A 115,343-nucleotide genomic window follows, 5' to 3' on the forward strand; every position below is an offset into this window, starting at 1 on the left:
CCCGTGCGGGCCCCAGTCAATGGCCATGCCCTTGGTGAGCATTTTCAACGCGCCCTTGCTGGCCGCATACGGCGCAATCCCGGGGCGGCCCAGTTCACTTTGTACCGAACAGATGTTGATGATGCGCCCACGCTTGCGCGGGATCATCGCCCGCGCCACCGCCTGGCCGACCAGAAACGCGCTGTCGAGGTTGGTGCTGATCAGCTCGCGCCAGTGCTGCTCGCTGTAGTCCTCCAGCGGGCCACGGCGCTGCATGCCGGCGTTGTTAACGAGGATTTCCAGCGGCCCGAGGCGTTCTTCGATATCGGCCACGGCAGCCTGGATCGCCGCGCTGTCGGTCACGTCAAACGCTTGCGTGTGCACCTCCAACCCTTCGGCGGCGAGCAGCGCCGCCGCATCGCGCAAGGTGCTGCGGTTGCGCCCGTTAAGCACCACCCGCGCACCGGCCTGGGCCAGGCCACGGGCAATCGCCAGGCCGATACCGGCGCTGGAACCGGTGACCAGCGCGAGCCGGCCATTGAGGCGAAAGTTGTCTAAAACGCTTTGCATGGGCTACCTCTCCTAACGCTTCACACCACCAACGACAGCAGCATGATGAACCCCAGCGCACTGAAGGAAAGCACGGTTTCCATCAGCGTCCAGGTCTTGAAAGTTTCGACGACGGTCATGTTGAAGTACTGCTTCACCAGCCAGAAACCGGCGTCATTGACGTGCGACAGCACCAGGGAACCGGCGCCCGTGGCGAGCACCAGCAGCTCGCGGTTCACACCCGGCATCAAGCCGATCACCGGCGCGACAATCCCCGCGCCGGTGATGGTCGCCACGGTGGCGGAACCTGTGGCCACGCGAATCACCGCCGCTACCAGCCACGCGAGCAGGATCGGCGAGATCTCGGCGCGCACCGCCATATGCCCGATCACATCCCCAACGCCGCTGGCCACCAGCATCTGCTTGAAGCCGCCGCCGGCGCCCACGATCAGCACAATGGCGGCGGTCGGGGCCAGGCTCGAATCCAACAGCTTGCTCAGCTGTTCACGCGAGAAACCGCGAGCCGCCCCAAAGGTATAGAACGCCAGCAGCAGCGCCGCGAGCAGCGCGGTGATCGGGTGGCCAATAAAGTCCATCCACACGCGGAACACGCTGTCGGCCGCGAAGGCCACGTCGGCAAAGGTCTTGAGCAGCATCAGCACCACCGGCAGCAGGATGGTGGTGACGGTGATGCCAAAACCCGGCAGGTTGTCGCCCGAGGACTCCTTGGCCAACTGCTCCATCAGTTCCGGCGAGGCCTGGCCGGGTACGTAGCGTGAAATCAGGTTGCCGAACAGCGGCCCGGCGATCACTGCCGTGGGCAGGCCGACAATCAACCCGTAGAAAATCGTCTTGCCGATGTCCGCGCCAAAAATCCCGATGGCTAACAGCGGCCCCGGATGCGGCGGCACCAGCCCATGCACCACCGATAACCCGGCGAGCAGCGGCATGCCGACCTTGATCAGCGACAACCCGGTGCGCCGCGCCACGATAAATACCAGCGGAATCAGCAGCACAAAACCGATTTCGAAAAACAGCGGGATGCCCACCAGAAACGCCGAGAACATCATCGCCCAGTGCACGCGTTGCTTGCCGAACGCGCGAATCAAGGTGCGCGCGATTTGGTCGGCGCCGCCGGAGTCGGCCATCAACTTGCCGAGCATGGTGCCCAGGCCAAGGATGATGCCGACAAACCCTAATACGCCGCCGAAACCGTCCTGGAACGACTTCATCACCTTGTCCACCGGCATGCCGGACGTCAGGCCGAGAAAGCCTGCGGCCACGGTCAGCGCAACAAAAGGGTGAACCTTTAAATGGGTGATCAACAATATCAATCCGACAATCGTGACCAGCGCATCGAGTAGCAGATAGGTGTCGTTAGCCATGCCGAACATGGTGCCTCCTTGTTCTCATTGTTATAGGCCAAGCCCTGTCATATCGTGTATGACGGTGGCTTACTTCACCGCAGCGGCGCTCAAGCGTCCAATTTTCATTTGTGATCGGGTGATCATTTTTAGTGATTACCGAGGGAATTCGATGGAGTTAAAGCACTTGCGCGCCTTTGTGGTGCTCGCTGAAACCCTGCATTTCGGCCGGGCGGCGGCGCAGCTGTCGATCGTGCAACCGGCGCTGAGCATGCAGATCAAGCTGCTTGAAAGTGGCCTGGGCGTGCGCCTGCTGGATCGCAATCGCCACTCGGTGACCTTGACCGACGCGGGCCGTGCCTTCTTGCCCGAGGCCCAGGCCACCTTGCACCAGGCAGCAAAGGCGGCCGATGCGGCGCGGGCGTCCAGCCGTGGCGAAATCGGCCGGGTGCGCCTGGGGTTTGTGTCTTCGGTGCTGCCGCAACTGTTGCCGCAGTTGATCCGCGCGGTGCACCAGCGGTATCCGCGTATCGAACTGGAACTCAAGGACATGCCCGGCCCCGACCAGGCCGCCGCGTTGAAAAACGGCCTGCTGGATTTCGGCCTGATGCGCCTGCCGGCTGCCCATCCCGGCGTGCAGACCCGCGCCGTGCTGCGTGAAAGTTTTTGCGTGGCGCTGCCGATCGAGCATCCCTTGGCCGTCCAGGAAACTATCCAACCCACGGATCTGCTCAATGTGCCGGTGTACATCCTCGCGCGGCGTTATGCGCCGGGGTTCTATGACGAATTCATCCACGCGCTGGGCATTACCCTGGACATCGCCTCGGAACTGGGCGAGTTCACCACCATGCTCGCACTGGTTTCTGCCGGGTTGGGCGTTGGCGTGCTGCCGCAGCAGGCTGCGCGGGCGCTGCCGGCCAACTGCGTGTCGCGGCACCTGGAGTTGGGCGCATTTGAGGCCAGTACCGGGCTGGCCTGGACCGAGCTGGACAGCGCGGTAAAGACCACCTTGTTCAACCTGATTATGGAATTGTTTGGCGAGTGATTGTTTCATCCGCTGAAATGCTCGATTGTAAATCCTGGTGATTCCATCGATCAGTGCAGCGGTAGAACATGGCTGGCGTCGATAACCCACCGTTTGGAGCCTCTCATGTCCCAGCCTTTGATCAAACTCTATGGTTTCCCGCTGTCCGGCCACTCCCACCGGGTTGAGCTGATGTTGTCGCTGCTGGGCCTGCCCAGTGAATTTATCCTGGTCGACCTCAAGCAAGGCGCGCAGAAAGCGCCTGAGTTTGTCGCCAACCTGAACAGTTTCGGCCAGGTGCCGGTGATTGACGACAATGGCACTGTGTTGGCCGATTCCAATGCGATCCTGGTGTACCTCGCGAACACCTATGGCGACCGCCAATGGCTGCCGAGTGACCCTGTCGGCCAGGCGCGCGTGCAACGCTGGCTGTCGGCTGCGGCCGGGCAACTCCACGCCGGGCCGGCTGCCGCGCGATTGGCCGTGGTGTTTGGCGCCGAGGTCGATACCGTCACCGCCATCAACCGCTCTCATGCGCTATTGAAGGTGGTGGAACAACAATTGAGCCACAGCCGCTTCCTGGCCAGCGAACAGCCGAGCATCGCCGACGTCGCGTTCTACACCTACGTGGCCCATGCGCCGGAAGGCAATGTGTCGCTGGCCGACTACCCTCAGGTACGCGCCTGGCTCGCCAGCATCGAGGCCTTGCCGGGCTTCGTCGGCATGCCGCGCACGGCGGTGGGGCTGCAATCACAGTAACGAGCGAGAGGCGCCGATGGACCGATTTCATGAAATGCAGGTGTTTCTCGCGGTGGCCGAGGAGCAAGGCTTCGCTGCCGCGGCGCGGCGCCTGAAAACCTCACCGCCCAGCGTGACGCGGGCCATCGCCGCGATGGAGCAACGCATCGGCACTCAGTTGCTGGCGCGCACTACTCGCAGCCTGCACCTGACCGAAGCCGGCCAGCGTTATCTGGACGATTGCCGGCGCATCCTCGCCGAACTGGATGAGGCCGAAGAAGCGGCGGCGGGCAGTTATTCGATTCCATGTGGCCACTTGACGCTGACCGCGCCGGTGCTGTTTGGCGAATTGTATGTGGCGCCGGTGCTGGGCGATTACCTGGACCGTTTCCCCCAAGTGAGCATCAACGCCTTGCTGGTCGACCGCGTGGTGAACATGGTCGATGAAGGCGTGGACGTGGCCGTGCGCATCGGCCATCTGCAGGCGCCGGGGCAGCAGGCGATCAAGGTCGGCGAAGTGCGCCGCGTGGTGTGCGCGGCGCCCGGTTATCTCGACCAACACGGGCGGCCGTCGCGGCCCGAGCAATTGCGGCAAGCGAAAATCGTCACCTCGTCCTCCAGCCAGTTAGTCAGTGAGTGGCGGTTTGTCGATGGCGGCCAGCCACTGACCGTGCCCATCGAACCGCGTTTAGTGGTGACGGCCAACAATGCGGCGATCAACCTCGCGCGTCTGGGCTGGGGCGTGACGCGGGTGTTGTCTTATCAGGTCGCCGCGTCGGTGGCGGCGGGCGAGCTGGAGATTGTGCTTGAGGCGTTCGAGCCGGCACCGCTGCCGATCCAGGTGGTGTTCCAGCAGAGTGGCCGCGTACCGGCCAAGGTCCACACCTTCGTCGACTTCCTCACCCATCGCCTCGGGCAGGACGCGGCCCTGAACCCGTCGATGAAACGGCGCAGCTGATGGAGCGTTATCGCGACATGCAGCTGTTTGCGGCATTGGCCGGGCAACCGAGCCTGGCCTCGGCGGCGCGTGACGCGCACGTTTCCGGCCCAACCCTGGTGCGCGCGATTGCCCGCCTGGAGGCACGCCTGCGCGTAGCATTGCTGCAACGCAGTACGCGGGGTGTGTGCCTGACCGATGCCGGCAATGCCTACCTGATCGACTGCTTGCGCCTGCTGGCGGCTGTGGACGCTGCCGAAGCCTCGGCCAACGGCTTGCATGTGCAGCCCCAGGGCAACCTGCGGGTGTTTCTGCCGTGGCTGTTCAGCCGCTATGTGATGGCGCCGGTGTTGGCCGGTTACATGGACCGTTACCCCGACGTGCGCCTCGTCGCGCACTATCACGACTATTACCCGAACCTGCATGAAGAAGGGCTGGACGTGGCCGTTCTCGTCGGTGAACTGCCCAGTTCGTCATTGATTGCGCGACCGGTCGGGCAGGTGCGGCATAGGCTCTGCGCAAGCCCCGGCTACCTCGCCGCCCACGGTGAACCACAGCACCCGGACGACCTCAGACAGCACCACTTGATCGCCAGCGCCGATCAGGTGCACTGGGATTTTCAGCACAGCCACCTGAAAGCGCGCGCACGCCTCAGTTGCACCACGGTGCAAGGCGCGATCAATGCCGCGGTACAGGGCGCAGGAATCATTCGGTGCCAGAGCTACCCGGTTCACCAACACCTGCTGAGCGGCCAGTTATGCCGGGTGTTGCCCGCGTTTGAGCCGCCGCCGTTGCCGGTGCACGTGGTCTACCGTGAAGGCCGCCATGCGCCGATGCGCGTGCGCAGTTTTGTCGACCACTGTGTGGCGGCGCTGCGTGAACATCCGGCATTTCAGCTGGCGTAACAGTCGATTGCCAAACCTGGGCATTCTCTCGATGCGCGGCAGGGCATAGCCTCTACACATCCAACTTGAGGTGATCGCCATGAACCTGATCGAACAATCCCCGTGGCATGCCGGTGAACGGCAGATGCAGGAAAGTGCCGGTGTCGCCGAGCGCATGGCGGTGGTCGGGACCAAGGTGATTCGTGATCATTTGCCCGAGCAGCACCGGGATTTCTACCCGTTGCTGCCGTACCTGCTGCTCGGTGTGGTGGATACGCAGGGCATTCCCTGGGCGACCTTGCTGGAAGGCGCGCCGGGGTTTGCCCATTCGCCGGACCCGCAGACGTTGCAGATCGACAGCCTGCCGTCCAAAGCCGATCCGGCGCTGGCGGCCTTGCACCGCGGTGCGTCCGTGGGCCTGCTCGGCATCGACCTCAACACCCGCCGCCGCAACCGTATGAACGGCCGCATCGGCAGCCTGGATCACGAGGGGTTTTCGGTCGATGTGGTGCACACCTTCGGCAACTGCCCCAAGTACATTCAGCTGCGGCCCGTGGATGCAATCGCGCGCAAAGCTGGCACCCAGGCCGAACACTTGAACGGCCTGGACGAGGCTGCGCAAACCATGATTCGCAATGCCGATACCTTCTTCGTCGCCAGCTTCGTGGACGTGGCGGGCGAACGCTCGGTGGACGTTTCTCACCGTGGCGGCAACAGTGGGTTCGTACGTGTCGAGGCTAACGTGCTGACCATCCCGGACTTTGCCGGCAACCTGTTCTTCAACACCTTGGGCAACCTGTCGGCCAACCCGGTGGCGGGGTTGCTGTTTATCGATTTCGAGTCGGGTGACGTGCTGCAGATTGCCGGGCACACGTCGCTGATCCTCAGCGGCCCTGAAGTGGCCAGGTTTGAGGGTGCGCAGCGGTTGTGGACAGTGACCGTCGAGCACGTGGTACGCCGCCCGGCGGCGTTGGCGTTGCGCTGGCAGTTTGCCGAGTTTTCGCCGTTCAGCCTGGCGATGGGCAATTGGTAAAACAGATTAGTGGGCGTGCTGTTTCTGTGGCGGGCTGTCTAACCGTGGCGAGCAGGCTTGCCCTGCGTTGGGCTGCGAAGCAGCCCCAAAACCATTCAGCGCGCAGTACCTGACCCACCGCGTTCATCTTGATTGGGGGCGCTTCGCACCCCAACGCAGGGCAAGCCTGCTCGCCACAACAAGCTTGCTCGCCACAACAAGCCTGCTAACCACAACAAGCCAGCTCCCACATTTGGGTTTCATTACATACAGGTCAGCGCCTTGCCAGCACCGGCGCATTCTCCCAGGCCCCGCCCAGCGCCGTGTACAGATTCACCTCCGCCACCAACTGCGCCAGCCGATCGACAATCAGCGCTTGCTGCGAGCTGAACAGCGAGCGCTGTGCATCGAGGAACGTCAGGTTGCTGTCGACGCCGCTGCGATAGCGGTGTTGGGCCAAATCGTAATAGGCCTGGTTGGCCGCGACGAAATCCCGCTGCGCCTCAAGCTGCTCGTTGAAGGTCTGGCGGGCGGCCAGGCCGTCGGCGACTTCCTGGAAGGCGGTCTGGATCGACTTTTCATACTGCGCCACGCTGATGTCTTTTTGCAGTTTGGCGTAGTCCAGGCTCGCACGCAGGCTGCCGGCGTTGAAGATCGGCAGGTTGATCTGCGGCTGGAAGGTCCAGGTGCCCGAGCCGCCCTTGAACAATCCCGACAGCTCCTTGCTGGTGCTGCCGGCGTTGGCCGTGAGGGTGACCGACGGAAAGAACGCCGCACGGGCCGCGCCGATGTTGGCGTTGGCGGCCTGCAATTGGTATTCGGCCTGGAGGATATCCGGGCGACGCTGCAGCAGGTCCGACGGCAGGCCTGCGGGCACGCGCGCCACCAGGTCATCGGCGAGCGGGCGTGCCGGCAGGTTTTCATCCACTGGGCCGCCCACCAGCAGGGCGAGGTTGTTGAGGTCCTGGGCGACTTGGCGTTCATAGCGGGCCACGCTGGCGCGCGTGCTTTCCACCGCCGTGCGCGCTTGCACCACGTCCAGCGCCGAGGCTTTGCCCGCGCTTTTGCTGCGGCTGGTCAGTTGCCAGCTGTGGTCGTTGGCCACCAGGGTTTGCTGTGCCAGGGCCAGCAGTTCCTGGTCGGCGCGCCAGGTCAGGTAGGCATTGGCGACGTTGGCCACCAGACTCAATTGCGTACTGCGCCGGGCCTCTTCGGTGCTGAAATACGTCAGCAGCGCCTGTTCGCTGAGGCTGCGCACACGGCCGAACAAGTCCAGCTCATACGCGCTGAGCCCCAAGGTGGCAGAGTAGTTGGAGGTAATCGCAGACTTGCCGGTGCCGGTCACATCCCCCGGCAACTTCTGGCGTTTGCCGGCACCGCTGGCGGACACCGCCGGGAACAGGTCCGCACGCTGGATGCGGTATTGCGCCTGGAAGGCCTCGACGTTCAACGCGGCTACCCGCAAGTCGCGGTTATTCACCAGCGCATGGCCGATCAACTGCTGTAATGCCGGGTCGTGAAACAGTTGCTGCCAGTCGGGCGTCGCCGCCTCCGCACCGGCTTGCGCCAGGCGGTAGACGCCGTCTTGAGGGAACTGGGCCGGTACAGGCGCGGCGGGTCGTTGGTAGTCGGGGATCAGCGAACAACCGCTGAGTATCCACGCCATGCTGACGCCAGTGAACATGCATTTGTTCATCAGGCGCCAACCATCCATTTGGCCAAACCATGGCGGCCACTCACGCCCAACTTGGCGGCGGCGCGCTTGAGGTAGGTTTCAATCGAGCTGTTTTTCACGCTGAGTTTTTCCGCCATTTGCGGCACGGTGCCGCCGGTCAACAGGCCCAGGCAGACTTCCTGCTCACGCGCCGACAAGGTGATGTCGCTCAGGGACAGACGCTTGTAGAACTCGCGCTGCAACTGCGATTGCTCCAGTTGGCGGTGCACCGGCTCGGCCTCCGTGTGCGGCGCCTGGCGCAGCAACTGCGCGTGCCGCTCCATCAGCGGTAACAGAGTGTCCGACAGGCACTTGAGAAACGACAACTCGGCCAGGGAAAATCCCTGTTGCGTCGGCGGGCGGTAGAACGAAATCACGCAGCGGCGATTGCCCTGGCGCGACACCAGATTGCACTGGTGTGAGCTGCCCAGCGGGTGTGCGCTGTCAGCCTTGGCCTTCATCTGGATCAGCAGCGGGTCTTGCATGCGCAGCATTTGCCGCAGCAGCGGGTGGTCTTTCAGCGGGTGCAGGGTTTGCGGCGCAGACAGGTCCTTCTTCAGCCCGGCGCTGCCCAGCAGCTTGATCTCGCGCACGCTGTCGCGCGGTTCATCGAGGGTCCATTCACTGAGGTCCACGAGGTGGATAGGCACCCACTTGTCCACCAGATGCAACATGCTCGCAGCGAAATTCTGGTGGCCGCTGTTTGAAATCAACTCGCCCATTTCGGCGTAGAAATGCGGGCTTTTGGCAGTGCCAATACTACGGGTCAGACTCATAGCCATCTCATCCTTGATGTCGAAAACCGTCAACGGGCGCCCTGGGTCTGCGTGGGGCGGTCCGTGTTCCTTGAACGTAACTCGGCGTTCGAAAGGTCATTTAGCCATAGCGATTTATCCTACGTATGTAGCGGAAACGAGGGACACAACCTGCCATAAAAACCACGTCATTAATTCGACGTTTCTGACGGGGTATTCCGCCCACGAAACGCCGCCATGGATTTTTAGAATTTATTAAGTGATTGATAATCAAAAGAAAAATCAATTTTTTAAAAACTTTTATGCGTTATGGCAGCGGTCATCTATAGCCAATTTCCTACAGCCATTTAATCGTTTCAGCAATGAACCATCAGCCAAGCCCGTTTCCGTCCCGTCAGGTGTCCGGGTTTCGGGTGACAGACACGCCCGGACCCCCATGCTCAAATCCGGCAATTTCGGCGTATTGGGCCAGCGTGAGCGGCCAGTGCCTGACACCCATGAGAAGGATCTTATGAAGTATTCCTCAAGCTTGCCGGCCAGCTTCCCCCTCACCGCCGCTCAACAAGACATCTGGCTCGACCAGCTGCGCGTGGGCGATTCGCCGCTGTACAACATTGGCGGTTATGTCGATTTCGCCGGTGCCGTGGACCCCGACTTGATCCAGCGCGCCGTGGAGCGGTTGGTGGCCAAGCACGATGCGCTGCGTACCCAACTGCACACCGATGCCGAGGGCTTGGCGCGGCAAACCTTCGATACCGAATGGGTGGTGGAGGTGGTGCAGCACGACTTTTCCAGGTTGCCCGACCCGCAGGCCGCGACCCAGGCGTTGATGCAGGCGCAAATGGCGCAGCCTTACGCCATGACCGGCGAGCCGCTGTTCAGGTTTTTCCTGGTCAAGCTCGATGACGATCACTACCGCCTCGGCACCCAGGCCCACCACCTGATCCTCGACGGCTGGGGTTTTGGCCAGATGCTGCAATCGTTGGCGCGCCTCTACACTGACCTGCAACACGGCCGACAATCCGAGCCGCAGGCGCCTTCCTATATCGACTTTATCGACACCGACCAGCGCTACCAGCATTCGGCACGTTACGCCCGCGACCGCACCTACTGGCTGGACAAATACCAGCAGCTACCCGAGCCATTGCTGACGCCTCGCCACAACGCGCAGGCGCCGAGCAACACCCTCGTGCAGGCGTTCCCGGTGGCGTTGCTCAACCGCATGGAGCAAGTCGCCAACCGTTATCAGGCCTCGGCCTTCCATGTATTGCTGGCCGCGATGTATGTGTATTTCACCCGCACCAGCCAGCGTGACGAGTGGGTGGTGGGGCTGCCGATTCTTAACCGTTCCAACGCGCGTTTTCGCGCCACTGTGGGCTTGTTCACCCAGGTCAGCGCGGTGCGTTTTCAGTTCAGCGAGCAGCTGTCGTTCAGCGCCTTGGTGCGCGGCGTGCGTGACCAGCTCAAGCAGGATTTCCGCCACCAGCGTTTCCCCCTGAGCGAGATGAACCGCGAATTGGGCCTGCGCCGCACCGGTCGCGGGCAGTTGTTCGACCTGTCGGTGTCCTATGAGCAGGATGACCATGACCTGCGTTACGGCCAGGTGCAGGCGCGGGCGATCAAGGTGTCCAACCACCATGAGCCGCTGCCGATTGCCATCCACCTGCGCAGCAACCGTTACCAGGACACCGCGTGCCTGCATTGCGTCTACAACGAAGCGTACTTTCAACACGACGAAGTGCAGGCGTTGGCGCAGCGCTTCACCTGGCTACTGGAACAGGGCCTGGAAAATACCGCGCTGGCAGTCGGTGAATTCTCGCTGGTCACACCTTCCGAACAGGCCCAACTGCAGCAGTGGAATGCCACCGCGCAGCCGACTGCCACACTGCAAACCCTGCATGGGCGTATCGAGGCACAGGCCGCGCGCACACCGGATGCCGTGGCGGCGGTGCACCAGGGCCGGCAACTGACCTACGCCCAGCTCGATCAACAGGCCAATGCCTTGGCCCTGCAGCTGTTGGAACACGGCGTACAGCCGGATGACCGGGTGGCAATTGTGGCCCGGCGTGGCCTGGAGACCTTGGTGGGGCTGTTGGCGATTCTCAAGTCCGGCGGCTGCTATGTGCCGGTAGACCCGGCCCATCCTGCCGAACGGCTGCATTACCTGTTGCACGACAGTGCGCCGGTGGCGGTGTTGACCCAGCAGGATTTATTCCACCGTTTGCCCGCGCTGGACGTGCCGCTGATTCGGCTCGACCAGCCGACCATTCACCACGCTGGCAGCCCGCGCGTGGCGGTCACGCCGTCGAACCTGGCTTATGTGATCTACACCTCCGGCTCCACAGGGTTGCCCAAGGGCGTGATGGTCGAACACCACAGCGTGTCGAACCTGGTGGACTGGCACTGCCAGGCCTTCAACCTGCACGCGGGCAGCCACACCGCCAGCGTGGCGGGGTTCGGTTTTGATGCGATGGCCTGGGAAGTCTGGCCTGCGCTGTGTGTGGGCGCGACACTGCACTTGCCACCGGCCCACGACGGCCCGGAAGACATTGACGCGTTGCTGGGCTGGTGGCGCGCGCAGCCGTTGGACGTGTGCTTCCTGCCGACCCCGGTGGCCGAGTACGCCTTCAGCCAGCGCCTGGAACACCCGACGTTGCGCACCTTGCTGATCGGCGGCGACCGCCTGCGCGCCTTCAGCCGCGCGCAAACATTTGACGTCATCAACAACTACGGCCCCACCGAAGCCACGGTGGTCGCGACTTCCGGGCGGGTCAAGGTCGGCGCGCCGCTGCACATCGGCGCGCCGATCGCCAATGCCACGGTCTACTTGCTGGATCAACAACAACGCCGGGTGCCCATCGGTGTGGCGGGGGAGTTGTACGTCGGTGGCAAGGGCGTGGCGCGCGGTTACCTGAATCGCCCCGACCTGAGCGCCGAACGTTTCCTTGATGATCCTTTCAGCCAGGGGCGCATGTACCGCACCGGCGACCTGGCGCGCCTGTTGCCCAACGGCAATCTTGAATACCTGGGCCGCAACGACGACCAGGTGAAAATCCGTGGTGTGCGCATCGAACTGGGTGAGATCGAGTCCGCGCTGGCCAGCCATCCGGCGGTCAAAGAGGCCGTGGTGCAGTTTCGCGAAGGGCAGTTACTCGCCTGGTTTATCGAGCAGCACAGTGTCGACATCGAAACCCTGCGCGCCCACCTGCAAGCCTCGTTGCCGGATTACATGCTGCCGGTGGCCTATGTGAGGCTGGACGTGATGCCCCTCACCGCCAACGGCAAACTCGACCGCAAGGCCCTGCCTGAACCCACCCATCAGGCCTTCGTCACGCGCCTGTTCGAGGCGCCATGTGAGGGCGTGGAAACCACCCTGGCGCAGATCTGGACCGAGCTGCTGCACGTGCAGCCAATCGGCCGGCACGATCATTTTTTCGAACTGGGCGGGCATTCGCTGCTGGCCGTGCAACTGGTGCAACGCATGCGCCAGGCCGGGTTGCGTGCCGACGTGCAGGTGTTGTTCAGTCAGCCGACCCTGGCGGCGTTGGCGGCAGCGAGCGTCGGCAGCGACGTGCAGGTACCGGCCAATCGCATCCCGGCCGATTGCACGCAGATCAGCCCGGATATGCTCGCGCTGGCCGAGCTCGATCAACCCAGCCTTGAGCGCATCGTCGCGGGCATCCCCGGCGGGGCGGCCAATGTGCAGGAAATCTACCCGCTGGCGCCGTTGCAGGAAGGCTTGCTGTACCACCACATCACCGATGAACGTGATCCGTACCAGCAATTTGCGATGTTCAGTTTTGCCAGCCGCGAGCAGGTGGATGCGTTTGCCCTGGCGCTGCAACAGGTGATCAACCGCCACGATATCCTGCGCACCAGCCTGGTGTGGGATGCGCTTGAGCAACCGATGCAAGTGGTGTGGCGCCAAGCGCAGTTGCGGCTTGAGCCACTGCGCGAACCGTCTGCACCGCTGGACTTGCGCCAGGCGCCGTTGATGGCCCTGGACTACGCCGAAGAGCCGCACAACCGGCGCTGGGTCGCTCGCTTGCGCTTTCATCATTTGGTCAACGACGCCACCTCGACCACAGTGCTGGTGGACGAGATCCGCGCCCATCTGCTCGGCCAACAGGCGCAACTGCCGGTGCCGGTGCCGTATCGCAACGTGGTCGCACAGAGCCGTTCGCCGCAGCGTCTGGCGGCCCATGAAGCCTTCTTCCGTGAGCGCCTGGCGGATGTCGACGAGCCAACCCTGGCGTTCGGTTTACAGGAACGCCAGGCGGATCGGGCTGAAATCGAAGCCTTCGACCAGCCGCTCAGCGACGCGCTCAACCAACGCCTGCGGGCGCAGGCGCGTGCCCTTGGGGTCAGCGCGGCGAGCCTGTTTCACCTGGCCTGGGCGCAGGTGCTCAGCCGCGTCGCGGGCCGCGATGACGTGGTATTCGGCACCGTGCTGCTCGGCCGTTTGCAGGCCGGCGAGGGCGCCGATCGTGCGTTGGGCATGTTCATCAACACCTTGCCGCTGCGCCTGCGCCTGGCCGGGCAAACCGTGCTCGCTGCACTCAATGACACCCACGCCCAACTCAGCGCCTTGCTCGCCCATGAACAGGCCTCGCTCGCCTTGGCGCAGCGTTGCAGCGGTGCGTCGCCGCTGTTCAACAGCCTGCTCAACTACCGTCACACCAGCGCCGACACCGACGTTAACCTGGTGCCGGGCATCGCCTTGCTCAGCAGTGAAGACATTCTCAGCTACCCGCTGATGCTCACGGTGGACGACGTGGCCAGCGGTTTTCGGCTCAAGGCCAAGGCGCCACGCAAGGTCGGCGCGCAGCGCCTGTTGAGCTACCTCGACACGGCCCTGCATGGCCTGGCGCATGCCCTTGAGCACGCACCGGGCACGCCATTGCGCGACGTGCAGGTGCTGCCTGCCAGCGAATTGCAACGCGTGTTGGTGGACTTCAATGCCACCGCCACCGACTACCCCGACACCCTTACCGTACAGGCCTTGTTCGAAGCCCATGCGCGGCATATTCCGCATGCCATCGCGGTGCAAGCGGGCGAGCGGCAACTGACGTATCGCGAACTCAACGAGCGTGCCAACCAGTTGGCCTTCCACCTGCGCGAGCGCGGCGTGCAGCCGGATTCGCGGGTGGCGCTGTGCGTCGAACGCGGGTTGGACCTGGTGGTGGGGTTGCTGGCGATTCTCAAGGCGGGCGGTGCCTATGTGCCGCTCGACCCAGGCTACCCGCGCGAGCGTCTGGCCTACATGCTCAACGACAGCCAGCCGGTGGCGCTGCTGGTGCACGCCGCCACGCGCGACCTGCCGGGCGATGTGTCGATGCCGGTGATCGATTTTGACCACAATGCCTGGAGCCAGGCGCCTGTCGGCAATCCTTCGGTGCCCGGTTTGAGCATGGCCAACCTGGCCTACGTGATGTACACCTCCGGGTCCACCGGCACGCCCAAAGGCGTGATGATCGAACATCGCGGCCTGGGCAATCTCATGCACTGGGGCTCACAGCTGTGTCCGAATGCCGAAGGCGGCGCGTTGTTGCAACGCGCGCCGTTCAGCTTCGATGGCTCGGTGTGGGAGCTGTTCTGGCCGCTGGCCAACGGCATGCGCCTGGTACTCGCACGGCCTGACGGGCACCGTGAACCGGCGTATCTGGCGCAGGTGATTCGCGAGCAGCAGATCACCGTGATCAAGTTCGTACCGGCGATGTTGCAGCAGTTCCTCGAACTGGAAGCGTCAGCCTTGTGCACCAGCCTCACCGACGTGCTCTGCGGCGGCGGCGAACTCACCGAAGCCCTGGCCCGTGGCGTGCGGGCGCGTTTGCCCAAGGTGCGCGTGCATAACGTCTACGGCCCCACCGAAGCCACGGTCGACAGCAGCGCCTGGACCCTGGAACCCGGTGAACCGGTGCCGACCCTGCAACTGCCGATTGGTCGGGCAATCAACAACACGCGCCTGTATGTGCTGGATGAACACGACGCGCCGGTGCCGTTCGGCGTCAGCGGGCAGTTGCATATTGGCGGTGTGGGCGTGGCCCGTGGGTATTTGGGCCTGGAGCAGATGACCGCCGAACGGTTTATCGACAGCCCGTTTGTGGCCGGTGACCGGCTGTATCGCACCGGCGACCTGGTGCGCTACCTGCCCGATGGCAATCTGGAGTTCCTGGGGCGCAATGACTTCCAGGTCAAGCTGCGTGGCGTGCGCCTGGAGCTGGGCGAAATTGAATCACGCCTGGCGGCGCACCCGGCCTTGCGTGAAGTGGCGGTGCTGATTCGTGATGAGCGTTTGGTCGCGTACTTCACCCTGCGCGGGCCAGCGCCGGGCCTGGACGCCTTGCGCGCCCACGTGCTGGAGCAATTGCCGGAGTACATGGTGCCGGCGGCCTTTGTGCAGCTTGACGTCTTGCCGCTCAACCCTGCCGGCAAGCTGGACCGCAAGGCACTGCCAGAGCCTGGGTTGGAGTCGGTGGTCAGCCGTGCTTATGAAGCGCCGGTGGGGGAGGTGGAAACCTTGATGTCGGGGATTTGGGCCGAGGTGTTGAAGCTGGAGCGGGTGGGGCGCCACGACCATTTCTTCGAGCTGGGCGGGCATTCGTTGCTGGCGGTGAATGTGGTGGCGCGCATGCGCAAGGCTGGGTTGGAGGTGGATGCGCGAACCTTGTTCAGCCAGCCGACCCTGGCGCAACTTGCGGCGTGTACCGCGACACAGGTGCAGCGTGTGGAAGTGCCCCAGACCGCCATTCCCCAACTTAACCGCCGCCGGCGAATTTGAAGCCTGGAGATGGCGAATGTGGGAGCTGGCAAGCCAGCTCCCACATTTGAGTGGGTACAGTTTCAATCAACAGGTCGGCTATCAGGCCGCTGTCTTCGCAGGTTTCAGGCATTCGATGGAACGATCCACCGTGGTCTTGGCAACCTCCAGCAAATGCCACACCGCCAGAATTTTCTCCCGCTGCGGGCTGGCCAGCAGCTCACCACAATCGAGCGCCGTGGCCGAAGCACTGTGCAGCAAGCTGGCGGTATAGAGCAGCGCGTCTTCGAAGCTCAGGTCTTCGATTTGAGCACCTTGGGTGGGCAGGTAATGGTCGATGGCGCGGTTGAAGGCGGCGCGGTCTTTGGCGGGATTGGGTGGGGGATTGGGCGTAACTTTTTTCATTGAGTAGCTCCTGATTAAGTCAGAAGCCGGCCCGGTCGCGACTAAACGAATGGGTGGCGGCTGTACGCAGGTTAGTCGACCGGCTAATCAGGAGAATCCGGCGCACCCGAAGGCGCCCTGCGCACAGCCACCATAAAACCTAATGGAGGACGATGCGCCTGATTAAGAATCCGGGCGACTAAACCCGATCACTGATGAGCAGTGACGGACCGCAGACTAGCCACCGATTCCAGCAGGCACAAGGCGGCAGGGATTGTCTAGGAAACGTCCTGCAATTAAAAGGGACACAGCTTGCTGGCCCTTTACAAACCATGACCAAATGCCATGACCGTCATGATGCACGATGGTGAATGACTAACGGCACATAAGGAACATTCCGTCAGAGACAGGCACGAGCATCGTACAGCCAGCGGAACCACTTTCCTGCCATAACCCAATAGGAGACACGGCGTACCTGTTCGGGCGCCCTTCAACAGTTATTCAGCAGGTGCCTATGTCCTTCCCCATTGGTTTTCAACCTCATCGTATTTTCCCGGATGCTCATAAAAACAGCCAAGCCACTGAGCAAAAACCAACATTCACCCGTGATGGGAACCCCGTTCGTACGGTGTCTACCCACTCGCCAATGCCGCCGGCATTGCGAGGTGAAATGAACACGTCGCACCTGCCTGCGCGCGGAGAAACCAGGCCTGCGGATGATCGACGTTCCGCATCGCAGATCTCCGACAACAACCCCATCTTGAGCATAGGAATACTCGAGGAGAATTGGGGCAGGGGAGCGCTGGGTCACGCGCGCTGGGAAGCCTTGATCGATGGCCTGAAGCAACAGGTGGGTGACTTTACCCCTGCCAATACAGACCCTGAAGCGCGTGATGAAGCCATGTTTCGCTTGGCGCGCGTGGTTAACTACATTGATCACGATCCGGGCGTTGAAAGGGTCAGGCACCATCCTGTTGGGGATGGTTTTTTGGACGCGATCGGCTCTGACGATTCTTCTTCCGAGGTGGGCCGCCTGGAGGCGTTCAGTCAGCAGGGTTATTCCGCGCTGGAGGAGGTTTTCAACGGTCGAGTGCGGGGCGACTACCGTACAGTCGAAGAAATTACAGCTGGCCCATTGTTCAAGGGGCTTCACGCGGCCCTGAGTGATAAAGAACTGATCGCTTTCAAGGCGAAAATAGGTGGAGATTGGGAAAGCCCCGAGTTCCCCGCAGACCGCAGAGCTGAACTTGCTGCTAATGCAGAGCGAGTCCTGCAAATCATTGACAGAAAAGGTGGCAAAGAATCGACCGCCGATAACGGCAAGATAGATGGCCTGAGAGAACGGGCTTCCTTACTTCCTGATCTGTTTCAACCAGACTCCCTTTACACGCTGCCGGGCTCTGAAGCGCGCCGGTTGGTACAGTTCGCCAATAATGGTTTTTCCGCTTTGCACCAACAATGATAGCGCGCTACGGGCGGTGGCTTTGACAGCCACCGTTGGGCATTGCGATGACTTCTACATGCTCAGCCAGCAGCGTTTCAACCGCTTCACAGATGCGCAGGGCTTTATTCACGCGACAAGCCTGCCAAGCGTTTAAAGCAGGCGCTGTCAGGTGCTTTCATTTACCCGATGGCACGAACGCCACGCTGCCGCTCGTACGCTTCTGGAACATCCGCTCGCCATTGTCCGGCTGCGTGGTGATCACCTTGTGATCCGCACCCAGATAGGCCAGCGGCGTAGGGTCTTCCTTGGAATACTGCGCGACGATAATGGTGTGCTGCGGGTCGAAGCCCTGGCCGCTGGTTTTCTGTAGCCAGGCCATCAGCGCGGCGCTGTCGCCCTGGCGGGGGTAGTCCTGGGTTTCGCTCACGTAGTAGAACGGCTTGCCGCCATTTTGCAGGTACATGGGCAGCTTGTTGTCGACTTCCACCAGCACCATTTGCCACTGGTTCCACGGCGCACTTTTGACGGCTTCGGCTTGCACGTCTTTAGCGAAGCGGGTCACGCCGCCGTTGCCGGTGGTCCAGGGGTAGATCACACCGAGTACCAGCAGCAACGTGCCCGCGGTAAGGCCGAAACCTTTTTGCCAACGTGGCCAACTGGCCGGTTTTTGCTGCAGGCGCTCACTCAGCCACCAAGCGGCCAACAATTGCGCAAACGGCACCAGCGGCAACACGTAATAACTGCGACGGCTGCCACTGGCGGTGAAGAACACAAACAGCAGGCCCAGGCCCCACACCAGCCAGCGTACGTTGGGTGGCGTTTGGCGCCAGTGACGCAGCGCCAACCACAAGCCGAGCAGCCAGCACGGCGCCCAGGGCAGGGTGTAGGCGGGCAGGTAGATCAGGTAGGTGTAGATCGGCCCCATGTGGTCGAAGGGGTCGAAAAAGCGCACGACGTTTTCCTTGAACACCAGTTCAAGCCCGCTCTCGCCGTAAGTGGGTGCGCCATACAGGTGGGAGAGCACGAAGGGGATCGAATAGAACGCCGCCGCAATCAGCATCGCCGCCAACAGGCGCAGGTTGAGGTGGCGCTTGTAGCGGTGTTCCCTGAGCAGGTGCGGCAACAGCACCAGGCCGGGCAACACGAAGCCGATCAAGCCTTTGAACAATGAGGTGGCCGCCAACAGCAGGAAAAATACCGTGTAGCGCCCCAGCCGGGTGTCATCCGGGCCGCGCCAATACCACCACACCGCCGCCAGCACGCCACACACGGTCAGCACGTCGGCGGTGGCCACGCGCGCCCAGAACAGAAAGTAGAAGGTGGTGGCCAGCATCCAGCCGGCAATCAGCCCGGTGCCTTTGCGAAACAGGCGCTCGCCGATCAGGTACACCAGCCAGATGCTCAGCCACGCCGCAATCACCGACGACAGGCGCAGCGACCACGGGCCGAGCCCGCCCAGCAGGTTGGCGAAGCCGGTGATCAGCCAGTAGGAGGGCAGGGGTTTGTCGTAGTAGGGCGCGCCCTTCAGATAGGGGTCGAAGTAGTCACCGCTCTGCAACATCTGCAAGGCGATGTTGGCCCAGCGGGTTTCCGGCCCCCACAAGTCGCGACTGCCCAGGCCCAGCAGCAGGAGTAACGCCGAGACGCCCAGCAGCAACAACAGGGCGCCGCGTTCGGTTTTCCACACGCTCATGGGCGGTTCTCACGGCAGGCGTAACGTTAAGGAAGTTGCGGGTAGATGATCAGTAGCAGGGCGCCCTTGCGATAGCGCTTGCCTCCCGGTGGCAGTTGCCCTTCTTCGCGGTGCTCGCTGGTACTTCTGACGCGCATCAGCACACCGACCGAGCCTTGCTGGCGTGCATCGGCGAGCCACGCCTGGACGCTGTCCAGATCGACCTTGCGGTGTATCGAGTCGGCATACTTGAGGCCATAGCGCAGTTCGCCCTCGGTGTCGTAAAACGCCACTTCAGGGCGGCGCAGGCGCCAGGACAAGGCGGATGCCGAGCCCAACTCATTGCTGATCAGAGCATGGGTTTGTTGCAATTCATCCATGTGTTCAAGCACGAACTGATCGGGCATTTCGGTATCGGTGATCATCTCCGGCATGCCGGCCGGCAACAGCGCCACCAGCAAACCAATGCCCAGGGCCGGCATTGCCCACAATGTCAGCGGGCGAACCGCTTGCAGCAGGTTGGCCAGGATCCAGAACAACAGCACGATAAAGGCCAGCGACAGGCTGAACATCTCGGCGTGGCTGTGCCCGTACATCGGGTTGCTGACTTGCAGGTAGATCAGCCCCACCATCGCCACCAGGCCGATCACGGCGTTGACCAGGCCGTTGATGAGGATCGCGCGCGGCTTGCCGTGTTTGATCAGCTCGACCAGCGCATGGCCCATCAGCAACGCCAATGGCAGCAGGCACGGCATGATGTAGGTGGGCAGCTTGCCGTTGCTCAGGCTGAAAAAAACCAGGGGCAACAGCAGCCATAGGGCCAGGAACACAATCGGCGGTTGGCCTTTGTCTTTCCAGGCCTTGAGTACGGTACTGGGCAGCAGCGCGGCCCACGGCAGGCACGCCACCACCATGATCGGCAGGAAGAACCACCAGGCCCGCGCGTGCTGGGCATTGTCGGAGGAGAAGCGGCGGATATGCTCGTGCCAGAAGAAGAACCGCCAGTAGTCCGGTTCCTGCAGATGAATCGCCCACACCCATGGCAGGCAAAGCAGCAGCGCCACGCCAATCGCCAGCGGGCCGTAGCGCAGCAATTCGCCCAGGCGGCGCTGCCAGAGCATGTACGGCACGGCGATCAGCACCGGCAACAGCCAGGCCAGAAAACCCTTGGTCATAAAGCCCATGGCGCAAGCCACGCCCAGAACGGCCCAGGCGCCCAGGCGGCCACGTGGTGTGCGGCTGTCCAGCGCAAACCACAGCGCGACCAGGCTGAGGTTGACCCACAAGGTGAACTGCGGATCGAGGTTGGAGTAACCCGCTTGCCCGGCCACCAGCCCGAAGCTCATGTAGAGCAGGGCACAGGCGAAGCTCTTGCGTGGGTCGTTCCACAGGCGGCGTGCTATCAGGTAGGCCAACACCACGCTCAGGCCGCTGGTCAGGGCCGAGGCGATGCGTACGCCGAACAGGTTTTCACCAAACACCGCCTGGCCAAGGGCAATCAGCCAATAGCCGGCGGCGGGTTTTTCGAAATAGCGCACACCCATGAAGTGCGGTGCAACCCAGTTGCCGCTCAGGAGCATTTCCTGGCTGATCTGGGCGTAGCGGGTCTCATCCGGGATCCACAAACCGTGCAGGCCCATGGGCAATAGGTAAAACACGGCGAAGGCGAGTAGCAGCAGTGGCAGGGGTTTCAATCGGGTCATGAAAACGTCGCTCCTTGACGTTTAGTGGTTGAGTAGTGGTGTAAGCAAGTAGGAGTTATAAGAATCACAACGTTCACTAAGTCGATGAAAGTATTCATGACATCCAAAAATAGCGGGTGCAACGAAACATGCCAGAACAGGCCTGTCGTATTCCTGAACATGCGCCGTGATAGATGTAAAAAATTGTTAGAGCTTTTTCACAACCGCGGCCCAGGCCTGGCTGTTCATGAGGCCCAGTGTTTCGAACTTGCCGTTGGCTTTAACCCGGATGAACAGAGCGCTGCCGTATTCGGGGAACGCTGCACGGGGGAAGCCCAGGGTGGATTCGAAGTCGGCGATGCAACCACTGTGGGTGACAAAGACCAGGTTGCGCCCAGGCTGTTTGTGGCTGAGCAGTTCGTCGCCCATGGCCTTGCCGCAGATGGCCTGTTGGCCGGAGGTCAGCTCGGCTTTACCGAACATGAATTGCAAGGTTTGGGCGGTGCGAAGGGCGGGGCTGGCGAGCGCATCGCTGCCGTCCATGCCGAGTTTCAAGAAGGCTTTGCCCAGTTCTTGTGCGCGTTGGGTGCCGACGGTCGTCAGGCCTTCTGGCCCGGCGAAGCAAGGGTTCGCCGAGCGATCGCAGCGCTCTTCATGGCGTACCAGCACGATCAAATCACCATCGCGCCAGCTGGGTAGAACCTGCGATGTCAGCAAGCGATTGCCGATGCCCAGGTCACGTGGCGATGACGGCCACAGCAGGAAACCGGTGAGCAGCAAGGCGATGATGGCAAGGCCTGCGCCCCACTTTCGCAACCGCTTGATAGAGGCCCGGCGCGAGCGCGGTTTGGTCAGGGTAAGGTCAACCACATCATTCACCATGGGCACTGTCGGAGCAGTGTTTTATTCAAGTAGGCGCAATGCATTGACGAATGCCCGTCGTGGAGTAGGAGACTGTCACAGGGCTGCTGTCTTTTCGCTGAACACGTTGCGGTTAGAAAGTTGCCGTGCAGGGCAACTAACAAGTTGTTGATGACCTGCACTTGGCGGGCAATTTAGAGGGGCGGCAGTGGGCAGCCAGTGAAATCCATGTGAAAAATTTGCATGGGCGCGACACTGAGCCGTTATTCTCGTTTGCAGTCCTTCAAGCGAGCGTTCTTATGTTGCAGGTGCAAGCGGTATTTAAAAGCTACGCCACTGTGCAGGGCCCTTTGGCAGTGCTGGCAGGCGTCGACTTGCATCTGGGTGAGCGCAGCAGCCTGGCGCTGATGGGCGAGTCGGGCAGCGGCAAAAGTACCTTGCTGCACCTGGTAGCCGGGCTGGATCGCGTGGACGGTGGCAGCATCCAGGTCGCTGAGCAGCGCCTGGATCAGTTGAGCGAGGCGCAACTGGCGCACTGGCGGCGGACTGAAATCGGCCTGGTATTCCAGCAGTTCAACCTGATCGGCAGCTTGCGCGTCGACGACAACCTGGCCTTCCAGGCGCGTCTGGCGGGGCGCTATGACCCGCAGTGGCAGGCGCAGTTGGTCGAGCGCCTGGGGCTGGGCGACTTGCTCAAGCGCTATCCCGAACAGCTGTCCGGTGGCCAGCAACAGCGGGTCGCAGTGGGGCGTGCATTGGCGTCGCGTCCCGGTTTGTTGCTGGCGGATGAACCCACCGGCAATCTCGACGAAGCCACCAGCGATGAAGTCCTGCAACTGCTGCTGGACCTGCTGCGCGACAGCCCCACCAGCCTGTTGATGGTCACCCACAGCCCGCGCATTGCCGCACGCCTCGACCAGCAGGTGGTGTTGCATCGCGGGCGTGTCGTGCCTGCGGATGCACGCTGAGATGGCAGTGTTTTATTGGGCGTTGCGCGCGTTGCTGAGCCATTGGCGGCGGCACCCGGTGCAGTTTTTCAGTGTGCTCACGGGCCTGTGGTTGGCCACCGCACTGTTGACCGGCGTGCAGGCGCTTAACAGTCAGGCGCGGGACAGTTACGCGCGCGCCAGCCAATTGATCGGCGGTGAGCCGCAGGCCAGCCTGAGTGCGCCGGACGGCGCGAGCTTTCCCCAGGCCGTGTTTGCCGAGTTGCGCCGCGCCGGTTGGCCGGTGTCGCCGGTGGTGCAGGGGCGGTTGCTGCTCAAGGGGCACGAAGACCAACGCCTGCAGTTGATGGGCATCGACCCGCTGTCATTGCCCGGTGGTGGCGCGGTGGCGGGGCAGCGGTTGAGCCAGGCGCAGATGGTCGCGTTTTTCAACCCGCCGGGGCGTACCTGGATCGCAGCGCAAACCTTGTCGGCCCTGGGGCTGCGCGAAGGCGAGCAACCGCTGACCGCCAGCGGCCAAGCCTTGCCGCCGTTGCAGGTTCAGCAGGACATGGCCCCCGGCGTGTTGCTCACCGATATCGGCTTTGCGCAACCCTTGCTCGACATGCCCGGGCGCCTGTCACGCCTGCTGCTGGACAAGGCCTTCGCCGCCACGCATCCCACGCCACCCGCCGCGCTGCAACTCAAGCAGGGCGAGGACAATAACCTCGCGCGCCTCACCGAAAGTTTTCACTTGAACCTCGATGCCCTGGGTTTTCTGTCGTTTGTGGTGGGGCTGTTTATCGTCCACGCCGCTATCGGCCTGGCGCTGGAGCAACGCCGTGGGCTGCTGCGTACATTGCGTGCGTGCGGGGTCAGTGCGCGCATGCTGATTCTCAGCCTGGGTGTGGAGCTGGGTGTGTTGTCGTTGCTCGGCGGCGTGCTTGGCGTGGCCAGCGGTTACCTGCTGGCCAGCCTGCTGCTGCCGGATGTGGCCGCCAGTTTGCGTGGCCTGTATGGCGCCGAGGTGCCGGGCCAATTGAGCCTCAGCCCGTGGTGGTGGATGGCCGGGTTGGGCTTGAGCCTGTTGGGCGCGCTGCTCGCGGGTGGCAGCAGCCTGTGGCGGGCGGCGCGCTTGCCGTTGCTGGCGCTGGCGAACGCCCAGGCCTGGCACGACGCGCACGGGCGCTGGTTGCGGCGCCAGGGTTGGGTGGCGGCGACTGCGCTGCTGATCGCCTTGCTGGCACTGTGGCTGGGCGACAGCCTGGCCGCCGGTTTTGTGCTGATGGCCGCCTTGCTGCTGGGCGCGGCCCTTGGCTTGCCGGTGGTGCTTAACGGCCTGTTGACGGCCGTGCTCGGGCGCAGCCGTTCGGTGCTGGGCCAGTGGTTCCTGGCCGACTGCCGCCAGCAGTTGCCGGCGTTGAGCCTGGCGTTGATGGCGTTGCTGTTGGCGTTGGCGGCGAATATCGGCGCGGGCTCGATGACCTCGGGCTTTCGCCAGACGTTCAACAACTGGCTGGAACAGCGCCTGACGGCCGAGCTGTACCTCAACCCGCAAACCCCGGCCCAGGCCGAGCAACTCACGACCTGGTTGGCGCAGCAGCCCTTGGTGCAAACCGTGCTGCCGACCTGGCAGGTCGCCGTGCAATTGCAGGGCTGGCCGGCGGATGTCTTCGGTGTGGTCGACGACCCCACCTATCGCCAGCATTGGCCGTTGCTGACGGCGGCGAGCGCGCCGTGGGACCAGTTGCAGCAAGACGACACGGTGATGCTCAGCGAGCAATTGGCGCGCCGCTTGAACGTGCAGCTGGGCGATGCGCTGGCTATCCCGACCCCGAAGAGTATGTGGTCGCCCAAGGTGGTGGGGATTTACGCCGACTATGGCAACCCCAAGGGCCATCTGCTGGTCAATTCGCAGCACCTGCTGGCGCACTGGCCGGCGCTGACACCGGCCCGCTTCAACCTGCGGGTGCTGCCGCAGAATGTACAGCCGCTGGTGCAAGAGGTGCAGCGCGTGTTTGCGCTGGAAGACAGCCGCATCGTCGATCAGCAGCAGCTCAAAGGCTGGTCGAGCCAGGTGTTCGAGCGCACCTTCGCCGCCACGGCCGCGTTGAACAGCCTCACCCTTGGCGTCGCCGGCGTGGCGCTGTTTATCAGCCTGCTGACCCAGAGCCAAAGCCGCCTGGGCCAACTCGCGCCGCTGTGGGCGCTGGGGGTGACGCGACGGCAACTGATGTTGCTCAACCTCGGCCAGACCTGGCTGCTGGCGGTGCTCACCCTGGTGCTGGCGTTGCCGCTGGGCCTGCTGTTGGCGTGGTGCCTGGACGCGGTCATCAACGTGCAGGCCTTCGGCTGGCGCCTGCCGTTGCAGGTGTTCCCGTGGCAACTCGCGCAATTGTTGGGGTTGGCACTGTTGGCCACGCTGCTGGCTTCGGCCTGGCCGCTGTGGCAGCTGTACCGCAGTCGCCCGGCGGATTTGCTGAGGACTTTTGCCAATGAAGATTAAAGCCCTGTTGTGCGCGGTCTTGTTGCTGCTGACGGCATGCGACAAAGCGCCCACGCCGCCGGAAAGTTTCGCCGGCCTGGGCAGCGCTGCGGCGGACTTTGCCCAGGTGGTGCCCGGCAAAGTCTTCAGCTTTCCCGAGGACCACGGCCCCCATGACGGTTTTCGCATCGAGTGGTGGTACGTCACCGCCAACCTCAGGGACGCACAAGGCAATGTGTTCGGCGTGCAATGGACGTTGTTTCGCAATGCCTTGAAGGCGGGGCCGACGCAACCCGGCTGGCATGACTCAACCATTTGGCTCGGCCACGCCGCCGTGACCTCCGCCACCCGCCATTACGCCGCTGAACGCTATGCCCGTGGCGGCGTTGGTCAGGCTGGCGCCCAGGCGCTGCCGTTCAATGCGTGGATCGACGACTGGAATTTCGCCACCCGCCCCGGCGCATCAAGCCCGTTGGCCGACATGCAACTCAAGGCCGGTGGTGCGCAATTCGCCTACGACTTGCACCTGACCTCCAGCCGCCCGCTGGTGCTGCAAGGCGACAACGGCTACAGCCGCAAGTCTGATCAGGGCCAGGCGTCCTACTACTACAGCCAGCCGTTTTTTACCGCGACCGGCAGCGTCAGCATCGACGGCAACACCTATCAGGTCAGCGGCCCGGCCTGGCTTGACCGCGAATGGAGCAGCCAACCGCTGGCGGCCAGCCAGACCGGTTGGGACTGGTTCTCGCTGCACCTGGACCGTGGCGAGCAACTGATGCTGTTTCGCGTTCGGCAAACAGACGGCGCGGGCTATCTCACCGGCACGTGGATCGATCAACAAGGCCACACGCAGACCTTGCACAACGCCGATATCCAGCTCACACCCGTGGCCACCACTGACATCGACGGGCGCAGTATTCCTACACGCTGGTCGCTGAAAATTCCTGGTAAACAGTTGGATATCACCACACAGGCCGTCAACCCGAAGGCGTGGATGAACCTGAGCATTCCCTACTGGGAAGGGCCGGTGCAGTTTGATGGTGGGGTGGGTTATCTGGAGATGACCGGGTATTGACGCGCCTTTTTTGTAGGCGCTTGAGCGGTTGACCTATTTTCCGAGGGGCAAATTTTTTCAAAAAATACTGTACATACATACAGTCTTATTCTACATTCCATCCCAGGTGACCGGATGTCACCGATCACCTGAGCTTCAATTTTTTAACTATGGATGGATAAAAAATGAAACCCACAAAAGCCTTTATGCTGGGCGCGGCCATGATGGCCTCCTGCTTTATTTCGGCCTCTGCCCTGGCCGAGCAAACCCTTCCCACACTCACCCCCGGCACGGTCAACCAGACCTTGATTGACGCGCTGAAACCGGGCGGCACACTGACGCCGGTGCCGATCTCGGACGAGGTGCTGCAAAAGTTTCTCGACGCCAAAAATGGCAAGGTAAAACCCGCTGCCAAAGCCGCCAAATCCGCACCGTTCAACACCGCCGTCGGCGAGTTGAAAAAGCCGAGCCAGGCCAACCTGAAAAGTGCTGCCGTGGCCGCTTTTGAACCGTTGTTCCCAACCCTGGATATCAACACCCTCTACACCATCGACCAAGTGCAAACGGGCCAGGAGTTTCCTTACCACTTCAACCTGCCGCACAACGCCCGAGTATTGGTGCAGTTGATCAACCAGAGCGCCGGTGCCGATATGTCGCTGAGCCTGTTCCGCGATGACGGCCAGGGCAATCCGCAACTGATCGACACCTCCGACAGCCCTGGCAATGCCGATGAATACCTGGGCGGTATCTTGCCGGCGGGGGATTACTACTGGTTCATGGTGGCCAAGACCGCGAGCAACGCGCAGTTCAGCTTCGGCGTGGCGGTGGACACCAATATCGATGCCTATGAACCCAACGATACGCCGCAAACCGCCTTCGCGCTGCCGGACTCGATGAACAAGGTGACCGGCAACCTCGACAATGCCAATGACGTCGATTACTTCGACTTCAAGGCGGTGCGTGGCCAAAGCGTGAGCATGTACCTGGCGGGCAATGAAAGTGGCAGCCGCAACCAGTGGATCTTCGACCGCTTCGATGGCGTTAACTGGATCACCGTACCGGCCGGTTCCACCTCGACTTACCCGAGCGTCACGCCGGGCTCTACCATCAAGGTGCGCGTACGCGCCAACCCGGCCGTGACACAGGACCCGACCAAGCAGTACAGCCTTAGCCTGGGCTCTACGCCGCGCTTGAACAGCTCGGATGTGAAGGGCGACAACATCGTGCGGGTGCCGGCCTCGGTATTCTGGATGGCAACCCAGGCGGGGCGGACGTTGACCTGGAGCACCAACTGGTCCGATTCCACGGGCGCACCGCTGTTGGGTGTCACGCCGATCCTGCGCGTCGACAAGCACTTTGTAGGCACCGAGTACAACTGGACCGACTACAAGGCCACCACCAACAGTGCGGGCACGTCCCTGGCCAGTGCCGCGCTCGGTACCTGCTTCGGTGAAAACCGTGTGCGGTACCCGGACAGCAGCACCGGTGTGAAGTACAACTGGGAGACCACCTTCAACTTCGGCGGCTGGCGTATCGAGCTGGACGAATACCCAGGCGTGGGTGTCGGTGGTGACAATGTGTCCTATGTGACCTTCGGGCACATCTGCACCCAGGATATCGTTCACTGATCCATTGCTGCAGGCGTGAAGGGGCAGTCCATGCGGACTGCCCCTTTTTTAATTGCAGGGTTTATTCGCGGGCCAGTGCGAGCTTCAAGGGCAGGCGCGCCATGCTCGTGCTGTTCAATGAGCCCAGGTACAACCAGTCGCCATATTCGCGCGCGGTGGTGATGGGCGAGTAATTGCCCGCGCTGCCATCCTGCAAATTGGCGATGACCTTGCCGTCGGTGTCCAGCCCCAGCACGAAGGCTTTGCGCTCGATGGGCTTGGGCACCACCATCAGCGCGCGCACCATCACCTTGCGCATCAGCGGATAGCCGGCGAACCCATCCAGCAATGGGTTGCGCGGCGAATACAGGGCGACCCAAAAGCGCTCGTTGCCGTTGAAGCTGAGGTTGTCCGGCAGGCCCGGCAAGTTGTCGATAAACAGGTCGTGGCTGCCGGTGCGCTCGCCTTTGAGCCAGTAGCGGCTGATGCGGTAGGCGCCGGTTTCATTCACCAGCACGTAGTTTTCATCCGGGCCGAGCGCCACGCCGTTGGCGAACTGCAGGTGGTTCAGCAACACCTCGGTGGTGCGGGTTTTGAAGTCGTAGCGCAACAGCCGGCCATCGCCGCCGTGCTCGATCACGGCTTCGCCGTCCTGGCCGTAGCCCCAGCGGCTGGAGGCGTCACTGAAATAGGCAAAGCGCCCACTGGCATCGATGGTCACGTCATTGGTAAAACCAAAGGGCAGGCCGTTCGCGCTGCTGCTCAACAGCGTGAGTTGACGATTGGCATCCAGTGCGAGCAAGCCCTTGATGCCGTCGGCGATGATCAAGCGCCCATCCGGGTGCAGTGCCAGGCCGAGTGGGCGCCCACCGGTATTGGCGAGGACCTCCAGGCTGTGGCTGTCGGGCGATGTGCGGATGATGCGCCCGTCCTGCAGGCCGCTGACCAGAAAGCCCTGGGCATCCAATAACAACGCCTCAGGCCCGGCGATGTCCGGCGCGCCAATGCGTTGTACCGCCTTGAGCCGCTGGTTCTCGGCGTAAGTGCCGTTTTTCAGCGAGGGCGCCTTGGGCGGGGCCCAGTTCACCGGTTGTACGTGGGTGGGCATCAGCAGCAGAAAGGCAATCAGCGCCAGTGACAGCACAAACAGCCCATGGTGAAGATTTTTGCGGCGGTGGTTCATGACTATTCCTGGTTGTCGTGGGCGTTCGGTTCCCAATGCAGCGTGCCGAACAGGTAATCCATCAGCGGTAGGACGATATTGAAATTGCGCCCCTGCATCAGCTCACGGCGATGATGCAACGCGTGCAGTTGGTGCATCTGGCGAATCCAGGGCAGGCGTGCCACGAGGTGATTGGCGGGCAGGTGCTCGCAGGCGTGAAACACTTCGTAAAGTAAATAACCGAGGATCATGCAGCCGGCGAACAGCCCGGCGATGTTTGGGCTCAGGTGGGCGAGCAGCCACCAGGCGGGCAGGGTGATGGCCAGGCTGTGCAGCACGATCAGCCACGCCGGGAACAGGATCACGCGCCAGTCCCGTGGGCTGTCGTAGGTCATGTGACCGGGCGTGAAGAAACTGTGGTGGTCGCCGGTGTGGCGTGCATAAAACAGCTTGGCGAGGCTGTGTTTGTGATGGCCCAGGTGGCGGTGGACGAGGTAGATGCACAGGTTGAAGAACACCAGCGTCAGCGGCACCGTCAGCCACTGCAGCGGGGTGATGGCCGCGGTGGTGGACCAGGCCAGGGTGATGCAGAAGATGCCATAACCGAGGACGAAACCGGCGTGCAGCCATGGGTGGTAATGGCGGCTTATGGCGGCGCGATAGCGGGCGCGGAAGGTCTCGGTAGGGTGGGCCATGGCGGGAAGCTCGGTATTTTTTGTTGGGGCCTGAGCTTAGTTGGTGGTGGGGAATGCGCGAGTTTTTGCCCTGCGCATGAGATCCCTGTGGGAGCTGGCTTGCCTGCGATGCAAGCACCTCGGTACATCAGGCACACCAGGTTGATGCCATCGCAGGCAAGCCAGCTCCCACATCCGAAGCGACCAGTGGGGGCTTGCACAGCCCCCATTTACTTGCTAGTTTCTCGCAAAATGTTAACGATAACATTTGCTCTAAAAATAAAAACAAAACAGAGAATCACGCCATGAAAATGCTCCCGAAAACCCTGTGTTTACTGGCTGTCAGCATCACCCTCGGCACCGCGGCCCCAGCCTTTGCCGACGCCGCCAAGCCCATCCGCATCGGCGCCTCCTTCCAGGAAATCAACAACCCCTATTTCGTCACCATGAAAAACGCCCTGGAGGAAGCCGGCGCGACCATCGGTGCCAAACTGATCATCACCGACGCCCGCCACGACGTGTCCAAGCAGGTCAGCGACGTCGAAGACATGCTGCAAAAAGGCATCGATATCCTGCTGATCAACCCCACCGACTCGGTCGGCGTGCAATCGGCGGTCAAATCCGCCCACGCCGCCGGTGTCGTCGTCGTCGCGGTAGACGCCCAGGCTGACGGCCCGCTGGACTCCTTCGTCGGTTCGAAGAACTTCGACGCCGGCTTCCAGGCCTGTGAATTCCTGGCCAAGAACATCGGCGACAAAGGCAACATCGCGATCCTCGACGGCATCGCCGTGGTGCCGATCCTTGAGCGTGTGCGCGGCTGCAAAGAGGCCGTGGCCAAGCACCCGGACATCAAGATTGTGAGCATTCAGAACGGCAAGCAGGAACGTGACCAGGCGCTGACCGTCACCGAAAACATGTTGCAGGCCCAGCCCACGCTCAAGGGCATTTTCAGCGTGAATGACAACGGCTCCCTCGGCGCGCTTTCGGCCATCGAAGCCAGCGGCCTGGACGTGAAACTGGTCAGCGTCGACGGCGCGCCGGAAGCGATCAAGGCGATTCAGAAGCCGGGCAGCAAGTTCATCGCCACCTCGGCGCAATACCCACGCGACCAGATCCGCCTGGCCCTGGGTATCGCCCTGGCCAAGAAGTGGGGCTCGCAAGTGCCTGCCACCATTCCGGTGGACATCACCTTGATCGACCAGGCCAAGGCCAAGGACTTCAGCTGGTAACTCGCCCAGGCCCCACCTAACCCGTGGGGCTTGAGGTCTCCTTCTGAATACGAGGTCGGCGGTATGAGCAGTCTTCTGAAGCTGGAAAATATCTGTAAGCGTTACCCAGGCGTACAGGCCCTCAAGTCCATCAACCTGCAAGTGGAGCGCGGCGAGATTCATGCCCTGCTCGGGGAAAACGGCGCGGGCAAGTCGACCCTGATGAAGATCCTCGGCGGTGTCGAGCATCAGGACGAAGGGCAAATTCTGATCGATGGCCAGGCGCAGCAGTTCGCCACCTACCGCGACGCCATTGCCGCCGGTATCGGCATCGTGTTCCAGGAATTCAGCCTGATTCCCTACCTCACGGCGGTGGAAAATATCTTCCTTGGCCATGAGCTGAGCAACCGTTTTGGCCTGCTGCGCAAACGCGCGATGGTCGAAGCGTCCGAGGCGTTGTTCAAGCGCCTGGGCGTGAGCATCGACCTGCAGTGCGCGGTCAAGCACCTGAGCGTGGCCGAGCAACAGTTTGTCGAAATCGCCAAGGCGTTGGCCCTGGATGCGCGCTTGCTGGTGCTCGATGAGCCGACCGCGACCTTGACGCCCAGCGAAGCCGAGCTGCTGTTCGAGATCATGCGCGAGCTCAAGCGCCAGGGCGTGGCGGTGATTTTTATCTCGCACCACCTGGAGGAGATTTTCCAGGTCTGCGACCGCATCAGCGTGTTGCGTGACGGCGGCAATGTCGGCGTGACCGATGTGGCCGACAGTGACATCGACCGCCTCGTCGAGATGATGGTCGGTCGGCGCCTGGAAAGCAGTTTTCCACCCAAGCCGACCAAAGCACGCGGCCCGCTGTTACTTGAGGTCAAGGACATCCAATTGGTGCGCAACGGCCCGCACAACAGCTTCCAACTGCACAAAGGCGAGATTCTCGGCTTTGCCGGGCTGGTCGGCTCAGGCCGCACCGAACTGGCGCTGGGCATGATGGGTGCGCTGCCGTCGGTGAGCAAAGAGGTGTGGCTGCGCGGTGAAAAAGTCACCCTCGATGATCCGGCCCAGGCATTGGCCCACGGCATCGGCCTGCTGCCGGAAAGCCGCAAGAGCGAAGGGCTGATCACCGACTTCAGCATTCGCGAAAACATCTCCCTGAACAACCTGCCCAAATACCAGCACGCTTGCGGGCTGATCGACAAGGCCAAGGAATGCGCCAGCGTTGAAGACCTGATGCGCCAGCTGTCGATCAAGGCGCCCAGCGGCGAAAGCCGGGTGTTCAACTTAAGCGGCGGCAACCAGCAGAAGGTGGTGATTGCGCGCTGGATCAACCACCACTGCGACGTGCTGGTGTTCGACGAACCCACGCGCGGCATCGACGTCGGTGCCAAGGCGCAGATCTACGCACTCATGCGCAGCCTTACCGAACAGGGCTACGCGATCATCATGATTTCCTCCGAACTGCCGGAAGTCATCGGCATGTGCGACCGCGTCGCCGTGTTCCACAAGGGCGCCATCGTCAAGCTGCTCGAAGCGTCCGCCGTCAACCCACAAGAGGTCATGCGCCATGCAACAGGGGGCTCAAGTGAATATGTCCATTAACACCGGCGACACCGGCCGGCTGCGCCTGAATCTGGCGCGGCTGGTGCGCTCGCCGGCGTTCTACCCCTTCGTGGGGTTGGTGGTGGTGACGCTGGTGATGATCTTCGCCAGCGATAACTTCCTCACTGCCAGCAACCTGTCGAATATTGCGCGCCAGGTGTCGATCAACGCGATTATCGCGGTGGGCATGACCTGCGTGATTCTCACCGGCGGCATCGACTTGTCGGTGGGCCCGGTGATGGCGTTGTCCGGCACCCTGACGGCGGGGTTGATGGTTGCGGGCCTGCCGCCCGGCCTGGCGATTGGCGCCGGGATGCTGATCGGCGTGGCGTTCGGCATCGGCAACGGGTTGTTCGTCGCCTACCTGCACATGCCGCCGATCATCGTCACCCTGGCGACCATGGGCATCGCCCGTGGCCTGGGCCTGATGTACACCGACGGCTACCCGATTTCCGGGTTGCCGGAATGGTTCGGCTTCTTCGGCCGCCAAAGCCTGTTCGGCATTGAAGTGCCGATCCTGATCATGTTGATCACCTACTTCGCCGCCTACGTGCTGCTGCAACACACGCGCATCGGGCGCTACATCTACGCCATCGGCGGCAATGAAGAAGCGGTGCGCTTGTCCGGCGTGCGCGCCGCGCGTTTCAAGCTGCTGGTGTATGGCATCAGCGGCCTCACGGCGGCGATTGCCGGGCTGGTGCTGACTTCGCGCCTGATGAGCGGCCAGCCGAATGCCGGCGTGTCATTCGAGCTGGATGCGATTGCGGCCGTGGTACTCGGCGGCGCCTCGATTGCCGGTGGGCGCGGGGTTATCGTCGGCACCTTGCTCGGCGCCATGCTGCTCGGCGTGTTGAACAACGGCCTGAACATGCTTGGCGTTTCGCCCTACGTCCAGAGCGTGATCAAGGGCGGGATCATTTTGCTGGCGATTTTTATCAGCCGTCAGCGCCATAAATAAACTCCTACAAGACAGGACCGAACACCATGGACAAGCACACCGAAATGCAAGCCGTCGTCTGCCACGGCCCGAAAGACTACCGCCTGGAGCGCATCGGCAAACCCAAGGCGCGCCCTAATGAACTGGTGATTCGCATCGCCGCCTGCGGCATCTGCGCCAGTGACTGCAAGTGCCATTCAGGCGCGGCGATGTTCTGGGGTGGCGACAACCCGTGGGTCAAGGCGCCGGTGGTGCCCGGCCATGAGTTTTTCGGCTACGTGGAGGAAGTGGGCGAGGGCGCCGAGGAACACTTTGAAGTCGCGGTCGGCGACAAGGTGATTGCCGAGCAGATCGTACCGTGCGGCAAGTGCCGCTTCTGCAAGTCGGGCAAATACTGGATGTGCGAGGTGCACAACATCTTCGGCTTCCAGCGTGAAGTGGCCGAAGGCGGCATGGCCCAGTACATGCGCATTCCGAAGACGGCCATCGTGCACAAGATTCCCGAGTCGGTGTCGCTGGAAGACTCGGCGTTGGTGGAACCCATGGCGTGCTCGATCCACACCGTCAACCGTGGCGAAATCCAGCTCGATGACGTGGTGGTGATTGCCGGCGCAGGCACTCTGGGCTTGTGCATGGTCCAGGTGGCCGCACTGAAAACCCCGAAAAAACTGGTGGTGATCGACATGGTCGACGCGCGCCTCGAACTGGCCAAGCAGTTCGGCGCCGACGTGGTGATCAACCCGTCCCGCGACAACGCCCGCGACATCATCAACGGCCTCACCGACAACTACGGCTGCGACGTGTACATCGAAACCACCGGCGTGCCGGCTGGCGTGACCCAGGGCCTGGACCTGATTCGCAAGCTCGGGCGTTTTGTCGAGTTCAGCGTGTTCGGCGCCGAGACCAGCGTCGATTGGTCGATCATTGGCGATCGCAAGGAACTCGATGTACGCGGCGCGCACCTTGGCCCGTATTGCTACCCGATTGCCATCGACCTGTTCGAACGCGGGCTGGTCACCTCCAAGGGTATCGTCACCCATGACTTCCCGCTGGATGACTTTGCCGAAGCGTTCGAACTGGCCAATTCGACCAAGTCGATCAAGGTGCTGTTGAAGCCGGTGGTCTGAGCTATGAACTATGTAATGGGCGTCGACATTGGAACCCAGAGCACCAAGGCGCTGCTGGTGGATGGTCAAGGCACGATCATCGCCCAGCACAGCCAGGGTTATCGCGTGGATACCCCGAAAGTGCGCTGGGCCGAGCAATGGCCGCAGGTCTGGCTGGACGCCGTCGAGGCCTGCGTCGCGCAGTGCATGGCCAAGGCCAACGTGGCGGCCGCGCAGGTCAAGGCGCTGTGTATCAGCAGCCTGTACGGCGGCTCGGGGATTGCCGTGGATGCGCAGATCACGCCGCTGCACCCGTGCCTTATCTGGATGGACCGCCGTGCCGGCGAACAAGTTGCGTGGGTGCGTGAGCATGTCGACCTGGAGCGTTTGTTCGCGGTCACCGGCAACTCGGTGGACAGCTACTACGGCTTCACCAAGATGCTCTGGCTCAAGCAGCACCAGCCGCAGGTGTGGGCCGAAACCCGCTACTTGCTGCCACCCAACAGCTATATCAACTGGTGCCTGACCGGCGAGTTGGCGGTGGACCACAGCAGCGCCGGCAATATCGGCGGTGTCTACGATGTGGCGCAGCGCGGCTGGTCCGAAGAGATGCTCGCGGCGTTGGACATTCCCTTGGCGATGATGCCCGAGCGGCTGGTGTATTCCGGCGAAGTGGTGGGCGGGCTGTTGGACAGCTGGGCCACGCGCCTGGGCCTGCAGGCGGGCACGCCGATTCTTGCCGGTGGCGTGGACGCCGCCATGGCGACGTTGGCAGCGGGCGTCACGCAACCGGGCAACCATGTGGCGATGATTGGCACCAGCATGTGCTGGGGCTATTTGAACCAGCACGTCGATGCACGCCATGGCTTGGTGAGCATGCCGCACGTCTACAACGGCCAGCGCGACCTGTACATCTTCGGCGGGGCGATCACCGCCGGCGCCTCGGTCAGCTGGTTTCGCGAGCAGTTCTGCCAGGCCGAGGAACAGCAGGCCAAGGCCTCCGGGCAGGACAGCCTGGTGTTGCTGGAGCAGAGCGCGATGACGATCCCGGCCGGCAGCGAAGGCTTGTTGTTCCTGCCGTACTTGATGGGCGAGCGCAGCCCGGTGTGGGATGACCGCGCCAGCGGCAGTTTTGTCGGGCTGAACCTGTATCACAGTCGCATCCACCTGTACCGCGCGGTGCTGGAAGGGGTGAGTTTTGCCCTGCGCCATAACATCGAAGCCGGAACCCAGGGCGCGCATTCGCTGGACCCGCGTTTGATTGTGGTCGGTGGCGCGAGCCATTCGGATTTGTGGATGCAGATTATTGCGGATGTCACGCGGTATCCGGTCTACACCATCGTGCAGGAGGTGGAAGCGGCACTGGGCGCGGCGTTGTTGGCGGCGCACACGGTGGGGTTGGTGAGTGATGGGGAAATGGAGAAGGGCTGGGTGCAATTGGCGTTGAGGGCGCAGCCCAAGCGCGAGAATGTCGCGGTGTACGACCAGGCGTTTGCTGAGTACTTAAAGCTGTACCCAGCCCTGAAACCCATCATGCACACCCTGCAAACCAACTGATTCAACCCGGTCCGGAAATGTGGGAGCTGGCTTGCCTGCGATAGCGGTGGGTCAGCCAGCTCATTTGTTACTGATACACCGCTATCGCAGCGATGCGGCGACCCGACAAGCCAGCTCCCACAGGGGTCTTCTCATTGTTTTTGGAATAGTGACCATGAACGCAGCTTTCAACTTCACCCACCAACGCATCCTCGTCACCGGCGCCAGCAGCGGCATCGGCCGTGAGATCGCCCTGCAACTGATCGCCAGTGGCGCCGAAGTATTCGCGCTGGGCCGCGACGCGCAGGCCTTGGCAACGTTGGGCTGCCACAGCCTTTGCCTGGACATCGCCGACAGCCTCGCCCTCGACAACGCCCTGCAAGACCTGCCCCCGTTGCATGGCCTGGTCAACTGCGCCGGCATCTCGCGCCTGGAACCCGCCGCCGCCATCAGCGCCGAGGCGTTCGACCAGGTGATGCAAGTCAACGCCCGCGCTGCCGCCCAGGTCGCCAGCCGTGTCGCGGCAAAGATGATCGAAGCGAAGATCGCCGGCAGCATCGTCAATGTCTCAAGCCAAGCCTCACTGGTTGCGCTGGATGATCACCTCGGCTACTGCGCCTCAAAGGCTGCACTCGATGCGATCACCCGCGTGCAATGCGCCGAGTGGGGCCGTTTCGGCATTCGTGTCAACAGCGTCAACCCCACGGTCACCCTCACGCCCATGGCCACCATGGCCTGGTCCGACCCGGCCAAGCGTGACCCGGCGCTGGCGGCGATTCCGCTGGGGCGATTTGCTGAAACGGTGGAAGTCGCTTTGCCGGTGCTGTTCCTGCTCAGCGATGCCGCGAGCATGATCAGCGGCGTCAGCCTGCCGATTGATGGCGGTTACACCAGCCGCTAGCCGTTTTCCAATACGCCTGCGATCACCACCTTGTCGCGTGGCTTGTACGGGTCTTCCAGGCGATCCAGCAGCAGGCGCACCGCGCTGCTGCCGGCCAGGGAGGCGTCGTGGGCCACGCACGCGATGGGCACGCCGAAGATATCGGCGAAGGGCAGGCGGTCGATGCCGCAGATGGTCAGGCTGTCGTGGGCGATGTTGTGCATGCGCAGCGCGCGCAACGCGCCGAGGGTGATCAACTGGTTGAAGCCCATGATCGCGTCCGGCGCCGAGTGCTCGGCCAGGTAGTCGAGGGTGTGCAGGTAAGACGGCATCAGCGTGTAGTCGCCGGCCTGCACTTCGACCTGGATGTGCGGGTGTTCGGCGAGCACTTCACGCAGACCCTTGAGGCGTTCCACGGTAATGCGTGAATGCTCGGGGCCGGTCAGCACCAGCAGGCGCTTGAGGTCCGGCGTTTGGCGCAGCAGGTAGTGCGCGGCCTGGATGCCGCTGTGGTAGTTGTCGAGCACTACGCGGCTGAACGGGCTGTCGTGGATCGTGCGGTCAAGCAGCACCACCGGGGTTTTGCCGTTGCCCAGGCGCTCCAGATAGTCGGGCTGGTAGCTCGGCTCGTCGGAGACCGGCGACAGGATGATCCCCGCCACGCGGTAGCCCAGCAAGGTGTCGACGGCCTTGCTTTCCAGCTCCTCCAACTCATCGGTGTCGACCAGCATGATGGTGTAGCCGTGCTTTTTCGCCTCGCGGGAAATCGCCTTGATCATCTCGCTGTAGAACGGGTTGTCGACCGAGGCAGTGATCACGCCGATGATCAGGCTTTCACTGCGCTTGAGCCCTCGCGCGAAGGCGTTGGGCACGTAGTCCAGCTCCCGCGCCACTTCGAGAATGCGCGCCAGGGTGGCGGGCTTGACCAGGTCGGGTTTGCTCAGCGCGCGGGACACCGTGATGGTGGTCATGCCAACCCGTTTGGCGATGTCGCTGATGGTGACGGACTTTTTCTTGTTCATCGGTAAGGCTGCAAGAGGAAACACCCGCAGGCTAGCATGTGCGCAGGCGCAGGGTGATTCAAATCAGCGGGTCCCAGCGTTGCGACCAGTCACTTTCGGCCTTGACCGCCTCGCGCAGCAATGCCAGCGCCTGTTGCAACACCGCCGAATCCCGCGCCCTTGAATACACCAGGAACGTCGGGAAACTGAACTGCGGCGCCTTCGGCACGCGCTGCATCACGCCGCTGTCCAGGTAGCTCTGCACCACGCGCGTGCGCAAATACCCGGCGCCGCCATTTTCCAGAATGTACTGCAACGCCAGCGGCCCGAGGTTGAAGCTCAGCGCGGCGCGGGCTGACCTCACCGCCAATGTGCAGCACGTTGCGATAGCCATCGGGCAGCGGCAGGTCACGTTTTGCGGCTTCCCAGGTTTGCAGCAACTGGTTGGCGTACACCACAAAGGCCTCGCCGTCGGCGGCCAGGCTGCCGCAGCGGGTGATTTCGAGGAAGGTGCGTGCCAGTTCGATGTCCATGAAGCCCCCAGGGATGATGGACGGGCATTGTAGACCAGAGGGTTTACTCCCCGGCCTCTGTTTAGCGAGAGGCGGTTTAGTCTTGTTACACAAACTGATGCAACTGGCGCTGGAAAAAGTCCACACAGGGGTAAGCAAGACATCACCCTTAGACTTATCAAGAGACCATGATCCTTATGATAAATCCTTCAACGCAATCCCTACTCGACTTGGCCATGTCAGGGCCGCGTTTTGATGAGCAGCCTGCCTCTGAGTCACAAGTAAACACCTCAGGTGCGAACGAAAATGCAGGACCAGCAGCGTATGAGCAGGCCATTCAGAAATTTGTACGCGATGGTAAAAATCCCGAGCTGCTTCAATTAAGGGAGGGGCTCGGACGCGTTTTGGATGCATTTAATAGGTCGGTAAAGAACGATTCAAAATCGCCTGCGGATGATCGATATGAGCTCTTCCTGCTTTTTCTGATGGGCAATGAAAGCGTGAAGCTGGTTGAGCCCATAGTTGTGACCCACCGGGGCCAAATTATATATTCTCAGCCGGAAGAGGGCATTGCAGCGTTTATGGGTAAGGCAGGTTTGAAACCGCCTACTAACAAACGCGAACTGCAGCAAGTAATCGACGCGTTGCCTTCAAAACCTGAATTACCTCCACGTACATCAGCGGGCGGCTTGCGCGCATTGATTCAGTTGGGGAATAAATCGGTGTGACTGCTTGGTAATGGAATGCGATTAAAAACTATGGGAGCGGGCATTTCAGCTAAAGGTCGACTGATCGTTACTGAATCCCGATAGACCAACTGTGTGTCGTCTGGTCGTCGTGGCGCTGCTCCAGGTCATCTTCATACTGGCAGCGCGGGCCTTTACAGGTGTAGTCGAATGTCACCGGCGGCTTGGTCGTCACCGGGAATAACGATTTGGCCGTAGCCGGCGCAGCCTGGGGTACAGCCTCGGTAACAGGCGCTTCATAGGTCAAATCCAGCGCTGTAGCGAGGGCTACGGTCGGCAGGATGGCGAGCACTGCGCTCGCCAGAACGGTCCTTATGAATAGCATTTGAAACAATCCGCGCAACAAAAATGAAGCGCGAATTATAAGCCAGGTGCGTGCGCAGATGCACAGCGCGATCCGCGGTCGAACGCCGCAGTTCAGAGCCTGCGCGGTGCTTGAAGGTGTTCGGTGGGGAACGCCTTGGCATACACCTGGCACACCCGTAGCACCTGCTCATCGGCAAACCGCGCGCCCACCACATGCAACCCCACCGGCAAGCCATTCGCCGCCAGCCCACACGGCACCGACGCCGCCGGTTGCTGGGTGAGGTTGAAGGGATAGGTAAACGGCGTCCACTCCATCCACTCACTCATCCCCGAGCCCGGCGGCACGTTGTGCCCGGCCTCGAACGCGGTGATCGGCATCATCGGCGAGACCAGTACGTCGTAATGCTGATGGAACGTCGCCATCCGCGCGACCAGTGCAGCACGGGCTTCGAGGGCGTCGTTGAAGTCGCGCAGGCTGAGTTGTTCGCCGCGTTGCGCGATGCGCAGCAGGCCCGGGTCGAGCAGCTGTTTTTGCGCCTCGCTCATCGAGCCGGTCAGGCGTGCGGCGCCCGCCGCCCACAAGGTGCTGAACACCTCCAGGGGGTCGCTGAAACCTGGATCGATCTCCTCGACTTGCGCGCCCAGTTGCACCAGACCGTCAACGGCTTGGGCGACGACTTTGGCGACCTGCGGGTCGACATCCACATAACCGAATGTCGGGCTATAGGCCACGCGCAAGCCTTTCAAGTCCGTACCTGGCGTGAGCCATGGCGTAGTGCGCGGCGCACCGATCAGGCCATCGCGCGCATCTGCTTGTGCCACGGTTTGCAGCATCAGCACGGTGTCTTCCACCGTGCGTGTCATCGGCCCCAGGTGCGACAGAATCGTCATGGAACTGGCCGGCCATTGCGGCACATAACCGAAAGTCGGCTTGATGCCGAAGGTGCCGGTAAACGCACACGGAATACGGATCGAGCCCCCGGCGTCGCTGCCCTGGTGCAACACACCGAGGTTCAACGCCGCCGCCGCGCCCGCGCCACCGGACGAGCCGCCCGCCGTGGTGCGGGTATCCCACGGGTTGCGGGTGATGCCGTACAACGGGTTATCGGTGACGCCTTTCCAGCCGAATTCCGGCGTGGTGGTTTTGCCCAGCAGCACTGCGCCGGCCTTGCGCATCAAGGCCGAGAAGGGCGCGTCCACGTCCCACGGCCCTTCGGCAGATGAGGTGCGCGAGCCCTTGCGGGTCGGCATGCCGAGGGTCAGCGTCAGGTCTTTTATCGACGACGGCACGCCATCCAGCGCGCCACAGGGTTGGCCTTTGAACCAGCGTTGTTCCGAGGCGCGTGCCGCGTTGAGTGCCCCTTGCGGATCGACATGGCAGTAGGCGTTCACCACCGGGTTGTAGCGCTCGATACGCAGCAGGGCGTCTTCGGTGACCTCCACCGGCGACAAGCTCTTGTCGCGAAAATGCTGCAGCAGTTGCACCGCTGTCAGTTGGCCGATCTCACTCATGCCTGTTCCCCCTGCGCCGCGTTGACCATGGCGCGCAGCAATACCGCGCAGCCCGCCGCCAGGTCATCCGGCGCGGCGTTTTCGATTTCGTTATGGCTGATGCCACCTTCGCATGGCACAAAGATCATCCCGGCCGGGCCGAGTTCGGCGACGAAAATTGCGTCATGCCCGGCGCCGCTGACGATGTCCATATGGCTGAAGCCCAGGGCACTCGCGCCGTCGCGCACGGCGTTGACGCAGGCGGGGTTGAAGTCCAGCGGCGGGAAGTCGGCAGTCGGCGTCAATTCAAAACTCAGGCCGTGGCGCTTGGCGCTGGTCTCGATCACACCGCGTACTTCATCGACCATGGCCTGCAGCTTGTCGGCATGCAGGTGGCGCAAGTCGAGGGTCATGTGCACCTGGCCGGGAATCACATTGCGCGAGCCGGGGTGCAGGCTCAGGCAACCGACCGTACCGCAGGCATGCGGCTGGTGCTGATGGGCGATACGGTTGACCGCGCTGACCACCTCGGCGGCGCCCACCAGGGCGTCCTTACGCAGGTGCATCGGCGTGGGGCCGGCGTGGGCTTCGACGCCGGTGAGGGTCAGGTCGAACCACTTCTGGCCCAGGCAACCCATGACCACGCCGATGGTGGTGGCGCGGTCTTCCAGCACCGGGCCTTGCTCGATATGCGCCTCGAAATACGCACCCACCGGGTGGCCGAGCACCGCACGCGAACCGGCGTAACCGATGCGCTGCAATTCAGCACCCACCGACAGGCCGTGCTCGTCCTGTTTGTCGAGGGTCTCCTGCAGGTCGAACTTACCGGCAAACACCCCGGAGCCCATCATGCACGGCGGGAAGCGCGAGCCTTCTTCGTTGGTCCACACCACCACTTCAATCGGCGCCTGGGTCTCAATGCCGAGGTCATTCAAGGTGCGGATCACTTCCAGCCCGGCCATCACCCCGTAGCAACCGTCGAACTTGCCGCCCGTAGGCTGGGTGTCGATATGGCTGCCGGTCATCACCGGCGCCAAGGCGGGATTACGCCCGGCACGCCGGGCGAAAATATTGCCGATAGCGTCGACACTGACGCTGCACCCGGCCGCCTCGCACCATTGCACAAACAGGTCGCGGGCCTGACGGTCGAGGTCGGTGAGGGCCAGGCGGCACACACCGCCTTTGACGGTGGCGCCGAGCTGGGCCAGGTCCATCAGCGATTGCCACAGGCGGTCGCGGTTGATCAGCGGGGCGTTGCTCTGGAGCGGTTGTGCAAAGCTATTCATCTGCAATCTCCGGTCAGGCACTCAGGGCCAAATAACGGTTTTTGATGCTCGGGTCGGCGCGGAAGGCGGCAGCGCTGCCCTCATACACCACGCGGCCTTGTTCGAGCACGTAATGGCGGTCGGCGAGCTTGTCGCAGACCATCAGGTTCTGTTCCACCAGCAGCACGGGCAGGCCGTCGTCCTTGACCTTGCGCAGGATCTTCACCAGTTCGTCGACGATCACCGGCGCGAGGCCTTCGGTAGGCTCATCGAGAATCAGCAGCTTGGGGTCGTTAAGCAGCGCACGGGCGATGGCGAGCATTTGCTGCTCGCCACCGGACAGCGCGTGGCCGGCGTTTTTGCGCCGCTCCTTGAGACGCGGGAACATGCCGTACACGTCCTCCAGCTGCCAGCGGCTGGTCTTGCGCACGGCGATGCGCAGGTTTTCCTCGACGGTGAGCAGGCGGAAGATCCCGCGGTTCTCCGGCACCAGGGCCAGCCCCTGACGGGCGATTTCAAAGATCTTCTGGCCCACCAACGCCTGGCCATTGAAGTGAATCTGGCCCTGGCGCGGGCAGATAATCCCGAGAATGCTGCGCAGCGTGGTGGTCTTGCCGGCGCCATTACGCCCGAGCAAGGTCACCAGCTCGCCAGGGTTGACGGTCAGCGACACGCCTTCGAGCACGTGGCTCTTGTCGTAGTAGGAATGGATGTTCTCGACGATCAGCATCAGGCAGCCTCCCCAAGGTATGCAGTGCGCACACGCTCATCGGCGCGCACGAATTCCGGCGTGCCTTCCACCAGAATCTGCCCGTGGCTCATCACGGTGATGCGTTGGCTGATGGACATGACGATGCTCATGTTGTGTTCGATCAACAGCACCGTGTGGTCGCGGCCGAGGTCGCTGATCAGTTGGGTCATGATCGGGATATCATCGATGCCCATGCCCGAGGTGGGCTCGTCGAGCATCAACAGTTTGGGCTTGGAGCAGATCGACATGCCCACCTCCAGCACCCGCTGTTGGCCGTGGGACAGTTCGCCGGCCAGGGTGTCGGCGCGGGGCGTGAGTTGCAGGCGCTCGAGTACCTGGTCAGCCATCTCCAGGTGTTCGCGCTGGCTGTCGACACGGCGCCAGAAGTTGAGGGCGCGCGCGCCGTCGCGGCCTTGGGCGGCCAGGCGCAGGTTCTCGTGCACGCTGAGGTTCTGGAACAGGCTGGTGAGCTGGAACGAACGCGCCATACCCAGGCCGACGCGGGCGTGGGCGGGCTTGCGCATCAGGTTCTTGCCGTCGAAATGGATCGCCCCGGCCGTGGCCTGGCGCTCGCCGGTGAGGCAGTGAAACAGGCTGGTCTTGCCCGCGCCATTGGGGCCGATGATGGTGTGGATGGTGCCGGCTTCGACCTTGAGGTTGACGCCATTGACCGCATGGAACGCGCCGTAGGCCAGCTCGAGGTTTTGGGTTTCCAGCAGGATGCTCATAACACTTCCTCCTTGGCGACGACGGCGGTTTTGCGGCTGCCGCGCAGGCGTTCGAACAGCGACGACAGCCCGCCCCACAAGCCGCCGCGCATAAAGATCACCACGAAGATCAGGATGATTCCGAGCAGCATCAGCCAGCGCGGCCACAGGTCAGAGAGGAAATCCCCCAGCAGCACGATGGAGCCGGCGCCCAGCAACGAGCCGAACAGCGAGCCGGTGCCGCCGACGATGGTCATGATCAGGATGTTCTCGGACATTGCCAGGTCGATGTTCGACAGCGGCACAAAGTGCAGCAGCATCGCGTACAGCGCTCCGGCAATGCCGGTGACCGCGCCGGACAGCACGAACACCAGGATCTTGAAGTGGCGCGTGTCATAGCCGATGGCCGAGGCGCGGGTTTCGTTTTCACGGATCGCCATCAAGGTGCTGCCGAACGGTGAGGCGATGACCCGGCGTGCGCCGATGAAAATCAGCAGGAACAGCACCGCGACAAACCCATAGAACGCACGGGCGTCGGCCAGCGACAGCAGCACGTTGTCACCGATGCGGATTTCCGGGCGCGGCACGCTGAGCAGGCCGTTGTCGCCGCCGGTCCAGTCGCTCAAGGTGTAGGCGACGAAGTAGGCCATCTGGCTGAACGCCAGGGTCAGCATCACGAAGTAGATGCCGGTGCGCCGGATCGCCAGGGCGCCCACCAGCAGCGCCAGGAAACCACCGGCCACGGCGGCACCGAGCAAAGCGGGGAACAGGCCCATTTGCAGGTGGATCATCAACAACGCCGCGCAGTAGGCGCCGGCGCCGAAGAAGATGCCTTGGCCGAAGGACAGCAGCCCGGTGTAGCCCAGCAACAGATTGCAGGCCAGGGCCGCCATGGCGAAGATCAGGATCTCGGTGGCCAGGGTCGCCGAAGGCAGGATCAACGGCAGGCCGATCAGCACGGCCAGCACCCACAGCAACATCGCGCGCGATTGCGTCTTGGCAAACGGCAGGGGGTTTTTCTCGCTCATGTCAGGCTCTCCCAAACAGGCCGTAAGGGCGTACCAGAATCACCACGGCCATCGCGCCGTAGATCATCAGGCTCGCGCCTTGGGGCCAAAGTGTGGTCATCAGGCTTTGCACCACGCCCACCAGCAAACCGCCGACCAGCGCCCCACTGAACGAGCCCATGCCGCCGATCACCACCACCACGAAGGCCACGCCGAGAATCTCCGGGCCGACAAAGGGCTGCGCACCGCGCAACGGCGCGAACAGCACGCCGGCCATGCCGGCCAAGCCCACGCCGAGGGCGAACGTCATGGAAAACAGACGGAAAATATTGGTGCCCAGCAGCGACACGGTTTCAGTGCTTTCACTGCCGGCGCGCACCAGGGCGCCGAAGCGCGTGCGTTCCAGCAGCAGCCACAGGCCCAGGCCGACCAGCCCGGAAAACACAATGAGGAACAGCCGGTAATAGGGGTAGACGAAATCGCCGACCACCAGCACGCCGCGCAGCAGTTCCGGCACGGCGACGCTTTTGCCCACCGGGCCCCAGATCATCACGCTGGCTTCCTGGATGATCAGCGCGATCCCCAGGGTCACCAGAATCTGGAACATGTGCGGCAAGTGATAAATCCGCTGGATCAACAAGCGCTCGATCACCCACGCCAGTGCGGCCACCACCAGCGGCGCAATCAGCAGCGCCAGCCAGAAGTTGCCGGTGAGGCTGACGGCGGTGTAGCAGATGTAGGCGCCCAGCAGGAAGAACGCGCCGTGGGCGAAGTTGACGAAGTTGAGCAGGCCGAAAATGATCGTCAGCCCAACCGCGATCAGGAAATAGATCATCCCCAGCCCAAGGCCGTTGAGGATCTGGAACAGGTAAAGATTAAGCATGCAGAAGCCCTCGGCAGGAAGCTGCTCGCGCAGCCCTGCGGTGCACTGTTTCGGGGGATCAGGCGAGCGTGCAGCCCGTCGCCTCGACCGGCGGGAACGACTGGCCGGCGCTGAGCACCTTGGCCAGGTCATCCTTGTCGGCCATGTCGCCGCTGGCCTTGCCGATCATCAAGTAGTAATCCTTGATCACCTGGTGGTCGCCGGCGCGGATCGATTCCTTGCCGGTCGGGCCGTCAAAACTCAGGCCTTGCATGGCCTTGGCCACCGTCGGCCCGTCGAAGCTGCCGGTGGAAACGATGGTGTCGAGCATGACCTTGGTGCTGATGTAGTCGGCAGCCAGCGGGTAGGTGGGGTTGATGCCGTATTTGGCCTGGGTCAGCTTGACCAGCTCGCGGTTGAGCGGGCTGTCGACCTGGTGCCAGTACTGCGCGCCGAGGTACACGCCTTCGAGCACGTCGCTGCCCAGTTCCTGGAACTGATCAAGGCCGGCGGACCACACCAGCAGCACTTTCATGCGTTCCTTGATGCCGAAGTTCACCGCCTGGCGCAGGGTGTTGGACGACTGGCTGCCGAAGTTGAGCAGCACCAGCACGTCAGGTTTGGCGGCGATGGCGTTGGTCAGGTAGCCGGAGAATTCCTGCTCCTGCAACGAGTGGTAGCTGTTGCCGACATGCTCCAGGCCGTTTTCCTTGAGCACGGTCTTGGCGCCTTCGAGCAAGGCTTCGCCGAACACATATTGCGGGGTGATGGTGTACCAGCGCTTGGCGTCCGGCAGCAGCTTGATCAGCGGCACCATGGTTTCGCGGATCGCGCCGTAGGTGGGCACCGACCAGCGGAAGGTGGCTTTGTTGCAGTCCTTGCCTGTGACTTCATCGGCGCCCACCGGGGTCATGAACACGCCACCGACCTTGTCGACTTCCTTGGCCACCGCCAGCGCCGATGACGACAGCGTGCAGCCCTGGAAGAACCGTGCGCCGTCCTGCTGGATCGCCTCCTGCACCTTGCGCACCGCCTTGCCGGCGTTGCCTTCGGTGTCGATGACTTTGTAGTTCAGCGGGCGCCCGAGAATTTCGGGGTGTTGTTCCACCGCCAGGCGCGAACCCATGTCGGCAAACTTGCCATAGCTGGCAAAGGCGCCAGACATGGACTTGAGGCCGTAAAAGGTAAAGGGCTCGGCGGCGAATGCAGAGCGCACACTCAGCGGAAGGCTGAGCGCGGCGGCGGCGGTGAGACTGGCTTTCAACAACGTACGACGCTGCATGGGGTGACTCCCTGGTTTAGTTATTGGCAGGAGCGGCAATGGCGATACGGTGGAGCAAGGGCCTGTGGGCAGGCCTGTTATTGGATGATTGGCTTCAGCGAGTTGAACTCGGTCAACTGTGGGAGCTGGCTTGCCTGCGATTGCATCGACTCAGTTCAATTGATGCACCGAGGTGTCTGTATCGCAGGCAAGCCAGCTCCCACATTGATTGGGTTTTTACAGGTGGATCTGTGGTGTTTTTAAGAGTGATCGAACTCCAATAGGAAGTGCGGGCTGACTTCGCCTTCCAGTGCGGTCATATGGTGTTCGGCGTCGCACATGTGTTCATGCATCAAGCTGCGCACCGCGCTTTCATCACCTGCGCGAAAGGCCAGCAGCAACTGCTTGTGGTAGTCGAGGTTGGCCGCATCGAACTGCTTGCGCTTGGGTTTGTAGGCTTTTTTCAGCACCACCAGGTCGCGCAGCAGGTCGTTGAGAAACTGCGCCATGAAGCTCAAGAGCGGGTTGGGGCAGGCCTTGGCCAGCAGGTTATGGAACTCCAGCTCCGCCAGGCGCTGTTCGCGCTGGCCGGCTTCGCTGTCTTCCGGCGCGCTGCAAAAATCCACGTTGTCTTGCAGGGCCTGGTAGTCGTCTTCGCTCAAACGCCCGAGCACCGACACGGCTAGTTCCACTTCGATGACCTTGCGCAGCTGATACACCTGCTCGCCATCGAGGTGCTGAAAATGCAGGTAGTTACGCAACGCTCGGCTGGCCGGCTCGGTGCCGGCCTGGTTCAGGTAGGCGCCGCCGCTGGGGCCGGTGCGCGTACTCACCAGGCCTTCTACTTCCAGGGCCTTGAGCGCTTCGCGGGCCGAGCCCTTGGAACACTGAAAACTCTCCATCAGCTCACGCTCGGTGGGCAACCGGTCACCAGGCTTCAGGGCGTCGGTGACGATGGAGCGCTTGACCGACTCGACAATTACATCGGAGAGCTTCTGGCGTTTGCGTCGTAACGGGCGACTGAGCATGCTGGTCTATTGATCCTATTAATGCGGATTAATAGCACTTAATAACGATTGGGCAGGAGCGTCAACGCAGGGTGTCGTTTTCGACGCGAAGAGGTCGTAAACGTGCGGGTTATTCCCAGCTGCCAAGGTCGAGGCAGCGTGTGGCGGGGGGCGGTTGCTTGCCGCTGACCAGAAAGTCTGCGACCCAACGCTTGATGCACCCGGCACCGTCGGGCCGAGACGACTCTTTGAGCAACAGTTGCTCGACGCCGGTGTTGGACGCTTCACTGTGCCCGGCGTTGACTAAAACCATGCGTGCCACGTGCTCGGAAAACAATGCCGCATACCGGCTACCGATCCGGGCGGCTTCAGCGTTACCCAGGTAATTGAGCTGTGCCTCACCCAGTTGTGCGCGCACAAACTCCATATCGCGCGCCGCCTGCTCGACGCCGTTCTCGTGGCTCAGGTCGCGCGGTGTCAGTTCGATGACGTCATAACGATTGACCAACTGTTTATAGGCTGGCGTGGCATAGGACTCCCAGCGGCTGACCAGGTGCACACCGAAGGTGGCACCTTGGCCCAGTTGCGGCTCGCCGGCCTGGATAAACACCACGCCTTCACGACTGAGCGGATCCCGGGCGCCGACACGGGTCAGGGCCAGGCGCACGTTGCCACGCTTGGGCGCGGCATAGTCGCGGGGCACGCTGACACTCGCGCATTGCGTGCGCTCCAGTACCTCGGGGTCTGGTTGTTTGAAGGCGGGAAATGGGCAGTCCAGCAGCCAGTCAATCGCGGTAGGCGCGATCAGGGGCTCGGCAAAAGCCTGGCCTGCGACCAGCCAGAGGCCGATGCACGCCAGGCGTTTTACAAGAACGCTGGGTTTCATCAAGAGATACCGGGCAGCCGTATGAAGGTGGCTTTTTTACCAAGTACCAGGGGTAGACGAATGTAGGTTTAATAAACGGAATGTGTAGGAGTTTTGAGTTTTGTTATCGGAAATCGGCGTTCCAGCCGCCACCCAAGGCTTTGTACAAGGCGATACTGGCTTGCAGGCGTGACAGCCGCAATTGCACATTCAGGTCCTGCGCTGCGTATAAGGTGCGCTGGGTTTCCAGCACCGTCAGCAAGTCGGCAGCGCCTGCCTGGTAGCGGCTTTCGGCGATCTGGAAGGCGGTTTGCGCCTGCCGCAGTTCCTCGCTCTGCCAATCGCGTTGCTCATCCAGGCGCGTGATGCTGCTGAGGGCTTTCTCCACGTCGGCAAAGCCGTTGATGATGGCGCCGCGGTAGGTTTGCAGCAGCTCATCCTGACGGGCGCGGGCCTTGTCGCGTTCGGCGCTCAAGCGGCCATTGTTGAAAATCGGCGCCACCAGGCCGGAGGTCAGCGTGTAGAACGGGCTGCGCAAAATATCTGCGGCCCTGTCGGAGCCCGAGCCCAGGGTCGCGCCCAAGGTTACCGTGGGCAGCATCGCTGCGCGTGCCACCGTGACGTCGGCACTGGCCGCCGCCAGCTGCGCTTCGGCCCGGGCCAGGTCGGGGCGGCGGCTCAGCAGTTGGCTGGGTACGCCCGGGCCAATGGCCGGCCAGGTCAGTGCCTGGAACGGCTCGTCAGTCAGGTTCAGGGCTTGCACGGGTTGGCCGAGGAGGGCCGCCAGGGTGATCAGCGATTCCTCAGCCACCTGCTGAATCTGCGGCAGTTGCCGTTGCTGGCTGGCCACCAGGCTTTTCTGCTGGGCCAGCTCCAGGGCAGTGGCGGAGCCGGCCTCGTAGCGGGCCTGGACCAGGTCGAGCACACTGCGCGCATTCGCCAGGTTCAGCTCGGCGATCTGTCGTTGTTGGCGCGCGGCGAGGGTTTGTGCATAGCGGTCGGCTACGTTGCTGAGCAGGGTCAGCTCCACGGTGGCCTGGTCGAACTCACTGGCGCGCAGGGTTTGCACGGCGCTGTCGCGGGAGGCGGCGCGGCCACCCCAGAAATCCACTTCATAGCTGGCGGTCAGGTTGGCGCCGAAGCTGTCGACGGTGTTGTCAGTCTCCGTGGCGTCCAGTGTCGAGTTGCCGCTGCCGCGCAGCAGTTTTTGACGGCTGGCGGAGAGGTTGAAATTAACCTCCGGCAACAATGGCGCGCCGGCAATTACCGCGCTGGCCTGGGCCTGGCGCACCCGCGCCATGGCGGCGCCGACGTCATAACTGTCACGGCGCGCCTGGTCGATCAGGCGGTTGAGTTGCGGGCTGCCGAACTGCGTCCACCAGCGCTGGTTGGTGACTTGGGCAGCGTCACGCTCGGCGTACTGCCAGGCGGCAGGCGCTGCGATGCCGCTGTCGACGGCGGGCGGGTTGCCGGTGCAGGCGTTGAGCAACAGGCACAGGCTGAGCACCGACAGGCGCGGCGCGATGGATGGTTTATTCACTGGTCAACGCCTTAACCGGATCGAGCCGGGCAGCTTTACGGGCCGGCATAAAGCCGAATACGACACCGGTGACCAGCGCACAGCCAAACGCGCCAAGCACCGCCACCAGGGAGAACTGCACCGCCACCTCGGCCAGCACCAGCACGCCGCCCACCAGCAGGGCCAGGGCAATACCGCACAGGCCGCCGACCACCGAGAGCATCACCGCTTCAGTGAGGAACTGGCGCAGAATGTCGCGCTGGCGTGCGCCGGTGGCCATGCGGATACCGATTTCGCGGGTGCGTTCACGCACGGTCATCAGCATGATATTCATCACGCCGATCCCGCCCACCAGCAGGGAAATCGCCGCGATCGAACCGAGCATCAACGACAGCGTGTTCGCCGTGCGCGCCTCGGCCTGGATCATGGCGGCGTCGTTGGTCAGGTGGTAGTCGCGCTTGCCGTTGTGCAGCGTTTGCATGAGCTGATCGATGGCCTTTTCGGTTTCATTGACCTTGCGCGCATCGGCGGCGGCAATCACCACGTATTCGGGGTTATAGGTGCCGAACAGGCGTACGCTGGCGGCGGTGTAGGGGATCGCGACACGGTCGTCGCTGTCTTGCATGCCGGAGCTGGAGCCTTTTTCGGCCAACACGCCAATCACCTGGAAGGGCACGTTTTCTATCAGGATGTATTGGCCGATGGGGTCGACTTCGCCTTTGAACAACTTTTCGCTGACGCGATGACCGATCACCGCCACCGTGGCGCCCGCGCGTTCGTCGGCCTCGGTAAAGTAGCTGCCTTGGGCCACTGGCCAGTTGAAAATGGTCGGGAAGTTGGTGTCGTTACCGCCCACATAGGCCATGTAGTCGACGTTGCCGAAGCGTACACCGGCGTAGGTGCCGTTGACGGGCATGATGCGCTTGACCTGCGGCAGTGTGGCCAGGGCTGCGACGTCATTGGGGGTCACGATACCCTGCGGTGTACGCGGGTTGGGCGAGAAACCGCTGAGGTAGATGATGTTGGAGCCGAACGCTGCCATCTGCGCCATGACCTGGCGCTTGCTGCCTTCGCCCACCGCCAGCATGACCACCACCGACGCCACGCCGATGATGATCCCCAGCAGCGTCAGCGCGGTGCGAAAGCGATTGAGCCACATCGCCCGCCAGGCCGCGAGCACCGCGTCCAGCAGTTCGGCTTTCCACGCACCGTTGTGTTCGGCACCGTCGGCCAGGCGTTGGCGCAGGTCCACGGCTTGTAGTGCGTCACTGTTGGCCGTGACGGGCACGTGGGTGTCACTCAGTGCCGAGTCGCTGATGATCAGCCCGTCGCTGATCTCGATGATGCGGTTGGCGTGCGCGGCAACTGTGCGGTCGTGGGTAATCAGGATAACCACGTGGCCCTGGCTCGCCAGTTCATCGAGCAGCACCATCACCTCGGCACCGCTGTGGCTGTCGAGGGCACCGGTGGGTTCGTCGGCGAGGATGATGTGCCCGCCGTTCATGAGTGCGCGGGCAATCGAGACACGCTGTTGCTGGCCGCCGGAAAGCTGATGCGGACGGTTGGCGGTGCGGTCGGCCAGACCCAGCCGGGTCAGCAGGGCCTTGGCGCGGGCATGGCGTTCGGCGGCGCTGATACCGGCATAGATCGCCGGCATCTCGACGTTTTCCTGGGCCGAGCCGGACGGGATCAGGTGGTAGCCCTGGAACACAAAGCCAAAGGCTTCGCGACGCAACCAGGCCAGTTCGTCGCTGTCCAGGTGGGCAACGTTTTCTCCGGCGAACAGGTAGTCACCGACAGTGGGGCGGTCGAGGCAGCCGAGGATGTTCATCAGCGTGGACTTGCCCGAGCCCGATGCACCGACGATGGCGACGAATTCCCCGGCATGGATCGACAGGTCGATCCCGCGTAATACATCGACTTGCGGGCTGTCGCCGCCGCCGTAGGATTTGCGGATGTTCTTGAGTTCGATCAGCGGCGTGGTCAAATCAACCCCCGCTGCCGTCGTTTGGGCCGATCAGCAGGTGATCGCCTTCGTTGAGACCGTCCAGCACTTCGACCCGCAGGCGGTCGCTGATCCCCAGGCGTACTTCACGTTCCTGGACGCTGCCATTTTTGGCCACAACCCGGGCCACCTGTTTATCGTGGCCTCCGCTGCCCATCAAGGCTGCGACCGGAACGGTGAGGGCGTCCTTGACTTGGCTGGCGACGAAAAATACCTGGGTAGTCATTTCGGCCATCAGCGCGTTGTCGGTGTTGTCGACATCCAGCAGCACGGTGTACAGCACCACGCGGCCGCTGCCGGTTTTGCTTGTACTGCTGGGGCTGCCATTGCCCTGGCTGGTTTCATTCAGCGGTTTGGGCGGAATCGGCAGGATCTGGCGCACGGTGCTGGTCCAGCGCCGGCTGCCACCGGCGAGGGTGGTGAAATAGGCGGTCATGCCCGGTTTGACATGGCTGATGTCGGCCTCGGAAACCTCGGCCCACACAGTCATCGGCGACAACTTGGCGATGCGCAGGATCAGCGGCGTCTGTTGCTGGGCGTTGAGGGTCTGGCCGACCCGTGCGTCCACTGCCACCACGGTGCCGCTCATGGGCGCGTAGATGCGGGTGTAACCCAGTTCTGCCTCGTCACTGCGCAGGCTGGCCTGGGCCTGGCGAATCTGCGCCTGGAACATATTGACGCGGGCCTGGGTGGCACTCAGCTCGGCCTTGGCGGTTTGTACGTCTTCTTCGCGGGTGGCGTTGCCGGCGACCAGGCGCTGCTGGCGCTGGTACTTCTGACGGGCCAGTTCGTGCTGGGCTTTCTGTTCCTGCAACTGCGCCTGGAGGTTTTCGATGGCGTAGCGGCTGGCGTCGAGCTTGGCCTGCTGTGTGGCAGGGTCGATTTCCACCAGCAGGTCGCCTTCCTTGACCTGATCACCGGCCTCTACGTGGATCTTGCGGATTTGCCCGGACGCCTGGGCGCCTACGTCGACGTACCGGCGCGGCTGCAGAGTGCCCAATGCGGTAACGCTGTTTTCTATGTTACCGCGCGTTACGGTGACAGTCGGCAGGCTATCGCGCCCCGGCTGCAGCAGTTGCCAGGCAGCCACCGCAAGGATGGGGATCAGGCACGCGACAGCAAGCAGGGCGCGTCGGGCGGGGCGAGGGCGTTTCATGCGTTGGTTCCAGCCAGAAATTTGGGCCGCAGTTGCGGAGGGCTGACTGTTATACGAGAAAATTGCCCGAAGATTTAGGCGTTTACATACGCCGTAACAGCTCTGTCGAATAAAAAAAATCGTGCGTGGGTGCAAGACTTCTTTAAAAGTAGATGAGAATTACTATAAATTGCACGCACTCAAACTGCCATCACCGATGGCCTGTCTTCTTTAGCACTCAAGGATCTGATACCGCTTCCCCAGGCGGTCGGGAGTCATGTTGGAAAACTACTATCGCGAGCTGGTGTGTTTCCTCAACGCCAAGCTGGGCAACCGTCAGGTAGCCGAGGATGTGGTGCATGACGCTTATGTCCGGGTGCTGGAGCGCGCAAGCGACACGCCAATCGAACAGCCGCGGGCGTTTTTGTATCGCACGGCGCTGAACCTGGTGATCGACGGCCACCGGCGCAACGCCCTGCGCCATTCCGAGCCCCTGGAGGTGCTGGACAGCGAAGAGCGTTTCGCCCCCAGTTCACCGCATGCCAGCCACGATCAGGACCAGCGCCTGGAAATGCTCGAACGCGCCCTGGCCGAGCTGCCGCCGGCCTGCCGCGACAGCTTCCTGCTGCGCAAACTCGATGGCCTTTCCCACCCGCAAATCGCTGAACGCCTGAGCATTTCCCGCAGTGTGGTGGAAAAACATATCGTCAACGCCATGAAGCATTGCCGGGTGCGCATGCGTGAGTGGGAAGCGCACTGATCACTGATTAGTTAAATTTTATTTCACTGTCCTCGTTTCCTATCAACACATGACCTGTTGTTCAGGTCTTGAAAGGTATTCCCGCCCCACCGCCAAGGGGCTTATCCAGAGGACACTGGAATGACACAGGCAATTGCTTCGCCCGCGGTTCACGACCTGATCGGTATCGGTTTCGGCCCTTCGAACCTGGCGCTGGCCATCGCCCTGCAGGAGCGCGAAAAAGCCCAGGGCAAACTCGATGTGCTGTTTCTCGACAAGCAGGCCGACTACCGCTGGCACGGCAATACCCTGGTGACCCAGAGCGAACTGCAGATTTCGTTCCTCAAGGACCTGGTGACCTTGCGCAACCCCACCAGCCCGTATTCCTTCGTCAATTACCTCAAGGCCCACGACCGGCTGGTGGACTTCATCAACCTGGGCACCTTTTATCCGTGCCGCATGGAGTACAACGACTACTTGCGCTGGGTCGCCGGGCAGTTCCAGGCCCAGGCGCGCTACGGTGAGGAAGTGCTGGCCATCGAGCCGATCCTGCAACAGCAGCAGGTTGAAGCGTTGCGCGTGATCTCCCGTGATGCGTCTGGCGAACAGCATGTGCGCACCACCCGTTCGGTGGTGGTCAGTGCCGGTGGTACGCCACGCGTGCCGGAGGCATTCAAGGCGCTCAGGGATGACGGCCGGGTGTTCCACCACTCCCAATACCTGGCGCGCATGGCCCAGCAGCCGTGTGTTGAAGGCAAGGCGATGCGCATTGCGATCATCGGCGGCGGCCAAAGCGCGGCGGAAGCCTTTATCGACTTGAACGACAGCTTCCCATCGGTGCAGGTCGACATGATCCTGCGCGGTTCGGCGCTGAAGCCGGCCGATGACAGCCCGTTCGTCAACGAAGTGTTTTCACCGGCGTTTACCGACCTGGTATTCCAGCAAGTCGGCGCCGAGCGTGAACGTTTGGTGGCCGAGTACCAGAACACCAACTATTCGGTGGTGGACCTGGACCTGATCGAGCGAATCTACGGGATTTTCTACCGCCAGAAAGTCTCCGGCGTCGCCCGCCAGGCCTTCCGCACCATGACCGTGGTCGAGAAGGCCAGCGCCAGCCCGCTGGGCATCGAGCTGGTGCTGCGCAACAACGCCAACGGCGAAACCAGTGTCAGCCATTACGACGCCGTGATCCTGGCCACCGGGTACGAGCGCCAGATGCACCGCGAACTGCTTGCGCCGCTGGAAGCCTATATGGGCGACTTCGAGGTGGCGCGCGACTATCGCATCGTCACTGACGAGCGCTGCAAGGCCGGGATCTATATCCAGGGGTTCAGCCAGGCCAGCCATGGTTTGAGCGATACGCTGCTGTCGGTGCTGCCGATTCGCGCGGATGAGATTGCGGCGTCGCTGTATGAAAACGATCGCCATCGGGGCAAAGCGCGTTCGGTGCAGGATTTGCTACTCGCCACCGCGAGCTGACAAGCTGCACTTGTGACAAGCAGGGCTGCCTGATACTGTACAAAAAACCAGTATCGGTAGCCCTTCATGCAGTTGATCGAAAAACTCAGCATCCTTGCCGACGCCGCCAAGTACGACGCTTCCTGCGCCAGCAGTGGCGCGCCCAAGCGCAGCTCCGAAGGCAAGGCCGGGCTGGGCTCCACCGATGGCATGGGCATCTGCCACAGCTACACCCCGGACGGCCGTTGCGTGTCGTTGCTCAAGGTGTTGCTGACCAACTTCTGCCTCTACGACTGCCAATACTGCGTCAACCGCCGTTCCAGCGACGTGCCCCGCGCGCGTTTCAGCCCGGAGGAGGTGGTCACCCTGACCCTGGATTTCTACCGGCGCAATTGCGTCAGCGGGCTGTTTCTCAGTTCCGGCATCATCCGCTCGGCCGACTACACCATGGAGCAGTTGGTCCGGGTCGCCAAACTGCTGCGCGAAGAGCATGACTTTCGCGGCTATATCCACCTCAAGACCATTCCCGAAGCCGACCCGGCGCTGATCGCCGAGGCCGGGCGTTACGCCGACCGGCTCAGCGTGAATATAGAACTGCCCACCGATGCCAGCCTGCAAACCCTGGCGCCGGAGAAGCAGATCGTCTCGATCAAGCAAGCCATGCAAACCATCTACACCGGTGAGCAAACCGTACTCAACGAGCCGAGCGCGCCGCGTTTCGCCCCGGCCGGGCAGAGTACACAGATGATCGTCGGCGCCGATGACACCGACGACAGCACCATCCTGCACGGCGCCGAGGCGTTGTATGGCAACTTCAAGTTGCGTCGCGTGTATTACTCCGCGTTCAGCCCCATCCCCAACAGCCCGAAAAGCGTGCCCCTGGCCGCGCCACCGCTGATGCGCGAACACCGTTTGTATCAGGCGGATTTCTTGCTGCGCAGCTACGGTTTCAGCGCCAACGAACTGTTTGAAGGCCCAGGCCACCTGGCGCTGGATATCGACCCCAAGCTGGCCTGGGCGCTGGAGCATCGCGAGGTGTTTCCGCTGGACTTGAATCGCGCCGAACCGACCCTGATTGCACGCATTCCCGGCATTGGCCTGCGTACTACCCAGCGCCTGGTCGACCTGCGTCGCGAACGCAAGATCCGTTTCGAAGACCTCGCGCGTATGCGTTGCGTGCTGGCCAAGGCCAAGCCGTTTTTCATCACCAGCGACTACCACCCGCAACAGGCCGACAGCACCAGCGTGTTGCTGCGCGAGCAACTGCGCGACCGCCCGCAGCCGCAACAAATGGGGCTGTGGGGATGATCAGCCTGGAATGCGACAACCTGTTCAGCACCTGGCGCGAACAGGCGCGCTGGCTGCTCAGCCATCAGGTCGACCCCAGCCAGGTGAGCTGGGGTGAGGCCGAGGTGGCGGACCTGTTTGCGACCGACGAGCCGATCCCTGAGCAGCTTGGCCCATTCCAGGCCCGAATTCCCAAGGCGCTGCTGGAGCTGCTGGAGTCGGCCGCCTGTTACCACGGTGATCAGCGCTGGAGCCTGTTATATGAGGTGTTGTGGCGAGTCAGCCATGGCGACCGCACCGCGATGCTTGCGGGCGACAAGCTGGGCAGCGAGTTGCAGCGGCGGATTAAGCAGGTCAGTCGCGAAGCCCATCACCTGCATGCCTTTGTGCGGTTTATCGCGTTGCCGGCAGAGGCGGGGCCTGAGCTGCCGGAGTATGTGGCGTGGCACGAGCCGGCCCATGACATTCTGAAATCAGCCAGCCAGCACTTCGTCGGGCGCATGGGCCGTCATCGCTGGATGATCGCCACGCCCCTGGACGGGGTTTATTACGACGGTGAGCAGTTGATTCATCAGCGCGAGTGCCCCGAGGCGTGGCGGCAACTGGCGCAAAATGTCGAAGACCCGCACAGCGCCATGTGGCTGACCTACTACAGCCACATCTTCAACCCGGCGCGGTTGAACCCCAAGGTGATGGAAGGGCACTTGCCCAGCCGGTTCTGGAAGAATCTGCCGGAGGGCAAGTTGATTCCGGGGTTGATCAGCGAGGCGCGCACGGGGAAGCAGAAGGATGGGCAGGCGAAGCTGATTGGGGCTCGGCCTGGGAAGAGAATTATGCACCCCGCCAATGTGGGAGCTGGCTTGCCTGCGATAGCGGTGTGCCAGTCAAATCAAAGTTGACTGATAAACCGCCATCGCAGGCAAGCCAGCTCCCACATGGGGTTTGTGTTGTTGATGATCGTTCCCACGCTCCGCGTGGGAATGCTGCGCCGGACGCTCCGCGTCCGCTGTGAGGTCGTGACGCGGAGCGTCACAGGATGCATTCCCACGCAGAGCGTGGGAACGATCTGTCTATCTGTCTTCTGTGTTTGAGAAATCAGGCCAACTCAGTCACAGTGTTCTTCACCACTGCCAACTCCGGATGCGCCACCAATTTATCAATGTGCAACTCGTCGTTGTTCAACCAGGTCTCCGTCAGCACGCGGTAGTGCTCCATGTCCCGGCAGCGCATGCGCAGGCTGTAATCAAACGGCCCGCTGATCAGCTGGCATTCAAACACTTGCGGGCAGGCTTTGACGCAGGCTTCAAAGGCCTTTTGCGCCGAGCGCCCGCTTTGATTGGACAAGGCCACCAGCACCAGCAGCGAAAGCCCAGGCGAGACCATCTGCACATCGATGATCGCCCCGTACCCGCGAATCACGCCGCGCCGCTCCAGCTTGCGCACGCGCTCCAGGCAGGGCCTGGGCGTCAGGTGCACCAGCGACGAGAGCTTTTCGTAGGTGATACGCCCCTGGTGCCGCAACACGTCGATGATGGCCTCATCGATGCGATCCAGCGCAGGGGAAGAATGGGGTCCGTTGGCCTTGGTATCCATGAGTTCACTTCAAACGGTTGGAAAGAAATTGCTGCAAGCGTTCGCTGCTGGGGTGGTCGAGGATCTCGGCGCCGCCTTGTTCTTCGACCCGGCCCTGATGCAAAAACAGCACTTGGCTGGACACCTGGCGGGCAAAGCCCATTTCGTGGGTGACCATCAACATGGTACGACCTTCCTCGGCCAACGTCTGTATGACTTTTAGGACTTCTCCTACAAGTTCCGGGTCCAGCGCGGAGGTCGGTTCGTCGAACAAAATGATTTCCGGCTCCATCGCCAGCGCCCGTGCGATGGCCACGCGCTGTTGTTGGCCGCCGGACAGAAACGCCGGGTATTGATCCGCCACACGGCCCGGCAAACCGACTTTGTCCAGGTACATGCGTGCACGTTTTTCTGCCTCTGCCGCGCTCACATTCAGCACGCGGCGCGGGGCCATGATGATGTTTTCCAGTACGGTCATGTGGCTCCACAGGTTGAAGTGCTGGAACACCATGGCCAGGCGCGTGCGCAGGTTCTGCAGTTGCGCCTGGTGCGGCGCGCGGGTGCCGGCGCGGCCTTGCTGCATCTCGATGCTGATGCCGTCGAGGGTGATCACTCCAGCGTCCGGCTGCTCGAGAAAGTTGATGCAACGCAGCATGGTGCTTTTGCCCGAGCCGCTGGCGCCGATCAGGCTGATCACATCGCCCTGGCGCGCATTGAGGGACACGCCCTTGAGCACTTCGTGATCACCGTAGCGTTTATGAATGCCTTCGACCTGCAGTTTGACGGCTGCCGTGACCGCCTTGGCGGACGGCGCGGGGTGTACATCGGCGGGATAAGTGGCCAGGGCCTGCGCGGACTGATTCATGGGTTAGCCTCGGGTAGGAACAAGAAAACGCATCCAGCGACGTTCGGCCAGTCGAAACAGGCCCACCAGTGCAAAGGACAGCAGCATGTACAGCAGGGCGGCGATGCCGAAGGCCTGGAACGTCAGGAACGTTTCGGCGTTGGCATCGCGGGCCACCTTGAGGATGTCGGCGACGGTGGCGGTGAACGCCAGCGAGGTGGCGTGCAGCATCAGGATCATTTCGTTGCTGTAGGCCGGCAACGCGCGGCGCAGTGCAGCGGGCACCACCACAAACAGGTTGAGCCGCCAACCGTGCAGGCCGTAGGCGCGCGCCGCTTCGATTTCGCCATGGGGAATAGTGCGGATCGCCCCGGCGAAGATTTCCACGGTGTAGGCGCAGGTGTTGAGCACAAACGCCAGCAGGGTGCAGTTCAGCGCGTTACGGAAAAACTGGTTGAGCAGGGCGTTGTCCTGCACCACCTCCAGGCTGTACAGCCCGGTGTAGCAAATCAGCAACTGGATATACAGCGGCGTGCCGCGAAACAGGTAGGTGTAGACCTCCACCGGCCAGCGCAGCCAGAAATGCTCCGAGACGCGCGCCAGCGACAGTGGGATCGACAGCACAAAACCCAGGACCACCGAGATGATAAACAGCCACAGCGTCATGGCGACCCCGGACAAGCCGGCGCCATCGCTGAACAGGTAGGCCAGGCCGTATTGCTGGAACAGTTCGATCATCGCGCCATCCCCTTGATGCCGAGGTTATAGCGCCGTTCGAGGCGCTTGAAGATACGGTTGGAGAGGGTGGTGATCACCAGGTACACCACGCCGGCGAGGATCAGAAAGTACAGCGGCTCGTTGGTGCTCTTGCCGGCGTTTTGCGCAGCCTTGACCAGGTCCGACAGGCCGATGATCGACACCAGCGCAGTGGACTTGAGCAGCACCAGCCAGTTATTGCCCAGGCCCGGCAGCGCAAAGCGCATCAACTGTGGGAACAGCACCAGGTGGAAGCGCTGCCAGCGGCTCAAGCCATAGGCGGTGGCGGCCTCAAGCTGCCCGGCCGGCACACTGAGGATCGCGCCGCGAAAGTTTTCGGTGAAATACGCACCGTAGATAAACCCCAGGGTGATCACCCCGGCGGTAAACGGGTCGATTTCGAAGTAGTCCCAGCCGAACACTTCGCTGAGGTCGTTCAGCCACAGTTGCAGGCTGTAGAAAATCAGCAGGATCAGCACCAGGTCCGGCACGCTGCGGATCAGCGTGGTGTACAGCGTGGCGGGCACCCGCAGCCATTTGACGCTGGAGAGCTTGGCGCCGGCCGCAATCAGGCCCAAGGCGAGGCTCAGGGCCAGCGCCAGGAACGCCAATTTGACCGTCATCCAGGCACCCTGGGCGAGCATGGGGCCGTAGCCTTGCAGGTTGAGGAATTCGTTCATGGGAAAGATCTCGATGGAGCGCAGAGATTTACTGTGGGAGCTGGCCTGCCTGCGATGACGTTGGGTCAGCTAATACCTCTGCGTCTGATACACCGCTATCGCAGGCAAGCCAGCTCCCACAGGGGACGAGGCGTTACTCGTTGTAGATATCCTGATCGCCGAAGTACTTCTTCTGGATCTGTGCGTAGGTGCCATCGGCCTGCACGGCGGCGATGCCTTTGTTGATCAGCGCGCGCAAGTCTGCGTCGTTTTTGCGCAGGCCCATGGCGATGTCCAGGGGCAGGGTCGGGTCCTTGAAGGCCGGGCCGGTCTTGAAGTCGGCGCCTTCAGGCTTGGACAGGAAGTTGAGCTGGGCTTCGAGCTTGTCGGTCAGGGTGGCGTCGAGGCGGCCGTTTTGCAGGTCGGCGTAGTTCTGTTCCTGGGACTGGTACGCCTTGATCTGCGCGCCGAGCTTGGCCAGGTGCGCGCGCGCGTAGGCTTCTTGCAGCGAACCTTGCAGCACGCCGACCTGCTTGCCTTTCAGGGATTCGGGGGTGTCGCCGAAGTCGGCGCTTTTGCGGGTGATCACCGAGGTCGGGCTGAGGAACAGGCGGTCGGTGAAGTCGATGACTTTTTCGCGCGCCGGCGTCACGGCCATGGACGACATGATCGCGTCGAACTTGCGTGCGCGCAGGGCCGGGATCATGCCGTCGAATTCGTTGTGCACCCAGGTGCATTTCACTTCGAGCTTGGCGCAGATCGCATTGCCCAATTCGATATCAAAGCCTTGCAGGCTGCCGTCGGCGGCCACGGATTCGAAAGGCGGGTATTCGGGGAATACGCCGAAGCGGATTTCTTTCCAGTCCTGGGCGTGGGCGGCGCTGGCGCACAGAGGCAACAGCAATGCAGCGAGGAGTGATCGCAGTGGAGTCATGGGGCGTCCCTATATTTTGTAATTGATGTCAGGGCAGTGAAAGTGTGCAGCGTGCATTCATTTGCTGACTCTTTGGTCGGGCTCAGAATGCTTCATGGTGGTGCGTTTTTTGTGTCGTTTACCCGGTGCATAAAGCGCGAATTGCGCTGTTAAAAAGCGCAATGCAGCGGAATCGGCTGCCGCACGCGCTAAATCGGCTTTTCACCGGTGAGGTTCAGGCCTGCCCTGGGCGCAAAGCGGCAGGCCAGAGCGGTCTCAGGCGCGCTTTTTCTGCTGTACGCGCGGCTGTTGGGCCAAGCGTGCAAACAGGTCTTTCGGGTCGGCCAGGTCTGGCACCAGTTCGAGTGTGCTGCCCACATCCAACGCGTTGGCCACATCGAACACATAGCGCAGTGCCGAATAATCTTCGATGGCAAAACCCACCGAGTCGAACAGCGTGACTTGGCGTGCGTTTTCGCGGCCGGGCTTCTGGCCATTGATGACCTGCCACAGCTCGGTGACCGGCGAATCTTCCGGCATGTGCTGGATTTCGCCCTCGATGCGGCTTTGCGGTTCGTACTCGACGATCACGCGGGCGCGTTCGACGATACGTCGGTCCAGCTCGGTCTTGCCGGGGCAGTCGCCGCCCACGGCGTTCAGGTGCATGCCGGGTTCGATCATGTCGTCGGTGAGGATGGTCGCGTAGGCCTTGTCGGCCGTCACGGTGGTGACGATGTCCGCGCCTTTCACCGCTTCGGCAACGCTGCCGGCCAGGATCACTGTGATTGCCGGGAAGGCCTTGAGGTTGGCGGCCAGTTTGGCGGTGGCCTTGACGTCGATGTCGAACAGGCGGATTTCGGTGATGCCGAGCATGGCATGGAAGGCCAGGGCCTGGAACTCACTTTGCGAGCCGTTGCCGATCAGCGCCATGCTGCGGCTGTTGTCGCGCGCCAGGTAACGAGCCACCAACGCCGAGGTGGCGGCGGTGCGGATGGCCGTGGTCAGGGTCATTTCCGCCAGCAATACCGGTTTGCCGGTATCCACGTCGCCCAGCGCGCCGAAGGCCATCACCGTGAGCATGCCGGCCAGGGTGTTCTTGGGGTGGCCATTCACATATTTGAACGCGTACAGCGAAGCGTCGGACACCGGCATCAGCTCGATCACGCCATCCGGCGAGTGGTTGGCCAGGCGTGCGCATTTTTCGAAATCCTGCCAGCGCAGGTAGTCGGCGCGGATGTATTCGGCCATTTCGGTGATGCAGGTTTGCAGGCCTTTTTGCGAGACCAGGTAGCTGAGATCGTTGACGTCGATATAACGGGTCATGGCAAGACTCCTTATTGAAATGAGGGGCGGGCGGGCAGGTGCACTTCCGCCAACATGCAGCGGGCACTGCCGCCGCCGATGCGTTCGATGTTGTCGATGTTCACCACCACCGGCCGCGTGTGGCGTTCCACCTGTTGGCGCTGGGCTGGGTGCAAGGCGCCCCAGGCGCTGGCGGACATCACCAGCAGTGGCTGGCCGTCGCGGTCGTGGACTTCGAGCATGTTGCCGGCGAAGGCTTCGAGCTGGTTGAAGTCGAGGGCGAGGATGTCTTTGCCGGTGTCGCGCAGTGAGCGTTCCAGGCCCAGGCGTTCGCTCGCGTCGGGCAGGGCTTGCAGGCACACCACCGAGAGGTCGCGGCCGACGCTCATCATCACGTTGCTGTGGTAGATCGGCGCGTGGTGGCGGTCAACGGCGTGGAACACGCAGAGTCTGTAGTCGAGGCGTTCGGCGAACTGGCGCAGGGCGTCCTGGTGGGTGCGCCCGGAGTGGCAGGCGTAGCTGATGCGATGCTGGCGGTCGAGCACCATGCTGCCGGTGCCTTCGAGGAAGATGTTCTGTTGTTCGAGGTGGCTGAGGTCGATGGTGTGGTGGATCGCAAAGCGCTGCTCGAGCACTTGCAGCACGCCTTTGTCGCGCTCCAGGCGTCGGTTCTGGCCTTCCATCGGGTACAGCACCAGGCTGCCGTCGGCGTGGCTGCTCCACCAGTTGTTGGGGAAGATCGAGTCGGGGGTGTGAGGCGCGGGAGTGTCCTGCACCACCAGCACTTCGACGCCGTGTTGGCGCAGGGTGTCGACGTAGCCGTCGAATTCTTCCAGCGCTTTGTGCTGCGCGCTGAGTGGGTCGAGGGGCGGGCGCTGGAAGCGGTTGTTGATCGCGGTGTCCGGGTTGAAGGCAAAGCGCGCCGGGCGAATCATCAGGACAGTGTTTGTTGTTTGCATGGGTGCACGGGTCCATGGGGGGCTGAGCTGTGGGGGTATTTTGTGCGTTGTGGTGGGGGAATCCCGGCTGAAACAGAGGGGCGGCTCAGCCGGGAAAGCTGAAAAGTGGGGTGGGGCAGCCGAATCGGCTGAGAGGCTTGAAATGCGCTCAAACTGTGGGAGCTGGCTTGCCTGCGATAGCGGTAGGTCAGTACTAAATGTTCTGACTGACAGACCGCTATCGCAGGCAAGCCAGCTCCCACATTAGTATGGTGGCGGTCGTGACACCCGAGCCAGGAAGGAGAATGCATGTCTACCGCTGTTCGTCTTGCCCAAACCACCGATGCCGAAGGGATCAGCCAGGTCATCCTGGCTGCCTTGCACAGCAGTAATGCGCGGGATTACCCGGCGGAGGTGATTGCTCGGGTCGCGCGTAATTTTACGCCTGACGCTGTGCTGGCTTTGCTCCAGCGGCGGGTGGTGCTGGTGGCGGTTCAGGAGCAGGTGATCGTCGCCACTGCGGCACTCGACGGCAATGTGGTGCGCTCGGTGTTCGTCAACCCGGCGCTGCAAGGGCAGGGCATTGGGCGGCTGTTGATGATCGAAATCGAATTGCGTGCCCGCGAAGCCGGGGTGACGGTCTTGAGCGTGCCGTCTTCGCTGACGGCCGAGCCGTTCTATACCAAGCTGGGGTTCCACACGGTGCGCAATGTCTACCACGGCAACGAGCGCACGTTGGTGATGGAGAAGGCGTTGTTATCTCGCCATCCCATTGGGCCGTACCGCGACCGTCAGCACCGCGCGCAAGTGGTGGCCCTGTGGCAGGAGGCGTTTGGCTATGACACTGCGCACAACCTGCCGACGTTGGCGATTGATAAGAAACTGGCGGTCAACGATGGCTTGTTCTTTGTGGCGACGGATAAAAAAGCCGTGGTCGGCAGCATTCTCGCCGGCTACGACGGGCACCGTGGCTGGCTGTATTCGGTGGCGGTGCACAGCGATTATCGGCGGCAGGGTTTGGGCGCGTCGTTGGTGCGGCATGCCGAGCAGGCGTTGACGGCGCTGGGGTGCATGAAGATCAATTTGCAGATAACTGGCGGCAATGACGCGGTGGTGGGGTTTTACGAGGCGTTGGGGTATGGGGTGGAGCCGAGGATTAGTATGGGGAAGAAGATTGGTGTGAATATCCCAAAAAACGTGTGAGAACACTCAAACCCACTGTGGGAGCTGGCTTGCCTGCGATGGCGGTGGGTCAGTCAACTTGTTTAGTCACTGATAGACCGCTATCGCAGGCAAGCCAGCTCCCACATGGGTTTTGTGGTGTGGCTGGCTTTTGGGTTTAGACCTTGACGATCCAGCCTTCCGGCGCTTCGACGTCGCCGGTTTGCACGCCGGTCAGCTCTTTGTAGAGCGCCTGGGTGATCGGGCCGACTTCGGTTTCGCTGTGGAATACGTGCAGTTTGCCGTTGTACTGGATGCCGCCGATCGGCGAGATCACGGCAGCCGTGCCGCAGGCACCGGCTTCCTTGAACTGATCCAGTTTGTCGATGAACACTTCGCCCTCGACTACTTTCAGGCCCAGGCGCGACTGGGCCAGTTCGATCAGCGACAGGCGGGTGATGCCTGGCAGCACCGAAGGCGACTTCGGCGTGATGAACTGGTTGTCGTGGGTGATACCGAAGAAGTTGGCCGAACCGACTTCTTCGATTTTCGAATGGGTCATCGGGTCCAGGTAGATCGCGTCGGCGAAGCCGGATTTCTTCGCTTCGGCACCCGGCATCAGGCTGGCGGCGTAGTTGCCACCGACCTTGGCGGCCCCGGTGCCTTGTGGCGCGGCGCGGTCGAAGGTGGAAATCTGGAAGTTGTGGGGCACCAGGCCGCCTTTGAAGTAGGCGCCGACCGGGATGGCGAAGACCGAGAAGATGAACTCCGGCGCGGTCCGCACGCCGATGTTGTCACCGGTGCCGATCACGAACGGGCGCAGGTACAGGGCGCCGCCGCTGCCGTATGGCGGGATAAACCGCTCGTTGGCCTTGACCACTTGTTTGCAGGCGTCGATGAAGTCTTCGGTCGACACGTGCGGCATCAGCAGGCGTGCACAGCTGCGCTGCATGCGTGCGGCGTTCTGGTCCGGGCGGAACAGGTTGATCGAACCGTCTTTGCAACGGTAGGCCTTGAGGCCTTCAAAGCATTGCTGGCCATAGTGCAGGGCAGTCGAGCCCTCGCTGATGTGCAGCACGTTGTCGTCGGTCAGGGTGCCTGCTTGCCATTCGCCGTTTTTCCAGACTTGGAGAAACCGCTTGTCGGTCTTGATGTAGTCAAAACCCAGCTTGTCCCAATTGATGCTTTCGTTACCCATGACACCCTCTATCTCTGGTCAACCGCCTGGTCGAAGGCAGGCTTGTCGGTTTTTTTCTGGATGGGCGCAACAATACTTCATTCTTGGCCGGTGTGGGAGCGGGTGGGCGGGCCATTCGGCATGTGCGTTGGCTGATCCGCCGCTATCGCAGGCAAGCCAGCTCCCACATTTGCAATGCATTCCCCTGTGGGAGCTGGCTTGCCTGCGATGGCCTCACCGCGGTTTTACAGGTGCAGCGCGTGGCCCAAAGCTCTTAAAGCGGCTTCCTGTACCGCTTCGCCGAGCGTCGGATGGGCGTGGATGGTGCCGGCCACGTCTTCCAGGCGCGAGCCCATTTCCAGGCTCAGGCCGAAGGCCGTGGACAGCTCGGACACGCCAACGCCCACCGCTTGCCAGCCGACGATCAGGTGGTTGTCACGCCGCGCCACCACGCGCACGAAGCCGGTTTTCGACTCCAGGGTCATCGCCCGGCCATTGGCCGCGAATGGGAAGCTCGACACGATGCAGTCCAGGCCGGCAGCCTTGGCTTCGTCCGGGGTCTTGCCGACCACCACCAGTTCCGGGTCGGTAAAGCACACCGCCGGGATCGCTGCCGGGTTGAATTCGCGGGACTTGCCGCTGATCAGTTCGGCAACCATCTCGCCCTGGGCCATGGCCCGGTGCGCCAGCATCGGCTCGCCACTCAGGTCACCAATAGCGTACACATTGCGCATGCTGGTCTGGCAACGGTTGTCGATCTTGATCGCCGAACCGTTCATGTCCAGGTTCAGTGCTTCGAGGTTCCAGCCCTGGGTGTTGGGTTTGCGGCCTACGGCCACCAGCACTTGATCGGTTTCCAGCGACAAGGTGTCGCCATTCGGTTCGCGCACTTGCAGGCAGTTGTTTTCGAAGCCAGTGACGCTGTGCTTGAGGTACAGCTTTACGCCCAATTGCTTGAGGGATTCGGCCACCGGCAATGTCAGCTCGGCGTCGTAGGCGGGCAGGATATGTTCCTGCGCCTCGACCACACTGACCTCGGCGCCGAGCTTGCGATAAGCAATGCCCAGCTCCAGGCCAATATAGCCGCCGCCGACGACAATCAGGCGCTTGGGCACACGGGTGGGCGCCAGCGCTTCGGTCGAGGAGATGATCGGCCCGCCAATCGGCAACATCGGCAGGTTGACGCTTTTCGAACCGGTGGCCAGCAACAGGTGCTCGCACTGGATACGCTGGTCGCCAACCTCAACCGTCTTGCCGTCGACCACCTTGGCCCACCCGTGGATCACTTGCACTTTGTGCTTCTTCAACAGCGCGGCAACGCCGGTGGTCAGGCGGTCGACGATGCCGTCTTTCCATTCCACGCTTTTGCGAATGTCCAGCGTCGGCACATCCACTTCGATGCCCAACTGCGAGCCCTGGCTGTGGTGCACGGTTTGCTGGAACTGCTCGGCCACGTGGATCAAGGCTTTGGAGGGTATGCAGCCGATATTCAAGCAGGTGCCGCCCAATGCCTGGCCTTCGACCAGAATGGTCGGGATGCCCAACTGGCCGGCGCGAATGGCCGCCACGTAACCGCCAGGGCCACCGCCGATAATCAGCAGTGTGGTGTTCAATGTCTCAGACATGCCTTACTCCAAAAACAGGCTGGCGGGTTGTTCGAGCAGGCCGCGAATGGCCTGGATGAATTGCGCCGCGTCCATGCCATCGACCACGCGGTGATCGAAGGAGCTGGAGAGGTTCATCATCTTGCGGACCACGATCTGGCCCTTGATCACCATCGGCCGCTCAACAATGCGGTTGACGCCGACGATGGCCACTTCCGGCAGGTTCAGCACCGGCGTGCTGACAATGCCGCCCAAGGCACCCAGGCTGGTCAATGTAATCGTCGAGCCCGACAGCTCATCGCGGCTGGCCTTGCCATTGCGTGCGGCTGTGGCCAAGCGCGCGATTTCCTCGGCATTGCCCCACAGGCTGCGGGCTTCGGCGTGTCGCACCACCGGCACCATCAGGCCGACGTCGCTCTGGGTGGCGACGCCTACATGCACCGCGCCAAGGCGGGTGATGACCTGGTTTTCGTCGTCATAGCGTGCGTTGATCTGCGGGAAGTCGCGCAACGCCACGACCATGGCGCGCACGATAAATGGCAACAAGGTCAGCTTGCCGCGTGTAGCGCCGTGTTTTTCATTGAGGTGCACGCGCAGCTCGTCGAGGGCGGTGACGTCGATCTCTTCCACATAGCTGAAATGCGCGGCGCGCCGGGTGGCGTCCTGCATGCGCTGGGCGATCTTGCGGCGCATGCCGATCACCGGGATTTGCTCTTCGTCGTTGCGCTCGGCGTAAGGGTTGGCGGCCGTTGATTTTTTGCCCGGACGATCGAGCAAGAAAGCCTCCAAATCTTCGTGCAAAATCCGGCCCGCCGGACCAGAGCCCTGGACCAGGCGTAGCTGGATGCCAGCATCCAACGCATGTTTGCGTACGGCCGGGGAGGCCAGTGGACGTTCGTCGGCTTCACGGGCCACCGGGGCTTGCGCCTGGGTCGCCTGAGGTTTTGTCACCGCCGACGCGGGCTTGCTTTCAACCGGCGCGGGTTTGGCTTCAACCACCGGCGCCGCCTTCGCAGGCGCCGCCACTGGCGGTACATCCTTGGCGTTGCCCGCGCCTTCCACTTCAATGCTGATCAAAATACTGCCCACGGCCATGACTTCGCCCGGCTCGCCGCCGAGGGAAATCACTTTGCCGTGCACCGGCGAGGGTATGTCCACCATCGCCTTGTCGGTCATCACATCCGCCAGCACCTGGTCTTCAACCACCAGGTCGCCGACCTTCACGTGCCATGCCGACAGTTCAACTTCTGCAATGCCTTCGCCAATGTCCGGCATCTTGATAACGTGCGTGCCCATTCAGACCTCCATGACCCGTTTCAACGCCGCGCCCACGCGGGACGGCCCTGGGAAATACGCCCACTCTTGCGCGTGCGGATAGGGCGTGTCCCAGCCGGTGACGCGTTCGATTGGCGCTTCCAGGTGGTGGAAGCAATGCTCTTGCACCAGCGACACCAGCTCGGCACCAAAGCCGCAGGTGCGCGTGGCTTCGTGCACCACCACGCAACGGCCGGTCTTTTTCACCGATTTGACGATGGTTTCCAGGTCCAGTGGCCACAGGCTGCGCAGGTCGATGACCTCGGCGTCGATGCCGGTTTCTTCGGCAGCAACTTGCGACACATACACGGTGGTGCCGTAGGTCAGCACGGTGACCGCCGAGCCCGGACGCACGATGGCGGCCACGTCCAGCGGCACGGTGTAGTAACCGTCCGGCACTTGCGCTTGCGGGTGTTTCGACCACGGCGTCACCGGGCGGTCGTGATGGCCATCGAACGGGCCGTTGTACAGGCGCTTGGGCTCCAGGAAGATCACCGGGTCATCGTTTTCGATGGAGGCAATGAGCAGGCCTTTGGCGTCGTACGGGTTGGACGGCATCACCGTGCGCAGGCCGCAAACCTGGGTGAACACCGCTTCGATACTCTGGCTGTGGGTCTGGCCGCCGTAGATGCCGCCGCCGCAGGGCATGCGCATGGTCAGCGGCGCGGTGAACTGGCCGGCCGAGCGATAACGCAGGCGAGCGGCTTCGGAGATGATCTGGTCGGTGGCGGGGTAGACGTAGTCGGCGAACTGGATTTCTGCCACCGGGCGCAGGCCGTAGGCGCCCATGCCCACCGCCACGCCGACGATGCCGCTTTCCGAGATCGGCGCGTCAAACACCCGCGAGCTGCCGTACTTGTTCTGCAAGCCTTCGGTGCAACGGAACACGCCGCCGAAGTAACCGACGTCCTGGCCGAACACCACCACGTTATCGTCACGTTCGAGCATCACGTCCATGGCCGAGCGCAGGGCCTGGATCATGGTCATGGTGGTGGTGGTCATGGCGGTTTCCAGTTCAATACTGTTGTTGTGATCGTTCATGTCAGATCCCCAACTCTTGACGCTGGCGCTTCAAATGCTCCGGCATCTCTTTATAGACGTCTTCGAACATGGTCGCGGCGCTTGGAATCTGGCCACCGGCCAGGGTGCCGTACTGTTCGGCTTCCTTTTGTGCCTTGACCACTTCGGCCTCAAGTTCGGCGCTGACCGCCGCGTGTTCCTCTTCGGACCACTGGCCAATCTTGATCAGGTGCTGCTTGAGACGGGCAATCGGGTCGCCCAACGGGAAGTGGCTCCAGTCATCGGCCGGGCGATATTTCGACGGGTCATCGGAGGTGGAGTGCGGGCCGGCGCGGTAGGTGACCCACTCAATCAGGGTTGGCCCAAGGTTGCGGCGCGCGCGCTCGGCCGCCCACGCGGAGGCGGCGTACACCGCGATAAAGTCGTTGCCGTCCACGCGCAGGGAGGCGATGCCGCAACCGACGCCGCGTCCGGCGAAGGTGGTGGCTTCACCACCGGCGATGGCCTGGAAGGTGGAGATCGCCCACTGGTTGTTAACCACATTGAGGATCACCGGCGCGCGGTACACGTGGGCGAAGGTGAGGGCGGTGTGGAAGTCGGATTCGGCGGTGGCGCCGTCGCCGATCCAGGCCGAGGCGATTTTAGTGTCGCCCTTGATCGCCGAGGCCATGCCCCAGCCCACGCCTTGTACGAATTGGGTGGCGAGGTTGCCGGAAATGGTGAAGAAGCCGGCGTCCTTGACCGAATACATGATCGGCAACTGGCGACCCTTGAGCGGGTCGCGCTCGTTGGACAGCAGTTGGCAGATCAGGTCTACCAGCGGCACTTCGCGGGCCATCAGGATGCTTTGCTGGCGGTAGGTCGGGAAGCACATGTCGTCGATGTTCAAGGCCAGGGCCTGGGCGCTGCCGATGGCTTCTTCGCCAAGGCTTTGCATGTAGAACGACATTTTTTTCTGACGCTGGGCGACCACCATACGGTTGTCGAAGATCCGCGTCTTGAGCATGGCGCGCATGCCTTTGCGCAGGATCTCGACGGGAACGCCTTCGGCCCATGGGCCAAGGGCCTGGCCCTGGTCGTCGAGCACGCGGATCAGGCCTTTGGCGAGGTCGGCGGTGTCGGCGGGTTCTACGTCGATGGCGGGTTTGCGCACCGTACCTGCGTCAGTCAGGCGCAGGTAGGTAAAGTCGGTCTTGCAGCCTGGGCGGCCCGAGGGTTCGGGCACGTGCAGGCGCAGTGGTTCGTACTGCTGGGTCATGGCTTTCTACGCTCTATCTTGTGAATTTCTTGTAGTGGGCGCGCTAGCTGACAGTCAGTCTCCGGATAGGAGAAATCTTGTCCTACAACAATCATAGGCGTGGCGTAGAAGAATATTTATCTCTGTTTCGTTGCGCTCGCGATCATTTGCGGATAAAAAAACTGCATAACCATAATAAACAGGTGATTTTGTCTCATGCGTAAACTGGACCGTACCGATATTGGCATTCTCAACGCCCTGCAGGAGAACGCCCGCATCACCAACGCCGACCTGGCTCGCTCGGTCAACCTGTCGCCCACGCCGTGTTTCAACCGGGTCAAGGCGATGGAAGAACTGGGCCTGATTCGCGACCAGGTCACGCTGCTCGACGCCGACCTGCTGGGGCTGCACGTCAACGTGTTCATCCATGTAAGCCTGGAAAAGCAGAACGAGCTGGCATTGCAGCAGTTCGAAGGCGCGATCTCGGACCGCCCGGAAGTGATGGAGTGCTACCTGATGGCCGGCGACCCGGACTACCTGATCCGCGTGTTGGTGCCGACCATCCAGTCGCTGGAGCGCTTCATGATGGATTTTCTGACCAAGGTCCCAGGCGTCGCCAACATCCGCTCCAGCTTTGCGCTCAAGCAAGTGCGCTACAAAACTGCATTGCCCCTGCCAGCCAACGGCATCAGCCTGGGGAGCTGAATCACCTCAGTCAAAATGTGGGAGCTGGCTTGCCTGCGATAGCGGTTGTTCAGGCTCAGATGGATTGGCTGACAGTCCGCTATCGCAGGCAAGCCAGCTCCCACAAGGAGACCGGCATTTTCAAAGTTGGTTAAGCGGAATCTTCAGGTAAACCACCCCATTCTCCTCCGCCGGCGGCATATGCCCCGCCCGCACATTCACCTGAATCGCCGGCAACAACAACGTCGGCATCCCCAGCCCGGCATCACGTTGCGTGCGCATCGCAACAAACGCCGCCTCATCCACCCCGTCATGCACATGAATATTCCCCGCGCGCTGTTCAGCGACGGTGGTCAGGCACTTGGCCTCCCGGCCTTCAGGCGGGTAGTCATGGCACACGTACAGCTCGGTCTCCAAAGGGAAGGCCAGCAACTTGCGCATCGACGCATACAACTGCCGCGCATCGCCGCCAGGAAAGTCGCAGCGCGCCGTGCCCACATCGGGCATGAACAGCGTGTCACCCACCAGAATCAACCGATCTTCGATCAGGTAGGCCATGTCCGCCGGAGTATGCCCCGGCACATGCAGCGCCTGGGCTTTGAGGTTGCCGATATAAAAGACCTCGTCCGGCGCGAACAAATGGTCGAACTGCGAACCATCGACGCGAAACGCCGGTTCCAGATTGAACAGGTTCTTGAACACGCCCTGGACCTTGCTGATCGACTGACCAATCGCGATTTTGCCGCCCAACGTGCGCCGCAGGTAAGGCGCGGCGGACAGGTGATCGGCATGGGCGTGGGTTTCCAGCAGCCATTGCACCTGCAAGCCGTGCTCACGCACAAAGGCGATGACTTTGTCGGCTTGGGCTGTGTCGGTGCGCCCCGAGGCCGGGTCGTAATTGAGCACCGAGTCGACGATGGCACACGGTCCACCGTCATTTTCATGGATGACGTAGGTGAAGGTCGACGATGCCTCGTCCAGAAAAGCGTGAATCAACGCTGGCATGGCGGCTGTCCCTGTTTAGAAAAATACGATGAAAAAAGTGGTTACAATCAGTTTACGTTTACACATAATGTTTTGAGCTTAAGTGACGTAAAGGACCCGAAGCAAATGGAATCTACTCTGAGTGAGGGCGAAGTCGCCCAGTTGCGCGCATCGGCGTCCAAGGCCTGCTCCTTGCTCAAGGCGCTGGCCAACGAGGATCGTTTATTGATTCTCTGCCAGTTGACCCAGGGTGAGCGCAATGTTGGCGAATTGGAAACCATGACCGGCGTAAGACAGCCTACGCTGTCACAACAGTTGGGCATTTTGCGCGACGAAGGGTTGGTCGCCACCCGTCGGGAAGGCAAATACATTTTCTACGGGCTGGCCAGCCACGAAGTGATTCAAGTAATGAAGACCCTCTCCGGGCTGTACTGCGGTGCGGTCATCAAAAGCTGGGCGTGACGCCATCCGGCAGCGACCCTTGTGTGCATGTATAAAAAGGCGATCGACATGAACGACCAACACTGTGGCCCCACCATCAGTGGCGATATCGTAGTCATTGGCGGCGGTTCGGCGGGCATCGGCCTGCTGGCCAGCCTGCTCAAGCGTGATCCGCAGCTGAACATCACCCTGATCGAACCGAGTGAATACCACTGCTACCAGCCGGCCTGGACCCTGGTCGGCGGCGGCGCCTACGACGTCAAGAAGACGCGGCGGCCCATGGCGGAGGTGTTGCCCAATGGCGTGAGCTGGGTGCAGTCCGCCGTCAACGAGTTGCTGCCGGATGAGCAAACTCTGGTGCTCGACAGCGGCCAGCGCGTCACCTGGAACAACCTGATCGTCTGCCCCGGCCTGCGGCTGGCCTGGGAAAAAGTCGAAGGGCTGCAAGACACCCTGGGCCAGAACGGCGTGACCTCCAACTACAGCTACGAGCACGCCGCCTACACCTGGCAACTGGTGCAGCAGCTCAAGGGCGGCAAGGCGATTTTTACCCAGCCGGCCATGCCGATCAAATGCGCGGGCGCGCCGCAAAAGGCCATGTACCTGTCCTGCGATCACTGGCTCAAGCACGGCAACCTGAACAATATCGACGTCGAGTTCGACCTCGCGGGCGCCGCGCTGTTTGGCGTAGCGACCTTTGTGCCGCCCTTGATGAAGTACGTCGAAAAATACAACGCGCGCCTGGCGTTCAACTCCAACCTGGTCAAGGTCGATGGCCCGGCGCGCAAGGCGTGGTTCGAGGTCAAGGACGCCGAAGGCAACGTTACCGTCGCGGAAAAAACCTTCGACCTGCTGCACGTGGTGCCGCCGCAAGTTTCCCCGGACTTTATCCGCCAAAGCCCGCTGGCCGATGCCGCCGGCTGGTGTGAAGTGAACCCCCACAGCCTGCAACACCTGCGTTACACGCACATCTTCGGCCTGGGGGATGTGTGCGGCACCACCAACGCCAAGACCGCCGCCGCGGTGCGCAAGCAGATCGTGGTGGTCGCCGAAAACCTGCTGGCCCTGCGCAAACAGGCGCCGCTGCCGCTCAAGTACGACGGCTACGGTTCCTGCCCGCTGACGGTGGAGAAGGGCAAGGTGGTGCTGGCCGAGTTCGGCTACGGCGGCAAACTGCTGCCGACCTTCCCGCTGGACCCGACCCAGGCGCGCCGTTCGATGTGGTTCCTCAAGGCCACGCTGCTGCCGTGGTTCTACTGGAACGGCATGCTCAAGGGCCGCGAGTGGCTGACCCGCCTGAGCAAGGTGGATTAAATGCTGCTGGCAAGTCTGTTGGGCGTATTGATGGGCCTGGTCATGGGCCTGACCGGCGCGGGCGGTGGCATCCTCGGGGTACCGGCGTTGGTGTTGGGGTTGGGCTTGACCATGACCCAGGCGGCGCCGGTGTCGCTGCTCGCCGTGGGGGCGGCGGCGGCGGTCGGCGCCATCGATGGGTTACGTCATGGCCTGGTGCGTTATCGCGCGGCGATGTTGATCGCGTTGCTGGGTGCATCGTTTTCGCCGTTGGGGGTGTTTGTCGCTCACCAAATGCCCGAGCCCGCGCTGATGGGGCTGTTCAGCGCGCTGATGGTGCTGGTGGCCTGGCGCATGTTGCAGCGCGAAAAGGTCGAGGCCGGGCCGAGTGACCATGGCGCCGCGTCCTGGGGCCAGAAGAACTGCATGCTTGATCAGCAGACCGGGCGCTTTGCCTGGACCGCCAAGTGCAGCACCACCCTGGCCGCCCTCGGCGCGGTGACCGGCGCGGTGTCGGGCTTGCTCGGCGTAGGTGGCGGCTTTCTGATTGTGCCGGCATTCAAGCAACTGACCGATGTGCAGATGCGTGGCATTGTCGCCACCTCGTTGATGGTGATCAGCCTGATCTCGCTGATCGGCGTGGCCGGCGCGCTTCATGCCGGTGTGAGCATCGAGCCCATGGGCTGGGTGTTTATCGGCGCAAGCATCGTCGGCATGCTGATCGGGCGGCGCCTGTGTTCGGTAATCAAGGCGCGCACCCTGCAAGTGGGCTTTGCCACCCTGTGTGTGGTAGTAGCCGCCGGCATGCTGCTCAAGGCCGCGCTCTAATTCCAACCTGAAATACATCCCAATTGTGGGAGCTGGCTTGCCTGCGATAGCGGTCTGACTGATCCACCGCCATCGCAGGCAAGCCAGCTCCCACAGTTTTGAGCGCGTCCGCTTGAGGCATGGCAAGATGAACTCTGCTCAGGTTTACTACTCCCTGAGTAACGGATTTACCGACCTTGCACGTCGGCTCATCAAGGCCACCGAATGGACAACAAATACACCCCTCACACCTGGCAGCCCCACGAGCGACCGAGCCTGCCTGGCTCGCCGTCGACGCCGCTGCACCCCACGCACAAGCGCTGGCTGTTCGCGCTGGTCGGCGTGCTGGTGGCAATCACCGGCGGGCTCGGCAACGCGTTGGTGATCGCCAACCTGCAATACCTGCAAGGCGCCTTGGGCGCAACCACCGCCGAGATGGCCTGGCTGCCCGCCGCCTATGTAATGACCAACGTGTGCATGAACCTGCTGCTGGTGAAGTTTCGCCAGCAGTTTGGCCTGCGCGCGTTTACCGAGGTGTTCCTGGTGCTGTACGCGCTGGTGACCTTTGGCCACTTGTTTGTCAACGATCTGAGTTCCGCCATCGCGGTGCGGGCGGCCCACGGCATGGTGGGCGCGGCGCTGAGTTCGCTGGGCTTGTATTACATGATCCAGGCGTTCCCGGCCAAGTGGCGCATGAAAGCCCTGGTGCTGGGCCTGGGCACCGCGCAGTTGGCGCTGCCGCTGGCGCGGCTGTTCTCCGAAGACTTGCTGCAAATTGCCGAATGGCGCGGGCTGTACCTGTTTGAACTGGGCCTGGCGCTGATCTGCCTGGGCTGCGTGTTCCTGCTCAAATTGCCGCCGGGCGACCGCTTCAAGACCTTTGAAAAACTCGACTTCCTCACCTTCGGCATCCTCGCCACCGGCGTCGCGTTGCTGTGCGCGGTGCTGTCCCTGGGGCGTATTGACTGGTGGCTGGAAGCGCCGTGGATCGGCGTGGCCTCCGCCTGTTCGCTGGTGCTGATCATGGCCGGCCTGGCCATCGAGCATAACCGCGCCAACCCGCTGCTGATGACCCGTTGGCTGGGCAGTGGGGTGATGATTCGCCTGGCGCTGGCGGTGGTGTTGATTCGCATGGTGCTGTCGGAGCAATCCACCGGCGCCGTGGGCTTCATGCAAATGCTCAACATGAGCTATCAGCAGATGCACACGCTGTACGTGGTGATGCTGGCCGGGGCGATTGCCGGGCTGGTGGTCAGTGCGCTGACGATAAACCCCGCGCACCTGCTGATGCCGCTGATCATCTCCCTGGCGTTGATGGCCACGGGGTCAGTGATGGACAGCTTCTCCAGCAACCTGACCCGACCGCAAAACCTCTATATCAGCCAGTTCCTGCTAGGCTTTGGCGGCACCTTCTTTCTCGGCCCGACCATGGTGCTGGGCACGCGCAACGTGCTCACCAACCCGCGCAACTTGGTGAGTTTTTCGGTGATGTTCGGTATCTGCCAGAACCTCGGCGGCTTGATAGGCGCAGCCTTGCTCGGGACGTTCCAGATCGTGCGCGAGAAGTACCACTCCAGCATGATTGTCGAGCACCTGACCTTGCTCGACCCGCGTGTGGCCGCGCGGGTACAGAGCGGCGGTTCGGCGTATGGCGGGGTCATCGCCGACCCGGAATTGCGCAACCTGATGGGCATTCGCAGCCTGGCCACGGCGGCCACGCGTGAGGCGAATGTGATGGCCTACAACGATGTGTTCATGCTGATTGCGATCATCGCGATCCTCACCATGCTCTGGATCTTCACCCGCAGCCTGTGGCTGATGAGTACCACCAAGGCAGCAGCCCCTCCCGTTCAACCCAGCGGCGTTACTTCATGACCGAACCGACTACCAGTACTACGACAACCACCAACGCCATCGCCTCCACCCCGGAAGGCACCACGCCGCCGGGCGCCTCGGTCACCGAGCCGCGTTCGCTGCGGGTACGCATCATCTCGTCGTTGGGCTTTGCCGCGATTGCCATCGTCGGCGTACTGATCGTGCTGTATGCCTGGCAATTGCCGCCGTTCAGCAGCGCGGTGGAAACCACCGAGAACGCCCTGGTGCGCGGCCAGGTGACGATTATCGGCCCGCAACTCGCCGGCTATGTGTACGAAGTGCCGGTGCAGGACTTCCAGTTCGTCAAGGCCGGTGACCTGCTGGTGCGCCTCGATGATCGCATCTACAAACAGCGTCTTGACCAGGCGCTGGCGCAACTGGCGGTGCAGAAAGCCGCGCTGGCCAACGTGGTGCAGCAACGCAACAGCGCCGAAGCCACCATCAAGCTGCGCCAGGCCGCGTTGGTCGACAGCCAGGCCCAGGCGCGCAAAAGCACCGCCGACCTGCGCCGCAATGAAGAACTGATCAGCGACGGCTCGGTGTCCAAGCGCGAGCTGGACGTGACCCGCGCCGCCAATGCGCAAACCATCGCCGCCGTGGCCCAGGCCCAGGCCAGCCTGGAAATTGCCCGGCAGGACCTGCAAACCGTGATCGTCAATCGCGGTTCATTGGAAGCTGCCGTGGCCAGCGCGGATGCGGCGGTGGAGCTGGCGCGTATCGACCTGTCCAACACGCGCATCCTCGCGCCGCGTGACGGCCAGCTGGGGCAGATCGGCGTGCGGCTCGGCGCCTACGTCAACTCCGGCGCGCAGTTGATGGCGCTGGTGCCGCCGCAGCTGTGGGTGATCGCCAATATGAAGGAAACCCAGATGGATAACGTGCAGGTCGGCCAGCCGGTGACCTTCACCGTGGATGCGCTGAACCACCGCAAGTTTCACGGCACGGTGCAGCATATTTCCCCGGCGACCGGCTCGGAGTTCAGCCTGCTGCAGGCGGACAACGCCACCGGCAACTTTGTGAAGATCGCCCAGCGCGTGCCGGTGCGGATCACGGTGGACCCGGATCAGGCCGAGAGCGAGCGGTTGCGACCGGGGTTGTCGGTGGTTGTGAGTATCGATACCGCCGGCCGCCTCAAAAACACCCCGCCCTGACCGACGCGAACCCTGTAGGAGCTGGCTTGCCCGCGATGCAGGCAGCTCGGTCTGTCAGGTACACAGAGTCGATGCCATCGCAGGCAAGCCAGCTCCCACAGACCCCGGTACTCGCGGATAACCGCGTCACCGCTAGAGCACGAAGCTGGGTTCGGGCAACCCTTGCACGCCTGGGTTGAGGGCAAATACGCCACCCGACAGCGACTGCTCACTCTGGTCATCACGAATCGAGGTGACGAACAGCGTGTCCAGGCGACTGCCGCCAAAGGCGCACATGCTGGGTTTTTTCACCGGAACGCTGAGGGAGCGATCGAGGCGACCTTCCGGGGTGAAGCGGTGAATCAGCCCGGCGTCGTTGGCGCAGATCCAGTAGCAGCCGTCGGCGTCGACCGCCGCGCCGTCGGGGCGGCCGGGCAGCGGTTGCATGTCCACAAACACGCGGCGATTGGAGGGCGTGCCGGTCTCGGTGTCGTAATCGAACGCCCAGATCTGCTGCACCAGCGGGTGTGAGTCCGAGGCGTACATCGTGCGGCCATCCGGGCTGAAGGCCAGGCCATTGAGGGTGATAAACCCGTTCAGCTGGGCGTGCGGCGCCGAACCCGATGCGTAGCGATAGAGCGTGCCCTCGGCTGCGTTCAAACCCATGTTCAGCACCATGCTGCCGGCCCAGAAACGGCCCTGGCGATCACAGCGGCCGTCGTTGAGGCGCATGTCGGCGCGCGGGTGCTCGACACTCGCCAGAGGCGTGGTGTCGAGGCTGCCGTCGTTGTGCGGGGTGAGCTGGAAAAAGCCGGTTTCCATCCCGGCGACCCAGTTGCCCGCGGTGGCGCGGGCGATACAGGCGAGCATCTGCGGGGCTGTCCAGGCGGCGATGTGGCCGGTGGCGGCGCTCCAGCGTTGCAGGCCGCCGTTGGGAATATCCACCCAATACAGCGCGTTTTCCTCGGGCACCCACACCGGGCACTCGCCCACGGCATTGCGGGCGTCGACGATCAATTCAGCAGTCATGGCCACTCATTCCCTTGGGTTGCTGTGCACTCAGTCACCGAACGGCCCCGCCGCGCAGAACGCGCCGCCCTGATAGACCCTGGCCGGGTCATCGGCGGCCACCGGTGGCTGGGTTTCGACCTGGGCGCGGAACACTTCGGAGCTGTCTTTGGGCGCGTAACCCAGGTGCGCGGCGTAGCGGTTGTCCCACCAGGTATCGAGGTTATCCGACATGCCGTAGACCACGGTGTGCCCGACATTTGGCGTGTACAGCGCGCGTTCGAGCAGTTGAGTGAGGTCGTCGAAGCTCAACCAGGTGTGCATCATCCGACGGTTTTGCGGTTCCGGGAATGATGAGCCGATGCGGATGCTCACGGTCTCGATGCCGTAGCGATCGAAGTAGAAACTCGCCATGTCTTCGCCATAGGATTTGGACAAGCCGTAATAGCTGTCCGGACGACGCGGCGAATGGGCGTCGAGTTTTTCGCCCTGCTTATGAAAGCCGATCACATGGTTGGAGCTGGCGAAGATCACACGCTTCACACCATGACGGCGGGCGGCTTCGTAGATGTGGAAGATGCCGCTGATATTCGCGCCAAGAATCTCTTCGAACGGGCGCTCTACCGAGACGCCACCGAAATGCAGGATGGCATCGACGCCTTCCACCAGATGGTGCACGGCTTGTTTGTCGGCGAGATCGCAGGGTTGCACTTCTTCGCTGGCATCGGCAGCCGGGGCCATCGAGGCGATGTCCGACAGGCGCAACACCTGGGCATAAGGGCGCAGGCGTTCGCGCAAGACTTTGCCGAGGCCGCCGGCGGCACCGGTGAGCAACAGGCGGTTGAATGGAGCAGGCGTGGTGGTGGTCATGGGAATTCCATTGTTGTTGTAGGTTGTCGTATGACTTGTCGGAAGTATCGTTTTGGACTCCCCAGGTTGTCAACGCCTTGCCAGACGACAGGTTTCAAAAGGTGGGAGCTGGCAAGCCAGCTCCCACATGCCTGCTCGTTCCCGCGCTCTGCGTGGGAACGCCTCTTGTGACGCTTTGCGTCACGCTTTGGACGCAGAGCGTCCAGGGCTGCATTCCCACGCGGGAGCGTGGGAACGATCAGCAACCGCAATCGCAGGCAAGCCAGCTCCCACATGCCTGCTCGTTCCCTCATTGACCGAGTTATAACAGTGAGATCGGATAGCTGATAAAAATCCGATTCTCATCAAACTCATTGTTGCTGAAATCCCGACGCATGCTCGAATTCCTCCAGCGCACGTTCAAGTCCCTCAGCGCGCCGCTCTGCACCGTGTAGGCGAGTTCCGATTCGCGTCCCCATTCCTTGCCATCGGTAATCGCCCCGGTGTGCACGTTACTGCCGCTGATATAGCGGTTCATCATGGTCAGCCCTGGAATGCCGAGCACCACAAAGTTGAAGTCATGGCGCACCTGCCAGGATTTTTCCTTGGCGTTATCGTAGCTGGCGTTGTAGCTGTCGTTGGCCAGGGTGCCGCCGCTGGTGCCATTGACCCTCATCAACAGGCTGTCGCCGGTGAGTTTCTGCAGGCCCACGTAGAACGTGTTGCCGTTGTAGCGGGCCGAGAGCAGGGCCGAGACGGTCTTGTTGTCGAGGTTGCCGGCCAGTGCGCGGCCATCTTCCTTGCCGTTGAAATAACCAAGGTTGGCGCCCAGGGTCCAGTCGCCGACGGGTTGGCTGTGGGTCAGGTTGAAGTATTGCTGCTGGTAGATATCGGTTAATTCGGCGTACCACACGCCGACCTGGGTGCGCTTGTCATTGAAGCTGTACTCGCCGCCGCCAAAGTTGAAACGGTCGGAAGTGAAGGCCGCTTTGCCGTTCATGAACATGTCTTCCATGCTCGCGTCGTTGCGCGGGCTGTTGCCGCGAAACTGCCCGCCGTAAAGGGTCAAGCCGGCAATTTCGTTGGACGTGACCTGGCCGCCGCGAAAGGTCTGGGGCAGCGAGCGGCCATCGTCTGAGCGCAGGATGGGCAACACCGGCATCCACTCGCCGACCTTGAGTTCAGTCTTCGACAGCTTGGTTTTCAAGGCCACGCCCAGGCGCCCGAAGTTGTCGGCGGGGCGCCCGTCGCTGTGGATCGGCAGCAGTTGCGTGCCACCGGTGCCTTTGCCGCCGTCGAGCTTTTGCGAGTACAGGCCCAGCACATCAAGGCCGAAACCCACGCTGCCCTGGGTGAAGCCGGATTTGGCATCGAGGATGAAGTTCTGCGTCCATTCCTCGGCCTTGGCCTGCGGGTAGGTCGGGTTGGTGAAGTTGCGGTTGAAGTAGGCGTTGCGCAGGTTCAGCGTGGCTTTGGCGTCTTCAAGGAAACCGTCGGCCTGGGCGTTGTGGGGCAGGGCGAAGGCCAGGCTGCCGAGGCCGATAAGGCGGATACACGAGGAGGAATTGCGGGCGAATGGACGCACTGTGAAGCTCCCTTTTCTTTTGTTGTTTTTATTATTTGTTATACGTTGTCGTATAACATTGGGCGGGATATTTGCGAGGTTTTGCTGGAGTGTCAAGCAGAAGTTATGCGATGACTTAATATGCCCGGACCTGAAGTGGGCACCGTCACTGTGGGAGCTGGCTTGCCTGCGATGGCATCGCCGAGGTGTAGTTGTGGGACCGAGGCGCCCGCATCGCAGGCAAGCCAGCTCCCACAGGTTGAGCGCATTTCAAAGTCGGTTTTCAGTTGGCCATGACCATCGGCGGCAGAGTGCCAAGCAGGGAAACCGCCGCCACCGCCGCCACACCCAATGCCCATTCCAGCATCACGCTGGCCTTCAAACTGCCCAAGCGCTCTTCACAGTGCTCAATGCGCAGCCGGTTCAGCAGCGCCAGGGCCAACATGCCCAGCACCAGCAGCACCTTGATCAACAGAATCAGCGCAAAGCCGTTGAACAGCGGCGTAGGCCACAGCTGCCCCGTCAGCACACGCACATTGATCAAACCGGTCACCAGCAAACCGGCGACCAGCCCGTACCCCACGCCGCTGAAGCGCCGGAGGATGATCTCCAGCGCAGGCCGTTGCGGCTGCCTGAGGATCAACACCAGCAACAGCAACCCGCCGAGCCAGGCACCGACACAGACCAGGTGCACCACCTGGTTGAGGATCAGCAATTGCCCGCTCAGCCCATTGAGCATGGCGCCGTGGCCGACCGGTGCGAGCGTCGCCAACAGCAGCGCAGTCAACGGCAGGCGCAGGGCCGGCCAGGGTTTGATCAGCACGATCACCAGCAGCAGGTTCAGCAACAGGTGCCAGACCCACACCTGGCCAAAGAAGGTTTTGCTCAGCACCAACTGCACGGTGGCCGGTTGCAGGGCCGCCGCCCAACTGCTGGCCATGCTGGCGGTGATCAACAACAGCCACGCCACGCCGGAGACCAACCCCAGCCAGGCCAGTACACGGGTGATGCGCTGCAGGTGCCGGTCCAGCGCCGGCTGCGGTTCAGCGCCGAGCAGCCAGGGCCTGAACGCACAGGCCCCGAATATCAACAACACGACGATGAAATGCAGGAAGCGGCACAGCACCAGCAGGGTCGCCATGGGTTATTGGCCGACCTTGAAGCTGTATTCACCGTTGCTCTTGTGGGTGTCGACCGACACCGCGTTCCACACCACTTTATAGGTGCCTGTGGCCAGTGGCGCGGCGGGCGTGACGACCAGGGTTTTCTTGTCGGCGTCCGGGGTTTCCAGGCCCTTGATCGCGACTTCGGTGCCGTCTTTGCTCAGTGACACCTTGGTGAAGGTGGCTTCGACGCCTTCGCTGAAGGTCAGGCGCAGGTCAGCAGGCGCGGCGACCGTGCTGTCAGCCGCCGGCGTCGAGCTTTTAAGGTGAGCATGGGCAAACGCCGCCGAAGCGCCGAGCAGGGACGCCAGCAGGGCGACGGTGGTCAGGGTTTTCTTGATCAACATTGTTCAATACCTTCAGGTTTAGAGAGTCGGTAAAGCCATGTGCAGCAAGGGAAAGGGTTTGCCTTCGCCATCCAGCGGCGAGCGCGCGACCTGGATAAAACCATAGTGCAGGTAGAAGCCCACGGCTTGCGGGTTTTGTTCGTTTACATCCACGGTCAGGGTGTCGTGGCGGGCGCGGGCGTGGTCGAGTAATTGGCGGCCAATGCCCTGGCCACGGCGGTCGGGGTCGATAAACAGCATTTCTACGTTGTGCCCGCCGGTGCCGATAAACCCGGCGATGCCTTGGCGGTCCTCGAACACCCAGACATCCAGTGCAGGCATCGGCAGGTAGGCGTCACGCACCAGGGGCAGCAGGCGCTGGATGTCATCCTCGGGGAGGAAGTCATGGGTGGCCCGCACCGAACGCTCCCACAGTGCTCCCAGCACTGGGTCGTCGGCGGCCACGCGAGGTCGGATAGTCATGGCAATGATCCTTCATGGGGATCGCGATCCTAACCAATCCGTTTTGCAGGGGAAAGGTTCGCGTAAGAAGTTTCATTATGCCCTGTCGCCGCGATCTAGAGCCGATGGTAGTCTTGAGGCCATGTTGTTGTCAGGGAGCCCTTATGGGCAATCACAAAATCGGAATTCGTCGGGTCAACGTCGAAAAGATCCTGCTGGCGGCGGAGAAAATCTTCGCTGAAAAAGGCTATGGCAGCACCGCCATGGCCGACATCGCTGAAGAAGTGCAACTGCCGCGCTCCAACCTGCATTACTACTTCACCACCAAAAGCGAGCTGTACAGCGCGGTGCTGTTCGACTTGCTGGAAGTGTGGAAGCAGGACGCCCTGAGCTTTGAAACCTTCGATGACCCACGGGTGGTGCTCAGCAGCTACATCCGCGCCAAGATGCAGCGCTCGCGCACGCGGCCGTATGGCTCGAAAGTCTGGGCCAATGAAATCATCCACGGCGCGCCGACACTCGGTGAGGCGCTGGATGAAAGCCTGTACGACTGGGCCAAGATGAAGGAAGCGAAAATTCGCCAGTGGGTGGAGGACAAACGCATCCTGCCGGTGGAGCCGTCGAGCCTGCTGTATATGATCTGGGCCTCGACCCAGCACTATGCGGACTTTGACCACCAGGTGAAGATTTTGAATGACCACCAGCCGTTGTCGGACATGCAGTTTGAGAAGGCGATTCAGACGGTGACGGGGGTGATTTTGCGCGGGATTGGCTTGGAGCCGTAATGATCGTTCCCACGCGTGATCGTTCCTACGCTCCGCGTGGGAATGCCTCACTGGACGCTCTGCGTCCGCTCTTGGGACGCGGAGCGTCCCCGGCTGCATTCCCACGCGGAGCGTGGGAACGATCAATCAAGCGCTACACCGCCTCCCGATACGGATTGCGCGGATCCTGCGTCCAATTCAAAAACGGCTTGCCCGTGTCCATCGGCACCATCTCAATGCAATCGGCCACCGGACAGGTGATCTGGCACAAATTGCAGCCCACGCACTCATCATCAATCACCTCGTATTTATGCGTGCCATCCGCCTGTTTCAAGCTCGCGATCGCCTGGTGCGAAGTGTCTTCACAGGCGATATGGCAACGCCCGCAACCAATACAGGCTGCCTGGTCGATCTTGGCGATCACCTGATAATTGATATCCAGGTACTTCCAATCGGTGGTATTGCCCACCGCGCGCCCGGAAAACTCCTGCAGGCTTTTGTAGCCTTGGCTGTCCATCCAGCGCGACAGCCCATCCTTCATCTCTTCCACAATGCGAAACCCATGCAGCATCGCCGCCGTACACACTTGCACTGCGCCGCAACCCAGCGCGACGAATTCTGCTGCGTCGCGCCAGTTGCCGATGCCGCCAATCCCGCAGATCGGCAAGCCTTGGGTCTGCGGGTCGCGGGCGATTTCCGCGACCATGTTCAAGGCGATAGGCTTCACCGCCGAGCCGCAATAACCACCGTGGGTGCTTTGGGTGCCGACCACCGGCAGGGCGACCATGCGCTCCAGGTCCACGCTGGTAATGGAGTTGATGGTGTTGATCAGCGATACCGCGTCCGCGCCGCCGCGATACGCCGCACGCGCCGCCACACGGATGTCGGTGATATTCGGCGTGAGCTTGACGATCACCGGCAGCGAGCAGTACGTCTTGCACCAGCGCGTCACCTGCTCGACATATTCCGGCACCTGGCCGACGGCCGCGCCCATGCCGCGTTCCGGCATGCCGTGAGGGCAGCCGAAGTTCAGTTCGATGCCGTCGCAGCCAGTGGCTTCCACCAGCGGCAGGATGTTTTTCCACGACTCTTCCACGCACGGCACCATCAGCGACACGATCAGCGCGCGGTCGGGCCAATCCTTTTTCACCTGGGTGATTTCGCGCAGGTTGATCTCCAGCGAGCGGTCGGTGATCAACTCGATATTGTTGATGCCCAGCACTTCACGGTTGGCGCCATAGTGCGCGGAATAACGCGACGACACGTTGACCGCCGCCGGGTCTTCACCGAGGGTTTTCCAGACCACGCCGCCCCAGCCGGCTTCGAAGGCGCGGACCACGTTGTAGGCCTTGTCGGTGGGCGGCGCGGAGGCCAGCCAGAACGGGTTGGGGGCTTTGATACCGGCGAATACAATCGAGAGATCGGCCATTACGCAGCCTCCACATTCAGCATGAGTTGGGCGTGCATGGCTTCGGCGGCCAGCTTGCCGTGTTGCACCGCCTGCACGGTGAGGTCCTGGCCGAGGCTGACGCAATCGCCCCCGGCGTAGACCCCTGGAATGCTGGTTTGCAGGTGTTCGTCGACGAAGATGCGCTCACCTACGCGGTGCAGTTGTTGCGCCAGCGGGTCGTGCAGCGCTGCGTTATCGAAACCTTGGCCGATGGCCTTGAAGATCGCATCGGCGGCCAGTTCGAAGGTTTCGCCGGTGGGGTGCAGGCGACCGTTTTCCATGCGCGTGCGGGCGAAGCGCATGCCGCGCACACGGCCCTGGTCATCCAGCAGCACTTCTTCAGGTTGAGCCCAGGTCAGCAGGCGCACCTGATTGGCCTTGGCAATCTCCTGTTCATGCCCAGTGGCGCCCATGTCGGCGAGGCCACGGCGGTACACCAGGTTCACATCACGGGCGCCAAGCCGAGCCATTTGCACGGCCATGTCTATGGCGGTGTTGCCGGCGCCGAGCACGATGCAGCGGTCGGCCAAGGGCAGTTGAGTGAGGTCGTCGGCCTGGCGTAGTTCGCGGATGTAGTCGGTGGCGGCGAGCAAACCGGGGGCGTCCTCGTGCGGCAGGCCGAGCTGTTTGCTGGCGGCAAGGCCGAGGCCGAGGAACACCGAATCGAACTGCTGGTGCAGTTCGCTCAAGGTCAGGTTGTCGCCCAGGCGCTGGCCGTGGCGGATCTCGATGCCGCCAATCTGCAGGAGAAAATCCAGCTCCTTCTGGGCAAAGTCATCCACCAGTTTGTACTTGGCGATCCCGTATTCATTCAGGCCGCCGGCCTTTTCCCGCGCTTCGAAAATCACCACGTCATGACCGTGCAAGGCGGCGCGGTGGGCGCAAGCCAAGCCGGCAGGCCCGGCGCCGACCACGGCAATGCGCTTGCCGGTGGGCGCGGCGCGCTGGAACGGGTGTTCGCTGAAGTGCGCGTTGTCAATCGCGTAGCGTTGCAACAGGCCGATCAGTACCGGTGCGCATTCTTCGGCGTTGTTACGCACGCAGGCTTGCTGGCACAGAATCTCCGTAGGGCAAACCCGCGCGCAGCTGCCGCCGAGGATGTTCGCCGAGAGGATCTTTTGCGCCGCGCCTTGCACGTTGTCGGTGTGGATATTGCGGATGAACGACGGGATGTCGATTTCGCTGGGGCATGCATTCACGCACGGCGCGTCATAGCAATACAGGCAGCGCGAGGCTTCCAGTTGTGCCTGGCGGGCATTGAGTGGCGGCGCCAGGTCGGTGAAGTGGCTGGCGAGGGTCGGCCCATCTTCATGGGGATGGGGGAGGTGGTTCAGGGTCTGGATCACGGTGTTGGCCTCACGGTTTTTTGGGGCGACCGTTCCCACGCTCTGCGTGGGAATGCCTCACTGGACGCTCTGCGTCCGCTTTTGGGGCGCAGAGCGCCCCTGGCTGCATTCCCACGCAGAGCGTGGGAACGATCATGTGCGCTGTATGTTCAGCGCTTTACAGCAGTGGGCCTCGAATGCTCGGCCCGCTTGCTCAACTGCTCAAACACCGCCGGGTACGCCGGCCGTTCCACGTACCGCCCGGCACCGCGCTCGGCGCGCAGGTCGCCATCGGCCCAGACCAGCTTGCCCTGGCTGATGGTGTGGCTCGGCACACCGCGCACGGTCTTGCCTTCGAAGATGTTGAAGTCGACTTTTTGATGGTGGGTCTTGGCCGAAATCGTCCGCGTACCTTGGGGATCCCACAGCACCAAGTCCGCATCGGCGCCGACTCGAATCGCGCCTTTACGCGGGTAGAGGTTGAAGATCTTCGCGGTGTTGGTGGAGGTCAGCGCGACGAATTCCTGCATCGACAGGCGCCCGGTGTTTACGCCTTCGTCCCACAGCAGCGCCATGCGGTCTTCGATGCCGGCAGTGCCGTTGGGGATCTTGCTGAAATCGTCACGGCCAGCGGCTTTTTGCTCGGCGCAGAAACAGCAATGGTCGGTGGCGGTGGTGTGCAGGTTGCCCGATTGCAGGCCGTGCCACAGCGCTTCCTGATGCCCGCGCGGGCGGAACGGCGGGCTCATCACGTAGCCGGCAGCGGTTTGCCAGTCGGGGTGTTGGTAGACGCTGTCGTCGAGCAGCAAGTGGCCAGCGAGCACTTCGCCATACACCGGCTGGCCCTTGCCACGGGCGTAGGTGATTTCATCCAGCGCTTCCTGGGTGGACACGTGTACCAGGTACAGCGGCGTGCCGATGGTCTCGGCGATTCGAATCGCCCGGCTGGCCGCTTCGCCTTCGACCTGGGAAGGGCGCGACAGCGGGTGGGCTTCCGGCCCGGTGATGCCTTGGGCCATCAGCTTGCGTTGCAGGTGATACACCAGCTCGCCGTTTTCCGCGTGCACGGTGGGCACTGCGCCCAGTTCCAGGCAGCGTTCGAAGCTCGCGACTAGGGTGTCATCGGCGGCCATGATCGCGTTCTTGTAGGCCATGAAATGCTTGAAGCTGTTGATGCCATGATGGCTGACCAGCTCGGCCATCTCCTCGCGCACCTGCTCGCTCCACCAGGTGATCGCCACGTGAAAGCCGTAGTCGGAAGCGGATTTTTCCGCCCAGCCGCGCCACTGGTGAAAGGCTTCCATCAAGGACTGCTGCGGGTTGGGAATCACAAAGTCGATGATCGAGGTGGTGCCGCCCGCCAGACCCGCCGCCGTGCCGCTGAAAAAGTCTTCGCTGGCCACGGTGCCCATGAAGGGCAATTGCATATGGGTGTGCGGATCGATGCCGCCGGGCATCAAGTACTGGCCGCTGCCATCGAGTATTTGAGTGCCGGCGGGAATATCCAGATTCGTGCCAATAGCGCGAATTAGACCGCCTGCGCATAACACATCGGCGCGATAACTTTCATCATGGGTAATAACGGTGGCGCCACGGATCAACAGCGACATGTCGAGTTCCTCACAGGCTTGACCGGCTTGTGCCAGTTCTAAGTGTTGTAATGCGGCTTGCCGATGGTCGGTTAAATCCTGTCATCGGTGACAGGAATAGAAACTAGCCCGAGTTTTTAGATTGAGCAAGAAGATTTTTCTTATGCTTATAACGATTTTAACTGCATGATTTTAAAAGATAAAAATAGTTAATCACCAAAATGTAGCGACCTCTCACCATTTTGACGCACTTGACAGGTTATCGATTTGAGCAACATTTCTTATTGCAAATCAGACGCTTGAGACATGCCTCTTGACGGGGCCGGTAAATAAAAATAATTGTGTTGCACCAGATTGAGTCCTGAGGGTTCAGGAACTTGCGCGTTATTTAGCCTGAGTAAGGCGACAAGTACTGTAGGCACAATCGGAAAGCTGATTAACATCAGCACGTTAGTTAAGCGGTGCGGGTTAAAGTCGGGTGGTCGGCACGGTTATTGAGTGCAGTGGCGGCTGGCCGGGCCCGTGATGTCATGTTGTTTACGAGGTACTCCGGCCACCCTGCGCCAAGCGTTGGGTGAGCAACAATAATTCAAAAAAACCGTGGAGCGGCCATGCAACAGAACAGATCGCAAGTCATCGAACGCAACGGCCTGTACGAACTCGACGCCGGCCCCGACGTCCTCGACAGCCCTCGCTATAACCACGACATGGCACCCACCAAGGTGCACGAACGCACCTGGAACAAGTGGCACATCACCGCGCTGTGGGTCGGCATGTCGATCTGCGTGCCCACCTACACGCTGGGCGGGGTGCTCACCGCGTACTTCGGCTTGTCGGTGGGCGAGGCGCTGATGGCGATTCTGCTGGCCAATATCGTGGTGCTGATCCCGCTGACGCTTAACGCCTTTCCCGGCACCAAGTACGGCATTCCGTTTCCGGTGTTGTTGCGCTCGTCCTTCGGCATTCTCGGTTCCAACGTGCCCTGTCTGATTCGCGCGCTGGTGGCCTGCGGGTGGTTTGGCATTCAAACGATGTTCGGCGGGCTGGCGATTCACCTGTTTCTGGGCTCGATTTTCGACGGCTGGAAATCCCTCGGCGGCACCGGCGAAGTGATCGGCTTCATGATCTTCTGGTGCCTGAACTTGTGGGTGGTGTTGCGCGGCGCCGAGTCGATCAAACGCCTGGAAACCCTGTCTGCGCCGCTGCTGGTGGCGGTGGGTATTGGCCTGCTGGTGTGGGCGATGCCGAATGTGTCGCTCAGCGAGTTGATGGCGATTCCACCCAAACGCCCCGAAGGCGCGAGCCTCACCGGTTACTTCATGGCGGGCCTCACCGCGATGGTGGGTTTCTGGGCGACCTTGTCGCTGAATATTCCCGACTTCAGCCGCTACGCCAAAAGCCAGAAGGACCAGATCCTCGGGCAGATTTTCGGCCTGCCGCTGACCATGTTCCTGTTCGCCGCCCTCGGCGTAATCATGACTGCTGCGTCGGTGAAACTGGTGGGCGTCAGCGTCTCCGACCCAGTGAGCTTGATCGGGCATATCCAGAGCCCGGTGTGGGTGGCCGTCGCCATGGCGCTGATCATCGTCGCCACCTTGTCCACCAACACCGCGGCGAACATTGTCTCGCCCACCAACGACTTCCAGAACATCGCGCCCAAGCTGATCAACCGCACCACGGCGGTGATCCTCACCGGGCTGGTCGGGCTGGCGTTGATGGGGCATGAACTGCTGAAAAAGCTCGGGCTGATCGTCTCGGACGTGAGCCTGGAAACCGTGTATTCGAACTGGTTGCTGGGCTACTCCAGCCTGCTGGGGCCGATCGCCGGGATCATGGTGGTGGACTACTTCATCACCCGTAAACAGCAACTCGACCTGGCCGGCCTGTACCGCGATGACGTGTACCCGGCCTGGAACTGGAGCGGGTTTATCGCGTTCGGCGTGCCGGTGGTGCTGACCTTGCTGTCGCTGGGCAGCGATGCGTTCAGCTGGTTCTACAGCTATGGCTGGTTTACCGGTTCGGCGTTGGGTGGGGTGTTGTATTACGGGTTGAATGCCAAACGTGGCATCAGCCCAGTCACCGCTAAATCACCTTTGTAAAAGCGGTCAATGTGGGAGCTGGCTCCCCCATTTGAGCGAGTCAATTCTTAAGAACAGTAGCCTGAGGAGATCCCCATGAACGCTGCCATCGACGTTCTGCAATCGACCCATCAGCACATCAACCGCGACCGCCTGTGGCAGTCCCTGATGGACCTGGCCAAACTCGGCGCCACGCCAAAAGGTGGCGTGTGCCGCCTGGCCCTCACCGACCTCGACCGCAAGGCCCGCGACCTGTTCGTCAAATGGTGCGAAGACGCCGGTTGCACCGTGACCATCGACGGCATCGGCAACATCTTCGCGCGGCGCCCGGGGCGCAATCCCAACCTGCCCCCGGTGATGACCGGTAGCCATATCGACACCCAGCCCACCGGCGGCAAGTTCGACGGCTGCTTCGGCGTGCTGGCGGGTGTGGAAGTGCTGCGCACGCTCAACGACCTCAAGATCGAAACCGAAGCGCCGCTGGAAGTGGTGGTCTGGACCAACGAAGAAGGCTCGCGTTTCCCGCCGTGCATGATGGGCTCGGGCGTGTTTGCCGAAAAATTCACCCTGGCGGATACCTTGGCCAAGGTCGATGTGGACGGCGTCAGCGTGGGCGCTGCGTTGAGTGCGATTGGCTATGCCGGCACACGACCTGTCAGCGGCCACAAGGTGGGCGCCTATTTCGAAGCGCATATCGAACAAGGGCCGATTCTTGAGGATGAGAAAAAAACCATCGGCGTGGTGCTGGGCGCCCTTGGGCAGAAGTGGTTCGACCTGAAATTGCGCGGTGTCGAGGCACATGCAGGGCCGACGCCGATGCACTTGCGCAAGGATGCGTTGGTAGGCGCGGCCGCCGTGGTGGCGGCGGTGAATGCGGCGGCGTTGGGGCATCAGCCGCACGCGTGCGGCACGGTGGGTTGCCTGCAAGCCTATCCCGGTTCGCGCAACGTCATCCCCGGTGAAGTGCGCATGACCCTGGACTTCCGTCACCTGGAGCCGGCACGCCTGGATTCGATGATTGCCCAGGTGCGTAAAGTGATCGATGAGACCTGTGCCAAGCACGGCTTGAGTTTTGAAATGGAACCCACTGCGGACTTCCCACCGCTGTATTTCGACAAAGGCTGTGTGGACGCCGTGCGCGATGCGGCGAATGGGTTGGGCCTGTCGAACATGGACATCGTCAGCGGGGCAGGGCATGACGCGATCTTCGTCGCCGAACTCGGCCCGGCCGGGATGATCTTCGTACCTTGTGAGGGCGGCATCAGCCATAACGAAATCGAGAATGCCGCCCCGGATGATTTGGCGGCGGGCTGTGCGGTTCTATTGCGCGCAATGGTGGCTGCCTCAGCCGCTATCGCCAGCGGCAAACTCGCTGCCTGACGATCGTTCCCATGCTCTGCGTGGGAATGCCGCGCCAGACGCTCCGCGTCCGCTCTTGAGGTCGTGACGCAGAGCGTCACAGGATGCATTCCCACGCGGAGCGTGGGAACGATCAGGTCAGGCGCCGGGTTGCCAGCCGCCGCCGAGCGCTGTCACCAGCCCCACGCTCGCCTGCAACTGCCGCGTCTGCACCGCCTGCAATGTCCTCTGTGCCTGCAATGCTGCCGTCTGCGCCGTCACCACGTCCAGGTAACTTACGGCCCCGGCCTGGTAGCTGTTCATCGCCAGCGATTGCGTGTGCTGCGCCGCATCCACCGCCGCCTGTTCGTCCTGCGCTTCCTGTTGCAAATCCCTGAGCTGCGCCAGGTTGTCTTCCACCTCACGCACGGCTTTGAGTACATGGCTGCGGTACTGCGCCGAGGCTTCTTCAAACTCGGCTTTGGCCTGGCGTTCATTGGCACTCAAACGCCCGCCGTCAAAGATCGGCAAATTCACCAATGGCCCCAGCGCCCAGTACCGATTGCCGGCGGACAACAGGTTGCCAACCCCTTGCGTCTGCCCGCCAATTAACCCAGTCAGGCTGAAATCCGGATACCACGCCGCTTTCGCCACGCCGATATTCGCATTGGCGGCAAACACCCGTCGTTCCGCCGCTGCAATGTCCGGGCGACGTTGCAGCAGGTGGCTCGGCAGCTGCGATGGAATCGCCGGCAGCGCAATCAATTGCTGGCTCGGCGGCAACGTAAAGTTGCTGGCTGCCACGCCCACCAACTCGCCAATCGCATGTTCGGTCAGGTTGCGCTGCCCGCGCACTTCATCCAGTTGCGCCTTGGCTTCGGCCAGTTGGTTTTGCGCGCGAGTCAGGTCCAGCTCTGAAGCAATCTGGCCTTCGTAACGGCTGCGGGTCAGTTGCAATGCCTGGCTGAAATCATCCAGTGAGCTGTTCAGAATCCGGCTCTGTGCATCCAGCCCGTTGAGCTGCACATACAGCGTCGCCAACTGGTGTTGCAGGCTCAGGCGCGCGACCGCCAAATCATCGCCGGAAGCCTGCGCCTGGGCATCACCGGCTGCGACCTGGTTGCGGATTTTGCCCCACAGGTCCAGGTCGTAGCTCAGCGAGAAACCCGCGGTATTGCTGTTGTACACCGACGGCTGTGTGTCGCCGCGCAGTGGTCGCGAGTCCGACTGCCGCTGGCGCAGCGGCTGCGCACTGGCGGTGATCTGCGGGAACAACCCGGCGTGCAGTTGGCTGGCATACGCCTGGGACGCATCGAAGTGCGCCAGTGCCGCCGCCAAATCCGGGTTGGCCTTGAGCAGTTGCTGTTGCAGATCGGTCAGGCGCGAATCGTTGTAGAGCTTCCACCAGTCGGGCGCCAATGGGTCGGACGGCTGCGCGCTGTGCCACGGGCCGTCGCTGGTCTGTTCGCGGTAGCCGGCGGGCAGGTCAACCGATGGCACCTTGTAGGTCGGCGCCATCGAGCAGCCCTGCAATAGCAGCAGCATCAACGCCGCCAGGGGTTTAAGCCTTGGGCGCATGCGCACCTCCGGCGTCGGCCAGTTGCACGGGGTCGCCTTCGCGCAGGGCGTCGGGCGGGTTATCGACCACGCGGTCGGCGGGTTTCAGGCCCTGGTCGATGACCAGGCGCTCGCCGAGGTCGAGGCCGATGTGGATGGCTTGCAGGTGCACGTGGTTCTGCGCATCCAGCACCGCGACTTGGGTGCCTTGGGCGCGGAAGATCAGCGCGCTGGCCGGGATGCTCACGCCGTGGGTGTCGGCCGGAATCGGCAGCGTGGCTTCGGCGTAGTCGCCGGGCAGCAATTCACCGTTGGGGTTGTCGGCGACGAACTGCGCGAGCAGCGTGCCGGAGCGGCGGTCGATGGCGGTGGAGTCGCCGATCAGGCGCGCCTTGAAGTGCTCGCCGGGGTGCTCGGGCACGGTCAGCTCGGCTTCGAGGCCTGGGTGAATCACCGCCGCATAGTTCTGCGGCACCGGCACATACAGGCGCAACTGGTGGGTGTCGGCGATGTTGAACAGTTCCGGATCGCTGTCGGTGTCGGCCTTGATCAACTGGCCGATATCGGTGTTGCGCGCGGTGATGGTGCCGGCGAACGGCGCGCGGATGGTCTTGTAGCCTTCCAGCGCCGACAGCCGCGCGTAGTCGGCGGCGGCGGCTTCGGCGTTGGCCTTGGCTGCAGCGGCGTTGGAGGTTTTTTCATCCGCCTCCTGGCGCGACACCGAGTGGCTGGCCAACAGGTTTTGCCAGCGTGTGGCGGTGGTCTCGGCCAGGCGTGCATTGGCCTGTTCCTGCACCAGCCGGGCGTGGGTTTGCGCCAGTTGCTGGTCGAGGTCGGGGCTGTCGATTTCGGCAAGCACTTGCCCGGCTTTGACCTGGGTGCCGATGTCGGCTTTCCAGTCCTTCAAGTAGCCGCTGACCCGCGCGTGGATCGGCGCCTTGCTCCACGCCTCCAGGTGCGCGGGCAGGCGCAGGGTGTCGCCGGCGACGTTCTGTTTCGGTTGGAACACCATCACTTGCGGGATGGCGGCGGTTTCGGTCCAGGCGCTGACCGACTGTTCGTGCATCGTGCGGGCGTGCAGGCCGTTGGCGACCAACAGGGCGGCCAGTGTCAGGCCGCCGACACCCATGAGCATCAGACGCTTGCGCGAGGGTTTGTGATCAGACGACATGTGAAGTTTCTCCAGCAACTGCGCGAGTAGGGTGACGACCGTGGACCAGGCTGAAGACCACGGGAACAAACAACAGGGTGGCGATGGTGGCGAAGATCAAGCCGCCGATCACCGCCCGGCCAAGGGGTGAGTTCTGCTCTTCGGACAACGCCAGCGGCAACATGCCGATGATCATTGCCAGGGCGGTCATGCACACCGGGCGGAAACGCGTGTAACCGGCCTCCATCGCGGCCTTCAACGCGTCGCCATGTTCGGCCAGGCGTTCACGGCAGAAGCTCACCACCAGGATCGAGTTGGCCGTGGCCACGCCCATGCACAGGATGGCCCCGGTCAGCGCCGGCACCGACAACGAGGTGCCGCTGAGGAACAGCATCCATACGATCCCCGCCAACGCTGCGGGCAACGCGGTGATGATCACAAACGGGTCCGCCCAGGATTGGAAGTTGACCACGATCAGCAGGTAGATCAGCACCACCGCACCGAGCAAACCAAAGCTCAAACCACTGAAGGCTTCATGCAGCGCATCGATCTGCCCATGCAGGCTGATCACCGCGCCTTTGGGGCGCATGGAAGCGGTGTCATCCAGCACTTTTTGCACGTCGCGCGCCACGCCGCCGAGGTCACGGCCTTGCACGTTGGCGTACAGGTCCAGGGTCGGTTCGATGTTGTAGTGGGTTACCACGGCCGGGCTTTGCACGCGTTCGATGCTCGCCACGCCGCCGAGGATTTGGGACTGCCCATCGGCGCCGGTGACCGGCAAGGCTTCCAGCGACGGCAGGCTGTCGAGGCGGTACTGCGGGGTTGCGGCGACGATTGAATACGACACGCCGTTGGCCGGGTTGAGCCAGAACGTCGGCGCAGTTTGCGAGCTGCCCGCGAGGGAGGCGACCATGCTATTGGTCACGTCACGTTCGGTAATGCCCAGGCCATTGGCGCGCATGCGGTCGACGTTAACTTGCAGCGACGGGTAGCCGGTGGACTGCTGAATACGTAGGTCGGCAATCCCCGGAATGTGCGACAGGCGCCGCTCCAGTTCCACCGCATAGGCGCGGTTTTCTGCATCGCTGCGCCCGGAGATTTTCACGTCCAAGGGGGCCGGTGCGCCGAAGTTGAGAATCTGGCTGCTGATGTCCGCCGGCAGGAACGCGAAGTGGCTGCCGGGGAAACTTTGCGGCAAGGCTTCACGCAGTTTTTTCACGTAGTCGGCGGTGGGCGCGTGGTCCTTTTTCAGCGTGACCTGGATGTCGCCATCCTGCGGGCCGATGGTGCCGCTGCTGCTATAGGCCATATCGATGCCGCTGAGTGGGATGCCGATGTTGTCGACGATGGTGTCGAGTTCTTCGGCCGGGATCACTTCGCGAATCCGCGCTTCAATCCGGTCGAAGGCGGCGGCGCTTTCTTCAATCCGCGTGCCCAACGGCAAGCGCACGTGAAGGGCGAGGGCGCCGGCGTCGGTGGCCGGGAAGAAGTCCTGGCCCAGGCTTGGCAGCAGCAGGAATGAAGCCAGCACACAGGCCAGGAAACCAACGATAAAGCGCTTGCGATTGCCCAACGCGAGGATCAGCAAGCCATGGTAGGTGTCGCGGATATTCGAGAAGTGCCGCTCGAAACCCTGCTGGAAATTCAGCACCGATTGCAGCACGGCATTGCGTGGTTTCTTGTGCTGTTCACCTTCATGGTGGTTGATGAATGCATCTTCCGGGTGGTGCCCGGCGCCTTGCTCCGGTGTGTGCGGCTTGAGCAGGAACATCGCCAGTGTCGGCACCAATGTCCGCGAAAGGATGAACGAGCTGGCCATGGCAAAGATCACCGCCAGCGCCATCGGCCGGAACAGGTAACCGGCGATGCCTTGCAGCAGGAACATCGGCACGAACACGATGCAGATGCACAGCAGCGAGACGAACGCCGGGCCGACGATTTGCGCAGCGCCGTCAAGGATCGCGGTCTTCACCGCTTTGCCTTGTTCCAGGTGCCAGTTGATGTTTTCGATGGTCACCGTGGCGTCGTCCACCAGAATCCCCACCGCCAACGCCAACCCGCCGAGGGTCATCACGTTGAGGGTTTGCCCGGTAACCGCAAGCAGTGCGATGGCCGACAGCACGGCCAGCGGAATCGACGCGGCGATGATCAGCGTCGAGCGCCAGCTGCCGAGGAACAGCAGGATCATCGCACTGGTCAGCAGTGCGGCAATGATGCCTTCCTGGGCCACGCTGCCCACCGATTGCTTGACGAACACCGAGGCGTCACCCAGCAGCGAAGTCTTCAGCGACGGCGGCAGGGTTTCGTTAATGCGCGGCAGCATCTGGCGGATGCCGTCGATGATCGACAGGGTCGAGATGCTGCCGTTTTTCAGGGCCGGCATCAGCACCGCACGGTGGCCGTCGACGCGCACGATGTTGGTCTGCGGCGGCGAGCCGTCACGCACGTGAGCCACTTGGCCGATGGTGATCAATGCGCCGTCGACGGTCTTGATCGGCAGGTCGTTGAGCTCATCAATCGCCTTGGGGCTGTTGTTGAGCAGGATCGTGTATTCGTTGGGGCCGAGTTTGGCGGTGCCCACCGGAATGATCTGGTTCTGCAGGGCCAGGGCGTTGCCCACGTCCTGCGCCGACAGGCCTTTGGCAGCCAGGGCTTGGGGGTCGAGGTCGAGGGTGATCTGGCGCTGCTTGCCGCCCATTGGCGTGGGCATGGCCAGGCCGGGCAGGGCGCTTAACGGCAGGCGGATGTTGTTCTGCACCAGGTCGCGGATCTTGGCTTCCGAGAGGCTGGGGCTGGAGAACGCCATTTGCAGGATCGGCACCGTGGAGGCGCTGTAGTTGAGGATCAGCGGCGGCGTAATGCCCGGTGGCATCTGCTTGAGCACGGTTTGTGACACGGCCGTCACTTGGGCGTTGGCGGTGCGGATGTCCACGCCGGGCTGGAAGAAGATCTTGACGATGCCCATGCCGGGCAGCGATTGCGATTCGATGTGTTCGATGTCGTTAACGGTGGTGCTCAGGGAGCGTTCGTAGGTGTAGATCACCCGACCGGCCATGGCGTCCGGTGACAGGCCGTTGTACTGCCAGACCACAGCGACGACGGGAATGCCGATATCGGGGAAAACATCCGTAGGGGTTTTCAGGGCCGCCATCGGCCCGACGATACAGATGAATATGGCCAACACGATAAACGTGTACGGCTTTTGCAGTGCGGTCTTTACCAGCCCGAGCATGCGTGAACCTCCGGAGAACACAGGATTGCAAACCCCGGCAGTCTTGCCCGACCCACCTAACACGCACCTTTCAGCCAGGTGAAGGAACATTTAGTTAGCGGCTGAAGATCGTTTCATATGTATTCATTTGTTCTACAAAGGGTGGCTCTCCAAGCTTGTCATCCATCGGACGCGACACATTTGAACGTCGTCCAACGCTTTTAACCGATGCCCTTTGGAGCCCTGCCATGTCACTGAAACCCTTGTTGTTGATCCCTGCCCTTGGCGCTGTTTTGTTGTTGTCGGCGTGCGCCGGCCCGATCCCCAAGGCGGACCCGAGCGAAGCGTGGATTGGCTTGAAAGAAGAAGCGCCAAATGACCTGATGGCCGAGCGCGTCGATGGCAAGCGCGTGGATGACGGGCGCTTTTTTGAAGTGACGCCAGGCGACCATCGCCTGGACGTGACGCTGTTTGAAGAAGAGCCGGGCGATGACAACCAGCAAGACTGCCAGGGGCGCGTTGAGTACAAGCACTTCCAGGCGGGTGAGCACTACACCTTGGTTGAATCGAGCCTGGGCACCACCGTGCGCGCCGTCCTCAAGGACGGCCACGGCAAGGAAGTCGCGGCGACTCAAGACTTCAGTTGCATGCCTGGCTAGGCGTGGTGCACCGCAGCCTTGTGTGGCTTGGCCGGTGCAGCGGGTTTGACGTGGGGGTGATGGTGCCGACGGGTCACGCGCATGACCCCCCACAACATGGCGCCGGCGACTGCCAGCCAACCGCAGATCAACATCAGAATCGTTGTTGCAAGGCTCATTCGGGCCTCCTTTCGCCCCGCTCGGGGCACACTCAGTCTTCTCAATGGACAGTCTAGCTACCTGACGGTTGCCTGCTATTGACCAATGGTCGAGTCCTCCAACTTGTTTGCTCTATCCCGGGCGTTTTACTAGCGCTTGAGGCTATACCCGCGTTCAAGAGCAACCTATGATCAGGGCCCTTACCGGCCGTTGATCAAGAGAGTCAAAAATTGCGCTCGAACGTTAAAACCTCCTTGTTGCTGGCGTGCGCCCTGGGGCTCGCGGCCTGTTCCGGGCACCCGTCGAAACTGGCGGGCCTGCCGGAGCGCGTCGAACTTAATGGCGTGCCGACCTTTCGCAGCGAGGCTTACCTCAGTGGCCCCTCGGCTTTAGCCAGCATGCTGTCGCAACAAGGCATTGTGATGACACCCGGTTTGCTCGATAAGCCCCTGCACTTGCCAGGCGGCGAGGCGGACCTTGAGCGCAATATGCAGGTGCTGGCGCGCGAGTACGGGCTGATGGTGTATCCGCTGGATAACCAACTGACGGCGGTGCTGGCGCAGGTGGCGGCGGGCTACCCGGTGATGGCGCGGATCAACCCGAGCTTCTGGTCCGGGACGCGCTATGTCGTGGTGGTGGGGTTCAATCAGCAGAAAAGTACGCTGCTGCTGCGCTCGGGCCTGGAGCGGCGGCTGGTGATGAGCTTCAGCGACTTTGAATCGGCGTGGAAGAGCGCCGGCCATTGGGCAATCCTGACCCAGCGCCCGAGCCAGCTACCGGCCAATGTCGATGCGAAGCGCTGGCGCGAGGCTGCTAACGCGACGGCGCAAGCCGGGCAGGAGCAGGCGGCGGCGCAGGCGCTCAAGGTGTTGGCGGAAAGGAAGTAACAGCGCTGAAGATCAAACAGGTGGGCGCGGGGCTTCTGTGGGAGCTGGCTTGCCTGCGATAGCATCAACCCGGTTCAACTGAAAAACCGAGTTGCCTGCATCGCAGGCAAGCCAGCTCCCACAAAGACCAGCTCCCACACAAGCTGGCTGTAGGATTAGATATTTACGGTTTTAACGACGCACTTCTGCGGCATTCGGGCGGTTCTTCAGGTTCTTGTCGGCCTTATAGCGCAGCGCGACGTCCGGCACTGAGCCGCTCTTGCCGGTCTCGACCCAATTGCGAATCCGCCCGGCATCGGCAAAGTGGGTGAATTTGCCAAAGGCATCCAGAATCACCAGCGACACGGGGCGGTTACCCATGCTGGTCACCAGCACCAGGCAGTGGCCAGCCTGGTTGGTGAAACCGGTCTTGGTGAGTTTGATATCCCAATTGGCGCGGTTGATCAGGTGGTCGGTGTTGGAGAAACCCAAGGTGTAGTTGGGTTTGCGGAACGCCACGGTCTTCTCTTTGGTGGTGCTCAACTGGCTCAACATCGGAAATTTGCGCGCATAGGCCAGCAGCTTGCTCAAGTCGCGGGCGGTCGACACGTTGTGAATCGACAGGCCGGTGGGTTCGACATAGTGGGTGCTGGTCATGCCCAGCGCCTTGGCCTTGGCGTTCATCGCCGCGATAAACGCCGGGTAGCCGCCCGGGTAATGGTGGGCCAGGCTCGCGGCCGCGCGGTTTTCCGAGGACATCAACGCGATCAGCAGCATTTCCTTACGCGGCATTTCGCTGCCGATTTTCACGCGGGAAAACACGCCTTTCATTTCCGGCGTGTCCTTGATGTTGATGTCGATGTATTCGTCCATGTTCTGCTTGGCTTCCAGCACGATCAGGCCGGTCATCAATTTGCTCACGGAGGCGATGGGCACCACGACATCGGGGTTGCTGGAATAGATGACTTTGTTGGTCTGCAAGTCCACCAGCATGGCGCTGCCGGAAGCGATTTGCAGTTTGCTGGTATCACGCGGGGCGAGGGTGGTTTCGCTGGCGTGTGCGAAGGTGCCTGTAAATGCAAAAAATAGGCTGACAAGAGAGAGACGAATTTTCACGCGGATGAACTCGCTAAAAAGTAAGGAAATACCGTTCGGGAACGGTTTTTTGATAAATGCCGTTACATTTTAGGAGTATGGATCAGAAACTGTCGAATGTTCTTCTAGATCCGGACGAAAGTGCTTAAAAACTAAGAAAAAACAGGTTTTTTTGCGGCCAATAAAAAGCCCTGCGATAAGGCAGGGCTTTTTCAGTACGGCTGGTTATTAGCCGTGCAGGGTTTCTGCGGCGTACAGGGTATTTTCCAGCAGGCAGGCACGGGTCATCGGGCCAACGCCACCCGGCACCGGCGTGATCCAGCCGGCGCGGGGCAGGGCGGTTTCGTAAACAACGTCGCCGACCAGCTTGCCGTCTTCCTGGCGGTTGATGCCCACGTCGATGACGATGGCGCCTTCTTTAATCCACTCACCTTTGACCAGGCCCGGCTTGCCGGCAGCGACGACGACCAGGTCGGCGCGGCCGACGTGGCCGGCCAGGTCCTTGGTGAAGCGGTGGGTGACGGTCACGGTGCAGCCGGCCAGCAGCAGTTCCATGGCCATCGGGCGACCGACGATGTTGGAAGCGCCGACGACCACGGCATCAAGGCCGTACAGGTCGACACCGGTGCTTTCCAGCAGGGTCATGATGCCTTTCGGGGTGCACGGGCGCAGCAGCGGGATACGCTGTGCCAGGCGGCCGACGTTATAAGGGTGGAAACCGTCGACGTCCTTGTCCGGGCGGATGCGCTCCAGCAGTTTGGACGCGTCCAGGTGTTCAGGCAGCGGCAGCTGGAGCAGGATGCCGTCGATGGCCGGGTCGTCGTTGAGGCTGTCGATCAGGTCGGTCAGGGCCTGCTGGGTGGTGTCAGAAGGCAAGTCGTAGGCTTTGGAGATAAAGCCGACCTCTTCACAGTCTTTACGCTTGTGCGAGACATAAACCTGAGAGGCAGGATCGCTGCCGACCAGAATCACCGCGAGCCCAGGCGTGCGCAAGCCTTGCTGGCTGCGCTCGGTGACTCGTTTGGCGATCTGCTGGCGCAGGCTGGCGGCGATTGATTTGCCGTCGATAAGTTGTGCAGTCATTACGCGTGATTAACCATCGAGAGGGGGAAGAAAAGTGCGCGCATTCTCGCACGCCAAGGCGTGAGGGCAAAGGCGCTTGGTCCGCAAATTGCCCTAACCCCTTAAATAAAATGAATTTTTTTCAAAAAAGATTTGACGGGTTTCCGGGGCGTCTATACTATTCGTCGCACTTGTCGGGCACAGCCTAGCACTGGTTAAGAAGGTCGAGCAGAATTGTTGTACTGCAAGGCTGGAAGCACTTAGTTTGTAATCCTCAAAGAGTACAGATTAATAAGGCGCCCGTAGCTCAGCTGGATAGAGCATCCGCCTTCTAAGCGGATGGTCGCAGGTTCGAGTCCTGCCGGGTGCGCCATTAGGCAGCTTTGGCACAAGTAGCGCTAGATGGTGGGCGTAGCTCAGTTGGTAGAGCACGGGATTGTGACTCCCGTTGTCGAGGGTTCGATCCCCTTCGTCCACCCCATATTTTGAAAGGCGCCAGATTAATCGTCTGGCGCCTTTGCTTTAAGAGCTGCAAGCGCGGATGTGGTGGAATTGGTAGACACACTGGATTTAGGTTCCAGCGCCGCGAGGCGTAAGAGTTCGAGTCTCTTCATCCGCACCAATTAAAGCTTTGCCCTGCCGTCAGGTGGTGTGAGGTTCAACAAAGAAGATGTTCGAGTTCTTTGTTAATGCAATATGGTGGGCGTAGCTCAGTTGGTAGAGCACGGGATTGTGACTCCCGTTGTCGAGGGTTCGATCCCCTTCGTCCACCCCATATTCAGAAAAAGCGCCAGATCAATGATCTGGCGCTTTTTTTTGTGTCGGAAATTTCCGGTCCTTTTGCGGCGAAACTTGACGCCAAGAAAAAACAAGCATTCTCAATGCCTTGGCGTTAGAATCGTTGCCGGTTTTGAGCGTGTAGAACTGATCCGCGGCTTTATCAGGGTCAGTACAGCTATTTAATAGCGAATAACGGCGCAGTACCTGAAAAAGGGCTGTGCCGTTTTTGTTTAAGTGTTTTGAGTTTCCGGGGCAGGGCGTTTCGTCGTATTTGTGTTTCTCGATGCTGGCGCCGTGTCCTCCGACCTTGCCTGCGAGGTCGGTCGCCAAGGGTGTGTGCCTACGCGCTTCTATATATAGAAGGCTTGATGCAGAGCCCTGGTGAGATGAGCTGTATTTGCTAACAGGATGAGGTGCATGCGTGCACTTGAACCTATAAATGACCTGCTGTTTTTCCACCCGTTTTCAGTAGGGTGACTTCTTGAGTTTGACCCACTAGAATGCATGCCCTTGATTCTGGGGTCGGAAACGGCCGGCTAACGTCTGTGCAACGAGGAATATCCATGCAAGTTTCTGTTGAAAATACTACTGCTATCGAGCGCCGCCTGAGCATCACCGTGCCGGCAGAGCGTATTGAGACTGCGGTCAACAAGCGTCTGCAGCAGACTGCCCAAAAGGCCAAGATCGCTGGTTTCCGTCCAGGCAAAGTGCCAATGAGCGAAATCAAGCGTCGTTTTGGTGCCGATGCGCGTCAGGAAGCTGTAGGTGACGTGATCCAGGCTTCGTTCTACGAAGCTGTTGTCGAGCACAAGCTGAACCCGGCTGGCTCGCCTTCGATCGAGCCTAAGTCCCTGGAAGCGGGTAAAGACCTGGAATACGTCGCGACTTTCGAAGTGTTCCCGGAATTCACTGTTGCCGGTTTCGAAGACATCGCCGTAGAGCGCCTGAGCGCTGACGTTGCGGATGCCGACCTGGACAACATGCTGGAAATCCTGCGCAAGCAGAACACTCGTTTTGAAGTGGCCGATCGCGCTGCCCAGAACGAAGACCAGCTGAACATCGATTTCGTTGGCAAGGTTGACGGCGAAGTATTCGCTGGCGGCTCCGCCAAAGGCACTCAGCTGGTGCTGGGTTCCAACCGCATGATCCCGGGCTTCGAAGACGGTCTGGTTGGCGCTAAAGCCGGCGAAGAGCGCGTTCTGAACCTGACGTTCCCGGCTGACTACCAGAACCTGGACCTGGCCGGTAAAACCGCCGAGTTCACCGTTACCGTCAACAGCGTTTCCGAGCCTAAGCTGCCAGAACTGAACGAAGAGTTTTTCGCTCAATTCGGTATCAAGGAAACCGGTATCGAAGGCTTCCGCACCGAAGTTCGCAAGAACATGGAGCGTGAGCTGCGCCAGGCCATCAAGTCCAAGGTCAAGAACCAGGTCATGGACGGTCTGCTGGCTGCCAACCCGATCGAAGTGCCTAAGGCCCTGCTGTCCAACGAAGTGGATCGCCTGCGCGTTCAAGCGGTTCAGCAGTTCGGTGGCAACATCAAGCCTGACCAACTGCCGGCCGAGCTGTTCGAAGAGCAAGCCAAGCGTCGCGTTGTGCTGGGTCTGGTCGTGGCTGAAGTGGTCAAGCAATTCGACCTCAAGCCTGACGAAGATCGCGTTCGTGAAATGATCCAGGAAATGGCTTCGGCCTACCAGGAGCCTGAGCAGGTTGTGGCGTGGTACTACAAGAACGACCAGCAGCTGAACGAAGTACGTTCGGTTGTGCTGGAAGAACAAGTTGTGGATACTGTTCTGCAGAAGGCTAAGGTGACCGACAAAGCGGTCTCTTACGAAGAAGCAGTCAAACCGGCGGAAGCAGCACAAGCCGACTGATTGTCCAACTCGTTCGAAATACAACCATAAGCCAGCCTCGCGCTGGCTTATGCGTTTTCAAGACATGACTATTTGGGAGTAACTGCAGAGCATGTTCCGTAATTCCTATATTCAGCAGAACTCTGATATCCAGGCCGCTGGCGGCCTGGTCCCGATGGTTGTCGAGCAATCTGCTCGTGGCGAACGCGCCTATGACATCTACTCGCGCCTGCTCAAGGAACGAGTGATCTTTCTGGTCGGCCCTGTAGAGGACTACATGGCCAACCTGATCTGCGCGCAACTGCTGTTCCTTGAAGCGGAAAACCCGGACAAGGACATCCATCTTTACATCAACTCCCCGGGCGGCTCGGTAACGGCAGGTATGTCGATCTACGACACCATGCAGTTCATCAAGCCAAACGTGTCGACGACCTGCATCGGTCAGGCCTGCAGCATGGGCGCATTCCTGCTCACCGCGGGCGCCGAGGGCAAGCGTTACTGCCTGCCTAACTCGCGCGTGATGATTCACCAGCCTCTGGGCGGCTTCCAGGGCCAGGCGTCGGACATCGAAATTCACGCCAAGGAAATCCTGTTTATTCGTGAGCGCCTCAACACGTTGATGGCCAAGCACAGCGGGCACACCCTGGAAGAAATCGAGCGCGATACCAATCGTGACAACTTCATGAGCGCCGAAGCTGCGCGCGCCTATGGGTTGATCGACGCAGTGATCGAAAAGCGCCCCGCTTAATATAAGCACCTCAAAATAGGGCTGGTCGGCGCGTCCGACCACCGCGGGCTTGAAAAAGCCCGCATAAGCCTTCATCTTGTGTTGCAAGCCTATCGGATTTGGATCGAACGAATGACTGACACCCGCAACGGCGAGGACAACGGCAAGCTGCTCTATTGCTCCTTCTGCGGCAAAAGCCAGCATGAAGTACGCAAATTGATTGCCGGCCCCTCGGTGTTTATCTGCGACGAGTGCGTCGACCTGTGCAATGACATCATCCGCGAGGAGGTGCAGGAAGCCCAGGCCGAGAGCAGCGCGCATAAATTGCCTTCGCCTAAAGAAATCAGCGGCATCCTTGATCAGTATGTGATTGGTCAAGAGCGTGCAAAGAAGGTTCTGGCCGTAGCGGTGTACAACCACTACAAGCGCTTGAACCAGCGTGACAAGAAAGGTGACGAAGTCGAACTCGGCAAGAGCAACATCTTGCTGATCGGTCCTACAGGCTCGGGTAAAACCTTGCTTGCGGAAACCCTCGCTCGTCTGCTGAATGTTCCCTTCACTATCGCCGACGCGACCACCCTCACCGAGGCTGGCTACGTGGGTGAAGACGTCGAGAACATCATTCAGAAGCTGCTGCAGAAGTGTGACTACGACGTAGAGAAGGCCCAGATGGGTATTGTCTACATCGACGAAATCGACAAGATTTCGCGCAAGTCCGACAACCCGTCGATCACCCGGGACGTTTCCGGTGAAGGCGTGCAGCAAGCCCTGTTGAAACTGATCGAAGGCACGGTTGCTTCCGTACCGCCACAAGGCGGCCGCAAGCACCCGCAGCAGGAATTCCTTCAGGTTGATACGCGCAATATCCTGTTCATTTGTGGCGGTGCGTTCTCCGGTCTGGAGAAGGTTATTCAGCAACGTTCCACCCGTGGCGGCATCGGTTTCGGTGCGGAAGTGCGCAGTAAGGAAGAAGGCAAGAAGGTGGGCGAGTCCCTGCGTGAAGTCGAGCCTGACGATCTGGTCAAGTTCGGTCTGATCCCTGAATTCGTTGGCCGTCTGCCGGTCCTGGCCACGTTGGACGAGTTGGATGAGGCTGCGTTGATTCAGATCCTCACCGAGCCGAAAAACGCCTTGACCAAGCAATACGCCAAGTTGTTCGAGATGGAAGGTGTAGACCTCGAGTTCCGTACCGACGCACTCAAATCAGTGGCCAAGCGGGCACTGGAGCGCAAGACCGGTGCACGTGGTTTGCGCTCGATCCTCGAAGGCGTGTTACTCGACACCATGTACGAAATCCCCTCGCAGTCCGAGGTGAGTAAAGTGGTGATCGACGAAAGCGTTATCGAAGGCAAGTCCAAGCCACTGTATATCTACGAAAACAGTGAGCCGGCTGCCAAGGCTGCACCGGACGCGTAAGCGTTCAGCTGTCGCAGCACACGCAAGGGGCCTTTTTAGGCCCCTTGTTTTTTTACGGCGGTTTTTCAGCATTTATTTTAAATTCTCGTTTATTCATGCGTTTAACTGCTGGCATTGAGCTTGTTTTTTTTGCAAGCAGCCCCCATCTTGGTTTCAAGTTTACTTTTCAACTGTCATAGAGGCGAAATCATGAAGACAACCATCGAATTGCCTCTCCTGCCGTTGCGTGATGTCGTCGTCTATCCGCACATGGTTATCCCGCTGTTCGTGGGGCGCGAGAAGTCTATCGAAGCCCTCGAGGCCGCGATGACGGGCGACAAGCAAATCCTGCTGTTGGCCCAGAAGAATCCAGCTGATGATGATCCAGGCGAAGATGCCCTGTATCGCGTTGGTACCATTGCCACTGTTCTGCAATTGCTCAAGCTGCCTGATGGCACCGTCAAGGTGTTGGTGGAAGGTGAGCAGCGTGGTGCGGTGGAGCGTTTCATGGAGGTGGATGGCCACCTGCGCGCCGAAGTGGCGCTGATCGACGAAGTCGAAGCCCCTGAGCGCGAATCCGAAGTGTTTGTGCGCAGCCTGCTCTCGCAGTTCGAGCAGTATGTGCAGTTGGGCAAGAAAGTCCCGGCTGAAGTCCTGTCTTCCCTCAACAGCATTGATGAGCCAAGCCGCCTGGTCGACACCATGGCCGCGCACATGGCGCTGAAAATCGAGCAGAAGCAAGACATCCTCGAAATCATCGACCTGTCCGCCCGTGTCGAACACGTGCTGGCGCTGTTGGATGGCGAGATCGACCTGTTGCAGGTTGAGAAACGCATCCGTGGTCGCGTGAAGAAACAAATGGAGCGCAGCCAGCGCGAGTACTACTTGAATGAGCAGATGAAGGCCATTCAGAAAGAACTCGGCGACAGCGAAGAAGGCCACAACGAAATCGAAGAGCTGAAAAAGCGCATCGATGCTGCCGGCCTGCCCAAAGACGCCCTGACCAAGGCGACTGCCGAGCTGAACAAGCTCAAGCAAATGTCGCCGATGTCGGCCGAAGCCACCGTGGTTCGCTCCTACATCGATTGGCTGGTGCAGGTGCCGTGGAAGGCCCAGACCAAAGTGCGCCTGGACCTGGCCCGTGCCGAAGATATCCTCGACGCCGACCACTACGGCCTCGAAGAAGTCAAAGAGCGCATCCTCGAATACCTCGCCGTACAAAAGCGCGTGAAGAAAATTCGTGGACCGGTGTTGTGCCTGGTCGGTCCTCCGGGTGTGGGTAAAACGTCGCTGGCTGAGTCGATTGCCAGCGCCACCAACCGTAAATTCGTACGCATGGCCCTCGGTGGCGTGCGTGACGAGGCGGAAATTCGTGGTCATCGCCGTACCTACATCGGTTCGATGCCAGGTAGATTGATTCAAAAGATGACAAAGGTTGGCGTGCGCAACCCGCTGTTCCTGCTCGATGAAATCGACAAGATGGGCAGCGACATGCGTGGCGATCCGGCCTCGGCGTTGCTCGAGGTGCTCGACCCGGAGCAGAACCATAATTTCAACGACCATTACCTGGAAGTCGACTACGACCTGTCCGATGTAATGTTCCTGTGCACCTCCAACTCCATGAACATTCCGCCAGCGTTGCTGGACCGGATGGAGGTGATTCGTCTGCCGGGTTACACCGAAGACGAGAAGATCAACATCGCCGTCAAATACCTCGCGCCCAAGCAGATTTCGGCCAACGGCCTGAAAAAAGGCGAGATCGAGATTGGCGTCGAAGCGATCCGTGACATCGTTCGCTACTACACCCGCGAGGCTGGTGTGCGGGGCCTGGAGCGCCAGATCGCGAAGATCTGCCGCAAGGCGGTCAAAGAGCATGCACTGGAAAAACGCTTCTCGGTGAAGGTGGGTGCCGACGACCTGGAACACTTCCTGGGCGTGAAAAAATTCCGTTACGGCCTGGCTGAACAGCAGGACCAGGTAGGGCAGGTGACTGGCTTGGCGTGGACTCAAGTGGGCGGCGAATTGCTGACCATTGAAGCTGCGGTCATCCCGGGCAAAGGCCAACTTATCAAAACCGGTTCGCTGGGTGACGTGATGGTCGAATCCATCACGGCCGCGCAGACTGTGGTGCGCAGCCGCGCCAAGAGCCTGGGGATCCCCCTGGACTTCCACGAGAAGCACGACACCCACATCCATATGCCGGAAGGGGCGACCCCGAAAGACGGCCCCAGCGCCGGCGTAGGCATGTGCACGGCCCTGGTGTCGGCATTGACTGGCATTCCTGTGCGAGCCGATGTGGCAATGACGGGTGAAATTACTCTGCGCGGTCAGGTATTGGCCATCGGTGGTCTGAAAGAGAAATTGCTCGCAGCACATCGAGGTGGAATCAAGACGGTGATCATTCCTGAAGAGAATGTTCGCGACTTGAAGGAAATTCCTGACAACATCAAGCAGGATCTTCAGATTAAACCGGTTAAATGGATTGACGAGGTCCTGCAAATTGCGCTGCAATACGCGCCGGAGCCCTTGCCGGATGTGGCTCCGGAGATTGTCGCGAAGGATGAAAAACGCGAGTCTGATTCCAAGGAAAGAATTAGCACGCATTAATGCGATTAAGCCGGGTGGCTTCCTTGACAGCTTTTTAGAGCCCTTGTTATAAAGCGGCTCTTAAGTGTCTGTAGGCCATTCAGCACTGGTTTTTGCTTTCACCAAAAAACTTAGAATCATACTCAATAGATATATAAGGGGACTTAGAGTGAACAAGTCGGAACTGATTGATGCTATCGCCGCATCCGCTGATATCCCGAAAGCTGCTGCTGGCCGTGCGCTGGACGCAGTAATCGAATCCGTCACTGGCGCTCTGAAGGCCGGCGACTCCGTAGTGCTGGTAGGCTTCGGTACTTTCTCTGTGACCGACCGCCCAGCTCGCACTGGCCGTAACCCACAGACCGGCAAAGCACTGCAAATCGCTGCTGCCAAGAAACCAGGTTTCAAAGCCGGTAAAGCCCTGAAAGAAGCCGTTAACTAAGCTTCGCTCAAGCCTTACCTACCCGGGTCAGACGCAGGTCTGGCCTGGCAGCGGAGCGGCAGCCGACCCAGTTATCCATCGGGTCGCCACGGCCTGGGGTGTTGGTTCAAACCCCCGTCCGCTCCGCCAGTTACGAGAAGGCGCATCCTCGGATGCGCCTTTCTTCTATCCGGACTCTACCCACGCTCCACGGTTGCCTAATTTTTGAAGATCAACCGTTTCTGGGGGACGCATGCTGCAAAATATCAGGGACAATTCACAAGGCTGGATTGCCAAGACCATTATCGGGATCATCGTCGCATTGATGGCGTTCACCGGTATCGAGGCCATTTTCCAGGCTTCGACCAACAACAAGCAGGACGTGGCCAAGGTCAATGGTGAAGAAATCACCCAAACCGAATTGAGCCAGGCCGTCGACATGCAACGTCGCCAGCTGATGCAACAGCTGGGCAAGGATTTCGATGCTTCCCTGCTGGACGAAAAACTGCTGCGCGATGCGGCCCTCAAAGGGCTGATCGATCGCAAACTGTTGCTGCAAGGCGCTGCTGATTCCAAGTTCGGCTTCTCGGAAGCTGCCCTGGATCAGGTGATCCTGCAGACTCCGGAATTCCAGGTGGACGGCAAGTTCAGCGCCGAACGCTTTGACCAGGTGATCCGTCAACTGGGCTACAGCCGTATGCAATTCCGTCAGATGCTGACCCAGGAAATGCTGATCGGCCAGGTTCGCGCAGGTCTCGCCGGCAGCGGTTTCGTCACCGACGCCGAGGTGCTGGCATTCGCCCGTCTGGAAAAACAGACCCGCGATTTCGCCACCGTCAACATCAAGGCCAACCCTGCGGCGGTGAAGCTCACCGACGATGAGGTCAAGGCTTATTACGACCAGCACGCCAAAGAGTTCATGACCCCGGACCAAGTCGTCATCGACTACCTGGAACTGAAGAAGTCTTCCTTCTTCGACCAGGTCACCGTGAAGGACGATGAACTGCAGGCTGCCTATCAGAAAGAAACCGCCAACCTCGCTGAACAGCGTCGTGCCGCGCACATTCTGATTGAAGTCAACGACAAGACCACCGACGCGCAAGCCAAGGCCAAGATCGAAGACATCCAGGCACGCCTGGCCAAGGGTGAGAAGTTCGAAGCCCTGGCCAAGGAATTCTCCCAGGATCCAGGTTCGGCCAACAATGGCGGCGACCTCGGCTTTGCTGGTCCTGGCGTCTACGACCCGGACTTCGAAACGGCCCTGTACGCCTTGAACAAGGACCAGGTGTCGGCGCCGGTGCGCACCACGTTCGGTTGGCACTTGATCAAACTGTTGGGCGTTGAAGCACCCCAAGTGCCATCGTTCGCCAGCCTGAAAGACAAGCTGACCCGCGAGCTCAAGACCCAGCAAGTTGAGCAGCGCTTTGTCGACGCCTCCAAGCAATTGGAAGATGCGGCATTCGAAGCCTCTGACCTGGCCCAGCCGGCGTCCGACCTGAAGCTGACCGTGCACACCTCCGCGCCATTTGGCCGTGAAGGTGGCGAAGGTGTTGCAGCCAACCGTGCTGTAGTCACCGCGGCATTCAGCCCGGAAGTCCTGGATGAGGGTGCCAACAGCACCGCCATCGAGCTGGACCCGGAAACCATCATCGTGCTGCGCGCCAAAGAACACTTGAAGCCTAAGCAACTGCCACTGGAAAGCGTCTCTGCCGCGATCCGTGCGCAGATGACCAAGGAGCGCGCCAGTGCGGCTGCCAAGGCTCACGCTGACGAGTTGATCGCCAGCCTGCGCGATGGCAAGACCCCGCTGAACCAGCCGATTGACGGCCAGGCCTGGAAAGTCACTGAAGCGGCTACCCGTAGCGCTGAAGGGATCGAGCCTGCGGTGTTGCAAGCCCTGTTCCGCATGCCTAAGCCTGCGGCCAAGGACAAGCCGACCTTCACCACGGTAACCCTGGCTGACGGTAGCCTGGTCATCGTGCGCTTGAACGGTGTCAACGAAGCCGCTGCGCCTACGGACGAAGAAAAGGCGCAATACCGCCGCTTCCTCGCTTCGCGTATTGGCCAGCAAGACTTCGCGGCTTACCGCAAGCAACTGGAAACCAAGGCTGACATCAAGAAGTTCTGATGGATCGTTCCCACGCTCTGCGTGGGAATGCCGCCTTGGACGCTCCGCGTCCCGCTATAGAGTGACGCGCAGCGTCACGGGATGCATGCCCACGCAGAGCGTGGTAAAGAACAGCCCCCGGCCTGAAAGGACCGGGGGCTTTTTTTTGCGCAATGTCGGCTCAGAACTTCAGTTTGCCCCAGCTCAGCCCAATCATCGCTGCCACGGTCGAGGCCGTCAGCACACTCAGTTTGGCCGCTGCCAACAGTTCCGGGTCGGAGAAGGCCAGGGACGAGATAAAGATCGACATGGTAAAACCAATCCCCGCCAGCAAGCCAACCAGGCCGACACCGCTCCAGGTGACACCGTCGGGCAGCTTGCAGATATTGAGTTTGACCAGCGTGATACTCGCCAGCATCACGCCCAACGGCTTGCCGACCACCAAGGCGACGATCACGCCCATGAACACACCGTGGGGCAGCGGGTGCGCAAGGTTCAAGCCCTGTAGGCTGACACCGGCATTGGCCAGGGCGAACAGTGGCATCACGCCGAATGCGACCCACGGGTGCAACGCCGATTGCACGCGCTGCACCGGCGGCATCAGGTCGCGTTGGGCTTCGCGCAGTTGCTTGAGCGGCTTGGCGACCTGGTGCGCGTCTTGGGCAGGTTTGGAGAGGCGATCCATCAGCTCGTTGAAGGTGCGTCCAATGGTGTCCAGTGGGCGCTCGGTAGTCGGCTTGGAACTGACCGGCGTCATCAGGCCGAGGATCACCCCGGCGAGGGTCGGATGAACGCCGGTCTTGAGCAGGCCGAACCAGACAATCGCCCCCGGCAGCAAATAGATCGCTGCCTTGCTGATGCCCATCCGTTGGAACACCAGCACTAAGGCCAACCCGCCTGCGGCAACCACCAGGCCCATGTAGTCGAGGCTTGCAGTGAAGAACACGGCAATGATCAGGATCGCGACGATGTCATCGATGATGGCCAGTGCCAGCAGCAATACGCGCACACCGCTGGGGATCGATTTGCCCAACAGCGCCAGCACGCCGACGGCAAAGGCAATGTCGGTGGCGGTGGGCACGGCCCAGCCAGTGGCGGCGGCGGTGCCATGGTTGAGCACGGTGTAAAGGATGGCTGGCATCAATACGCCACCCAGTGCGGCGCCCAGCGGCAGGGTCGCAAGTTTCAGGTTGGCAAGTGCGCCGTCCTTTATTTCCTGGCGTATCTCCGCGCCAACCACCAGGAAGAAGATGGTCATCAGGCCGTCATTGACCAGAAAATGCAGTGAGCGCGACACACTGAAGTCACCCATCCCGAGGGTAACCGGGGTGTTCCAGAAGTGTTCGTAGGACTCGGCAGCCGGGCCGTTGGCCCAGATCAACGCAGCAATGGCCGCCAGGAGCAGGACGATGCCGCTGACTGCCTCGATGCGTGAAAACCGCTCAAGGGCCGACAGTGCGCCCTCGGTCAATGCCTGGGGACGCGGGATGGCAGGGTGTTTTTTGGGCACGACAAGTCTCCATTGGCGGCCCGACCAATGCTTTGCTTTAACCTGCGTTGTGCCCTATGCAGTCACGCACCCAGGGCGATGATAGGAAGGTGATGAATAAGTTGTAAACAATGTTGTCAGGCTCAAGGGCTTTTTGTCGGTGGGTGTAGAAAACCGCGCGCCAATTGCTGGTACAACTCCGGCCCCATCCGTGAACTGACGGCCTTGGCAATCAGCGCCACCGCCATCAGGCTGATCACCATTCCGTGGCTGTCGATCATCTCCATCACGATGATCGCCGAGGTGATCGGCGATTGGGTGACGGCCGCCAGAAAGCCCACCATGCACAGCGCAATGATCGGTTGTGCTGCCAGCGCGAAAAACTCGGCTGCATTGGCGCCCACGGCCGCGCCGACGGCCAGCGATGGGGCAAAGATGCCGCCGGGGATGCCGGAAAAATACGTCACGACCGTGGCCAGAAAACGCGTGACAGGCGCATGCCACGGCAGGCCGACATCGGCAGAAATAATTTGCGAAGTAATCCCGTAGCCGCTGCCGAAGGACATGCCGCCGCTGAGCCAGCCCAAGATTGCCACCACCAGCCCACACGCTCCGGCGAACCACACCGGGTGGGCGCGCCGCCATTCCCAGACCACAAACCTGTGGTAGCGCTGGGGCCACAGCAGCATGCGGCTGAACAGCCCTCCGAGCAGGCCGCAGCCGATGCCTGCCGCCAATACCGGAACAATGATGTCGAGCTTGATCTGTTCAACATCCAGGTGGCCGAAGTAGTTGTAATTGCCCTGTAGGGCGATGGCCACCATCCCCGACAAAATAATCGTGCTGAGCAATACACCGCTGGTGCGGGTTTCGAGCTTGCGCCCCAACTCTTCTACTGCGAAGGCGATGCCGGCCAGCGGCGTATTGAAGGCAGCGGCGATTCCGGCGGCGCCGCCGGCCAGGATCAAGTCTTCGCTGCGGATGATGCGTGCATTGGGCAGGTAGCGATGGCAGAAATGCATGATCGACGCCGCCACCTGCACGGACGGCCCTTCGCGCCCGGCAGAAAAACCACCGGTCAAGGCCAGCGTACCCAGGCCTATCTTGGCGAAGGCGATACGCAAAGACACCAGCGTGCTGACGTCCTGCCCCTTGTTGGCCAGGCGGGTGGCGGCGATGACCTGGGGAATGCCGCTGCCTTGGGCACCGGCAAAAAAGCGCGTGGTCAGCCACACCACCAGCATGCCCACCAGCGGTGTATAGAAGAAGGGCAGCCACGGGTGGGCGCTGGACTGCTCGGCGAATTGGGTGAGCGCCACGTCAGCCAGGCGCGCAAACATCACCACCATCAGCCCGGCGAGGGTGGCGCCCGCCCACAGGGTGATCCGGGTGCGCCAGCGCAGTGAGGTAAAGCGGCGGCGCAATGAAATGAACGGTTTGATCACCCAGGCGAATTCCGAATAAGTTTCAGGGTGTTTCAAGGTTAACCGTATATTCAGCGCTTGTCCTCGCGAGGCGCCGTGTCGCAGCCAATGCCAACAGTATCAATCCGCCAACCGCCCACGGGAACAACGCGACCCCCGATGTTTGCAGCAACAGGCCGCCCGCCAGCCCGCCGCCGGCAATCCCCAGGTTCCACACCGTCACCAGCATTGATTGCGCGGCATCGGCCGAGTCATCGGCTGACTTGGCCAGCGCCGTTTGTAACAGCGCCGGCAAGCCACCAAAGGCCAGGCCCCACAGCGCCACGCTGGCATACACCGCACGGG

The 115,343-nt window shown here is 61.6% G+C and carries 96 protein-coding genes, 4 tRNA genes and 2 pseudogenes (2 of these 102 cut by a window edge); 45 read left to right on the plus strand and 57 right to left on the minus strand.

All coding sequences use genetic code 11. The features are described from left to right. Together L8I05_RS03675 and L8I05_RS03680 are read right to left on the minus strand one after the other, a co-directional pair. On the minus strand, positions 1-549 hold the 5' portion of the coding sequence (locus tag L8I05_RS03675) for a glucose 1-dehydrogenase (protein WP_242167234.1). The gene continues 225 nt to the left of window position 1, outside the view; the window shows 549 of its 774 coding nt (coding positions 1-549); the start codon lies at positions 547-549; the stop codon falls past the left edge of the window. A 20-nt stretch (positions 550-569) separates the two neighbouring features. Next, complete coding sequence (locus L8I05_RS03680) at positions 570-1,922, minus strand: GntP family permease (protein ID WP_242167235.1); 1,353 nt, start codon at positions 1,920-1,922, stop codon at positions 570-572. Positions 1,923-2,064: 142 nt separating this feature from the next. Here L8I05_RS03680 and L8I05_RS03685 point away from each other — a divergent pair, with 142 nt between their 5' ends. The 5 genes from L8I05_RS03685 (at position 2,065) to L8I05_RS03705 (ending at position 6,508) form a co-directional block, all read left to right on the plus strand. Next, on the plus strand, positions 2,065-2,937 hold the full coding sequence (locus tag L8I05_RS03685) for a LysR family transcriptional regulator (RefSeq protein ID WP_242167236.1): 873 nt from the start codon (positions 2,065-2,067) through the stop codon (positions 2,935-2,937). Between the two features lie 105 nt (positions 2,938-3,042). Continuing rightward, the gene (locus L8I05_RS03690; protein WP_242167237.1) at positions 3,043-3,675 is read left to right on the plus strand and encodes a glutathione S-transferase; all 633 of its coding nucleotides are present in this window, start codon (positions 3,043-3,045) and stop codon (positions 3,673-3,675) included. Positions 3,676-3,691: 16 nt separating this feature from the next. Next, positions 3,692-4,612, plus strand: a complete 921-nt coding sequence (locus tag L8I05_RS03695) for a LysR family transcriptional regulator (RefSeq protein WP_242167238.1) — start codon at positions 3,692-3,694, stop codon at positions 4,610-4,612. Further along, entirely contained in the window at positions 4,612-5,496 is an 885-nt protein-coding gene (locus L8I05_RS03700) for a LysR family transcriptional regulator (RefSeq protein WP_242167239.1), read from the plus strand. The genes L8I05_RS03695 and L8I05_RS03700 overlap by 1 nt, the downstream gene beginning before the upstream one ends. Before the next feature lie 79 nt (positions 5,497-5,575). Continuing rightward, the gene (locus tag L8I05_RS03705; protein ID WP_242167240.1) at positions 5,576-6,508 is read left to right on the plus strand and encodes a pyridoxamine 5'-phosphate oxidase family protein; all 933 of its coding nucleotides are present in this window, start codon (positions 5,576-5,578) and stop codon (positions 6,506-6,508) included. Positions 6,509-6,761: 253 nt separating this feature from the next. On the opposite strand, the gene adeC is transcribed toward L8I05_RS03705, so the two are convergent. Then, the gene (adeC, locus tag L8I05_RS03710) at positions 6,762-8,183 is read right to left on the minus strand and encodes an AdeC/AdeK/OprM family multidrug efflux complex outer membrane factor (protein WP_242167473.1); all 1,422 of its coding nucleotides are present in this window, start codon (positions 8,181-8,183) and stop codon (positions 6,762-6,764) included. Next, complete coding sequence (locus tag L8I05_RS03715; protein WP_242167241.1) at positions 8,183-8,977, minus strand: helix-turn-helix transcriptional regulator; 795 nt, start codon at positions 8,975-8,977, stop codon at positions 8,183-8,185. The genes adeC and L8I05_RS03715 overlap by 1 nt, the downstream gene beginning before the upstream one ends. Before the next feature lie 490 nt (positions 8,978-9,467). On the opposite strand from L8I05_RS03715, the gene L8I05_RS03720 reads away from it, so the two are divergent. After that, complete coding sequence (locus tag L8I05_RS03720; protein WP_242167242.1) at positions 9,468-15,737, plus strand: non-ribosomal peptide synthetase; 6,270 nt, start codon at positions 9,468-9,470, stop codon at positions 15,735-15,737. An 81-nt stretch (positions 15,738-15,818) separates the two neighbouring features. Here the strand turns inward: L8I05_RS03720 and L8I05_RS03725 are convergent, their stop codons facing one another. Beyond that, a complete protein-coding gene (locus L8I05_RS03725) occupies positions 15,819-16,121 on the minus strand; it encodes a hypothetical protein (RefSeq protein WP_242167243.1) in 303 nt (100 codons plus the stop codon). 493 nt (positions 16,122-16,614) lie between these two features. On the opposite strand from L8I05_RS03725, the gene L8I05_RS03730 reads away from it, so the two are divergent. Continuing rightward, positions 16,615-17,562 (plus strand): hypothetical protein, encoded by a 948-nt coding sequence (locus L8I05_RS03730; RefSeq protein ID WP_242167244.1) that lies wholly within the window; start codon positions 16,615-16,617, stop codon positions 17,560-17,562. Between the two features lie 34 nt (positions 17,563-17,596). Further along, positions 17,597-17,698, plus strand: a pseudogene (locus L8I05_RS03735) (ABC transporter ATP-binding protein); the annotation flags it as partial. A 21-nt stretch (positions 17,699-17,719) separates the two neighbouring features. On the opposite strand, the gene L8I05_RS03740 reads toward L8I05_RS03735, so the two are convergent. The 3 genes from L8I05_RS03740 to L8I05_RS03750 all read right to left on the minus strand — a co-directional run bounded on the left by L8I05_RS03740 (position 17,720) and on the right by L8I05_RS03750 (position 21,780). Continuing rightward, on the minus strand, positions 17,720-19,237 hold the full coding sequence (locus tag L8I05_RS03740) for a glycosyltransferase family 39 protein (RefSeq protein ID WP_242167245.1): 1,518 nt from the start codon (positions 19,235-19,237) through the stop codon (positions 17,720-17,722). Between the two features lie 26 nt (positions 19,238-19,263). Continuing rightward, positions 19,264-20,919 (minus strand): lipid IV(A) 4-amino-4-deoxy-L-arabinosyltransferase, encoded by a 1,656-nt coding sequence (arnT, locus tag L8I05_RS03745; RefSeq protein WP_242167246.1) that lies wholly within the window; start codon positions 20,917-20,919, stop codon positions 19,264-19,266. 186 nt (positions 20,920-21,105) lie between these two features. After that, positions 21,106-21,780 (minus strand): histidine phosphatase family protein, encoded by a 675-nt coding sequence (locus L8I05_RS03750; protein ID WP_242167247.1) that lies wholly within the window; start codon positions 21,778-21,780, stop codon positions 21,106-21,108. A 278-nt stretch (positions 21,781-22,058) separates the two neighbouring features. On the opposite strand from L8I05_RS03750, the gene L8I05_RS03755 reads away from it, so the two are divergent. The 4 genes from L8I05_RS03755 (at position 22,059) to L8I05_RS03770 (ending at position 27,852) form a co-directional block, all read left to right on the plus strand. Continuing rightward, the gene (locus L8I05_RS03755) at positions 22,059-22,727 is read left to right on the plus strand and encodes an ABC transporter ATP-binding protein (protein ID WP_242167248.1); all 669 of its coding nucleotides are present in this window, start codon (positions 22,059-22,061) and stop codon (positions 22,725-22,727) included. 1 nt (position 22,728) lies between these two features. Next, a complete protein-coding gene (locus tag L8I05_RS03760) occupies positions 22,729-25,191 on the plus strand; it encodes an FtsX-like permease family protein (RefSeq protein WP_242167249.1) in 2,463 nt (820 codons plus the stop codon). Further along, on the plus strand, positions 25,181-26,245 hold the full coding sequence (locus L8I05_RS03765) for a lipocalin-like domain-containing protein (RefSeq protein ID WP_242167250.1): 1,065 nt from the start codon (positions 25,181-25,183) through the stop codon (positions 26,243-26,245). The genes L8I05_RS03760 and L8I05_RS03765 overlap by 11 nt, the downstream gene beginning before the upstream one ends. Positions 26,246-26,409: 164 nt before the next feature. Continuing rightward, on the plus strand, positions 26,410-27,852 hold the full coding sequence (locus L8I05_RS03770) for a hypothetical protein (protein ID WP_242167251.1): 1,443 nt from the start codon (positions 26,410-26,412) through the stop codon (positions 27,850-27,852). A 61-nt stretch (positions 27,853-27,913) separates the two neighbouring features. Here the strand turns inward: L8I05_RS03770 and L8I05_RS03775 are convergent, their stop codons facing one another. After that, positions 27,914-29,014: an SMP-30/gluconolactonase/LRE family protein gene (locus L8I05_RS03775; protein ID WP_242167252.1), complete on the minus strand. Its 1,101-nt coding sequence runs from the start codon at positions 29,012-29,014 to the stop codon at positions 27,914-27,916. A 2-nt stretch (positions 29,015-29,016) separates the two neighbouring features. Continuing rightward, positions 29,017-29,688: a sterol desaturase family protein gene (locus L8I05_RS03780; protein WP_242167253.1), complete on the minus strand. Its 672-nt coding sequence runs from the start codon at positions 29,686-29,688 to the stop codon at positions 29,017-29,019. Between the two features lie 284 nt (positions 29,689-29,972). Here L8I05_RS03780 and L8I05_RS03785 point away from each other — a divergent pair, with 284 nt between their 5' ends. From L8I05_RS03785 to L8I05_RS03810, 6 genes are all read left to right on the plus strand, one after another. Continuing rightward, on the plus strand, positions 29,973-30,896 hold the full coding sequence (locus tag L8I05_RS03785; protein WP_242167254.1) for a substrate-binding domain-containing protein: 924 nt from the start codon (positions 29,973-29,975) through the stop codon (positions 30,894-30,896). A 63-nt stretch (positions 30,897-30,959) separates the two neighbouring features. Further along, positions 30,960-32,468, plus strand: a complete 1,509-nt coding sequence (locus L8I05_RS03790) for a sugar ABC transporter ATP-binding protein (RefSeq protein ID WP_242167255.1) — start codon at positions 30,960-30,962, stop codon at positions 32,466-32,468. Next, positions 32,434-33,426, plus strand: coding sequence for a ribose ABC transporter permease (locus L8I05_RS03795; protein ID WP_159957891.1), 993 nt, complete (start codon positions 32,434-32,436; stop codon positions 33,424-33,426). Before L8I05_RS03790 ends, L8I05_RS03795 begins: the two co-directional genes overlap by 35 nt. Before the next feature lie 26 nt (positions 33,427-33,452). Beyond that, positions 33,453-34,532, plus strand: coding sequence for an alcohol dehydrogenase catalytic domain-containing protein (locus L8I05_RS03800; protein WP_159957889.1), 1,080 nt, complete (start codon positions 33,453-33,455; stop codon positions 34,530-34,532). A gap of 3 nt (positions 34,533-34,535) precedes the next feature. Beyond that, a complete protein-coding gene (locus L8I05_RS03805) occupies positions 34,536-36,068 on the plus strand; it encodes an FGGY-family carbohydrate kinase (RefSeq protein WP_242167256.1) in 1,533 nt (510 codons plus the stop codon). Positions 36,069-36,222: 154 nt separating this feature from the next. Continuing rightward, positions 36,223-36,948, plus strand: coding sequence for an SDR family oxidoreductase (locus tag L8I05_RS03810; RefSeq protein WP_159957886.1), 726 nt, complete (start codon positions 36,223-36,225; stop codon positions 36,946-36,948). On the opposite strand, the gene L8I05_RS03815 is transcribed toward L8I05_RS03810, so the two are convergent. Together L8I05_RS03815 and L8I05_RS03820 are read right to left on the minus strand one after the other, a co-directional pair. Next, positions 36,945-37,949: a LacI family DNA-binding transcriptional regulator gene (locus L8I05_RS03815; RefSeq protein ID WP_177018490.1), complete on the minus strand. Its 1,005-nt coding sequence runs from the start codon at positions 37,947-37,949 to the stop codon at positions 36,945-36,947. The two genes, L8I05_RS03810 and L8I05_RS03815, sit on opposite strands and share 4 nt — an antisense overlap. 58 nt (positions 37,950-38,007) lie before the next feature. After that, positions 38,008-38,461, minus strand: a pseudogene (locus tag L8I05_RS03820) (hypothetical protein). 167 nt (positions 38,462-38,628) lie between these two features. Between L8I05_RS03820 and L8I05_RS03825 the strand changes: the two are divergent. Then, positions 38,629-39,168: a hypothetical protein gene (locus L8I05_RS03825; protein WP_242167257.1), complete on the plus strand. Its 540-nt coding sequence runs from the start codon at positions 38,629-38,631 to the stop codon at positions 39,166-39,168. A 67-nt stretch (positions 39,169-39,235) separates the two neighbouring features. On the opposite strand, the gene L8I05_RS03830 is transcribed toward L8I05_RS03825, so the two are convergent. The 13 genes from L8I05_RS03830 to L8I05_RS03890 form a co-directional block, all read right to left on the minus strand. After that, on the minus strand, positions 39,236-39,511 hold the full coding sequence (locus L8I05_RS03830) for a hypothetical protein (RefSeq protein ID WP_174245642.1): 276 nt from the start codon (positions 39,509-39,511) through the stop codon (positions 39,236-39,238). Between the two features lie 92 nt (positions 39,512-39,603). After that, a complete protein-coding gene (locus tag L8I05_RS03835) occupies positions 39,604-41,004 on the minus strand; it encodes an amidase (RefSeq protein ID WP_242167258.1) in 1,401 nt (466 codons plus the stop codon). Then, on the minus strand, positions 41,001-42,269 hold the full coding sequence (locus L8I05_RS03840; protein WP_242167259.1) for a Zn-dependent hydrolase: 1,269 nt from the start codon (positions 42,267-42,269) through the stop codon (positions 41,001-41,003). Before L8I05_RS03840 ends, L8I05_RS03835 begins: the two co-directional genes overlap by 4 nt. A gap of 13 nt (positions 42,270-42,282) precedes the next feature. Beyond that, positions 42,283-42,978, minus strand: coding sequence for an ABC transporter ATP-binding protein (locus tag L8I05_RS03845; RefSeq protein WP_138814770.1), 696 nt, complete (start codon positions 42,976-42,978; stop codon positions 42,283-42,285). Then, positions 42,978-43,727: an ABC transporter ATP-binding protein gene (locus L8I05_RS03850; RefSeq protein ID WP_242167260.1), complete on the minus strand. Its 750-nt coding sequence runs from the start codon at positions 43,725-43,727 to the stop codon at positions 42,978-42,980. Before L8I05_RS03850 ends, L8I05_RS03845 begins: the two co-directional genes overlap by 1 nt. Further along, the gene (locus tag L8I05_RS03855) at positions 43,724-44,734 is read right to left on the minus strand and encodes a branched-chain amino acid ABC transporter permease (RefSeq protein WP_242167261.1); all 1,011 of its coding nucleotides are present in this window, start codon (positions 44,732-44,734) and stop codon (positions 43,724-43,726) included. The genes L8I05_RS03850 and L8I05_RS03855 overlap by 4 nt, the downstream gene beginning before the upstream one ends. 1 nt (position 44,735) lies before the next feature. Beyond that, complete coding sequence (locus L8I05_RS03860) at positions 44,736-45,596, minus strand: branched-chain amino acid ABC transporter permease (protein ID WP_242167262.1); 861 nt, start codon at positions 45,594-45,596, stop codon at positions 44,736-44,738. A gap of 58 nt (positions 45,597-45,654) precedes the next feature. Next, complete coding sequence (locus L8I05_RS03865; protein WP_242167263.1) at positions 45,655-46,857, minus strand: ABC transporter substrate-binding protein; 1,203 nt, start codon at positions 46,855-46,857, stop codon at positions 45,655-45,657. A gap of 239 nt (positions 46,858-47,096) precedes the next feature. Next, the gene (locus L8I05_RS03870) at positions 47,097-47,864 is read right to left on the minus strand and encodes an FCD domain-containing protein (protein ID WP_197627566.1); all 768 of its coding nucleotides are present in this window, start codon (positions 47,862-47,864) and stop codon (positions 47,097-47,099) included. A 109-nt stretch (positions 47,865-47,973) separates the two neighbouring features. Then, positions 47,974-48,729 carry an alpha/beta fold hydrolase gene (locus L8I05_RS03875; RefSeq protein WP_242167264.1) on the minus strand — a complete coding sequence of 252 codons (756 nt, stop codon included), beginning with the start codon at positions 48,727-48,729 and terminating at the stop codon, positions 47,974-47,976. Positions 48,730-48,832: 103 nt separating this feature from the next. Continuing rightward, positions 48,833-50,248, minus strand: coding sequence for an efflux transporter outer membrane subunit (locus tag L8I05_RS03880; RefSeq protein ID WP_242167265.1), 1,416 nt, complete (start codon positions 50,246-50,248; stop codon positions 48,833-48,835). Next, positions 50,241-52,214 (minus strand): MacB family efflux pump subunit, encoded by a 1,974-nt coding sequence (locus L8I05_RS03885; RefSeq protein ID WP_242167266.1) that lies wholly within the window; start codon positions 52,212-52,214, stop codon positions 50,241-50,243. Before L8I05_RS03885 ends, L8I05_RS03880 begins: the two co-directional genes overlap by 8 nt. Before the next feature lies 1 nt (position 52,215). Beyond that, a complete protein-coding gene (locus L8I05_RS03890) occupies positions 52,216-53,388 on the minus strand; it encodes an efflux RND transporter periplasmic adaptor subunit (RefSeq protein WP_242167267.1) in 1,173 nt (390 codons plus the stop codon). 256 nt (positions 53,389-53,644) lie between these two features. Here L8I05_RS03890 and L8I05_RS03895 point away from each other — a divergent pair, with 256 nt between their 5' ends. The 4 genes from L8I05_RS03895 (at position 53,645) to L8I05_RS03910 (ending at position 57,750) form a co-directional block, all read left to right on the plus strand. Next, positions 53,645-54,127, plus strand: coding sequence for a sigma-70 family RNA polymerase sigma factor (locus L8I05_RS03895; protein ID WP_277931620.1), 483 nt, complete (start codon positions 53,645-53,647; stop codon positions 54,125-54,127). Between the two features lie 120 nt (positions 54,128-54,247). Beyond that, a complete protein-coding gene (locus L8I05_RS03900; protein WP_159957859.1) occupies positions 54,248-55,585 on the plus strand; it encodes a SidA/IucD/PvdA family monooxygenase in 1,338 nt (445 codons plus the stop codon). A 66-nt stretch (positions 55,586-55,651) separates the two neighbouring features. Then, positions 55,652-56,872 (plus strand): putative DNA modification/repair radical SAM protein, encoded by a 1,221-nt coding sequence (locus tag L8I05_RS03905; protein ID WP_242167268.1) that lies wholly within the window; start codon positions 55,652-55,654, stop codon positions 56,870-56,872. Further along, on the plus strand, positions 56,869-57,750 hold the full coding sequence (locus L8I05_RS03910) for a TIGR03915 family putative DNA repair protein (RefSeq protein ID WP_242167269.1): 882 nt from the start codon (positions 56,869-56,871) through the stop codon (positions 57,748-57,750). The genes L8I05_RS03905 and L8I05_RS03910 overlap by 4 nt, the downstream gene beginning before the upstream one ends. 196 nt (positions 57,751-57,946) lie before the next feature. Here the strand turns inward: L8I05_RS03910 and L8I05_RS03915 are convergent, their stop codons facing one another. From L8I05_RS03915 to L8I05_RS03945, 7 genes are all read right to left on the minus strand, one after another. Then, the gene (locus L8I05_RS03915) at positions 57,947-58,444 is read right to left on the minus strand and encodes an Lrp/AsnC family transcriptional regulator (protein ID WP_242167270.1); all 498 of its coding nucleotides are present in this window, start codon (positions 58,442-58,444) and stop codon (positions 57,947-57,949) included. A 4-nt stretch (positions 58,445-58,448) separates the two neighbouring features. Continuing rightward, positions 58,449-59,288 carry an ATP-binding cassette domain-containing protein gene (locus tag L8I05_RS03920; protein ID WP_242167271.1) on the minus strand — a complete coding sequence of 280 codons (840 nt, stop codon included), beginning with the start codon at positions 59,286-59,288 and terminating at the stop codon, positions 58,449-58,451. Positions 59,289-59,291: 3 nt separating this feature from the next. Beyond that, positions 59,292-60,005: an ABC transporter permease gene (locus L8I05_RS03925; protein ID WP_242167272.1), complete on the minus strand. Its 714-nt coding sequence runs from the start codon at positions 60,003-60,005 to the stop codon at positions 59,292-59,294. Then, on the minus strand, positions 60,002-60,703 hold the full coding sequence (locus L8I05_RS03930; protein ID WP_159957851.1) for an ABC transporter permease: 702 nt from the start codon (positions 60,701-60,703) through the stop codon (positions 60,002-60,004). The genes L8I05_RS03925 and L8I05_RS03930 overlap by 4 nt, the downstream gene beginning before the upstream one ends. 133 nt (positions 60,704-60,836) lie before the next feature. Beyond that, positions 60,837-61,616, minus strand: a complete 780-nt coding sequence (locus L8I05_RS03935) for an ABC transporter substrate-binding protein (protein ID WP_197627575.1) — start codon at positions 61,614-61,616, stop codon at positions 60,837-60,839. 255 nt (positions 61,617-61,871) lie between these two features. After that, positions 61,872-62,918, minus strand: coding sequence for an ornithine cyclodeaminase (locus L8I05_RS03940; protein WP_242167273.1), 1,047 nt, complete (start codon positions 62,916-62,918; stop codon positions 61,872-61,874). Positions 62,919-62,929: 11 nt separating this feature from the next. Next, the gene (locus L8I05_RS03945; protein WP_242167274.1) at positions 62,930-63,856 is read right to left on the minus strand and encodes an arginine deiminase-related protein; all 927 of its coding nucleotides are present in this window, start codon (positions 63,854-63,856) and stop codon (positions 62,930-62,932) included. Positions 63,857-64,144: 288 nt separating this feature from the next. Between L8I05_RS03945 and L8I05_RS03950 the strand changes: the two genes are divergently transcribed. Then, entirely contained in the window at positions 64,145-65,038 is an 894-nt protein-coding gene (locus L8I05_RS03950) for a GNAT family acetyltransferase (RefSeq protein ID WP_242167275.1), read from the plus strand. 136 nt (positions 65,039-65,174) lie between these two features. Here the strand turns inward: L8I05_RS03950 and L8I05_RS03955 are convergent, their stop codons facing one another. The 5 genes from L8I05_RS03955 to L8I05_RS03975 form a co-directional block, all read right to left on the minus strand. Next, on the minus strand, positions 65,175-66,194 hold the full coding sequence (locus L8I05_RS03955; protein ID WP_177018466.1) for a branched-chain amino acid aminotransferase: 1,020 nt from the start codon (positions 66,192-66,194) through the stop codon (positions 65,175-65,177). A gap of 224 nt (positions 66,195-66,418) precedes the next feature. Then, positions 66,419-67,798: a dihydrolipoyl dehydrogenase gene (gene lpdA / locus L8I05_RS03960; RefSeq protein ID WP_242167276.1), complete on the minus strand. Its 1,380-nt coding sequence runs from the start codon at positions 67,796-67,798 to the stop codon at positions 66,419-66,421. 3 nt (positions 67,799-67,801) lie between these two features. After that, complete coding sequence (locus tag L8I05_RS03965; protein ID WP_242167277.1) at positions 67,802-69,073, minus strand: dihydrolipoamide acetyltransferase family protein; 1,272 nt, start codon at positions 69,071-69,073, stop codon at positions 67,802-67,804. After that, entirely contained in the window at positions 69,074-70,132 is a 1,059-nt protein-coding gene (locus tag L8I05_RS03970; protein ID WP_159957835.1) for an alpha-ketoacid dehydrogenase subunit beta, read from the minus strand. It abuts the gene before it with no gap. 1 nt (position 70,133) lies between these two features. Beyond that, entirely contained in the window at positions 70,134-71,369 is a 1,236-nt protein-coding gene (locus tag L8I05_RS03975; protein ID WP_177018463.1) for a 3-methyl-2-oxobutanoate dehydrogenase (2-methylpropanoyl-transferring) subunit alpha, read from the minus strand. A 195-nt stretch (positions 71,370-71,564) separates the two neighbouring features. On the opposite strand from L8I05_RS03975, the gene bkdR reads away from it, so the two are divergent. Further along, a complete protein-coding gene (gene bkdR / locus L8I05_RS03980) occupies positions 71,565-72,053 on the plus strand; it encodes a Bkd operon transcriptional regulator BkdR (RefSeq protein ID WP_017136255.1) in 489 nt (162 codons plus the stop codon). Positions 72,054-72,173: 120 nt separating this feature from the next. Here the strand turns inward: bkdR and L8I05_RS03985 are convergent, their stop codons facing one another. Then, on the minus strand, positions 72,174-73,037 hold the full coding sequence (locus L8I05_RS03985) for an MBL fold metallo-hydrolase (RefSeq protein WP_177018462.1): 864 nt from the start codon (positions 73,035-73,037) through the stop codon (positions 72,174-72,176). 105 nt (positions 73,038-73,142) lie between these two features. Here L8I05_RS03985 and L8I05_RS03990 point away from each other — a divergent pair, with 105 nt between their 5' ends. The 5 genes from L8I05_RS03990 (at position 73,143) to L8I05_RS04010 (ending at position 78,583) form a co-directional block, all read left to right on the plus strand. Beyond that, a complete protein-coding gene (locus L8I05_RS03990; RefSeq protein WP_017136253.1) occupies positions 73,143-73,478 on the plus strand; it encodes a metalloregulator ArsR/SmtB family transcription factor in 336 nt (111 codons plus the stop codon). 48 nt (positions 73,479-73,526) lie between these two features. Continuing rightward, a complete protein-coding gene (locus L8I05_RS03995) occupies positions 73,527-74,771 on the plus strand; it encodes an FAD/NAD(P)-binding oxidoreductase (protein WP_242167278.1) in 1,245 nt (414 codons plus the stop codon). Beyond that, complete coding sequence (locus L8I05_RS04000; RefSeq protein WP_242167279.1) at positions 74,772-75,578, plus strand: sulfite exporter TauE/SafE family protein; 807 nt, start codon at positions 74,772-74,774, stop codon at positions 75,576-75,578. Positions 75,579-75,782: 204 nt separating this feature from the next. Continuing rightward, on the plus strand, positions 75,783-77,432 hold the full coding sequence (locus tag L8I05_RS04005; RefSeq protein WP_242167280.1) for an MFS transporter: 1,650 nt from the start codon (positions 75,783-75,785) through the stop codon (positions 77,430-77,432). Continuing rightward, a complete protein-coding gene (locus tag L8I05_RS04010; RefSeq protein WP_159957823.1) occupies positions 77,429-78,583 on the plus strand; it encodes an HlyD family secretion protein in 1,155 nt (384 codons plus the stop codon). Before L8I05_RS04005 ends, L8I05_RS04010 begins: the two co-directional genes overlap by 4 nt. Positions 78,584-78,715: 132 nt before the next feature. On the opposite strand, the gene L8I05_RS04015 is transcribed toward L8I05_RS04010, so the two are convergent. The 6 genes from L8I05_RS04015 to L8I05_RS04040 form a co-directional block, all read right to left on the minus strand. Beyond that, positions 78,716-79,591, minus strand: a complete 876-nt coding sequence (locus L8I05_RS04015; protein WP_242167281.1) for an SMP-30/gluconolactonase/LRE family protein — start codon at positions 79,589-79,591, stop codon at positions 78,716-78,718. Positions 79,592-79,621: 30 nt separating this feature from the next. Beyond that, positions 79,622-80,440 (minus strand): NAD(P)-dependent oxidoreductase, encoded by an 819-nt coding sequence (locus L8I05_RS04020; RefSeq protein WP_242167282.1) that lies wholly within the window; start codon positions 80,438-80,440, stop codon positions 79,622-79,624. 301 nt (positions 80,441-80,741) lie between these two features. Beyond that, entirely contained in the window at positions 80,742-82,004 is a 1,263-nt protein-coding gene (locus tag L8I05_RS04025; RefSeq protein ID WP_242167283.1) for an OprD family porin, read from the minus strand. Between the two features lie 262 nt (positions 82,005-82,266). Continuing rightward, positions 82,267-83,124: a copper homeostasis membrane protein CopD gene (gene copD / locus L8I05_RS04030; protein WP_242167284.1), complete on the minus strand. Its 858-nt coding sequence runs from the start codon at positions 83,122-83,124 to the stop codon at positions 82,267-82,269. A gap of 3 nt (positions 83,125-83,127) precedes the next feature. Next, a complete protein-coding gene (gene copC / locus L8I05_RS04035; protein ID WP_242167285.1) occupies positions 83,128-83,493 on the minus strand; it encodes a copper homeostasis periplasmic binding protein CopC in 366 nt (121 codons plus the stop codon). 18 nt (positions 83,494-83,511) lie between these two features. Then, a complete protein-coding gene (locus L8I05_RS04040) occupies positions 83,512-83,955 on the minus strand; it encodes a GNAT family N-acetyltransferase (RefSeq protein ID WP_159957810.1) in 444 nt (147 codons plus the stop codon). A gap of 143 nt (positions 83,956-84,098) precedes the next feature. On the opposite strand from L8I05_RS04040, the gene L8I05_RS04045 reads away from it, so the two are divergent. After that, the gene (locus tag L8I05_RS04045) at positions 84,099-84,719 is read left to right on the plus strand and encodes a TetR/AcrR family transcriptional regulator (protein WP_049709047.1); all 621 of its coding nucleotides are present in this window, start codon (positions 84,099-84,101) and stop codon (positions 84,717-84,719) included. 133 nt (positions 84,720-84,852) lie between these two features. On the opposite strand, the gene preA is transcribed toward L8I05_RS04045, so the two are convergent. The 3 genes from preA to hydA all read right to left on the minus strand — a co-directional run bounded on the left by preA (position 84,853) and on the right by hydA (position 89,083). Continuing rightward, positions 84,853-86,127: an NAD-dependent dihydropyrimidine dehydrogenase subunit PreA gene (preA, locus tag L8I05_RS04050; RefSeq protein WP_179028243.1), complete on the minus strand. Its 1,275-nt coding sequence runs from the start codon at positions 86,125-86,127 to the stop codon at positions 84,853-84,855. Continuing rightward, positions 86,127-87,494, minus strand: coding sequence for an NAD(P)-dependent oxidoreductase (locus L8I05_RS04055; protein ID WP_177018454.1), 1,368 nt, complete (start codon positions 87,492-87,494; stop codon positions 86,127-86,129). The genes preA and L8I05_RS04055 overlap by 1 nt, the downstream gene beginning before the upstream one ends. Positions 87,495-87,643: 149 nt before the next feature. Next, the gene (gene hydA, locus L8I05_RS04060) at positions 87,644-89,083 is read right to left on the minus strand and encodes a dihydropyrimidinase (RefSeq protein WP_242167286.1); all 1,440 of its coding nucleotides are present in this window, start codon (positions 89,081-89,083) and stop codon (positions 87,644-87,646) included. Between the two features lie 590 nt (positions 89,084-89,673). On the opposite strand from hydA, the gene L8I05_RS04065 reads away from it, so the two are divergent. Together L8I05_RS04065 and L8I05_RS04070 are read left to right on the plus strand one after the other, a co-directional pair. After that, a complete protein-coding gene (locus L8I05_RS04065) occupies positions 89,674-91,161 on the plus strand; it encodes an NCS1 family nucleobase:cation symporter-1 (RefSeq protein WP_242167287.1) in 1,488 nt (495 codons plus the stop codon). A gap of 75 nt (positions 91,162-91,236) precedes the next feature. Then, a complete protein-coding gene (locus L8I05_RS04070; RefSeq protein WP_242167288.1) occupies positions 91,237-92,520 on the plus strand; it encodes a Zn-dependent hydrolase in 1,284 nt (427 codons plus the stop codon). Between the two features lie 117 nt (positions 92,521-92,637). Here the strand turns inward: L8I05_RS04070 and L8I05_RS04075 are convergent, their stop codons facing one another. The 3 genes from L8I05_RS04075 to L8I05_RS04085 are packed head-to-tail and all read right to left on the minus strand — an operon-like array spanning position 92,638 to position 98,417. Further along, entirely contained in the window at positions 92,638-94,056 is a 1,419-nt protein-coding gene (locus L8I05_RS04075; protein ID WP_242167289.1) for an efflux transporter outer membrane subunit, read from the minus strand. Then, a complete protein-coding gene (locus L8I05_RS04080; RefSeq protein ID WP_159957796.1) occupies positions 94,040-95,206 on the minus strand; it encodes an efflux RND transporter periplasmic adaptor subunit in 1,167 nt (388 codons plus the stop codon). The genes L8I05_RS04075 and L8I05_RS04080 overlap by 17 nt, the downstream gene beginning before the upstream one ends. Further along, on the minus strand, positions 95,196-98,417 hold the full coding sequence (locus L8I05_RS04085; protein ID WP_242167290.1) for an efflux RND transporter permease subunit: 3,222 nt from the start codon (positions 98,415-98,417) through the stop codon (positions 95,196-95,198). Before L8I05_RS04085 ends, L8I05_RS04080 begins: the two co-directional genes overlap by 11 nt. A 227-nt stretch (positions 98,418-98,644) precedes the next feature. On the opposite strand from L8I05_RS04085, the gene L8I05_RS04090 reads away from it, so the two are divergent. Next, the gene (locus L8I05_RS04090) at positions 98,645-99,055 is read left to right on the plus strand and encodes a hypothetical protein (protein ID WP_159957792.1); all 411 of its coding nucleotides are present in this window, start codon (positions 98,645-98,647) and stop codon (positions 99,053-99,055) included. Here L8I05_RS04090 and L8I05_RS04095 read toward each other — a convergent pair. Beyond that, positions 99,052-99,213, minus strand: coding sequence for a hypothetical protein (locus L8I05_RS04095; protein WP_177018448.1), 162 nt, complete (start codon positions 99,211-99,213; stop codon positions 99,052-99,054). The two genes, L8I05_RS04090 and L8I05_RS04095, sit on opposite strands and share 4 nt — an antisense overlap. Positions 99,214-99,447: 234 nt before the next feature. Here L8I05_RS04095 and L8I05_RS04100 point away from each other — a divergent pair, with 234 nt between their 5' ends. Next, on the plus strand, positions 99,448-100,080 hold the full coding sequence (locus L8I05_RS04100) for a peptidase C39 family protein (RefSeq protein WP_242167475.1): 633 nt from the start codon (positions 99,448-99,450) through the stop codon (positions 100,078-100,080). A gap of 171 nt (positions 100,081-100,251) precedes the next feature. On the opposite strand, the gene pbpG is transcribed toward L8I05_RS04100, so the two are convergent. Both pbpG and folD read right to left on the minus strand, forming a co-directional pair. Next, positions 100,252-101,175: a D-alanyl-D-alanine endopeptidase gene (pbpG, locus tag L8I05_RS04105; RefSeq protein ID WP_159957790.1), complete on the minus strand. Its 924-nt coding sequence runs from the start codon at positions 101,173-101,175 to the stop codon at positions 100,252-100,254. 207 nt (positions 101,176-101,382) lie between these two features. Beyond that, positions 101,383-102,237, minus strand: a complete 855-nt coding sequence (gene folD, locus L8I05_RS04110) for a bifunctional methylenetetrahydrofolate dehydrogenase/methenyltetrahydrofolate cyclohydrolase FolD (protein ID WP_124528853.1) — start codon at positions 102,235-102,237, stop codon at positions 101,383-101,385. 275 nt (positions 102,238-102,512) lie between these two features. Here folD and L8I05_RS04115 point away from each other — a divergent pair. The 4 genes from L8I05_RS04115 (at position 102,513) to L8I05_RS04130 (ending at position 102,991) form a co-directional block, all read left to right on the plus strand. Then, positions 102,513-102,589, plus strand: a tRNA-Arg gene (locus L8I05_RS04115). 32 nt (positions 102,590-102,621) lie between these two features. Beyond that, positions 102,622-102,697, plus strand: a tRNA-His gene (locus tag L8I05_RS04120). Positions 102,698-102,753: 56 nt separating this feature from the next. After that, positions 102,754-102,838 (plus strand) — tRNA-Leu (locus L8I05_RS04125). Positions 102,839-102,915: 77 nt separating this feature from the next. Beyond that, positions 102,916-102,991, plus strand: a tRNA-His gene (locus L8I05_RS04130). A gap of 20 nt (positions 102,992-103,011) precedes the next feature. On the opposite strand, the gene L8I05_RS04135 is transcribed toward L8I05_RS04130, so the two are convergent. Beyond that, complete coding sequence (locus L8I05_RS04135) at positions 103,012-103,326, minus strand: hypothetical protein (RefSeq protein WP_159957788.1); 315 nt, start codon at positions 103,324-103,326, stop codon at positions 103,012-103,014. Positions 103,327-103,559: 233 nt separating this feature from the next. On the opposite strand from L8I05_RS04135, the gene tig reads away from it, so the two are divergent. The 6 genes from tig to L8I05_RS04165 all read left to right on the plus strand — a co-directional run bounded on the left by tig (position 103,560) and on the right by L8I05_RS04165 (position 112,106). After that, the gene (tig, locus tag L8I05_RS04140) at positions 103,560-104,870 is read left to right on the plus strand and encodes a trigger factor (RefSeq protein WP_177018445.1); all 1,311 of its coding nucleotides are present in this window, start codon (positions 103,560-103,562) and stop codon (positions 104,868-104,870) included. A 91-nt stretch (positions 104,871-104,961) separates the two neighbouring features. Beyond that, positions 104,962-105,597: an ATP-dependent Clp endopeptidase proteolytic subunit ClpP gene (gene clpP, locus L8I05_RS04145; protein ID WP_083357884.1), complete on the plus strand. Its 636-nt coding sequence runs from the start codon at positions 104,962-104,964 to the stop codon at positions 105,595-105,597. 111 nt (positions 105,598-105,708) lie between these two features. Then, the gene (gene clpX, locus L8I05_RS04150) at positions 105,709-106,992 is read left to right on the plus strand and encodes an ATP-dependent Clp protease ATP-binding subunit ClpX (protein ID WP_017136464.1); all 1,284 of its coding nucleotides are present in this window, start codon (positions 105,709-105,711) and stop codon (positions 106,990-106,992) included. Between the two features lie 189 nt (positions 106,993-107,181). Continuing rightward, a complete protein-coding gene (gene lon / locus L8I05_RS04155) occupies positions 107,182-109,578 on the plus strand; it encodes an endopeptidase La (RefSeq protein ID WP_159957784.1) in 2,397 nt (798 codons plus the stop codon). A 148-nt stretch (positions 109,579-109,726) separates the two neighbouring features. Then, positions 109,727-109,999, plus strand: coding sequence for an HU family DNA-binding protein (locus L8I05_RS04160; protein WP_003174819.1), 273 nt, complete (start codon positions 109,727-109,729; stop codon positions 109,997-109,999). A 232-nt stretch (positions 110,000-110,231) separates the two neighbouring features. After that, on the plus strand, positions 110,232-112,106 hold the full coding sequence (locus L8I05_RS04165; RefSeq protein ID WP_242167291.1) for a SurA N-terminal domain-containing protein: 1,875 nt from the start codon (positions 110,232-110,234) through the stop codon (positions 112,104-112,106). A gap of 160 nt (positions 112,107-112,266) precedes the next feature. On the opposite strand, the gene nhaA is transcribed toward L8I05_RS04165, so the two are convergent. The 3 genes from nhaA to L8I05_RS04180 all read right to left on the minus strand — a co-directional run. Beyond that, a complete protein-coding gene (nhaA, locus tag L8I05_RS04170; RefSeq protein ID WP_242167292.1) occupies positions 112,267-113,595 on the minus strand; it encodes a Na+/H+ antiporter NhaA in 1,329 nt (442 codons plus the stop codon). Positions 113,596-113,717: 122 nt separating this feature from the next. Then, positions 113,718-115,019 (minus strand): chloride channel protein, encoded by a 1,302-nt coding sequence (locus tag L8I05_RS04175; protein ID WP_242167476.1) that lies wholly within the window; start codon positions 115,017-115,019, stop codon positions 113,718-113,720. Between the two features lie 22 nt (positions 115,020-115,041). Continuing rightward, positions 115,042-115,343 carry the end of an MFS transporter gene (locus L8I05_RS04180; protein WP_242167293.1) on the minus strand. It continues 913 nt past the right edge of the window, so 302 of the gene's 1,215 nt are visible here — the last part of the coding sequence; its start codon lies beyond the right edge, outside the window — the gene reads right to left on this strand; the stop codon is at positions 115,042-115,044.

Source organism: Pseudomonas sp. MONT-RG-20F-20-E-7-02 (assembly GCF_022662395.1).
Taxonomy (GTDB): Bacteria; Pseudomonadota; Gammaproteobacteria; order Pseudomonadales; family Pseudomonadaceae; genus Aquipseudomonas.

Excerpts from the sequence above, each read along its gene's own strand:
- L8I05_RS03680 (WP_242167235.1), bottom strand. The coding sequence starts at position 1,922 with ATGTTCGGCATGGCTAACGACACCTATCTGCTACTCGATGCGCTGGTC.
- L8I05_RS03685 (WP_242167236.1), top strand. The coding sequence starts at position 2,065 with ATGGAGTTAAAGCACTTGCGCGCCTTTGTGGTGCTCGCTGAAACCCTG.
- L8I05_RS03690 (WP_242167237.1), top strand. The coding sequence starts at position 3,043 with ATGTCCCAGCCTTTGATCAAACTCTATGGTTTCCCGCTGTCCGGCCAC.
- L8I05_RS03695 (WP_242167238.1), top strand. The coding sequence starts at position 3,692 with ATGGACCGATTTCATGAAATGCAGGTGTTTCTCGCGGTGGCCGAGGAG.
- L8I05_RS03700 (WP_242167239.1), top strand. The coding sequence starts at position 4,612 with ATGGAGCGTTATCGCGACATGCAGCTGTTTGCGGCATTGGCCGGGCAA.
- L8I05_RS03705 (WP_242167240.1), top strand. The coding sequence starts at position 5,576 with ATGAACCTGATCGAACAATCCCCGTGGCATGCCGGTGAACGGCAGATG.
- adeC (WP_242167473.1), bottom strand. The coding sequence starts at position 8,183 with ATGAACAAATGCATGTTCACTGGCGTCAGCATGGCGTGGATACTCAGC.
- L8I05_RS03715 (WP_242167241.1), bottom strand. The coding sequence starts at position 8,977 with ATGAGTCTGACCCGTAGTATTGGCACTGCCAAAAGCCCGCATTTCTAC.
- L8I05_RS03720 (WP_242167242.1), top strand. The coding sequence starts at position 9,468 with ATGAAGTATTCCTCAAGCTTGCCGGCCAGCTTCCCCCTCACCGCCGCT.
- L8I05_RS03725 (WP_242167243.1), bottom strand. The coding sequence starts at position 16,121 with ATGAAAAAAGTTACGCCCAATCCCCCACCCAATCCCGCCAAAGACCGC.
- L8I05_RS03730 (WP_242167244.1), top strand. The coding sequence starts at position 16,615 with ATGTCCTTCCCCATTGGTTTTCAACCTCATCGTATTTTCCCGGATGCT.
- L8I05_RS03740 (WP_242167245.1), bottom strand. The coding sequence starts at position 19,237 with ATGAGCGTGTGGAAAACCGAACGCGGCGCCCTGTTGTTGCTGCTGGGC.
- arnT (WP_242167246.1), bottom strand. The coding sequence starts at position 20,919 with ATGACCCGATTGAAACCCCTGCCACTGCTGCTACTCGCCTTCGCCGTG.
- L8I05_RS03750 (WP_242167247.1), bottom strand. The coding sequence starts at position 21,780 with ATGGTGAATGATGTGGTTGACCTTACCCTGACCAAACCGCGCTCGCGC.
- L8I05_RS03755 (WP_242167248.1), top strand. The coding sequence starts at position 22,059 with ATGTTGCAGGTGCAAGCGGTATTTAAAAGCTACGCCACTGTGCAGGGC.
- L8I05_RS03760 (WP_242167249.1), top strand. The coding sequence starts at position 22,729 with ATGGCAGTGTTTTATTGGGCGTTGCGCGCGTTGCTGAGCCATTGGCGG.
- L8I05_RS03765 (WP_242167250.1), top strand. The coding sequence starts at position 25,181 with ATGAAGATTAAAGCCCTGTTGTGCGCGGTCTTGTTGCTGCTGACGGCA.
- L8I05_RS03770 (WP_242167251.1), top strand. The coding sequence starts at position 26,410 with ATGAAACCCACAAAAGCCTTTATGCTGGGCGCGGCCATGATGGCCTCC.
- L8I05_RS03775 (WP_242167252.1), bottom strand. The coding sequence starts at position 29,014 with ATGAACCACCGCCGCAAAAATCTTCACCATGGGCTGTTTGTGCTGTCA.
- L8I05_RS03780 (WP_242167253.1), bottom strand. The coding sequence starts at position 29,688 with ATGGCCCACCCTACCGAGACCTTCCGCGCCCGCTATCGCGCCGCCATA.
- L8I05_RS03785 (WP_242167254.1), top strand. The coding sequence starts at position 29,973 with ATGAAAATGCTCCCGAAAACCCTGTGTTTACTGGCTGTCAGCATCACC.
- L8I05_RS03790 (WP_242167255.1), top strand. The coding sequence starts at position 30,960 with ATGAGCAGTCTTCTGAAGCTGGAAAATATCTGTAAGCGTTACCCAGGC.
- L8I05_RS03795 (WP_159957891.1), top strand. The coding sequence starts at position 32,434 with ATGCAACAGGGGGCTCAAGTGAATATGTCCATTAACACCGGCGACACC.
- L8I05_RS03800 (WP_159957889.1), top strand. The coding sequence starts at position 33,453 with ATGGACAAGCACACCGAAATGCAAGCCGTCGTCTGCCACGGCCCGAAA.
- L8I05_RS03805 (WP_242167256.1), top strand. The coding sequence starts at position 34,536 with ATGAACTATGTAATGGGCGTCGACATTGGAACCCAGAGCACCAAGGCG.
- L8I05_RS03810 (WP_159957886.1), top strand. The coding sequence starts at position 36,223 with ATGAACGCAGCTTTCAACTTCACCCACCAACGCATCCTCGTCACCGGC.
- L8I05_RS03815 (WP_177018490.1), bottom strand. The coding sequence starts at position 37,949 with ATGAACAAGAAAAAGTCCGTCACCATCAGCGACATCGCCAAACGGGTT.
- L8I05_RS03825 (WP_242167257.1), top strand. The coding sequence starts at position 38,629 with ATGATCCTTATGATAAATCCTTCAACGCAATCCCTACTCGACTTGGCC.
- L8I05_RS03830 (WP_174245642.1), bottom strand. The coding sequence starts at position 39,511 with ATGCTATTCATAAGGACCGTTCTGGCGAGCGCAGTGCTCGCCATCCTG.
- L8I05_RS03835 (WP_242167258.1), bottom strand. The coding sequence starts at position 41,004 with ATGAGTGAGATCGGCCAACTGACAGCGGTGCAACTGCTGCAGCATTTT.
- L8I05_RS03840 (WP_242167259.1), bottom strand. The coding sequence starts at position 42,269 with ATGAATAGCTTTGCACAACCGCTCCAGAGCAACGCCCCGCTGATCAAC.
- L8I05_RS03845 (WP_138814770.1), bottom strand. The coding sequence starts at position 42,978 with ATGCTGATCGTCGAGAACATCCATTCCTACTACGACAAGAGCCACGTG.
- L8I05_RS03850 (WP_242167260.1), bottom strand. The coding sequence starts at position 43,727 with ATGAGCATCCTGCTGGAAACCCAAAACCTCGAGCTGGCCTACGGCGCG.
- L8I05_RS03855 (WP_242167261.1), bottom strand. The coding sequence starts at position 44,734 with ATGAGCGAGAAAAACCCCCTGCCGTTTGCCAAGACGCAATCGCGCGCG.
- L8I05_RS03860 (WP_242167262.1), bottom strand. The coding sequence starts at position 45,596 with ATGCTTAATCTTTACCTGTTCCAGATCCTCAACGGCCTTGGGCTGGGG.
- L8I05_RS03865 (WP_242167263.1), bottom strand. The coding sequence starts at position 46,857 with ATGCAGCGTCGTACGTTGTTGAAAGCCAGTCTCACCGCCGCCGCCGCG.
- L8I05_RS03870 (WP_197627566.1), bottom strand. The coding sequence starts at position 47,864 with ATGCTCAGTCGCCCGTTACGACGCAAACGCCAGAAGCTCTCCGATGTA.
- L8I05_RS03875 (WP_242167264.1), bottom strand. The coding sequence starts at position 48,729 with ATGAAACCCAGCGTTCTTGTAAAACGCCTGGCGTGCATCGGCCTCTGG.
- L8I05_RS03890 (WP_242167267.1), bottom strand. The coding sequence starts at position 53,388 with ATGAAACGCCCTCGCCCCGCCCGACGCGCCCTGCTTGCTGTCGCGTGC.
- L8I05_RS03895 (WP_277931620.1), top strand. The coding sequence starts at position 53,645 with ATGTTGGAAAACTACTATCGCGAGCTGGTGTGTTTCCTCAACGCCAAG.
- L8I05_RS03900 (WP_159957859.1), top strand. The coding sequence starts at position 54,248 with ATGACACAGGCAATTGCTTCGCCCGCGGTTCACGACCTGATCGGTATC.
- L8I05_RS03905 (WP_242167268.1), top strand. The coding sequence starts at position 55,652 with ATGCAGTTGATCGAAAAACTCAGCATCCTTGCCGACGCCGCCAAGTAC.
- L8I05_RS03910 (WP_242167269.1), top strand. The coding sequence starts at position 56,869 with ATGATCAGCCTGGAATGCGACAACCTGTTCAGCACCTGGCGCGAACAG.
- L8I05_RS03915 (WP_242167270.1), bottom strand. The coding sequence starts at position 58,444 with ATGGATACCAAGGCCAACGGACCCCATTCTTCCCCTGCGCTGGATCGC.
- L8I05_RS03920 (WP_242167271.1), bottom strand. The coding sequence starts at position 59,288 with ATGAATCAGTCCGCGCAGGCCCTGGCCACTTATCCCGCCGATGTACAC.
- L8I05_RS03925 (WP_242167272.1), bottom strand. The coding sequence starts at position 60,005 with ATGATCGAACTGTTCCAGCAATACGGCCTGGCCTACCTGTTCAGCGAT.
- L8I05_RS03930 (WP_159957851.1), bottom strand. The coding sequence starts at position 60,703 with ATGAACGAATTCCTCAACCTGCAAGGCTACGGCCCCATGCTCGCCCAG.
- L8I05_RS03935 (WP_197627575.1), bottom strand. The coding sequence starts at position 61,616 with ATGACTCCACTGCGATCACTCCTCGCTGCATTGCTGTTGCCTCTGTGC.
- L8I05_RS03940 (WP_242167273.1), bottom strand. The coding sequence starts at position 62,918 with ATGACCCGTTATATCGACGTCAACGATCTCAGCTACCTGGTCTCGCAA.
- L8I05_RS03945 (WP_242167274.1), bottom strand. The coding sequence starts at position 63,856 with ATGCAAACAACAAACACTGTCCTGATGATTCGCCCGGCGCGCTTTGCC.
- L8I05_RS03950 (WP_242167275.1), top strand. The coding sequence starts at position 64,145 with ATGTCTACCGCTGTTCGTCTTGCCCAAACCACCGATGCCGAAGGGATC.
- L8I05_RS03955 (WP_177018466.1), bottom strand. The coding sequence starts at position 66,194 with ATGGGTAACGAAAGCATCAATTGGGACAAGCTGGGTTTTGACTACATC.
- lpdA (WP_242167276.1), bottom strand. The coding sequence starts at position 67,798 with ATGTCTGAGACATTGAACACCACACTGCTGATTATCGGCGGTGGCCCT.
- L8I05_RS03965 (WP_242167277.1), bottom strand. The coding sequence starts at position 69,073 with ATGGGCACGCACGTTATCAAGATGCCGGACATTGGCGAAGGCATTGCA.
- L8I05_RS03970 (WP_159957835.1), bottom strand. The coding sequence starts at position 70,132 with ATGAACGATCACAACAACAGTATTGAACTGGAAACCGCCATGACCACC.
- L8I05_RS03975 (WP_177018463.1), bottom strand. The coding sequence starts at position 71,369 with ATGACCCAGCAGTACGAACCACTGCGCCTGCACGTGCCCGAACCCTCG.
- bkdR (WP_017136255.1), top strand. The coding sequence starts at position 71,565 with ATGCGTAAACTGGACCGTACCGATATTGGCATTCTCAACGCCCTGCAG.
- L8I05_RS03985 (WP_177018462.1), bottom strand. The coding sequence starts at position 73,037 with ATGCCAGCGTTGATTCACGCTTTTCTGGACGAGGCATCGTCGACCTTC.
- L8I05_RS03990 (WP_017136253.1), top strand. The coding sequence starts at position 73,143 with ATGGAATCTACTCTGAGTGAGGGCGAAGTCGCCCAGTTGCGCGCATCG.
- L8I05_RS03995 (WP_242167278.1), top strand. The coding sequence starts at position 73,527 with ATGAACGACCAACACTGTGGCCCCACCATCAGTGGCGATATCGTAGTC.
- L8I05_RS04000 (WP_242167279.1), top strand. The coding sequence starts at position 74,772 with ATGCTGCTGGCAAGTCTGTTGGGCGTATTGATGGGCCTGGTCATGGGC.
- L8I05_RS04005 (WP_242167280.1), top strand. The coding sequence starts at position 75,783 with ATGGACAACAAATACACCCCTCACACCTGGCAGCCCCACGAGCGACCG.
- L8I05_RS04010 (WP_159957823.1), top strand. The coding sequence starts at position 77,429 with ATGACCGAACCGACTACCAGTACTACGACAACCACCAACGCCATCGCC.
- L8I05_RS04015 (WP_242167281.1), bottom strand. The coding sequence starts at position 79,591 with ATGACTGCTGAATTGATCGTCGACGCCCGCAATGCCGTGGGCGAGTGC.
- L8I05_RS04020 (WP_242167282.1), bottom strand. The coding sequence starts at position 80,440 with ATGACCACCACCACGCCTGCTCCATTCAACCGCCTGTTGCTCACCGGT.
- copD (WP_242167284.1), bottom strand. The coding sequence starts at position 83,124 with ATGGCGACCCTGCTGGTGCTGTGCCGCTTCCTGCATTTCATCGTCGTG.
- copC (WP_242167285.1), bottom strand. The coding sequence starts at position 83,493 with ATGTTGATCAAGAAAACCCTGACCACCGTCGCCCTGCTGGCGTCCCTG.
- L8I05_RS04040 (WP_159957810.1), bottom strand. The coding sequence starts at position 83,955 with ATGACTATCCGACCTCGCGTGGCCGCCGACGACCCAGTGCTGGGAGCA.
- L8I05_RS04045 (WP_049709047.1), top strand. The coding sequence starts at position 84,099 with ATGGGCAATCACAAAATCGGAATTCGTCGGGTCAACGTCGAAAAGATC.
- preA (WP_179028243.1), bottom strand. The coding sequence starts at position 86,127 with ATGGCCGATCTCTCGATTGTATTCGCCGGTATCAAAGCCCCCAACCCG.
- hydA (WP_242167286.1), bottom strand. The coding sequence starts at position 89,083 with ATGTCGCTGTTGATCCGTGGCGCCACCGTTATTACCCATGATGAAAGT.
- L8I05_RS04065 (WP_242167287.1), top strand. The coding sequence starts at position 89,674 with ATGCAACAGAACAGATCGCAAGTCATCGAACGCAACGGCCTGTACGAA.
- L8I05_RS04070 (WP_242167288.1), top strand. The coding sequence starts at position 91,237 with ATGAACGCTGCCATCGACGTTCTGCAATCGACCCATCAGCACATCAAC.
- L8I05_RS04075 (WP_242167289.1), bottom strand. The coding sequence starts at position 94,056 with ATGCGCCCAAGGCTTAAACCCCTGGCGGCGTTGATGCTGCTGCTATTG.
- L8I05_RS04080 (WP_159957796.1), bottom strand. The coding sequence starts at position 95,206 with ATGTCGTCTGATCACAAACCCTCGCGCAAGCGTCTGATGCTCATGGGT.
- L8I05_RS04085 (WP_242167290.1), bottom strand. The coding sequence starts at position 98,417 with ATGCTCGGGCTGGTAAAGACCGCACTGCAAAAGCCGTACACGTTTATC.
- L8I05_RS04090 (WP_159957792.1), top strand. The coding sequence starts at position 98,645 with ATGTCACTGAAACCCTTGTTGTTGATCCCTGCCCTTGGCGCTGTTTTG.
- L8I05_RS04095 (WP_177018448.1), bottom strand. The coding sequence starts at position 99,213 with ATGAGCCTTGCAACAACGATTCTGATGTTGATCTGCGGTTGGCTGGCA.
- folD (WP_124528853.1), bottom strand. The coding sequence starts at position 102,237 with ATGACTGCACAACTTATCGACGGCAAATCAATCGCCGCCAGCCTGCGC.
- tig (WP_177018445.1), top strand. The coding sequence starts at position 103,560 with ATGCAAGTTTCTGTTGAAAATACTACTGCTATCGAGCGCCGCCTGAGC.
- clpP (WP_083357884.1), top strand. The coding sequence starts at position 104,962 with ATGTTCCGTAATTCCTATATTCAGCAGAACTCTGATATCCAGGCCGCT.
- clpX (WP_017136464.1), top strand. The coding sequence starts at position 105,709 with ATGACTGACACCCGCAACGGCGAGGACAACGGCAAGCTGCTCTATTGC.
- lon (WP_159957784.1), top strand. The coding sequence starts at position 107,182 with ATGAAGACAACCATCGAATTGCCTCTCCTGCCGTTGCGTGATGTCGTC.
- L8I05_RS04165 (WP_242167291.1), top strand. The coding sequence starts at position 110,232 with ATGCTGCAAAATATCAGGGACAATTCACAAGGCTGGATTGCCAAGACC.